This window comes from Streptomyces fumanus, assembly GCF_014655295.1.
Taxonomy (GTDB): Bacteria; Actinomycetota; Actinomycetes; order Streptomycetales; family Streptomycetaceae; genus Streptomyces; species Streptomyces fumanus.
In genome coordinates this window covers 336387-450077 of record NZ_BNBI01000006.1, presented here as the reverse complement: position 1 = coordinate 450077, position 113691 = coordinate 336387, and the positions used below count along the sequence as shown (strand labels likewise).

The 113691-nt window shown below is 72.7% G+C and carries 99 protein-coding genes, 2 tRNA genes, 2 pseudogenes and 1 riboswitch (1 of these 104 cut by a window edge); of the genes and pseudogenes, 42 read left to right on the top strand and 61 right to left on the bottom strand.

From position 1 onward, the window contains the following. On the bottom strand, positions 1 to 283 hold the 5' end (the start) of the coding sequence (locus tag IE316_RS16285) for a glycosyltransferase family 2 protein (RefSeq protein WP_190205040.1). It extends 746 nt beyond the left edge of the window; only the first 283 of its 1029 coding nucleotides appear in the window; the start codon lies at positions 281 to 283; its stop codon lies beyond the left edge, outside the window. Positions 284 to 421: 138 nt separating this feature from the next. Here IE316_RS16285 and IE316_RS16280 point away from each other — a divergent pair, with 138 nt between their 5' ends. Continuing rightward, positions 422 to 1921: an LCP family protein gene (locus IE316_RS16280; RefSeq protein ID WP_444545389.1), complete on the top strand. Its 1500-nt coding sequence runs from the start codon at positions 422 to 424 to the stop codon at positions 1919 to 1921. Positions 1922 to 1925: 4 nt separating this feature from the next. Here IE316_RS16280 and IE316_RS16275 read toward each other — a convergent pair whose 3' ends face one another. Then, the gene (locus IE316_RS16275; protein ID WP_190205039.1) at positions 1926 to 3197 is read right to left on the bottom strand and encodes an LCP family protein; all 1272 of its coding nucleotides are present in this window, start codon (positions 3195 to 3197) and stop codon (positions 1926 to 1928) included. 120 nt (positions 3198 to 3317) lie between these two features. Between IE316_RS16275 and IE316_RS16270 the strand changes: the two genes are divergently transcribed. Further along, entirely contained in the window at positions 3318 to 3875 is a 558-nt protein-coding gene (locus tag IE316_RS16270; protein ID WP_190205038.1) for an acyl-CoA thioesterase, read from the top strand. 22 nt (positions 3876 to 3897) lie between these two features. Here IE316_RS16270 and IE316_RS16265 read toward each other — a convergent pair whose 3' ends face one another. Both IE316_RS16265 and IE316_RS16260 read right to left on the bottom strand, forming a co-directional pair. Then, a complete protein-coding gene (locus IE316_RS16265) occupies positions 3898 to 4458 on the bottom strand; it encodes a mycothiol transferase (protein ID WP_190205037.1) in 561 nt (186 codons plus the stop codon). A gap of 60 nt (positions 4459 to 4518) precedes the next feature. Beyond that, positions 4519 to 5676, bottom strand: a complete 1158-nt coding sequence (locus IE316_RS16260; RefSeq protein WP_268257642.1) for an acyl-CoA dehydrogenase — start codon at positions 5674 to 5676, stop codon at positions 4519 to 4521. A gap of 176 nt (positions 5677 to 5852) precedes the next feature. On the opposite strand from IE316_RS16260, the gene IE316_RS16255 reads away from it, so the two are divergent. After that, positions 5853 to 7196 carry a UDP-glucose dehydrogenase family protein gene (locus IE316_RS16255; protein ID WP_190205036.1) on the top strand — a complete coding sequence of 448 codons (1344 nt, stop codon included), beginning with the start codon at positions 5853 to 5855 and terminating at the stop codon, positions 7194 to 7196. A gap of 295 nt (positions 7197 to 7491) precedes the next feature. Here the strand turns inward: IE316_RS16255 and IE316_RS16250 are convergent, their stop codons facing one another. Beyond that, entirely contained in the window at positions 7492 to 7998 is a 507-nt protein-coding gene (locus IE316_RS16250; protein WP_190205035.1) for a CGNR zinc finger domain-containing protein, read from the bottom strand. Positions 7999 to 8091: 93 nt separating this feature from the next. Between IE316_RS16250 and IE316_RS16245 the strand changes: the two genes are divergently transcribed. Next, on the top strand, positions 8092 to 8451 hold the full coding sequence (locus IE316_RS16245; RefSeq protein ID WP_190205034.1) for a VOC family protein: 360 nt from the start codon (positions 8092 to 8094) through the stop codon (positions 8449 to 8451). A gap of 17 nt (positions 8452 to 8468) precedes the next feature. Then, complete coding sequence (locus IE316_RS16240) at positions 8469 to 8861, top strand: VOC family protein (protein WP_190205033.1); 393 nt, start codon at positions 8469 to 8471, stop codon at positions 8859 to 8861. 9 nt (positions 8862 to 8870) lie between these two features. Here IE316_RS16240 and IE316_RS16235 read toward each other — a convergent pair whose 3' ends face one another. Together IE316_RS16235 and IE316_RS16230 are read right to left on the bottom strand one after the other, a co-directional pair. Continuing rightward, a complete protein-coding gene (locus IE316_RS16235) occupies positions 8871 to 10001 on the bottom strand; it encodes a dipeptidase (protein WP_190205032.1) in 1131 nt (376 codons plus the stop codon). Between the two features lie 102 nt (positions 10002 to 10103). Next, complete coding sequence (locus IE316_RS16230; protein WP_190205031.1) at positions 10104 to 10463, bottom strand: MerR family transcriptional regulator; 360 nt, start codon at positions 10461 to 10463, stop codon at positions 10104 to 10106. Positions 10464 to 10530: 67 nt separating this feature from the next. Between IE316_RS16230 and IE316_RS16225 the strand changes: the two genes are divergently transcribed. Then, positions 10531 to 11673 (top strand): alkene reductase, encoded by a 1143-nt coding sequence (locus tag IE316_RS16225; protein WP_190205030.1) that lies wholly within the window; start codon positions 10531 to 10533, stop codon positions 11671 to 11673. On the opposite strand, the gene IE316_RS16220 is transcribed toward IE316_RS16225, so the two are convergent. Genes IE316_RS16220 through IE316_RS16210 form a run of 3 tightly spaced genes read right to left on the bottom strand, consistent with a single transcriptional unit; the run spans position 11622 to position 14460 of the window. Next, positions 11622 to 12800, bottom strand: coding sequence for a dipeptidase (locus IE316_RS16220; RefSeq protein ID WP_190205029.1), 1179 nt, complete (start codon positions 12798 to 12800; stop codon positions 11622 to 11624). The genes IE316_RS16225 and IE316_RS16220 overlap by 52 nt on opposite strands. Before the next feature lie 2 nt (positions 12801 to 12802). Continuing rightward, positions 12803 to 13324, bottom strand: coding sequence for a 5-(carboxyamino)imidazole ribonucleotide mutase (purE, locus tag IE316_RS16215; RefSeq protein WP_190205028.1), 522 nt, complete (start codon positions 13322 to 13324; stop codon positions 12803 to 12805). Continuing rightward, entirely contained in the window at positions 13321 to 14460 is a 1140-nt protein-coding gene (locus tag IE316_RS16210) for a 5-(carboxyamino)imidazole ribonucleotide synthase (protein WP_190205027.1), read from the bottom strand. The genes purE and IE316_RS16210 overlap by 4 nt, the downstream gene beginning before the upstream one ends. Before the next feature lie 155 nt (positions 14461 to 14615). Here IE316_RS16210 and IE316_RS16205 point away from each other — a divergent pair, with 155 nt between their 5' ends. Then, positions 14616 to 15188: a GtrA family protein gene (locus tag IE316_RS16205; RefSeq protein ID WP_190205026.1), complete on the top strand. Its 573-nt coding sequence runs from the start codon at positions 14616 to 14618 to the stop codon at positions 15186 to 15188. A 241-nt stretch (positions 15189 to 15429) separates the two neighbouring features. On the opposite strand, the gene IE316_RS16200 is transcribed toward IE316_RS16205, so the two are convergent. Both IE316_RS16200 and IE316_RS16195 read right to left on the bottom strand, forming a co-directional pair. Next, positions 15430 to 16701 carry a sensor histidine kinase gene (locus tag IE316_RS16200; protein ID WP_190205025.1) on the bottom strand — a complete coding sequence of 424 codons (1272 nt, stop codon included), beginning with the start codon at positions 16699 to 16701 and terminating at the stop codon, positions 15430 to 15432. Between the two features lie 31 nt (positions 16702 to 16732). Beyond that, the gene (locus tag IE316_RS16195; RefSeq protein WP_190205024.1) at positions 16733 to 17410 is read right to left on the bottom strand and encodes a response regulator transcription factor; all 678 of its coding nucleotides are present in this window, start codon (positions 17408 to 17410) and stop codon (positions 16733 to 16735) included. Between the two features lie 499 nt (positions 17411 to 17909). Here IE316_RS16195 and IE316_RS16190 point away from each other — a divergent pair, with 499 nt between their 5' ends. Continuing rightward, complete coding sequence (locus IE316_RS16190; RefSeq protein ID WP_190205023.1) at positions 17910 to 19406, top strand: oligopeptide:H+ symporter; 1497 nt, start codon at positions 17910 to 17912, stop codon at positions 19404 to 19406. A 98-nt stretch (positions 19407 to 19504) separates the two neighbouring features. Here IE316_RS16190 and IE316_RS16185 read toward each other — a convergent pair whose 3' ends face one another. Then, positions 19505 to 20077, bottom strand: coding sequence for an ATP-binding protein (locus IE316_RS16185; protein WP_190205022.1), 573 nt, complete (start codon positions 20075 to 20077; stop codon positions 19505 to 19507). A gap of 250 nt (positions 20078 to 20327) precedes the next feature. Next, entirely contained in the window at positions 20328 to 20705 is a 378-nt protein-coding gene (locus IE316_RS16180; RefSeq protein ID WP_190205021.1) for an STAS domain-containing protein, read from the bottom strand. A 251-nt stretch (positions 20706 to 20956) separates the two neighbouring features. Here IE316_RS16180 and IE316_RS16175 point away from each other — a divergent pair, with 251 nt between their 5' ends. Further along, the gene (locus IE316_RS16175) at positions 20957 to 21871 is read left to right on the top strand and encodes an RNA polymerase sigma factor SigF (protein ID WP_190205020.1); all 915 of its coding nucleotides are present in this window, start codon (positions 20957 to 20959) and stop codon (positions 21869 to 21871) included. Here IE316_RS16175 and hutI read toward each other — a convergent pair whose 3' ends face one another. The 4 genes from hutI to hutU are packed head-to-tail and all read right to left on the bottom strand — an operon-like array spanning position 21872 to position 27289. Continuing rightward, positions 21872 to 23047: an imidazolonepropionase gene (gene hutI, locus IE316_RS16170; protein ID WP_190205019.1), complete on the bottom strand. Its 1176-nt coding sequence runs from the start codon at positions 23045 to 23047 to the stop codon at positions 21872 to 21874. Positions 23048 to 23064: 17 nt separating this feature from the next. Continuing rightward, positions 23065 to 24408, bottom strand: coding sequence for a formimidoylglutamate deiminase (locus IE316_RS16165; protein WP_373311211.1), 1344 nt, complete (start codon positions 24406 to 24408; stop codon positions 23065 to 23067). Continuing rightward, positions 24405 to 25628, bottom strand: coding sequence for an allantoate amidohydrolase (locus tag IE316_RS16160; protein ID WP_190205018.1), 1224 nt, complete (start codon positions 25626 to 25628; stop codon positions 24405 to 24407). Before IE316_RS16160 ends, IE316_RS16165 begins: the two co-directional genes overlap by 4 nt. Continuing rightward, positions 25625 to 27289, bottom strand: coding sequence for a urocanate hydratase (hutU, locus tag IE316_RS16155; RefSeq protein WP_190205099.1), 1665 nt, complete (start codon positions 27287 to 27289; stop codon positions 25625 to 25627). The genes IE316_RS16160 and hutU overlap by 4 nt, the downstream gene beginning before the upstream one ends. Before the next feature lie 141 nt (positions 27290 to 27430). On the opposite strand from hutU, the gene IE316_RS16150 reads away from it, so the two are divergent. After that, positions 27431 to 28837: a type III PLP-dependent enzyme domain-containing protein gene (locus IE316_RS16150; RefSeq protein ID WP_190205098.1), complete on the top strand. Its 1407-nt coding sequence runs from the start codon at positions 27431 to 27433 to the stop codon at positions 28835 to 28837. Between the two features lie 143 nt (positions 28838 to 28980). Here IE316_RS16150 and IE316_RS16145 read toward each other — a convergent pair whose 3' ends face one another. After that, positions 28981 to 29565, bottom strand: coding sequence for a hypothetical protein (locus IE316_RS16145; protein ID WP_190205017.1), 585 nt, complete (start codon positions 29563 to 29565; stop codon positions 28981 to 28983). Positions 29566 to 29680: 115 nt separating this feature from the next. Further along, complete coding sequence (locus IE316_RS16140) at positions 29681 to 30526, bottom strand: MurR/RpiR family transcriptional regulator (RefSeq protein WP_190205016.1); 846 nt, start codon at positions 30524 to 30526, stop codon at positions 29681 to 29683. 154 nt (positions 30527 to 30680) lie between these two features. On the opposite strand from IE316_RS16140, the gene IE316_RS16135 reads away from it, so the two are divergent. Continuing rightward, on the top strand, positions 30681 to 31100 hold the full coding sequence (locus tag IE316_RS16135; RefSeq protein WP_190205097.1) for a hypothetical protein: 420 nt from the start codon (positions 30681 to 30683) through the stop codon (positions 31098 to 31100). Positions 31101 to 31615: 515 nt separating this feature from the next. Here IE316_RS16135 and IE316_RS16130 read toward each other — a convergent pair. After that, positions 31616 to 33004: a cystathionine beta-synthase gene (locus tag IE316_RS16130; RefSeq protein ID WP_190205015.1), complete on the bottom strand. Its 1389-nt coding sequence runs from the start codon at positions 33002 to 33004 to the stop codon at positions 31616 to 31618. 173 nt (positions 33005 to 33177) lie between these two features. Here IE316_RS16130 and IE316_RS16125 point away from each other — a divergent pair, with 173 nt between their 5' ends. The 4 genes from IE316_RS16125 to IE316_RS16110 all read left to right on the top strand — a co-directional run bounded on the left by IE316_RS16125 (position 33178) and on the right by IE316_RS16110 (position 37955). After that, a complete protein-coding gene (locus IE316_RS16125; RefSeq protein ID WP_190205014.1) occupies positions 33178 to 34200 on the top strand; it encodes an SGNH/GDSL hydrolase family protein in 1023 nt (340 codons plus the stop codon). A gap of 278 nt (positions 34201 to 34478) precedes the next feature. After that, on the top strand, positions 34479 to 35645 hold the full coding sequence (locus IE316_RS16120) for an acyltransferase family protein (protein ID WP_190205013.1): 1167 nt from the start codon (positions 34479 to 34481) through the stop codon (positions 35643 to 35645). Positions 35646 to 35684: 39 nt separating this feature from the next. After that, entirely contained in the window at positions 35685 to 36905 is a 1221-nt protein-coding gene (locus tag IE316_RS16115) for an acetyl-CoA C-acetyltransferase (RefSeq protein ID WP_190205012.1), read from the top strand. A 279-nt stretch (positions 36906 to 37184) separates the two neighbouring features. Next, positions 37185 to 37955 carry a hypothetical protein gene (locus IE316_RS16110; RefSeq protein ID WP_190205011.1) on the top strand — a complete coding sequence of 257 codons (771 nt, stop codon included), beginning with the start codon at positions 37185 to 37187 and terminating at the stop codon, positions 37953 to 37955. A 54-nt stretch (positions 37956 to 38009) separates the two neighbouring features. Here the strand turns inward: IE316_RS16110 and IE316_RS16105 are convergent, their stop codons facing one another. Then, on the bottom strand, positions 38010 to 38321 hold the full coding sequence (locus IE316_RS16105) for a hypothetical protein (protein ID WP_190205010.1): 312 nt from the start codon (positions 38319 to 38321) through the stop codon (positions 38010 to 38012). Between the two features lie 102 nt (positions 38322 to 38423). On the opposite strand from IE316_RS16105, the gene IE316_RS16100 reads away from it, so the two are divergent. Further along, entirely contained in the window at positions 38424 to 38654 is a 231-nt protein-coding gene (locus IE316_RS16100; protein WP_190205009.1) for a DUF4287 domain-containing protein, read from the top strand. A gap of 80 nt (positions 38655 to 38734) precedes the next feature. Here IE316_RS16100 and IE316_RS16095 read toward each other — a convergent pair whose 3' ends face one another. The 3 genes from IE316_RS16095 to IE316_RS16085 all read right to left on the bottom strand — a co-directional run bounded on the left by IE316_RS16095 (position 38735) and on the right by IE316_RS16085 (position 41234). Then, positions 38735 to 39625: a Bax inhibitor-1/YccA family protein gene (locus IE316_RS16095; protein ID WP_190205008.1), complete on the bottom strand. Its 891-nt coding sequence runs from the start codon at positions 39623 to 39625 to the stop codon at positions 38735 to 38737. 133 nt (positions 39626 to 39758) lie between these two features. Next, entirely contained in the window at positions 39759 to 40934 is a 1176-nt protein-coding gene (locus IE316_RS16090; protein ID WP_190205007.1) for a 4-hydroxybenzoate 3-monooxygenase, read from the bottom strand. A gap of 216 nt (positions 40935 to 41150) precedes the next feature. After that, a tRNA-Leu gene (locus tag IE316_RS16085) sits at positions 41151 to 41234 on the bottom strand. 394 nt (positions 41235 to 41628) lie between these two features. On the opposite strand from IE316_RS16085, the gene IE316_RS16080 reads away from it, so the two are divergent. Both IE316_RS16080 and IE316_RS16075 read left to right on the top strand, forming a co-directional pair. Then, the gene (locus IE316_RS16080) at positions 41629 to 42399 is read left to right on the top strand and encodes an ABC transporter ATP-binding protein (RefSeq protein ID WP_190205006.1); all 771 of its coding nucleotides are present in this window, start codon (positions 41629 to 41631) and stop codon (positions 42397 to 42399) included. 341 nt (positions 42400 to 42740) lie between these two features. Then, positions 42741 to 45269 (top strand): ABC transporter permease, encoded by a 2529-nt coding sequence (locus IE316_RS16075; RefSeq protein ID WP_190205005.1) that lies wholly within the window; start codon positions 42741 to 42743, stop codon positions 45267 to 45269. 238 nt (positions 45270 to 45507) lie between these two features. On the opposite strand, the gene IE316_RS16070 is transcribed toward IE316_RS16075, so the two are convergent. Together IE316_RS16070 and IE316_RS16065 are read right to left on the bottom strand one after the other, a co-directional pair. Beyond that, entirely contained in the window at positions 45508 to 46809 is a 1302-nt protein-coding gene (locus IE316_RS16070; RefSeq protein WP_190205004.1) for an SAM-dependent methyltransferase, read from the bottom strand. A gap of 199 nt (positions 46810 to 47008) precedes the next feature. Continuing rightward, entirely contained in the window at positions 47009 to 48391 is a 1383-nt protein-coding gene (locus IE316_RS16065) for an NAD(P)/FAD-dependent oxidoreductase (protein ID WP_190205003.1), read from the bottom strand. A gap of 440 nt (positions 48392 to 48831) precedes the next feature. Here IE316_RS16065 and IE316_RS16060 point away from each other — a divergent pair, with 440 nt between their 5' ends. Next, complete coding sequence (locus IE316_RS16060; RefSeq protein ID WP_190205002.1) at positions 48832 to 50028, top strand: PP2C family protein-serine/threonine phosphatase; 1197 nt, start codon at positions 48832 to 48834, stop codon at positions 50026 to 50028. A 69-nt stretch (positions 50029 to 50097) separates the two neighbouring features. Here the strand turns inward: IE316_RS16060 and IE316_RS16055 are convergent, their stop codons facing one another. Beyond that, positions 50098 to 50973, bottom strand: a complete 876-nt coding sequence (locus IE316_RS16055; protein WP_190205001.1) for a helix-turn-helix transcriptional regulator — start codon at positions 50971 to 50973, stop codon at positions 50098 to 50100. Positions 50974 to 51119: 146 nt separating this feature from the next. Between IE316_RS16055 and IE316_RS16050 the strand changes: the two are divergent. After that, a pseudogene (locus IE316_RS16050) lies at positions 51120 to 51882 on the top strand (SDR family oxidoreductase). Between the two features lie 38 nt (positions 51883 to 51920). On the opposite strand, the gene IE316_RS16045 reads toward IE316_RS16050, so the two are convergent. The 10 genes from IE316_RS16045 to IE316_RS16000 all read right to left on the bottom strand — a co-directional run bounded on the left by IE316_RS16045 (position 51921) and on the right by IE316_RS16000 (position 61736). Next, entirely contained in the window at positions 51921 to 52889 is a 969-nt protein-coding gene (locus tag IE316_RS16045; protein WP_190205000.1) for a Ppx/GppA phosphatase family protein, read from the bottom strand. Next, positions 52886 to 53428 carry a DUF501 domain-containing protein gene (locus IE316_RS16040; RefSeq protein ID WP_190204999.1) on the bottom strand — a complete coding sequence of 181 codons (543 nt, stop codon included), beginning with the start codon at positions 53426 to 53428 and terminating at the stop codon, positions 52886 to 52888. Before IE316_RS16040 ends, IE316_RS16045 begins: the two co-directional genes overlap by 4 nt. Positions 53429 to 53457: 29 nt before the next feature. After that, positions 53458 to 53934: an FtsB family cell division protein gene (locus IE316_RS16035; protein ID WP_190204998.1), complete on the bottom strand. Its 477-nt coding sequence runs from the start codon at positions 53932 to 53934 to the stop codon at positions 53458 to 53460. Between the two features lie 92 nt (positions 53935 to 54026). Further along, a complete protein-coding gene (eno, locus tag IE316_RS16030) occupies positions 54027 to 55307 on the bottom strand; it encodes a phosphopyruvate hydratase (RefSeq protein WP_190204997.1) in 1281 nt (426 codons plus the stop codon). A 257-nt stretch (positions 55308 to 55564) separates the two neighbouring features. Beyond that, on the bottom strand, positions 55565 to 56311 hold the full coding sequence (locus IE316_RS16025; RefSeq protein WP_190204996.1) for a LysM peptidoglycan-binding domain-containing protein: 747 nt from the start codon (positions 56309 to 56311) through the stop codon (positions 55565 to 55567). Between the two features lie 3 nt (positions 56312 to 56314). Continuing rightward, positions 56315 to 56481, bottom strand: a riboswitch (cyclic di-AMP (ydaO/yuaA leader). Positions 56482 to 56663: 182 nt separating this feature from the next. Continuing rightward, on the bottom strand, positions 56664 to 57698 hold the full coding sequence (locus tag IE316_RS16020; protein ID WP_190204995.1) for a LysM peptidoglycan-binding domain-containing protein: 1035 nt from the start codon (positions 57696 to 57698) through the stop codon (positions 56664 to 56666). Positions 57699 to 57845: 147 nt separating this feature from the next. Beyond that, a complete protein-coding gene (locus tag IE316_RS16015) occupies positions 57846 to 59126 on the bottom strand; it encodes a cytochrome P450 family protein (RefSeq protein WP_190204994.1) in 1281 nt (426 codons plus the stop codon). Positions 59127 to 59188: 62 nt separating this feature from the next. Further along, entirely contained in the window at positions 59189 to 60166 is a 978-nt protein-coding gene (locus IE316_RS16010) for a nucleoside triphosphate pyrophosphohydrolase (RefSeq protein WP_190204993.1), read from the bottom strand. Positions 60167 to 60196: 30 nt separating this feature from the next. Then, complete coding sequence (locus IE316_RS16005) at positions 60197 to 60838, bottom strand: SurA N-terminal domain-containing protein (protein ID WP_190204992.1); 642 nt, start codon at positions 60836 to 60838, stop codon at positions 60197 to 60199. A 130-nt stretch (positions 60839 to 60968) separates the two neighbouring features. After that, a complete protein-coding gene (locus IE316_RS16000; protein ID WP_229910409.1) occupies positions 60969 to 61736 on the bottom strand; it encodes an HNH endonuclease family protein in 768 nt (255 codons plus the stop codon). A gap of 138 nt (positions 61737 to 61874) precedes the next feature. Here IE316_RS16000 and IE316_RS15995 point away from each other — a divergent pair, with 138 nt between their 5' ends. Then, positions 61875 to 62075 (top strand): antitoxin, encoded by a 201-nt coding sequence (locus IE316_RS15995; protein WP_190204990.1) that lies wholly within the window; start codon positions 61875 to 61877, stop codon positions 62073 to 62075. Between the two features lie 121 nt (positions 62076 to 62196). On the opposite strand, the gene mfd is transcribed toward IE316_RS15995, so the two are convergent. From mfd to IE316_RS15975, 4 genes are all read right to left on the bottom strand, one after another. After that, on the bottom strand, positions 62197 to 65748 hold the full coding sequence (mfd, locus tag IE316_RS15990) for a transcription-repair coupling factor (RefSeq protein WP_190204989.1): 3552 nt from the start codon (positions 65746 to 65748) through the stop codon (positions 62197 to 62199). A 145-nt stretch (positions 65749 to 65893) separates the two neighbouring features. Continuing rightward, positions 65894 to 66853, bottom strand: a complete 960-nt coding sequence (locus IE316_RS15985; RefSeq protein WP_190204988.1) for a D-2-hydroxyacid dehydrogenase family protein — start codon at positions 66851 to 66853, stop codon at positions 65894 to 65896. A 244-nt stretch (positions 66854 to 67097) separates the two neighbouring features. Next, complete coding sequence (locus tag IE316_RS15980; RefSeq protein WP_190204987.1) at positions 67098 to 69662, bottom strand: ABC transporter permease; 2565 nt, start codon at positions 69660 to 69662, stop codon at positions 67098 to 67100. Continuing rightward, positions 69659 to 70447 (bottom strand): ABC transporter ATP-binding protein, encoded by a 789-nt coding sequence (locus IE316_RS15975; protein ID WP_190204986.1) that lies wholly within the window; start codon positions 70445 to 70447, stop codon positions 69659 to 69661. The genes IE316_RS15980 and IE316_RS15975 overlap by 4 nt, the downstream gene beginning before the upstream one ends. Positions 70448 to 70886: 439 nt before the next feature. Between IE316_RS15975 and IE316_RS15970 the strand changes: the two genes are divergently transcribed. The 3 genes from IE316_RS15970 to IE316_RS15960 all read left to right on the top strand — a co-directional run bounded on the left by IE316_RS15970 (position 70887) and on the right by IE316_RS15960 (position 74626). After that, positions 70887 to 72386, top strand: coding sequence for an MFS transporter (locus IE316_RS15970; RefSeq protein WP_229910408.1), 1500 nt, complete (start codon positions 70887 to 70889; stop codon positions 72384 to 72386). Positions 72387 to 72572: 186 nt separating this feature from the next. Further along, entirely contained in the window at positions 72573 to 73022 is a 450-nt protein-coding gene (locus tag IE316_RS15965; protein WP_190204985.1) for a DUF485 domain-containing protein, read from the top strand. A 26-nt stretch (positions 73023 to 73048) separates the two neighbouring features. Beyond that, the gene (locus IE316_RS15960; protein WP_190205095.1) at positions 73049 to 74626 is read left to right on the top strand and encodes a sodium/solute symporter; all 1578 of its coding nucleotides are present in this window, start codon (positions 73049 to 73051) and stop codon (positions 74624 to 74626) included. Between the two features lie 82 nt (positions 74627 to 74708). Here the strand turns inward: IE316_RS15960 and IE316_RS15955 are convergent, their stop codons facing one another. The 3 genes from IE316_RS15955 to IE316_RS15945 form a co-directional block, all read right to left on the bottom strand. Then, positions 74709 to 75593 carry a cellulose-binding protein gene (locus IE316_RS15955; RefSeq protein ID WP_190204984.1) on the bottom strand — a complete coding sequence of 295 codons (885 nt, stop codon included), beginning with the start codon at positions 75591 to 75593 and terminating at the stop codon, positions 74709 to 74711. A gap of 200 nt (positions 75594 to 75793) precedes the next feature. Beyond that, entirely contained in the window at positions 75794 to 78214 is a 2421-nt protein-coding gene (locus IE316_RS15950) for an SUKH-4 family immunity protein (RefSeq protein ID WP_190204983.1), read from the bottom strand. Positions 78215 to 78222: 8 nt separating this feature from the next. After that, positions 78223 to 79206, bottom strand: coding sequence for an SMI1/KNR4 family protein (locus IE316_RS15945; RefSeq protein ID WP_190204982.1), 984 nt, complete (start codon positions 79204 to 79206; stop codon positions 78223 to 78225). Between the two features lie 279 nt (positions 79207 to 79485). Between IE316_RS15945 and IE316_RS15940 the strand changes: the two genes are divergently transcribed. Together IE316_RS15940 and IE316_RS15935 are read left to right on the top strand one after the other, a co-directional pair. After that, a complete protein-coding gene (locus tag IE316_RS15940) occupies positions 79486 to 80016 on the top strand; it encodes a YwqJ-related putative deaminase (protein ID WP_190204981.1) in 531 nt (176 codons plus the stop codon). A 52-nt stretch (positions 80017 to 80068) separates the two neighbouring features. Next, positions 80069 to 80566, top strand: a complete 498-nt coding sequence (locus IE316_RS15935) for an SUKH-3 domain-containing protein (RefSeq protein ID WP_190204980.1) — start codon at positions 80069 to 80071, stop codon at positions 80564 to 80566. 226 nt (positions 80567 to 80792) lie between these two features. On the opposite strand, the gene IE316_RS15930 is transcribed toward IE316_RS15935, so the two are convergent. Beyond that, on the bottom strand, positions 80793 to 82112 hold the full coding sequence (locus IE316_RS15930) for a sensor histidine kinase (RefSeq protein WP_190204979.1): 1320 nt from the start codon (positions 82110 to 82112) through the stop codon (positions 80793 to 80795). A 169-nt stretch (positions 82113 to 82281) separates the two neighbouring features. Here IE316_RS15930 and IE316_RS15925 point away from each other — a divergent pair, with 169 nt between their 5' ends. From IE316_RS15925 to IE316_RS15895, 7 genes are all read left to right on the top strand, one after another. After that, complete coding sequence (locus IE316_RS15925) at positions 82282 to 82986, top strand: hypothetical protein (RefSeq protein WP_229910407.1); 705 nt, start codon at positions 82282 to 82284, stop codon at positions 82984 to 82986. Positions 82987 to 82992: 6 nt separating this feature from the next. Further along, a tRNA-Gln gene (locus IE316_RS15920) sits at positions 82993 to 83063 on the top strand. A gap of 123 nt (positions 83064 to 83186) precedes the next feature. Continuing rightward, positions 83187 to 84632 (top strand): bifunctional UDP-N-acetylglucosamine diphosphorylase/glucosamine-1-phosphate N-acetyltransferase GlmU, encoded by a 1446-nt coding sequence (glmU, locus tag IE316_RS15915; protein WP_190204978.1) that lies wholly within the window; start codon positions 83187 to 83189, stop codon positions 84630 to 84632. 111 nt (positions 84633 to 84743) lie between these two features. Continuing rightward, positions 84744 to 85718 carry a ribose-phosphate diphosphokinase gene (locus IE316_RS15910; protein ID WP_190204977.1) on the top strand — a complete coding sequence of 325 codons (975 nt, stop codon included), beginning with the start codon at positions 84744 to 84746 and terminating at the stop codon, positions 85716 to 85718. Between the two features lie 176 nt (positions 85719 to 85894). Beyond that, entirely contained in the window at positions 85895 to 86491 is a 597-nt protein-coding gene (locus IE316_RS15905) for a 50S ribosomal protein L25/general stress protein Ctc (protein WP_190204976.1), read from the top strand. 71 nt (positions 86492 to 86562) lie between these two features. Then, the gene (gene pth, locus IE316_RS15900; protein ID WP_190204975.1) at positions 86563 to 87165 is read left to right on the top strand and encodes an aminoacyl-tRNA hydrolase; all 603 of its coding nucleotides are present in this window, start codon (positions 86563 to 86565) and stop codon (positions 87163 to 87165) included. A gap of 64 nt (positions 87166 to 87229) precedes the next feature. After that, positions 87230 to 87691 carry a hypothetical protein gene (locus IE316_RS15895; protein ID WP_190204974.1) on the top strand — a complete coding sequence of 154 codons (462 nt, stop codon included), beginning with the start codon at positions 87230 to 87232 and terminating at the stop codon, positions 87689 to 87691. A 58-nt stretch (positions 87692 to 87749) separates the two neighbouring features. Here IE316_RS15895 and ppc read toward each other — a convergent pair whose 3' ends face one another. Further along, complete coding sequence (ppc, locus tag IE316_RS15890; protein WP_190204973.1) at positions 87750 to 90482, bottom strand: phosphoenolpyruvate carboxylase; 2733 nt, start codon at positions 90480 to 90482, stop codon at positions 87750 to 87752. Between the two features lie 293 nt (positions 90483 to 90775). On the opposite strand from ppc, the gene IE316_RS15885 reads away from it, so the two are divergent. The 4 genes from IE316_RS15885 to IE316_RS15870 are packed head-to-tail and all read left to right on the top strand — an operon-like array spanning position 90776 to position 92999. Then, positions 90776 to 91786: an acyl-CoA desaturase gene (locus IE316_RS15885; protein ID WP_190204972.1), complete on the top strand. Its 1011-nt coding sequence runs from the start codon at positions 90776 to 90778 to the stop codon at positions 91784 to 91786. Next, the gene (locus IE316_RS15880) at positions 91783 to 92460 is read left to right on the top strand and encodes a TetR/AcrR family transcriptional regulator (RefSeq protein ID WP_190204971.1); all 678 of its coding nucleotides are present in this window, start codon (positions 91783 to 91785) and stop codon (positions 92458 to 92460) included. Before IE316_RS15885 ends, IE316_RS15880 begins: the two co-directional genes overlap by 4 nt. Before the next feature lie 42 nt (positions 92461 to 92502). Further along, a complete protein-coding gene (locus IE316_RS15875; RefSeq protein ID WP_190204970.1) occupies positions 92503 to 92754 on the top strand; it encodes a type II toxin-antitoxin system Phd/YefM family antitoxin in 252 nt (83 codons plus the stop codon). Next, positions 92751 to 92999: a type II toxin-antitoxin system RelE family toxin gene (locus tag IE316_RS15870; protein WP_190204969.1), complete on the top strand. Its 249-nt coding sequence runs from the start codon at positions 92751 to 92753 to the stop codon at positions 92997 to 92999. The genes IE316_RS15875 and IE316_RS15870 overlap by 4 nt, the downstream gene beginning before the upstream one ends. A 1-nt stretch (position 93000) precedes the next feature. Here the strand turns inward: IE316_RS15870 and IE316_RS15865 are convergent, their stop codons facing one another. After that, on the bottom strand, positions 93001 to 93807 hold the full coding sequence (locus IE316_RS15865) for a trans-aconitate 2-methyltransferase (RefSeq protein ID WP_190204968.1): 807 nt from the start codon (positions 93805 to 93807) through the stop codon (positions 93001 to 93003). Positions 93808 to 93909: 102 nt separating this feature from the next. On the opposite strand from IE316_RS15865, the gene tamR reads away from it, so the two are divergent. After that, complete coding sequence (tamR, locus tag IE316_RS15860; RefSeq protein ID WP_190204967.1) at positions 93910 to 94407, top strand: MarR family transcriptional regulator TamR; 498 nt, start codon at positions 93910 to 93912, stop codon at positions 94405 to 94407. 161 nt (positions 94408 to 94568) lie between these two features. Here the strand turns inward: tamR and IE316_RS15855 are convergent, their stop codons facing one another. Further along, positions 94569 to 95342, bottom strand: coding sequence for a LuxR C-terminal-related transcriptional regulator (locus IE316_RS15855; protein ID WP_190204966.1), 774 nt, complete (start codon positions 95340 to 95342; stop codon positions 94569 to 94571). A 306-nt stretch (positions 95343 to 95648) separates the two neighbouring features. On the opposite strand from IE316_RS15855, the gene IE316_RS15850 reads away from it, so the two are divergent. Beyond that, positions 95649 to 96092, top strand: a complete 444-nt coding sequence (locus tag IE316_RS15850; RefSeq protein ID WP_190204965.1) for a GNAT family N-acetyltransferase — start codon at positions 95649 to 95651, stop codon at positions 96090 to 96092. A gap of 10 nt (positions 96093 to 96102) precedes the next feature. On the opposite strand, the gene galK is transcribed toward IE316_RS15850, so the two are convergent. Genes galK through galT form a run of 3 tightly spaced genes read right to left on the bottom strand, consistent with a single transcriptional unit; the run spans position 96103 to position 99292 of the window. Continuing rightward, positions 96103 to 97254 (bottom strand): galactokinase, encoded by a 1152-nt coding sequence (galK, locus tag IE316_RS15845; RefSeq protein WP_190204964.1) that lies wholly within the window; start codon positions 97252 to 97254, stop codon positions 96103 to 96105. 11 nt (positions 97255 to 97265) lie between these two features. Further along, positions 97266 to 98234: a UDP-glucose 4-epimerase GalE gene (gene galE, locus IE316_RS15840; RefSeq protein ID WP_190204963.1), complete on the bottom strand. Its 969-nt coding sequence runs from the start codon at positions 98232 to 98234 to the stop codon at positions 97266 to 97268. Continuing rightward, complete coding sequence (gene galT / locus IE316_RS15835) at positions 98231 to 99292, bottom strand: galactose-1-phosphate uridylyltransferase (RefSeq protein ID WP_190204962.1); 1062 nt, start codon at positions 99290 to 99292, stop codon at positions 98231 to 98233. Before galT ends, galE begins: the two co-directional genes overlap by 4 nt. A 180-nt stretch (positions 99293 to 99472) precedes the next feature. On the opposite strand from galT, the gene IE316_RS15830 reads away from it, so the two are divergent. Next, positions 99473 to 101152 (top strand): sodium:solute symporter family protein, encoded by a 1680-nt coding sequence (locus tag IE316_RS15830; RefSeq protein ID WP_190204961.1) that lies wholly within the window; start codon positions 99473 to 99475, stop codon positions 101150 to 101152. Between the two features lie 21 nt (positions 101153 to 101173). Continuing rightward, positions 101174 to 101479, top strand: coding sequence for a hypothetical protein (locus IE316_RS15825; protein WP_190204960.1), 306 nt, complete (start codon positions 101174 to 101176; stop codon positions 101477 to 101479). A gap of 70 nt (positions 101480 to 101549) precedes the next feature. Here the strand turns inward: IE316_RS15825 and IE316_RS15820 are convergent, their stop codons facing one another. The 4 genes and pseudogenes from IE316_RS15820 to IE316_RS15805 all read right to left on the bottom strand — a co-directional run bounded on the left by IE316_RS15820 (position 101550) and on the right by IE316_RS15805 (position 108078). Next, positions 101550 to 102224, bottom strand: coding sequence for a helix-turn-helix transcriptional regulator (locus IE316_RS15820; protein WP_190204959.1), 675 nt, complete (start codon positions 102222 to 102224; stop codon positions 101550 to 101552). Positions 102225 to 102393: 169 nt separating this feature from the next. After that, positions 102394 to 104134, bottom strand: a pseudogene (locus IE316_RS15815) (outer membrane protein assembly factor BamB family protein). 58 nt (positions 104135 to 104192) lie between these two features. Beyond that, complete coding sequence (locus IE316_RS15810) at positions 104193 to 106040, bottom strand: outer membrane protein assembly factor BamB family protein (RefSeq protein WP_190204958.1); 1848 nt, start codon at positions 106038 to 106040, stop codon at positions 104193 to 104195. 223 nt (positions 106041 to 106263) lie between these two features. Beyond that, positions 106264 to 108078, bottom strand: a complete 1815-nt coding sequence (locus IE316_RS15805) for an ABC-F family ATP-binding cassette domain-containing protein (protein WP_190204957.1) — start codon at positions 108076 to 108078, stop codon at positions 106264 to 106266. 156 nt (positions 108079 to 108234) lie between these two features. On the opposite strand from IE316_RS15805, the gene IE316_RS15800 reads away from it, so the two are divergent. Beyond that, complete coding sequence (locus IE316_RS15800) at positions 108235 to 108828, top strand: Uma2 family endonuclease (RefSeq protein WP_229910406.1); 594 nt, start codon at positions 108235 to 108237, stop codon at positions 108826 to 108828. 3 nt (positions 108829 to 108831) lie between these two features. Here IE316_RS15800 and IE316_RS15795 read toward each other — a convergent pair whose 3' ends face one another. From IE316_RS15795 to IE316_RS15775, 5 genes are all read right to left on the bottom strand, one after another. Continuing rightward, positions 108832 to 109725, bottom strand: coding sequence for a 4-(cytidine 5'-diphospho)-2-C-methyl-D-erythritol kinase (locus IE316_RS15795; protein ID WP_190204955.1), 894 nt, complete (start codon positions 109723 to 109725; stop codon positions 108832 to 108834). Positions 109726 to 109742: 17 nt separating this feature from the next. Further along, positions 109743 to 110606: a 16S rRNA (adenine(1518)-N(6)/adenine(1519)-N(6))-dimethyltransferase RsmA gene (rsmA, locus tag IE316_RS15790; RefSeq protein ID WP_190204954.1), complete on the bottom strand. Its 864-nt coding sequence runs from the start codon at positions 110604 to 110606 to the stop codon at positions 109743 to 109745. 88 nt (positions 110607 to 110694) lie between these two features. After that, on the bottom strand, positions 110695 to 112116 hold the full coding sequence (locus IE316_RS15785; RefSeq protein ID WP_229910405.1) for a resuscitation-promoting factor: 1422 nt from the start codon (positions 112114 to 112116) through the stop codon (positions 110695 to 110697). A 102-nt stretch (positions 112117 to 112218) separates the two neighbouring features. Then, positions 112219 to 113133: a TatD family hydrolase gene (locus IE316_RS15780; RefSeq protein WP_190204953.1), complete on the bottom strand. Its 915-nt coding sequence runs from the start codon at positions 113131 to 113133 to the stop codon at positions 112219 to 112221. Positions 113134 to 113158: 25 nt separating this feature from the next. Further along, complete coding sequence (locus IE316_RS15775; RefSeq protein ID WP_190204952.1) at positions 113159 to 113566, bottom strand: hypothetical protein; 408 nt, start codon at positions 113564 to 113566, stop codon at positions 113159 to 113161. Positions 113567 to 113691: the final 125 nt, after the last annotated feature.

Here is a 113691-nt window from a genome sequence, read left to right as displayed (position 1 = left end):
CCACGACCGGATGCCGGGACGCCTTGATCGCCGCGTTCAGCGCGGCGGGCGTCCGGCCGGTGGGGTTGGGCACGGTGTGCACCCGGGGGTCCTCGCGGACCAGCTCGGCGGCGATCTCGTCCGTGCGGTCCGTGGACGGACCCAGAGCGATCACGACCTCCAGCTCACCGGGGTACTCCTGGGCGAGAATGGCGCGGACGGCGCCGCGCAGATGCCGCTCCTCGTTGAGAACGGGCATGATCACGGAAACGGCGGGGGTCCGCACGTCGGACTTGGCGTTCATCGGTGCTCACGTTACCGCGAACGGGGGACACCGATGCGCGGCGCGGGGTCCACTGGGCCGGGCCGCAGATCGTATCGGCCTACGGTGCTCACGATCCCCCGTCCGTACGCCCGGGCCAGCCCCCGCGGAGGTGTCCCCTTGCCCACGCCGCCCCGCTCCCCCTCCCTCCGGGTCCCGGCCGCGCCCGCCCGGGGCGGACCGCCCCCGCAGCGGCGGCGGCCCCGGCCGGCCCCGGGGCCGCCGCGGCGGCGGCCGCGCTGGACCCTGCGGGCGGTGACCGCGCTGTCGGTGGTGGTGCTCGCCTCCGCCGGGATCGGCCACGCGGTGCTCTCCGGCCTGGACGCGGACATCACCCGGGTCGACGCCTTCAAGGACATGAAGAACCGGCCGCGGGCGGGCCACGGCATGAACGTCCTGCTGGTCGGCACCGACGGCCGGGACCGGATCTCCGGCGCGGAGCGGCGCCGGTTCCGGCTGGGCGGGGCGCCCTGCCACTGCACCGACACGATGATGATCGTGCACATCTCGGCGGACCGGGAGCGGGCCAGCGTGGTCAGCCTGCCCCGCGACTCCTACGCCGTGACCCCGGCGCACACCGACCGGACCACCGGGAAACCGCACCACGGGCACCCGCTGAAGCTGAACGCGGCGTACGCCGAGGGCGGCCCGCAGCTCACCATCCGCACCGTGGAGAGCATGACCCAGGTGAAGATCGACCACTATCTGGAGGTCGACTTCACCAGCTTCATGCGCACGGTGGACGTCCTCGGCGGGGTGGAGATCTGCACCTCCCGACCGCTCAAGGACAGCTACACCGGCCTCGACCTGCCGCCCGGCACCCACCGGCTGATGGGCGGCCAGGCCCTCCAGTACGTCCGCTCCCGCCACCTGGACGGCGCCTCCGACCTCAGCCGGATGCGACGGCAGCAGCGGTTCATGGCGGCCACCATCGACCGGGCGACCTCCTCGGGCATCCTGCTGAACCCGATGAAGTTCCGGGACGTGACCCGGGCCGTGCTGGGCTCGGTCCGCGCCGACAAGGGCTTCGGCACCGACGAGCTGCTGGCGCTCGGCCGGGCGATGCGGAACTTCTCGCCCTCGTCCTCGGAGTTCACCACCGTCCCGATCGGCACGATGGGGTACGCCGTGAAGGGCGTCGGCTCCACCCTGAAGTGGGACCCGGCCGCCGCCCGCCGCCTGTTCACCGCCCTGCGCGAGGACAAGCCGCTGGCCGCGGCCGGACCCCGGCGGCCCGCCCCGGCCGTCCGGGTCCCGGTCGACCCCCGGGAGATCCGGGTCCAGGTCGAGAACGGCACCCGCACGCCCGGGCTGGGCAGGCGCGTGGACAAGGCGCTGGCGGCCACCGGGTTCCGGACCACCGGGACGCCGGTCAACGCGGCGGCCCCGGCCGTGGAGCGGACCGTGGTCGCCTACGACCCGCGCTGGGACCGCTCCGCGAAGTCCCTGGCCGCCGCCCTGCCCGGCAGCGAGCTGCGGGCGGTCGCCGGCCAGGGCGCCACCCTGAAGGTCATCGCGGGCGCCGACTTCCGGCAGGTCCGGCCGGTACGCCCGGAGGAGCCCGCGCAGCAGCCGGGCGCGGTGGTCCGCGGCGACGAGGTGGTGTGCGGCAAACCCTGAGGGCTCACTGCGCGGAGACGGTGACCTTCTCGTCGTTCTTCAGCTCGTCGACCAGCTTCTTGACCTTGGCGCTGTCCCACTGGAGGTTGCCGTTGCCGGTGCTGCCGGCGATCGGCATGTTCATCGAGGTGCCGTCGCCGCCGCTGACGCCCTTCATCGCCCAGAACATGCCCGCCAGGTCGAACAGGCCCATGTCCTTGTCGACGATGAGCGAGTCCAGGCCGGCGCCCATGGTCGGGTAGAGCCGGAACGGGTTCAGCACGGTGGACGGCGTGGCGACCTGGCCGGCCAGGGCGGACAGGAACTTCTGCTGGTTCTTGGTGCGGTCCAGGTCGGAGCCGGCCAGCGCGTACCGGGTGCGGACGAAGGCGAGGGCCTCCTCGCCGTTCAGGGTCTGCTTGCCCTTCTTGAAGTCGGCGCCCGACTTGGTGTCCTTGATGTCCCGCGGGATGTCCATCTCGACGCCGCCGACGGCGTCCACGATGTTGGCGAAGCCGGCGAAGCCGATCTCGACGTAGTGGTCGATGCGCAGCCCGGTGTTGTACTCGACGGTGCGGACCAGCAGTTCGGGGCCGTCCTCCGCGTACGCGGCGTTGAGCTTCACGTGCCGGCCGGTGCCCTGGTACGTCTTGCCGGACTCGGAGCCGACGAAGGTCGGGATCTCCACGTCCGAGTCACGCGGCAGGGAGACCAGGGTGGCGCCGTTGTCCCCGGTGTGCAGGATCATCATCGAGTCGGTGCGCTTGCCCTCGGCGGAGCCGGTGTGCAGGTCCTTCTTCTCCTCGTCGGACATGCCCTCGCGGCTGTCGGAGCCGACGATCAGGTAGTTGGTGCCCTCGCCCGCCTCCGGCCGGTCGATGACCTTGGAGAGGTCGACCTCGCGGTTCAGCTTGGAGTCGGCCCAGAAGTAGGTGCCGACCGCCGTGACGACCAGTACGGAGACGACCGTGATCGCGGTCCACTTGATCCGGCGGCCCCAGTTCGGCGCGGGGCGCGGTCCGCGCGGGCCCGCCGGTCCGCCGCCGCCGGGGGTGCCGTAGACCTGGCCGGTGTTGTAGCCGCTGTCGTAGCCGTCCTGGCCGCCGCCGTCCACGTACGACGGCTGCTGCGGGACCCCGCCGTACTGAGGCGCCGTCGGCCCCGGGCCGGGCGGCGGCGTCTGGCCGCGCCGGACCTGACGCATCACGCGCGCGCTCTCGGGCCGCGCGCTCGCGCTGCCGTGTCCGTAACCGCCGGCGCGGCTGTCGCCGGGCCTTGCCTCGGGCCAATCGCTCATGGGCTCCAGTGTGCAGGTCGCGGCTGTGCCCTGGACAAGGGTCGTCGGAAAATCAGGGCACCGCTGTTGCGAAGCTGACACAAATCACACCGTTGTTCGCCGCCGCATAAGGTGGAGGTCATGACAGACCAGCCCGCTACCGATGAGTCGGGAACCCCGGAGATCCCGGGCAAGCCGACCTCGGCCTCCCGTACCACCCTCAGCCACATCATGACCCACAACGACACCAACCTGCTGGGTACGGTGCACGGCGGAGTGATCATGAAGCTGGTGGACGACGCGGCCGGAGCCGTCGCCGGACGGCACTCCGGGGGGCCCGCCGTGACCGCCTCCATGGACGAGATGGCGTTCCTCGAACCCGTCCGCGTCGGTGACCTCGTCCATGTGAAGGCCCAGGTCAACTGGACCGGCCGGACCTCCATGGAGGTCGGCGTCCGGGTGCTGGCCGAGCGCTGGAACGAGTCGGCGCCGCCCACCCAGGTCGGCTCGGCCTACCTGGTGTTCGCCGCGGTCGACGCCGACGGCAAGCCGCGCCGGGTGCCGCCCGTCATCCCCGAGACCGAACGGGACAAGCGCCGCTGGCAGGAGGCCCAGATCCGCCGCACCCACCGGCTGGCCCGCCGCCGCGCGATCATGGAACTCCGCGAACAGCGGCTGGCGGACGGCATCGAGGACTGACCTCCGCCGCCCGGCCCGCCGCCTACTGGCCCACCCGGCCGTCGACGCACTCGCGCAGCAGGTCGGCGTGGCCGCAGTGCCGGGCGTACTCCTCGATCCGGTGCACCAGCAGCTCCCGCACCGCGATGCCGCCCTCGCCCAGCCGCTCCCCCAGGTCGGGGTGGCGGGCCAGCTCGGCGTCGGTCGCCGCCTGCTCGCGCTCCAGGTCGCGGTGGGCGGCGTCGACCACGGCCGGGTCGGCGACGGCTCCGTCGAAGTCGGCGTCCCGGCCGCCGTACAGCCTCGGCAGCGGGTCGCCGTCGGTGATCCAGTTCCGCCAGTCCCGCTCCACCTCGGCGAGGTGCCGGACCAGGCCCAGCAGGGACATCGTCGACGGCGGCACCGACCGCCGCGCCAGTTGCTCCGGGCTCAGGCCCGCGCACTTCATCCGCAGGGTCAGCCGGTAGTCGGCGAGCACGTCCCACAGCGTCCCGGCCTCGCCCTCCGGAGCCGGTCCGTCGTTGTTGCGGGGGTCCTCGCCGGGGTCGGCCCACATGTCGGGGTAGGTACGGGCCGCGCTCCACCGCTCCGGTCGCTCACTCATCCGCCCATGCTCACCGCGCGCCCCGGCCCCCGCCAGGGCGCGTACCGGCCGGATTCACCGCTACGGCAGGTTCCTCGCCATCACGATCCGCTGGACCTGGTTGGTGCCCTCGTAGATCTGGGTGATCTTGGCGTCGCGCATCATGCGTTCCACCGGGTAGTCGCGGGTGTAGCCGTAGCCGCCGAGGAGCTGGACGGCGTCCGTGGTGACCTCCATGGCGATGTCGGAGGCGAAGCACTTGGCGGCGGCGCCCTGGTAGGTGAGGTCGGCGTCGCCGCGTTCGGAGGCGGCGGCGGCCTGGTAGGTGAGGGCGCGGGCGGCGGAGATCTTCATCGCCATGTCGGCGAGCATGAACTGGACGCCCTGGAAGTCGGCGATCGCCTTGCCGAACTGCCGGCGCTCGCGGACGTAGCCCTTGGCGTAGTCCAGGGCGCCCTGGGCGATGCCGAGGGCCTGGGCGGCGATGGTGATGCGGGTGTGGTCCAGGGTCTTCAGCGCGGTCGCGAAGCCGGTGCCCTCCTCGCCGATCATGCGGTCGGCGGGGATGCGGACGTTGTCGAGATAGACCTCGCGGGTCGGGGAGCCCTTGATGCCGAGCTTCTTCTCCGGGGCGCCGAAGGAGACGCCCTCGTCGGACTTCTCGACGACGAAGGCGGATATGCCCTTGGAGCGCTTGTCCGGGTCGGTGACGGCCATGACCGTGTAGTACTCGGAGACGCCCGCGTTGGTGATCCAGCGCTTGACGCCGTTGAGGACGTAGTGGTCGCCGTCGCGGACCGCCCTGGTCTTCATGCCGCCCGCGTCGGAGCCCGCCTCGGGCTCGGAGAGGCAGTACGAGAACATCGCGTCGCCCTTGGCGAGCGGCGCCAGGTACTTCTTCTTCAGCTCCTCGGAGCCGGAGAGGATCACCGGCAGGGAGCCCAGCTTGTTCACCGCCGGTATCAGGGAGGAGGACGCGCAGACGCGGGCCACCTCCTCTATGACGATCACCGTGGCGAGGGCGTCCGCGCCCGCGCCGCCGTAGGACTCGGGGACGTGCACCGCGTGCAGGTCGTTGGCGGTCAGGGCGTCGAGCGCCTCCTGCGGGAAGCGGGCCTCCTCGTCCACCGCGGCGGCGTACGGCGCGATCTTCGCCTCGGCCAGCGAGCGGACGGCGTCGCGGAGCATGTCGTGCTCCTCGGACGGGCGGTACAGGTCGAAGTCAGCCGATCCGGCCAAGGTCTCTCACGCTCCAAAACGCTGGGATGCGGGTGCCCACACTGTGCTAACTACTGTTAAGTAACACGAATTTTAGGGGCGCCCGGGTCTGGTGGATAGGTGAGCTTGACGACAGGGTGATCAGGGCCCCGGTTATGCTCGGGCCCGCACGACCGCCGTACACCTCTGGAGCACGCATGGCCCTCAAGATCACCGTGATCGGCACCGGCTATCTCGGCGCGACCCACGCGGCGGCCATGGCGGAGCTGGGGTTCGAGGTACTCGGCCTGGACGTGGTGCCGGAGAAGATCGACATGCTCCGGCGCGGCGAGGTCCCGATGTACGAGCCGGGCCTGGAGGAGCTGCTGCGCCGGCATGTCGACGGGATCGAGGGGTCCAGCGGGCGGCTGCGCTTCACCACCGACTTCGCGGAGGCCGGGGCCTTCGGCGACGTGCACTTCCTCTGTGTGAACACCCCGCAGAAGCACGGCGAGTACGCCTGCGACATGTCGTACGTGGACTCCGCGCTGGCCTCGCTCGCCCCGCACCTGACCGGGCCCGCGCTGGTGGTCGGCAAGTCGACCGTGCCGGTGGGCTCCGCCGACCGGCTGGCCGGGTACCTCGCGGCGCACGCCCCGGCCGGCCCCGAGGTGGAGCTGGCGTGGAACCCGGAGTTCCTGCGGGAGGGCTTCGCCGTCGAGGACACCCTGCACCCGGACCGGATCGTGGTCGGGGTGCGCAGCGAGCGGGCGGAGAAGCTGCTGCGGGAGATCTACGCGACGCCGGTGGCGGAGGGGTCGCCGTTCGTGGTGACCGACTTCCCGACCGCCGAGCTGGTGAAGACGGCCGCGAACTCCTTCCTCGCCACGAAGATCTCCTTCATCAACGCGATGGCGGAGGTGTGCGAGGCCGCGGGCGGCGATGTGGCCAAGCTGGCGGAGGCGATCGGGTACGACGAGCGGATCGGGCGGAAGTTCCTGCGCGCGGGGATCGGCTTCGGCGGCGGCTGTCTGCCCAAGGACATCCGGGCGTTCATGGCGCGCGCCGGTGAGCTGGGCGCGGACCAGGCGCTGACCTTCCTGCGGGAGATCGACTCGATCAACATGCGCCAGCGCGGCCAGATGGTGGAGCTGGCCCGCCAGGCGCTGGGCGGCGGGCCGTTCCTCGGCAAGCGGGTCGCGGTGCTCGGCGCGACCTTCAAGCCCGACTCCGACGACGTACGGGACTCCCCCGCGCTGAACGTCGCCGGGCAGATCCACCTCCAGGGCGGCCAGGTCACGGTGTACGACCCCAAGGGCATGGCGAACGCGCGGCGGCTGTTCCCGACGCTCGGGTACGCCGACTCGGCGCTGGAGGCGGTGCGGGGCGCGGACGTGGTGCTGCATCTGACGGAGTGGCGGGAGTTCCGCGAGGTGGACCCGGAAGAGCTGGGCCGGGTGGCCGCCGCCCGCACCATCCTGGACGGCCGCAACGCCCTGGACCCGGAGCTGTGGCGCCGGGCCGGGTGGACGTACCGGGCGATGGGCCGGCCGACGGCCTGAGCGGCGGTACGAGTACGCCGCGGGCGGGTACGGCGGGCTTCGGCGCGGGCAGCGGTACGGCGTGGGGCCGGCGCGTGCAGCGCTACGGCGGCGGGTCCTCACGCGGACAGCGGTACGGCGGCGGACCCCGGTGCGGGCAGCGCGGTACGGCGGCCGGCCCAGGCGCGGGCAGCGGTACGGCGGCCGGGTGCGGTCCTGGGTGACGCCGGTTCGGCCGAGGCTCAGTCGGCCGAACCGGCGTCGGCCTGCATTCTGCCGCAACCGGGCCGCCCGCGCCGGGTGAACGGCGTACCCGTCACGTCTCCTTGGCGCGATAACGGCGCATCTTGGCGCGCGCCCCGCAGACCTGCATCGAACACCAGCGCCGGCGTCCGGCCGGGCTGCGGTCGTAGTACGCCCAGAGGCAGTCGCCGGCCTCGCACGCCTTCAGCCGGGTCCAGGTGTCCGCGACCAGCGCCTCGGCGACGGCGGTGGCGATCCGGGCGGTGAGGGAACCGGCGCGGGCCGCGGCGAGCCCGGCGGAGCCGTCGGCCGGGTCGACCGTGACCACCAGGGGGGCGTCGGCGAGCAGCTCGCCGAGCGGGGTCACCGGGCGGTGCGGCGGATGCCCGGCGTGGGCGAGCAGGACGGCGCGCAGCGACTCGCGCAGCTCCCGGGCGGCCGGCAGGTCCTCCTCGGTGAGCTGGAACCGCGCCCGGCCCTCCGGGGTGTCCAGCGCGTCGGCGCCGGACTCGACGTCGAGCGTGTTCACCAGGGCCTCCACCAGGGCCAGGCTCCCCGGTGCGGACGGTCGCTCACTCATGCTTGCGACGTTACCTCCCGTACGGGAGCATGGAGTAACCGTTACCGGTTACCCGCCAGATACAGGTAACCGCAAGGCTTCGAGGAGGAAGTCATGGCTGTCGCCGAACTAGGCGTCGTCGTCCTGGACTGCCCCGACCCCCGCGCGCTCGCCGGTTTCTACGCCGAGGTGCTCGGCGGCTCGGTGGAGGGCGAGGGCGACTGGGTCGACCTGAAACTGCCGGACGGCAGGGCGCTGGCCTTCCAGGCCGCCCCCGGCTTCGTCCCGCCGCGGTGGCCCTCGCCCGAGCACTCGCAGCAGTTCCACCTGGACCTCGACGTGCCCGACCTGGACGAGGCCGAGAAGGCCGTGCTGGCGCTGGGCGCGCGGCCGCTGGACACGGAGGACCGCACGCGCGGCTTCCGGGTTTACGCGGACCCGGCCGGGCACCCGTTCTGTCTCTGCGCCGCCTGATCCGGAGGTTCCGCTCCATGGCACCCGTGGCACACGTCCGTTCCGTCGTCGTCGACTGCCCCGAACCCCGCGAACTGGCCCGCTTCTACGCGGCCGTCGCGGGCGGCACACCCGAGGAGGAGAGCCCCGACTGGGTGGTCCTCCAGGTGCCCGGCGGCCCCCGGCTGGCCTTCCAGCGGGCGCCCGGCCTGACCCCGCCGGAGTGGCCCCGCTCCGACCGCAACGCCCAGCAGTTCCACCTGGACTTCGACGCCGGGTCGACCTGGGAGGAGATCGACGCGGCCCAGGAGAAGGTGCTGGCGCTCGGGGCCCGGGTGCTGGACGCGGAGGACCGGGAGAAGAAGGACTTCGTGGTGTACGCGGACCCGGCCGGGCACCCGTTCTGCCTGTGCCGGATCGAACAGGGGTAGCGCCCCGCCTCAGCCGTCCAGGTCGGCGATGGTCGCCGTGGACGGCGGCCGGCGCAGTCGCGCGGCGCGTGCGGTGAACGCCGCGCCGCGCAGCACCCGCTGGACGTTGCCCCAGGTCAGCAGGGCGACATCGGCCTCTTCCCAGCCCCGCCGGAGCAGCTCGGCGACGAGCCGGGGGTAGCCGGAGGCGTCGCCCAGCTCCAGCGGGTGGGCGGCGCCGGAGTCGTACGTGCCGGACAGGCCGACGGACCCCGGGCCGGCCACCTCGCGCACATGGTCGAGGTGGTCGGCGACGTCCCGGACGGTCGGGCCGGTCTGCTCGGCGGTCAGCGGCACCATGCACACCCCGCCGGCCGCGCCCAGCTCGGCCAGCAGGTCGTCGGGGAGGTTGGCGGGGTGCGGACGCAGCGCGCGGGCGGCCGAGCGGGTGCACAGCGCGGGCGCCTTGGAGACGGCGAAGGTCCGCCGGACGGTGGCCGGCGACGCCCCGGACAGGTCGGCGATCATCCCGAGCCGGTTCATCTCCCGGACGACCTCCTCGCCGAACCGGGTCAGCCCCGCCTCGCCCGCCCAGCTCACGCCGGTCAGGGTGAGCACCCGCAGGCCCAGGGCGTACAGGGAGCGCAGGATGCCGAGCCGGTCGCCGACGGCGGCGGCCCCGGCGGGACCGGGCAGCACGGCGGTCCGGCCGCAGTTGCGGGCGTCGATGACCTCACCGGCGTCGTACGCCAGGCGCAGGCCGTCGGGGTGGGCGCGGACCACCTGGCGGACCAGGTCGAGCTGGTCCAGGGTGGCGCCGACCGCGCGGTCGCCGTCGAAGCCCTCGGGCAGGTGCAGCGCGGAGAACAGCGCGCCGACCCGCCCCTCGCGCAGCCGGGGGATGTCGGTGTCCACGGCGGTCTCGCCCAGCTCCAGGTCGTACCAGGGCAGGTGCTTCAGCGCCCAGGGCAGCCCGCTGTAGCCGTCGGCGACCGGGTGCGCGGCCAGCACGGCCCGGGCCCGCTTCAGCGGCGCGTCGTCCGGGTCGGAGACGGGCGTGTAGGGCTCCGGCGGGAGCACGTCGGCGGGGAACGGCACCGGCAGGTCGTCCAGCTCGCCGGCCTCGGTGCGTGCGTGCAGGTCGTCCTGGAGGTCTGCCATGGCGGGCTCCGTACGGTCGTCGTGCAGTACCGTCACCGTCGCACGGAGCGGGAACCGCTTCCTGGTGGGCGGTGCGTTCGGGGGTACGCCGACCGGGCCCGGTCAGCGGCCGCGGGCCGCGTCGATCACCTCGTCCAGGGTCTCCCGGGAGCGCAGCAGGTCGGCGATGGTGCGGTCGATCCGCTCGCGCTCGGCGGCGAGGTCCTCGACCAGCTTGGGGGTGGCGACGGCCGAGGGGCCGCCGTCGGCGTCCCGCATGCAGGGCAGCAGCCGGGCGATCTTGCTGCTGCACAGCCCGGCGGCGAACAGCTCCTGGATCCGCACCACCCGGTCGACGGCGGCCTCCGGGTACTCCCGGTGCCCGCCGGGCGTCCGCTCGGCCGCGAGCAGCCCCTGCTCCTCGTAGTAGCGCAGCGACCGCTCGCTCACGCCGGTGCGCCGGGCCAGTTCACCGATCCGCACGATGCCCCCTCAGCTCGGTCCGGACGGACTTGAAACTGACATCAGTGTCAAGTTCTAGCGTACCGGCATGACGTACACGACAGCACTGTTCGAGTCCGCCTCCCTGGGTCCCCTCACCCTTGCCAACCGTCTGCTGATGGCGCCGCTGACCCGCAACCGGGCCGAGGCCGACGGCACTCCGACCGCGCTGATGGCCGAGTACTACGCGCAGCGCGCCTCGGCCGGGCTGATCATCGCGGAGGCGTCCACGCCCAACGCGACCGGGCAGACGTACCCGAACATCACCGCGATCCACCGCGAGCGGCACGTGGCGGGCTGGCGTCGGGTGACCGAGGCGGTGCGGGCGGCCGGGGGCGGCGGGATGTTCCTCCAGCTCCAGCACGGCGGCCGGGTCGGGCATCCGGCGACCAGCGGGCTGACGCCGGTCGCGCCGTCGCCGGTGCCGCTGCCCGAGACGATCTTCACGCCGGACGGGCACCGGCCGTCCGTGGTGCCGCGCGAGATGACGGCCGAGGACATCGCCGCCACCGTCGCCGACTTCGCGCGGGCTGCCCGCAACGCGCTGGACGCCGGGTTCGCGGGCGTGGAGGTGCACTCCGCCAACGGCCATCTGCTCCACCAGTTCCTGGCCCGCAACACCAACCGCCGCACCGACGGCTACGGCGGCTCCCCCGACCGGCGGATCCGCTTCACCGCCGAGGTCACCGAGGCGGTGGCCGCCGCGGTCGGGCCGGAGCGGGTGGGTCTGCGGATCTCCCCCGGCAACACCGTCAACGGCATCGCGGAGGGCGAGACGGAGGAGCTCTACCCGGCGCTCGTCGAGCGGCTCGGCGACCTGGGCCTGGCCTATCTGCACCTCGGGTACGCCGACCCCGCCGCGCCGGTCTACCGGCGTATCCGCGCGGGCTGGCCGGGGGTGCTGGTCGCCAACCCGGTGCTCACCGAGCTGACCACCGAGGAGGTGCACCGCGCCTCCGGCAGGCTGCTGGACGCCGGGGCCGACCTGATCGCGCTCGGCCGGCCGTTCCTGGCCAACCCCGACCTGGTGGCCCGGCTGCGCGCGGGCGCCCCGCTGAACCCGGTGCGGGACCGGTACTTCATGTACGTGGGCGGGGCGGCCGGCTACACCGACTACCCCACCCTCGCCGAGGCGGCGGCTCAACCGTCCAGCGACTCGATCGTCGCCTGCGACGGCGCCCGGGTCGCCTGAAGGTCCCGGGCCACGTCCTCGGCCGCGCTCAGCACCCGTACCGCGTTCCGCCAGGTCAGCTTGGCCAGGTCGGTGCGGGACCAGCCCCGGTCGAGCAGCTCGGCGATCAGGTTCGGGTAGCCGGAGACGTCGCCCAGGCCGTCCGGGGTGAAGGGGGTGCCGTCGTAGTCGCCGCCGATGCCGAGGTGGTCGACGCCCGCGACCTCCCGCATGTGGTCGAGGTGGTCGGCGACCGTGGCCACCGTGGCCACCGGACGCGGCACCCGCTCCTCGAAGGCGCGGTGCACCTCCATCGCCTCGGGGCCGCTGTCCAGGGGGTGGAAGCCGTGCGCCCGCATGTTCTCGTCGGCGGCGGCCGTCCAGTCGACGGCCGCCTGGAGCACGAACTTGGGGACGAACGTCACCATCGCCACGCCCCCGTTGGCGGGCAGCTTCTCCAGCACGTCGTCGGGGATGTTGCGCGGGTGGTCGCAGAGCGCGCGGGCGGAGGAGTGGGAGAAGATCACCGGCGCGGCGGAGGTGTCCAGCGCGTCCCGCATGGTCGTCGCCGCCACATGGCTGAGGTCGACCAGCATGCCCTCGCGGTTCATCTCCCGCACGACCTCCCGGCCGAACGCGGTCAGACCGCCGGCGGCGGGCTCGTCGGTCGCCGAGTCCGCCCAGGCCACGTTGTCGTTGTGGGTGAGCGTCAGGTAGCGCACGCCCAGCGCGTACAGGGCGCGCAGCACGGCGAGGGAGTTGTCGATGGAGTGGCCGCCCTCGGCGCCCATCAGCGACGCGATCCGGCCCTCGGCGCGCGCGGCCTCCATGTCGGCGGCGGTCAGCGCGGCCCGCAGCTCCCCGGGGTGGCGGTCGATGAGCCGCCGTACGCAGTCGATCTGCTCCAGCGTGGCGGTGACCGCGCCGGGCAGGTCGGAGCGGACGTACACCGACCAGTACTGCGCGCCGACCCCGCCGGCCCGCAGCCGGGGCAGGTCGGTGTGCAGGTGGGCGCGCTGGTCGGCGGCGATGTCCCGGGCGTCGAGGTCGTAGCGGACCTGTTCGCGCAGGGCCCAGGGCAGGTCGTTGTGCCCGTCGACGACGGGGAAGTCGGCCAGCAGTTCGCGGGCCAGGTCCAGTGAGGTCATGGCTACTTCCCGAAGCCGAAGGAGGCCGAGCCCTCGACCTTGGCGCGCAGCCGCTTGCCCTTCTCGGTGGCCTGGTCGTTGAGGTCCTGCTGGAACTCGCGCATCCGGGTGAGGAGTTCCTCGTCGTGGGCGGCGAGGATGCGGGCGGCGAGCAGCCCGGCGTTGCGGGCGCCGCCGACGGAGACGGTGGCGACGGGGACCCCGGCCGGCATCTGCACGATCGACAGCAGGGAGTCCATGCCGTCGAGGTACTTCAGCGGCACCGGCACGCCGATGACCGGCAGCGGGGTGACGGAGGCCAGCATGCCGGGCAGGTGGGCGGCGCCGCCGGCCCCGGCGATGATCGCCTTCAGCCCGCGGTCGGCGGCCTGCTCGCCGTACGTGATCATCTCGCGCGGCATCCGGTGCGCGGAGACGACGTCGACCTCGTAGGCGATCTCGAACTCGTCGAGCGCCTTGGCGGCGGCCTCCATCACGGGCCAGTCGGAGTCCGACCCCATGACGATGCCAACAACGGGGCTCATTCGGTGATGGTCCCTCTCAGGTAGCCGGCAGCGTGACGGGCGCGCTCCAGCACGTCGTCGAGGTCGTCGCCGTAGGTGTTGACGTGGCCCACCTTGCGGCCGGGCTTGACGTCCTTGCCATACATGTGGATCTTGAGCTGGGGGTCGCGGGCCATGCAGTGCAGGTACGCGGAGTACATGTCGGGGTAGTCGCCGCCGAGGACGTTGACCATCACCGTCCACGTCGCGCGCGGGCGGGGGTCGCCGAGGGGCAGGTCGAGGACCGCGCGGACGTGGTTGGCGAACTGCGAGGTGATCGCGCCGTCCATCGACCAGTGGCCGGAGTTGTGCGGGCGCATCGCCAGCTCATTGACGAGGATCCGGCCGTCGCGGGTCTGGAACAGCTCGACGGCGAGGTGGCCGACGACGCCCAGTTCCTTGGCGATGTTCAGCGCCAGCTCCTCGGCCCGCAGGGCGAGGTCCTCCGCCAGGTCGGGGGCGGGCGCGATCACGGTGTCGCAGACCCCGTCGACCTGCCGCGACTCCACCACCGGGTAGGCGACGGCCTGGCCGTGCGGGGAGCGGACGACGTTGGCGGCCAGCTCGCGGACGAAGTCGACTTTCTCCTCGGCCAGCACCGGCACTCCGGCGCGGAACGGCTCGGCGGCCTCCTCGGCCGAGCCGACCACCCACACGCCCTTGCCGTCGTACCCGCCGCGCACGGTCTTGAGGACGACCGGGAACCCGTCGCCCTCGGCGGCGAACGCGGCCACGTCGGCCGGGTCGCGCACGATGCGGTGGCGCGGGCAGGGCACGCCGATCGCGGTGAGCTTCGCCCGCATCACGCCCTTGTCCTGGGCGTGCACCAGCGCGTCGGGGCCCGGCCGGACGGGGATGCCGTCCGCCTCCAGGGCCCTGAGGTGCTCGGTGGGCACGTGTTCGTGATCGAAGGTGATCACGTCACAGCCACGGGCGAACTCGCGCAGCGTGTCGAGGTCGCGGTAGTCGCCGACGACGACATCGCCGACGACCTGGGCCGCGGAATCCTGCGGAGTGTCACTGAGGAGCTTGAACCTGATGCCCAGCGGGATGCCCGCCTCGTGCGTCATACGCGCGAGCTGGCCCCCGCCGACCATGCCGACTACCGGAAACGTCACACCCCTAGCGTATCGGCCGTGCCGGGGCACCTCTGTTCCCGGCCGTTCCCCCGCCGTTTCCGGCGCCGGGATCGCCCGTCCACAGGAAGATCGCGGGCCCGGGTGGTTAGCATGACTGGGTCGACGCCAACCTACGGACGGGGGCCAGGACGACCATGGGACGTGGTTCCCCGGCGCATCGGAACGCGCCCCTCACCCCGCGCCGGGCACTGCGGCGGCGGTTCCAGGGGGTCGCCCGCGAGATCGTGAAGTTCGGCGCCGTGGGCGGAGCGGGGGTCCTGGTCAACCTGCTCGTCTTCAACCTGGTGCGGCACACCACCGACCTCCAGGTGGTCCGGGCCGGCATCGTCGCCACCGTCGTGGCGATCGTCTTCAACTACATCGGCTTCCGGTACTTCACCTACCGGGACCGCGACAAGAGCCGCCGTACCAAGGAGATGACCCTCTTCCTGCTGTTCAGCGCGGTGGGGCTGGTCATCGAGAACGGGCTGCTGTACCTGGCGACGTACGGCTTCGGCTGGGACAGCCCGCTGCAGAGCAACATCTTCAAGTTCGTCGGCATCGGCGTGGCGACGCTGTTCCGCTTCTGGTCGTACCGGACCTGGGTGTTCCGCGCGCTGCCGGACCGGGACGGGGCCGCCCGCGCGGAGTCCTTCCTGGAGCACGAGCTGCCGACCGCGGCCCCGGCGCCGGGCGCCCCCCGGGTCGGCGCGGGCCGCCGGCCCTGAGCCCCGCGGGCCGGTACGGCTAGGGCCTGTCGTTTGGATCAGGTCGCAGGGAATCGGCTGCGCGTTGTCGCGCCGGTGAGCGGGGCCTGGTGCGTGCAGATGCAAGGCGGAGGAGGGAGTCGACGCGATGGGGGTGCCCCCGCGCGAGCGCAGCCGAGCGTGGGGGAGTCGAGGACCGACGACAACGCCGCAGGTGCGCGTGCCAGGCCCCGCGTCTGCGGCATGATCCAAACGACAGGCTCTAACGGACCGTCCGGGACGGTTCCTCGGGCACCTTCGGCGGCTGGGTGCGGGACAGGAACAGGCCGAACACCGGCGGCTTGGCCTGGAGCAGCTCCAGCCGCCCGCCGTCCGCCTCCGCCAGGTCCCGGGCGACGGCCAGCCCGATGCCCGTGGAGTTGCGTCCGCTGATCGTCCGCTCGAAGATCCGCGCGCCGAGGTCGGCGGGGACGCCGGGCCCCTCGTCGGTCACCTCGACCACCGCCTGGTTGCCGGTGACCCGGGTGCGCAGCGCGACCGTGCCGCCGCCGTGCATCAACGAGTTCTCGATCAGCGCCGCCAGCACCTGGGCGACCGCGCCGGGCGTGCCGACGGCCGTCAGGTGCCGCTTGCCCGAGGAGACGATCGCCCGGCCGGCGCTGCGGTAGGCGGGGCGCCACTCGGCGATCTGCTGCTGGATGACGTCGTCCAGCTCGAAGGTGACGGCGGAGCCGCTGCGCGGGTCGCGGGAGTTGGTCAGCAGCCGCTCCACGACGTCCGTGAGCCGCTCCACCTGGGCCAGGGCGATGGTCGCCTCCTCCTTCACCGTCTCCGGGTCGTCGGTGAGGGTGATCTCCTCCAGCCGCATCGACAGCGCGGTCAGCGGCGTACGCAACTGGTGGGAGGCGTCGGCGGCCAGCCGGCGCTCGGCGGTGAGCATCCGGGCGATGCGCTCGGCGGAGGCGTCCAGCACATCGGCGACCCGGTCCAGCTCGGGGACGCCGTACCGCTTGTGGCGGGGGCGCGGGTCGCCGGAGCCGAGCCGCTCGGCGGTCTCGGCGAGGTCGGTGAGCGGGGAGGCGAGGCGGCTGGCCTGGCGGATCGCGAGCAGCACGGCGGCGATCACCGCGAGCAGCGCCACCAGCCCGATGATCAGCAGGGTCCGGCCGACCTCGCGGGTCACCGAGGACCGGGGCTCCTCGACCAGGACCGTCTCGCCCTCCTCGCCGGTGGCCTCGCCCCGGGTGACCTCCCCGGACGGCTCGGAGCCGACCCGGATGACCGGCTTGCCGGGGACCCGGATCTCGGCGTAGCGGTCGCCCTCGACCTGGCCGCGCAGCACCTCGGCGTCGACGCTGCCGGTGCCCAGCAGCCGACTGTCCACGATGCTGGCCAGCCGGGCCGCCTCCAGGTCCACCCGCTCCTGGGCGGTGCTGCTGATGGTCCGGGTCTCGACGATGACGAGGGAGACGCCGAAGACGGCGATCACGACGAGCACCACGGCGAGCGTGGACTGGATCAGTCGGCGGCGCATGTCCTCTTACCCGGGGCCCTGGTGCGCGGGCTCAGTTCTTCTCGAAGCGGAAGCCCACGCCCCGCACGGTGGCGATGTAGCGCGGATTGGCCGCGTCGTCCCCCAGCTTCTTGCGCAGCCAGGAGATGTGCATGTCCAGGGTCTTCGTGGAGGACCACCAGGTGGTGTCCCAGACCTCGCGCATGAGCTGGTCGCGGGTGACCACCCGGCCGGCGTCGCGGACCAGCACCCGCAGCAGGTCGAACTCCTTCGCGGTGAGCTGGAGCTCCTCGTCGCCCATCCAGGCGCGGTGCGACTCGACGTCGATGCGCACGCCGTGCGTGGCGGGGGGCTGCTGGGGCTCGGCGGAGCCGCGCCGCAGCAGGGCCCGGACCCGGGCGAGCAGCTCGGCCAGCCGGAACGGCTTGGTGACGTAGTCGTCGGCGCCCGCGTCGAGGCCGACGACGGTGTCCACCTCGTCGGCGCGCGCGGTCAGGATGAGGATCGGCACGGCGTGGCCCTCGGAGCGGAGCCGCCGCGCGACCTCCAGGCCGTCCATGCCGGGCAGGCCCAGGTCCAGCACGACCAGGTCCACGCCGCCCTGCATCCCGGCGTCGAGCGCCGTGGGTCCGTCCTCACGCACCTCGACCTCGTACCCTTCCCGGCGCAGTGCGCGGGCCAGCGGCTCCGAGATGGACGCGTCGTCCTCGGCGAGCAGTACACGGGTCATGGACCGATGGTAGTCCGCCCGGAGCAACCCCCGGGGGCGTGATCGGCGCCGGGGCCTCTTACCTGCGGACATGCCGGACACCTCGCCCCCGCGCGGGGCGGGGGACGATCTCGCGGAAGACTTCGGAAGGTACGATTCCGGTTCCGTCACTCCCTGTGATCCGCGTCTCAAGTCCTTCCATACCGGGCGGTGTCCTGCCGTATGGTGAATCAACGCCTGTAGCACCACGGGGACCTTTGGCGGCTGTTGACGCTGAAGGTCTCTTTTGTGTGCGGGCTGGCCTCCTCGCCAGCCTCCAAAGGAATGACCTGTGGCCGGGCCTCGCAGCGCAGTGACGCGCGCAGAGGTGTGGATCCCGGTGGTCACCGTCCGCCGTCCCGCGATCCGGGGCGGACTCCCCGCAGGCGTGGGGTGGACGGAGCGGACCGCCGGTGCCGGCCTGCCCCCACCGGGCGCGCATCGCCTCTCGTGAGCGCGTCCCGACCAGCAAGGAACGACCATGGCGTCCAGCCTGACGAAGGACTCGGTCACCCCGGGCATCCCCGGTTCCGAGAAGACCTTCTTCGGCCACCCCCGGGGTCTGGCCACCCTCTTCATGACCGAGATGTGGGAGCGCTTCTCCTACTACGGCATGAGGGCTCTGCTCCCGCTGTACCTCGTGGCCCCCGGCGGGCTCGGCCTGAGCGCCGGCACCGCCACCGCGATCTACTCGGTGTATCTGTCGCTGGTGTACCTGCTCACGATGCCGGGCGGCTGGTTCGGCGACCGCGTGTGGGGTCCCCGCAAGACCGTGGGCATCGCGGGCGGCGTCATCATGCTCGGCCACCTGACCCTGGCGCTGCCCACCTCGGGCACCTTCTACGCCGGTCTCGGACTGGTCGCGATCGGCTCCGGTCTGCTGAAGGCCAACATCTCCACGATGGTCGGCCAGCTCTACGACGGCCCGGACGACCCGCGCCGCGACGGCGGCTTCACCGTCTTCTACATGGGCATCAACCTCGGTGCCTTCGTGGCGCCGCTGACCATCGGCACCATCGGCGAGAACGTCAACTGGCACCTGGGCTTCGCGCTGGCCGCGGTCGGCATGGCGGTGGGCGTGGCGCAGTTCCTGATCGGCAGCCGCCACCTGGCCGCGCACTCCAGCGTCGTGCCCAAGCCGCTGTCGGCGGCCGAGAAGTCCACCACGCTGCGCAAGGCCGCCTTCTGGGCCGTCGTCGCGGTGGTCTTCTACGCGATCGTCGGCTTCTCCGGCCACTACACGCTGAACTGGATCCTGGTCCCGCTGACCCTGCTCGGCGTGATCATCCCGATCATGGTGCTGACCCGGATCAAGCGGGACCGGTCGCTGGACCGCGCCGAGCAGTCGAAGATGTCGGCGTACATCTGGTTCTTCGTCGCCGCGGCCGTCTTCTGGATGATCTACGACCAGGGCGGCTCGACCCTGTCGATCTTCGCCGACTCCTCGGCCGAGAACACCGTCGCGGGCTGGGAGTTCCCGGTCTCCTGGTACCAGTCGGTCAACCCGGTCATCATCATGGCGCTGGCCCCGGTCTTCGCCTCGCTGTGGCTGGCGCTGGCCCGCCGTGGCAAGGAGCCGAGCACGATCGTGAAGTTCTCGTTCGGCCTGGTGCTGGTCGGCGCGTCCTTCTTCCTCTTCCTCGCCCCGCTGGCCATCGCGGACGGCGGGCACAAGGCGGCGGCGCTCTGGCTGGTGGCGATCTACTTCGTCCAGACCTGCGGTGAGCTGCTGCTCTCCCCGGTCGGCCTGTCGGTCACCACGAAGATGGCGCCGGTGAAGTACGCCTCTCAGATGATGGGCGTCTGGTTCCTGGCCGTCACCGCCGGTGACGCCACGACCGGCCTGCTGTCCATCGCCGGGGTCGACCTCAACAAGACGGGCATCGTCGCCCTGGAGGCCACCCTCGCCGTGGTCGCGGGCGTCGCGGTCTGGATGTACCGCAAGCGCGTCAAGGCCCTCATGGGCGACGTCCGCTGACCCGCCTCGCTCGTACGAAGGGCCACCGCACCTGCTGGGTGTGGTGGCCCTTCGGGGTTTTCGGTGTCTTGGGGCGCCTTGCGTGAGGCGCGTGCGGGTTACGCGGGGGCGCCCAGCTCCGCCCAGACCGTCTTGCCGGTGACGCCCGGGGTGCGTACGACGCCCCAGTCCAGGCAGAGGCGCTGGACGATGAACATGCCGTGGCCGCCGGGGCGCCCGGCGCGGTGCGGGGTGCGGGGCGCGGGCTGACCGCTGCCCCGGTCGGTGACCTCCAGGCGGATCACCTTCCGGTCGCAACTGATGTGCAGCTCTTCCGGGCCGTCCGCGTGCAGGCAGGCGTTGGTGACCAGCTCGGAGACGACGAGGAGGACGTCCTCCGCGGCGGCCCGCTGGTCGGCCGACGCGGCGGGCAGCCAGCCCCACGCGTACAGCGCCTGGCGGGTGAAGTCGCGGGCCAGCGGCACGACGCCGCTGACTCCGTCGAAGCTCAGCGTGCGGACCTGGCGGCCGGTGGACGCCGCCGGCGCGGCCACGCCCGTGCCGGGCTCCCCGGTCCCGTGTTCGCCCCCCGTGGGCTCCCCGGTCATCGGCGTTCCCCCCTGAGACGCCCCGGAAGCGCCGCTGGGCTCCGGACCGCGGTCGCCCGGCGGGTAGGGCCGGGTGGTGCTCATCAGCGCTTCACCTCACCGATTCACCAGTTCACGTTTCAATGTCGTACAGGTCGGTCGAAAAACTTGGTCACGCGGTACAGCGGTGCGTCCGCCCCCCGATGTCCCCGTCCGGGAGCGCGACATGTTCAGGATGACTCCTGCCCGACCCGACCGACGGAACACCCCTGTATTCGGCAAGAAACACGGGGCGGAGGAAAACCACCGGTCACAGCGGGCGCGGAGGCAGGGCGCCGGGCCCCGCGCGGCCGGCTCAGCCCGACTCGTCCGCCAGCGCGGCCGAGAGGGTGTCGTGCACGGTGAAGACGGCGTCCGCCCCCGTGATCTCGAACACCCGCGCGACCACCGGCTGCATCCCCACCAGGTGCACGCCACCGCCCGCGGCCTCGGCCTTCAGCCGTGCCCCGAGCAGGACGTTCAACCCCGTGGAGTCGCAGAACTCCAGGCGGGAGCAGTCGACGACCAGCCGGTTGTATCCCTTTGCGAGACAGCCCTCGAGTGGCTCGCGCAACAATTCGGCGGTGTGGTGATCCAACTCACCCGCCGGAGTCACGACGGCACTGAGGCCCTCTTCCCGCACCTCCACCAGAAGCCGGCCAGACTGTGCGCTGCCGACCGTCCCGCGGTCCATGCCGTCTCTCTCTCCCGACGTCGAGGCTGTTGCTGACGCCCTCGAACACTACGCCTTCCCCACGGCCTTCGACACCCGAACATCCACACACAAACGGACATAACTGAACATAAAGCACTTGCGGCGGGCTCGGTGAAGCCGGTAGGGCTAGTAGGAACACGCAATCGACACGGCCGGCTTTGGAGGCGCCGCACACCGCAGTGCACGCAATTGGCTTCGGCAGCCGTATGCCGAGAACGATGGAGGACATCATGTCACCCCGGCTCGACGGATCGCCTACCCACCGAGCGACGTCGACACCCCCTCCGGAACATCTGGATCCCATCGAGCTTCCCGAGGCGGGTGCCCGCCCCGGCACCGCGCTCGCCGGGCTTCCGGACATCCCCGCCCCCGACGAGGTCGCTCCGGCGGACGCCCGGGCCCTGTCCAAGACCCTCTTCGAGCGCCTGGAGTCGCTGGAGGAAGGCACCCACGACCACGCGTACGTCCGCAACACGCTGGTCGAGCTCAACCTGGCGCTCGTCAAGTTCGCCGCCTCCCGCTTCCGCTCCCGCAGCGAGCCGATGGAGGACATCGTCCAGGTCGGCACGATCGGCCTGATCAAGGCGATCGACCGCTTCGAGCTCTCGCGCGGTGTGGAGTTCCCCACCTTCGCGATGCCGACCATCATCGGCGAGATCAAGCGGTTCTTCCGCGACACCTCCTGGTCCGTCCGGGTCCCGCGGCGCCTGCAGGAACTCCGCCTGGACCTGGCCAAGGCCGGTGACGAACTGGCCCAGCAGCTCGACCGCGCCCCGACGGTGGCCGAACTCGCCCAGCGCCTGGGCATCACCAACGAGGAGGTCGTCGAGGGCATGTCGGCGGCCAACGCGTACACCGCCGCCTCGCTGGACGCCCAGCCCGAGGAGGACGACCCGGAGGGCACCCTCGCGGACCGCATCGGCTACGAGGACCACGGGCTGGAGGGCATCGAGTACGTCGAGTCGCTCAAGCCGCTGATCGCCGGTCTGGCGCCGCGCGACCGCAGGATCCTCTCCCTGCGCTTCGTCGCCGGGCTGACCCAGTCCGAGATCGGCGAGGAGCTGGGCATCTCCCAGATGCACGTCTCCCGGCTGCTCTCGCGCACCCTGGTCAAGCTGCGCAAGGGGCTCACCGTCGAGGAGTGATCACACGGCGCGTACGCCCCGCCGCCACACCCCCGCGACCAGCGGTACGCCCGGCCGGTAGGCCAGGTGGACATGGCTCGGGGCGTCGAGGAGGGTCAGGTCGGCGTACGCGCCCGGGGTGAGGCGGCCGATGTCGGCGCGGCTCAGGGCCGCCGCGCCGCCCGCCGTGGCCGCCCACACCGCCTCGTCCGGCGTCATCCCCATGTCCCGCACCGCCAGCGCGATGCAGAACGGGACGGACGAGGTGTACGACGAGCCGGGGTTGCAGTCCGTGGAGAGCGCGACCGTGACCCCGGCGTCGAGCAGCCGGCGCGCGTCGGGCCACGCGGCGCGCGTGGAGAACTCCGCGCCCGGCAGCAGGGTGGCGACCGTGCGACTGCCGGCGAGCGCGTCCACGTCGGCGTCGGTGAGGTGGGTGCAGTGGTCGGCGCTGGCCGCGTCGACCTCGACGGCGAGCTGGACGCCGGGTCCGTGGGAAAGCTGGTTGGCGTGGATCCGCGGGTGCAGGCCCTTCTTCCGGCCCGCGGTGAGGACGGCGCGGGCCTGGTCGCCGTCGAAGGCGCCCTCCTCGCAGAACACGTCGATCCACCGGGCGTACGGGGCGCAGGCGTCCAGCATCTCGCCGGTGACCAGGTCGACGTACCCGGCCGGGTCGTCGGCGTGCTCGGGGGCGACGATGTGCGCGCCGAGGTAGGTGACCTCGTCGGTGTGGCGGGCGGCGAGGCGCACGGCACGGGCCTCGTCGGCGGTGGTCAGGCCGTAGCCGGACTTGGTCTCCAGGGTCGTGGTGCCCTGCCGGAGGGCCTCGGCGAGGTGGCGGGCGAGGTTGGCCTCCAGCTCCGCGTCGGAGGCGGCGCGGGTGGCGGCGACCGTGGTGCGGATGCCGCCCGCGTGGTACGGGCGGCCGGACATCCGGGCGTTGAACTCCTCGGTGCGGTCGCCGGCGAAGACCAGGTGGGAGTGGGAGTCCACGAAGCCCGGCAGCACCGCCCGGCCCCCGGCGTCGACCCGGTTGTCAGTGGCGGGTGCTTTGCTTGATTCACCGGTCCACGCGACGCGGTCGCCGTCGATGACGACGGCCGCGTCCCGGATCGCTCCGAGAGGGGAGCCGTCGCCGAGGGAGGGGTCGTTGGTGATCAGCGTGGCGATGTTGGTGATGACGGTGCTGCTGCTCATGGCGTCCTCGTGGGTCGTCAGGCGCGAAGGGCTTCGACGGCCTTCGCGAGGGCTCCGGGCACATCGGGTACGAGCGTGTGGGCGCCGTCGCGGACCACGTGCCGCCCCGCGACGACCGTGTGCCGCACGTCCGCGGCGGTCGCCGCGAATACCGCCGTCTCGGCGCCCAGTCTGGGCAGCGGCCCGGCCGTCCTGACCGAGTCCAGGACGACCGTCGTGAGGTCGGCGCGGGCCCCGGTCTCCAGGGTGCCGGCGTCGTCCCAGCCGAGGGCGGCGTGGCCGTCGGCGGTGGCGGCGCGCAGCAGGGCGCCGGCCGTCCAGTGACCGCGGGTGCGGGTGCGCAGCCGCTCGTCCAGCTCCATCGCGCGGGCCTCTTCGAACAGGTCGATCACGGCGTGGCTGTCGCTGCCCAGGCTGAGCGGTGAGCCGGCCCGCTGGAGGGCGGCGGCGGGGCCGATGCCGTCGGCGAGGTCCCGTTCGGTCGTCGGGCACATGCAGGTGCCGGTTCCGCTGCCGCCGATCAGGGCGATGTCGGCGTCGGTGAGGTGGGTGTTGTGCACGCCGGTGGTGCGCGGTCCGAGGACGCCGTGGTCGGCGAGGAGCCGGGCCGGGGTGCGGCCGTGGGCCTGCCGGCAGGCGTCGTTCTCGGCGGTCTGCTCGGACAGGTGCACGTGCAGCGGCGCCCGCCGCTGCTCCGCCCACCGCGCCACGGTCGCCAACTGGCCGGCGGGCACGGCCCGTACCGAGTGCACGGCGGCCCCGATCCGCACGTGGTCCCGTTCCTTGAGAAGTGAACAGCGTTCGGCCCAGTGCTCCGCCGTCCCGTCGGAGAAGCGGAGCTGGTGGCCGTCGGGGCGCCGCCCGAAGCCGGCGGAGAGGTAGCAGGTGTCGAGGAGGGTGATGCGGATGCCGGCGTCGGCGGCGGCCTCGATCAGGGCCTCGCCCATGGCGTTGGGGTCGGCGTAGGGGGTGCCGCCGGGGGCGTGGTGGACGTAGTGGAACTCGCCGACGGCGGTGATGCCGGCGAGGGCCATCTCGGCGTACACCGCGCGGGCCAGCCGGTGGTAGGTCTCCGGGGTGAGCCGGTCGGCGACGGAGTACATCACCTCGCGCCAGGTCCAGAAGGTGCCGGAGCCGACCTGGACGGTGGCGCGCAGGGCGCGGTGGAAGGCGTGGCTGTGGGCGTTGGCCAGGCCGGGCAGGGTCAGGCCGCGCAGGATCTCGGCGCCGGGCGGCGGGGCGGGGGTCTCCCGGTGCACGGCGGTGATCCGGCCGCCGGCCACGTCGACGGTGACGCCCGGTTCGACATGGGTGCCGAGCCAGGCGTGCTCCAGCCAGTACGTCCGCGAGGTGGCAGTCACGTGCAGGCGAGTCCTTCCAGTACGTCGGCGAGGGCGAGCACCCCGGCCACGCAGTCGTCCTCGGTGGCGGACTCGGCCGGGGAGTGCGAGACGCCGGTGGGGTTGCGCACGAACAGCATGGCGGTCGGGACGCGTGCGGAGAGGATTCCGGCGTCGTGTCCGGCGCCGGTGCCCAGGACGGGCACCCGCAGCGGGGTGTCCCGGTCCTTGCCGAGGATGCGGGCGAGTTCGTCGCGCAGGGCGTGGTCGAACTCGACGACGGGGGTGAAGGACTCGCGGGCCACGTCGAGGGCGACGCCGTGCGCCTCGGCGCGGGCGCGGGCGGCCCGCTCGACGCCGGTGACCACGGCGTCCAGGCGCCGCTGGTCGACGGCCCGGGAGTCGAGCCAGCCCCGGACCAGGGACGGCACCGCGTTGACGCCGTTCGGTTCGACGGCGACCTTGCCGAAGGTGGCCACGGCACCGGCGCGTTCGGCCTCCCGGCGGGCGGCGAGGACGGTCTCGGCGTACGGCAGCATCGGGTCGTGCCGGTCGGCGAGGCGGGTGGTGCCGGCGTGGTTGGCCTCGCCGCGGAAGTCGAACCGCCAGCGGCCGTGCGGCCAGATGGCGGAGGCGATGCCGACCGGGTCGCCGGTCAGGTCCAGGGCGCGGCCCTGCTCGACGTGGAGCTCCACGAAGGCGCCGATGCGGTCCAGCCGCTCCGGGTCGGCTCCGATGGCCTCGGGGTCGTACCCGGCGGCCGCCATGGCGCGCGGCAGGGTGACGCCGTCGCCGTCGGTGAGGCGGTGGGCCTGCTCGGCGGTGAGCTGTCCGGCGGTCAGCCGGGAGCCGACGCAGGCGAGGCCGAAGCGGGCGCCCTCCTCGTCACCGAAGTTGACGATGCCGACCGGCCGGGTGAACCGCGCTCCCCGGTGGCGCAGTTCGTCCAGGGCGGCGAAGGCGGAGACCACGCCGAGCGGGCCGTCGAAGGCGCCACCGTCGGGTACGGAGTCCAGGTGGGAGCCGGTGACCACGGCGTTCCCGGCGGCCGGGTCGCCGAGCCAGGCCCACTGGTTGCCGTTGCGGTCCACCTCGTGGGCGAGGCCCCGGGAGCGGGCCTGCTGCTCGAACCAGGCCCGGCAGTCGGCGTCGGCGCCGGTCCAGGCGAACCGCCGGTAGCCGCCGGCGGCGGAGCGGCGGCCGATCGGCAGCAGCTCCGCCCACATGCTGTGGAAACTCACCGCTCGTCACCTTCGCGCATCGGCACCCGCACGTTCCGTTCGGCCGCCACCGACTCCGCGATGTCGTATCCGGCGTCCACGTGACGGATGACACCCATGCCGGGGTCGTTGGTGAGCACCCGGCGGATCTTCTCCCCGGCGAGCGGGGTGCCGTCGGCGACGGTGACCTGCCCGGCGTGGATCGAGCGGCCCATGCCGACGCCGCCGCCGTGGTGGACCGACACCCAGGAGGCGCCGGAGGCCACGTTGACCATGGCGTTGAGCAGCGGCCAGTCGGCGATGGCGTCGGAGCCGTCGCGCATCGCCTCGGTCTCGCGGTACGGGGAGGCGACCGAGCCGCAGTCGAGGTGGTCGCGGCCGATGACGACCGGCGCGGCCAGCTCCCCGGCGGCGACCATGTCGTTGAACCGCTCGCCGGCCCGGTCCCGTTCGCCGTAGCCGAGCCAGCAGATGCGGGCGGGCAGGCCCTGGAAGTGCACGCGTTCGCCGGCCATCCTGATCCAGCGGGCCAGGGACTCGTTCTCGGGGAAGAGGTCGAGGACGGCCTGGTCGGTCCTGGCGATGTCGGCGGGGTCGCCGGACAGGGCGGCCCAGCGGAAGGGGCCCTTGCCCTCGCAGAACAGGGGGCGGATGTAGGCGGGGACGAAGCCGGGGAAGGCGAACGCCCGGTCGTACCCGGCGAGCTGGGCCTCGCCCCGGATGGAGTTGCCGTAGTCGAAGACCTCGGCGCCGGCGTCCTGGAAGCCGACCATGGCCTCGACGTGCCGGGCCATGGACTCGCGGGCGCGGGCGGTGAAGCCGGCCGGGTCCTTGGCGGCGGCCTCGGCCATGTCCTCGAAGGCGAGGCCGGCGGGCAGATAGGCCAGGGGGTCGTGGGCCGAGGTCTGGTCGGTGACGATGTCGACGGGGGCGCCCAGGGCGAGCAGCTCGGGGACGACGTCGGCGGCGTTGCCGAGGACGCCGATGGAGAGCGGGCGGCGGGCGTCCCGGGCCTCGGTGGCCAGTCGCAGGGCGTGGTCGAGGGAGTCGGCGCGCACGTCCAGGTAGCGGTGCTCGATGCGGCGGTCGATGGCGCGGGGGTCGCAGTCGACGCAGATCGCGACGCCGTCGTTCATGGTGACGGCGAGGGGCTGAGCGCCGCCCATGCCACCGAGGCCGGCGGTGAGGGTGATGGTCCCGGCGAGGGTGCCGCCGAACTTCTTCGCGGCGACGGCGGCGAAGGTCTCGTAGGTGCCCTGGAGGATGCCCTGGGTGCCGATGTAGATCCAGGAGCCGGCGGTCATCTGCCCGTACATGGTCAGGCCGAGCGCCTCCAGGCGGCGGAACTCCTCCCAGTTCGCCCAGTCGCCGACGAGGTGGGAGTTGGCGATGAGCACGCGCGGGGCCCACTCGTGGGTCCGCATCACCCCGACCGGGCGGCCGGACTGGACCAGCATCGTCTCGTCCTGCTTCAGGGTGCGCAGGGTGCGGACCATGGCGTCGAAGGAGCGCCAGTCGCGGGCGGCCTTGCCCGTGCCGCCGTAGACGACGAGCTTGTCGGGGTGTTCGGCGACCTCCGGGTCGAGGTTGTTCTGGAGCATCCGCAGGGCGGCCTCCTGCTGCCAGCCGAGGGCGCTGCGTTCCGTGCCGCGCGGTGCTCGGACGGGACGGGGTCCGGACACGGACATGGGATGCCTCCTGTGGCTCGCTCCAGCGCGTTGTTGTTGCCGTTATTCACATCCTGGCCTTGTGAATAGAGCTAGTCAATACGGTCCGGGGCCGACCGGGGGCGCGGTGCGGGTGTTTGGCTGGGGGGCATGGGCATGGGTGCGGACATCGACGGAACGGAGGCGGGGATGAGCGGCGCGGACATGACCGGCGGCGACGCGGAGCGGGTGGCGCGGCGGGACCGGGCGGTGCGGGCCGCCGTGGAGCAGGGGCTGCTCGGCCCCGGCACGCCCTTGGCGGGACTGCTGGACGTGCGGGGCATCCGGGAGTCGGCGGCGGCGCTGCGGGCGGCGTTCGAGGAGGCGGTGGCGCCGGGGACGCCGGTGCTGCACGCGTTCGCGGTGAAGGCGACGCCGCTGGTGCCGGTGGTGCGGCTGCTGGCCGAGGAGGGGCTCGGCGCGGAGGTGGCGAGCCCCGGGGAACTGGCGCTGGCCCGGGCGGCGGGCGTGCCGCCGGAGCGGACGATCCTGGACTCCCCCGCCAAGACGGTGGCCGAACTGCGCGAGGCGCTGGCCCTGGGCATCGCCGTCAACGCGGACAATCCGCAGGAGCTGGCCCGCCTGGACGCGCTGCTGGCCGAGGCGCCCTCCGGCGCGCCGCTCGGCCTCCGGGTGAACCCGCAGATCGGCGGCGGCTCCATCGAGGCGATGTCGACGGCGACGGCGACCTCGAAGTTCGGGGTGGCGCTGCGGGACGAGGGGGCGCGGGAGTGGGTGGTGCGGGCCTTCCTGGACCGGCCCTGGCTGACCCGGCTGCACGCCCACACCGGGTCGCAGGGCATCCCGCTGCCGCTGCTGGCCCGGGGCGTGGCGGAGACGTACGCGCTGGCCGAGGAGATCAACGCGCGGGCCGGGCGGCGGCAGATCGACACCCTCGACATCGGCGGCGGCCTCCCGGTGAACTTCGCCTCGGACGTGACGACGCCGACGTACGGGGAGTACGTGCGGGTGCTGCGGGAGGCGGTGCCGGGGCTGTTCGGCGGGGCGTACGGCCTGGTGACCGAGTTCGGGCGGTCCCTGCTGGCCCGGCACGGGACGCTGGTGGCGCGCGTGGAGTACGCCAAGAGCGCGGGCGGGCGGCGGGTGGCGGTGACGCACGCGGGCGTCCAGGTCGCGACGCGGACGGTGTACGCGCCCGAGGCGTGGCCGCTGCGGGTGCTCGCGTACGACGCGAAGGGCCGGCCGAAGGAGGGGCCGGCGGTGGCGCAGGACGTGGCCGGGCCGGCGTGCTTCGCGGGCGACCTGCTGGCGGCGGGCCGGGAACTGCCGCCGCTGGAGCAGGGGGACGTGGTGGCGGTGCCGGACACGGGCGCGTACTACTTCGCGCAGCACTACGGCTACAACTCGCTGACGCGCCCTGGGGTGTTCGGGTTCGTGACGGAGGGGGACGGGGTGCGGTTCGTGACGGTGCGGGAGGCGCAGCCGGTGGAGGAGATCGTGCGGGAGGCGGGCGGGGCGTACGCGGACGCGCTGACGGCGGCCGGGGCGCGGGGAGACCGGTAATCGACCCCGCGCGGGCACGTCGTGGCCGGTCGCGCAGTTCCCCGCGCCCCTAGTGGGCCTGCCCGTCGTCGTGTCGGTGCGGGTGCGTCGTGGTTCGTTGCGCGGTTCCCCGTGCCCCTCGTGGGCGGGTCTCTGGCCCGGTGTTACACCAGGGCCGGGGTCCTGCGCCGCGTGCCGCCGGGGGCCGCGTCGCCCGCTGCTACGCCGGTCGTGCGGTAGCCCTTGACCTTCTTGCCGGTGGGGCGGCCGGCGGAGGGGGTGAGCCAGTCGACGCGTACCCACAGCAGGGCGTCCAGGGCGCGTTCGCGGCGGCCGATCCAGGCGGCCTTGACCCACAGGCCGACCCCGCAGCCCGCCAGCAGCAGGCCCCCGGCCGCGGGGACCGCGACGGCGCTGCCGACGGCGGCGAGGAAGGCGAGGAGCAGCCACCAGCGGTGCCCGCGGCGCCAGTTGCGGGCGGTGACCGCGCGGTCCTGGAGCACGTCGTGCCGGCCGGCCCGGGCCGCCGCGCGGGACAGCGCGTCGTACCGGCGGCGGCGCGCGCACGCCACGACGGCCCCCGCGATCAGGAACAGCGCCGCACCGGCCAGTACGCCGATCCGCCGCCCGGTCAGTCCCGGCACCAGTACGCCGATGCCCGCCGCGATCACGCCCAGCCACCACAGAGGGGCCGCACCCGCCCGTACGACGACGGCCACCCGAGCCAGCCCCAGTCCTCCGCGTGCCACGTCCAGCCTCCCGTCCAGTCCTGCGAAGCGTCCGAAGGGTGTGTCAGAGGCGGCAGATTAGCGGCAGAAGGTGAGACGAGGATGAGAACGGCCGAGGGCCGCCGCGCAGGCGCGTTCACTCCACGAAGAGGCCCCGCGCGGCGGCCCGCGTGTCGAACTCCTCCAGCCGAGCCTGGGCGTCCGGCAGGTCGTCGCACATCGCCTCCAGCAGCACCCGGCCGAGCAGCATCGGCGCGCACGCCGTGTCGAAGGCGAGCCCGGTGCCGACGGCGGCGGGCAGCAGCAGGTCGGACACCTTGGCGACCGGCGCGAAGGCGGAGTCGGCGACGGTGACCACGGTCAGCCCGGACTCCTTGGCGTGCACGAGGGCGTCGACGGCCTCCCGGGGGTGCCGGGGCAGCGCGAAGCAGAGCAGGGCGTTCGCGCCGGCCCGCGCGGCGGCGTCGATGCGGTCGTGGAGCATGCTGCCGCCCTCGTTCAGCAGCCGTACGTCCGGGTGGACCTTGGCGGCGAAGTAGGCGAACCCGTGGGCCTGGGCGGCGGCGGCCCGCAGTCCGAGGACGGGCAGCGGCCGGCTCCCGGCGAGCACCCGGCCCGCCGCCAGGACCGGCTCGGGGTCGGCGAGCGCCTCGGCGAGGTGGCGCAGGTTCTCGATCTCGGCCTCGACCGCCTGCTGGTACTCGTTGGGCGCCCCGGCGTCCACGGCCGGCCCGGCGGCGGGCGCGACCTCGCGCAGATGGCGGCGGAGCGCCGGGTAGCCGTCGAAGCCGAGGGCGACGGCGAAGCGGGTCACGGACGGCTGGCTGACCCCGGCCAGTTCGGCCAGTTCCACGCTGGACAGGAACGGCACGTCGGCGGCGCGCCGGACCATGCTGTGCGCGATCCGCCGCTGGGTGGGCGTCAGCCGGTGCCCCTCGAACAGCGCCTGCAGCTTCGCGGCCGGGCTCTCGGTCCCGTTCATGACGTGCTCCCCCTCGACCCGCTCCGCGACCTATTCACGGTCCCTGAATTCTGCATACCGTTATACAGCGCCGGGTTCTCCTCCGCCCGGATCCGGGGGCTGTCCCCAGTGCCGGAAACCGGCCCGGGTCCGTACCGTGGCTGACATGACGGGAATGGACGCACGGGACGCCGATCTGAGGAAAGAACTCGACGCCACCCTGCAGGCCCGCAAGGAACTGGGCGAGGAGTACGAGTCCGCGCTGGTCGACTCGTTCCTGGAGAAGGTCGATCAACGCCTCGACGGCGCGGTGGAGCGCCGGGTGCGCCGGCAGTTCGCGGAGCAGCAGATGACGGTGGCCCGGGACTCGCGGTCGCCGCAGCCCACGGACACCTGGGGCGAGCGGTTCGGCTTCGGGATCGTGACGCTGGTGCTCGCGGTGCCGCTGTCCGCGATCGGGGGCGGGGTCGCCGACCTGTCGGGGCTGCTGGTGGCCTGGGCGGGCATCGTCGGGGTCAACGTCGTGCAGGCGGCCCGCGCCTGGGGGCCCTCGGCCCGGCGCCGCGGCGGCCGGGACGACGACTGGAAGGACTGAGCCGGCGAGGCCCCCGCCTCCGGCGCGGAACGCAATAATGCGCGGGGACCGCCGCACCCCCGTTGCCGGGGGGCGGGACGACGGCGGTCCCCGCGAGGGACACGGGGCCGGGTCAGGGACCGGGCCGCGCGTCCGTGGCGTCCATGGAGGTCCGGGAGCCGCTCCGGAAGGTCCTTGGCGCCGTTCGGTGCCGGCCGGGGCGGGGAGCCGCTCCCGCCCTGCCGACAACCCCTAAGGTGCCGTACCCGTGTTAAGCGTGTGCTGCGTACACGTGACACGCTCGTACCAGTTCGCGAATCCTCGACAACCCGCGGTCCACCGCACGTTCGCCGAGGTCACCGGCGGTTCACCCGGCGTTCGCCGCGGCGTGTCCGGCCCGCCCCGGCTGCCAGCCCCGTCACGGCTCCCGGCCCCCCCCGTCGCGGCGTCGCGGCCCCCGCCCCCGTCGGCTCCCCGTCAGGGCTCCCGCCCCCCGTCGCGGGCCCCGCTCCCCGTCAACCCCCGTCCCGCCGCCGCTACTTCGCCGGGCCCGCGAGGAAGGCCAGCAGGTCCTGGCGGCTGACCACGCCGGTGGGCTTGCCCTCGACCAGGACGATCGCCGCGTCCGCCGCGCCGAGCACGCTCATCAGGTCCGCGACCGGCTCGCCGGAGCCGACCTGCGGCAGCGGCGCCGACATGTGCTTCTCCAGCGGGTCGTCCAGCGAGGCGCGCTGGGTGAACAGGGCGTCCAGCAGCTCGCGTTCGACGACCGAGCCGACGACCTCGGCGGCCATCACGTCGGGGTGGCCCGCCCCGGGCTTGACGATCGGCATCTGGGAGACGCCGTACTCGCGCAGCACCTCGATGGCCTGGCCGACCGTCTCGTCGGGGTGCATGTGGACCAGGGAGGGGATGGAGCCGTGCTCCTTGTGGTCCAGGACGTCGGCGACGCGGGCGCTGGGGCCGGTGTCCTCCAGGAAGCCGTAGTCGGCCATCCACTCGTCGTTGAAGATCTTGCTGAGGTAGCCGCGTCCGCTGTCCGGGAGCAGGACGACCACCACGTCGTCCTCGCCGAGCCGCTCGGCGACCCGCAGCGCGCCGACGACGGCCATCCCGCAGGAGCCGCCCACCAGCAGGCCCTCCTCCTTGGCCAGGCGCCGGGTCATCTGGAAGGAGTCCTTGTCGGAGACGGCGACGATCTCGTCGGCGACGGTCCGGTCGTAGGCGGTGGGCCAGAAGTCCTCGCCGACGCCCTCGACGAGGTACGGGCGTCCGGAGCCGCCGGAGTAGACCGAGCCCTCGGGGTCGGCGCCGATCACCTTGACCCGGCCGTCGCTGACCTCCTTGAGGTAGCGGCCGGTGCCGGAGATGGTGCCGCCGGTGCCGACGCCCGCGACGAAGTGGGTGATCTTCCCCTCCGTCTGCTCCCACAGCTCGGGGCCGGTCGAGTGGTAGTGGGAGAGCGGGTTGTGCGGGTTGGAGTACTGGTCGGGCTTCCAGGCGCCCGGCGTCTCACGGACCAGCCGGTCGGAGACGTTGTAGTACGAGTCGGGGTGCTCGGGGGCGACCGCGGTGGGGCAGACGACGACCTCGGCGCCGTACGCGCGCAGCACGTTGATCTTGTCGGTGGACACCTTGTCGGGGCAGACGAAGATGCACTTGTAGCCCTTCTGCTGGGCCACGATGGCGAGTCCCACCCCGGTGTTGCCGCTGGTCGGCTCGACGATGGTGCCGCCGGGCCGCAGCTCGCCGCTCTGTTCGGCGGCCTCGATCATCCTCAGGGCGATGCGGTCCTTCACCGAGCCGCCCGGGTTGAAGTACTCGACCTTGGCCAGGACGGTGGCCCTGATGCCCTTGGTCACGTTGTTGAGCCGCACCAGCGGGGTGTTGCCGACGAGGCTGATCATCGAGTCGTGGAATTGCACCGTTGTCTCCGGATGCCGCAAAAGATGTGGTCGTGATGGTTGTGCCGGCCAGCCTATGGCCTGCCGCGGCCGGTGTGGGCCCGTGACGGTCGTTCACTGTCCGTGGAGATTGGGCGACGGTCCGTACGGGGCAAGCAGTGGGTGTACGGCTCGCAAGGAGGTGGCGGCGACGCATGACGAGCATGTCGAGGGCGAGGGTGGCCCGGCGGATCGCGGCCGGCGCGGCTTACGGCGGCGGCGGCATCGGGCTGGCCGGGGCGGCGGCGGTCGGTCTGCTGCTGGCGGAGGTGCAGTTGGCCCGGCGCCGGGTGGGCGTCGGCACACCCGGCCGGGTGCCGAACGCGGAGGGACTGTACGGCGGCACCCTGCCCACGGCCGGTGAGCCGCCGCTGAAGCTGGTGATGCTGGGCGACTCCACGGCGGCCGGCCAGGGGGTGCACCGGGCCGGGCAGACGCCGGGCGCGCTGCTGGCGTCCGGGCTGGCGGCGGTCGCCGAGCGGCCGGTGCGCCTGCGGTCGGTCGCGCTGCCGGGGGCCCGGTCGGACGACCTGGACCGGCAGGTGGCGCTGGTGCTGGCGGACCCGGCGCGGGTGCCGGACATCTGCGTGATCATGATCGGCGCCAATGACGTCACCCACCGGATGCCGCCCGCCCGTTCGGTGAGCCATCTGGCGAGCGCGGTACGGGAGCTGCGCGCGGCCGGTGCGGAGGTGGTGGTCGGCACCTGTCCCGACCTGGGCACGATCGAGCCGGTGCGGCAGCCGCTGCGGTGGCTGGCCCGGCACGTCTCCCGGCAGTTGGCGGCGGCGCAGACGATCGGGGTGGTGGAGCAGGGCGGGCGCACGGTGTCGCTGGGCGACCTGCTGGGCCCCGAGTTCGCGCGGAATCCGCGGGAGCTGTTCGGCCCGGACAACTACCACCCGTCCGTAGAGGGGTACGCCACCGCGGCGATGGCCCTGCTGCCGACGGTGTGCGCGGCGCTCGGCCTGTGGCCGGCGGACGAGGAGCGTCCGGACGCCTCCCGCCGCGAGGGCTTCCTGCCGGTGGCCCGGGCGGCGGCCGAGGCCGCCTCGGAGGCCGGTACGGAGGTCGCGGCGGCGGCGCCGACGGGCCCGCGCGGCCCCTGGGCCCTCCTCAAGCGCCGCAGGCGCCGCCGGGTCCCGGAGGCGGTACTGAACACCGCGGTACCCGACTGAGGGCACCCGGCACGACACCCCACCACCGCGCGCCCCGCACGGCACGGCACCCCCACCACCGCGCGCACCGCAGGACACAGGCGCCCCACCACTCCCCACCCATCAGCCCCCCACGCCCCCGGGACCTCCCGCACCCCCAGCCCCCCTCACACCCCCAGGACCTTCCGTACACCCAGCGTTCACCGACCGAGCCGCCCCCCGTAACCCGTGGCTTCCCCGGCCTGGGGATGGTGGGCGGCTCTGTCCTGTGACCTCGCTGTCAGGAGCCTGTGCCCGCGATGAAGAAGCCGCCGCCGAGATCCGCCGACCACCCCCGGCCCGTCCGCCCCGACCGGGACCCCTGGTGGGACAACACCCGGTTCGTCTCGGCCGCGCTGATCGTGGTCCTGCACACCGTCGGCAGCATCATGAGCCGCCATGAGTCGCTGGCCGTCTTCCACGTGGCGACCTGGGCGTTCCGGGTGCCGGTCTTCGTCGTCCTGGCCGGCGTCTTCAGCAGCGGGGGCCCGCTGGGCCCGCGGCAGACCCGTACCCTGCTGCGCAGCATCGTGCTGCCCGCGCTCGTCTTCAGCCTGCTGTTCTCGCTGGAGCAGTACGCGCTCGGCGGCCCCTTCAAGGTGTACGTGGTCCAGTTGCCGTGGACGCTGTGGTTCCTGATGTCGCTGTTCTTCTGGCGGTTGCTGCTGCCGCTGGTCGTCCAGTTGCGGCACCCGCTGCTGGTCACCACGGCGGTCGCGCTCGCGGTCGGGTACGTCGACGAGTTCGGGCTGACCCTCTCGGCCAGCCGCACCCTGGTGTACCTGCCGCTGTTCTACTTCGGCTGGCAACTGGGCCAGGGCCTGCTGCGGGACTGGTTCGCGGCCCGGTGGAGCCTGCCGGTGGCGGTGGCGGGGCTGCTCGGCTCGGGCGTGGTGGGCCTGCTGTGGCACGCGGAGGTGAAGGGCACCTGGCTGTCGATGCGGCACGCGTACACCGCCGACACCCCGCTGGGCATGGAGGGCGCCTGGGTGGTGCGGCTGCTGGTGCTGGCCTCGGCGGCGGGGCTGGTGATGTGCCTGCTGCGGGTGATGCCGAAGCGGCGGCTGCCGCTGATCTCCGTGCTGGGGTCGGGCGGCTTCACCGTCTATCTGCTGCATCCGCTGGTGATCCTCCCGCTGCGGGAGAAGGGCCTGATCGAGCGGACCGACACCCGACTGGAGCTGCTCGGACTGCTGCTGTTCGGGGTGACGCTGGCGGCGGTGCTGGCCTCGCCGCCGGTGCGGCGGCTGGTCCAGCCGCTGACCCGGCCGCCGGTGGACCGGGTGCTGTTCGCCCCGCTGCCCGCCCCCGCCGGGGTCCCCGCCGGCCCGTCGGCGCAACCACCCTCCGACGCGCTAAGCAAGCGCTTGGAAAAGAGGCCCGCATCACACGACAATGGCAGTGACCGGGAGCTTACCTACGGGTAATTTCCCCCGTACGCCCTACCGTCGTCGTCTGGAGCCGTGATGCCCGAAGCCGTGATCGTCTCAGCCGCCCGCTCCCCCATCGGCCGCGCCTTCAAGGGCTCGCTCAAGGAACTGCGCCCGGACGACCTGGCCGCCACCATCATCCAGGCCGCTCTCGCCAAGGTCCCGGAGCTGGACCCGGAGGACATCGACGACCTGATGCTCGGCTGCGGCCTGCCCGGCGGCGAGCAGGGCAACAACCTCGGCCGGATCGTCGCCGTGCAGATGGGCATGGACCACCTGCCCGGCTGCACGGTCACCCGGTACTGCTCCTCCTCCCTGCAGACCAGCCGCATGGCGCTGCACGCCATCAAGGCCGGCGAGGGCGACGTCTTCGTCTCGGCCGGCGTCGAGATGGTCTCCCGCTTCACCAAGGGCAACTCCGACAGCCTCCCGGACACGCACAACCCGCTGTTCGCCGAGGCCGAGGCCCGCACCGCCGAGGTCGCCCAGCAGGAGGGCACCACCTGGCACGACCCGCGCGAGGACGGCCTGCTGCCCGACCCGTACATCGCGATGGGCCAGACCGCCGAGAACCTGGCCCGCCTCAAGGGCGTCACCCGCCAGGAGATGGACGAGTTCGGCGTCCGCTCGCAGAACCTCGCGGAGGAGGCCATCAAGAACGGCTTCTGGGAGCGGGAGATCACCCCCGTGACGCTCCCGGACGGCACGGTGATCGGCAAGGACGACGGCCCCCGTCCCGGCGTCACCCTGGAGGGCGTGCAGGGCCTCAAGCCCGTCTTCCGCCCCGACGGCCTGGTCACCGCCGGCAACTGCTGCCCGCTCAACGACGGCGCCGCCGCCCTGGTGATCATGAGCGACACCAAGGCCCGCGAGCTGGGCCTGACCCCGCTGGCCCGGATCGTCTCCACCGGCGTCTCCGGCCTCTCCCCCGAGATCATGGGCCTCGGCCCGGTCGAGGCGAGCAAGCAGGCCCTGGCCCGCGCCGGACTGACCATCGACGACATCGACCTGGTCGAGATCAACGAGGCGTTCGCCGCCCAGGTGATCCCCTCCTACCGCGAGCTGGGCATCCCGCTGGAGAAGCTCAACGTCAACGGCGGCGCCATCGCGGTCGGCCACCCCTTCGGCATGACCGGCGCCCGCATCACCGGCACGCTGATCAACTCCCTGCAGTGGCACGACAAGCAGTTCGGCCTGGAGACGATGTGCGTCGGCGGCGGCCAGGGCATGGCCATGGTCATCGAGCGTCTGAGCTGACCGGCGCGAACCTTCGGTAGCACCCCCGCGACCGAGCGTCACATACCGGCCCGGAACCCCGGAACACCAGGGTTCTGGGCCGTTTTGTGACCCAATCTCCCCCAGGATGTGACCTATCTCCCTCGCCACCGGGATTTACGCAGGTCAGATGGGCCCCAGCAGTGACGTACGGGCCCAAAGACCTGTCCGGTTCGTGACGTTACGCACTGACAGCGGGTTAGTCCGGCCTTCAAGCTGATGTAGGAAGTCGGGGGTCGACCTTGAACCGGGAGTACGTCAGTGAGCGCCACATCGATCGCCCTGCTGCTCACCACGGCAGCCACCGGTGCCGTGGGCGTCGCCGTCCTGCGCGGCGTGCGGGTGCTGCGCCGCCAGGTCGCGGCCCTGCGCACGGAGCTGGCCGAGAGCCGCGCCGCGGCCCTGCGCGGCCGGGTGCCCGCCGCCCGGACCACGGCCGACGCCGACGAGATACGGGCCGCCGTCGCCCAGGCGCTGGCCGAGGAGCGGGAGCGGGAACTCGCCGAGGCCCGCGCCTTCTGGGCCGCGCAGGAGGCCCGCGACGCCTCCGACACCCCGCTGCTGCTGGGGCTGTCCGACAGCGAGCCGTATCTGCCCCGGCAGGCCGACTTCATGGGCCTGGAGCCGGTGGCGGAGGCCGAGGAGCCCGCGGGCGAGTCCGCCGAGCTGGCCGCCGCCCGCCGCCGCCACCCCTCGCACCCGGACTTCGTGCCCAACCCCTCGCCGGTGATCAGCGACCACGAGCGCACCCTCGCCGTGCTGGAGGAGCTGGCCGCCGGGCAGGTGGAGCTGACGGACGTCCGGCCGGGGCCGCTGGGCACGCTGGACGTGTACGTCTTCGTGGACGGGACGACGCTGTGCATGACACCGGGCCACCGGGAGACCGCGGAGCGCCTGGCCGCGGCGCTGCGCGCGGGTGACGTCCCGGTGCTGCTGGGCGGCTCGGGCGTCTCGGGCGCCTACGCGCTGACCTTCGCCTGCGGCGGGGAGAGCGTGTACGTCCTGGCGGACCGGGTCATCGCCTCGCTCTGACCGTACGAACACTGCTGTACGGACGCAGCCGTACGGACCGGCGGCGCGCCGGGGTCACACCCCGGCGCGTTCCTGTGCCCGCGCGACCAGCCGTACGGCTTCCTCCACTTCCGCCCCGTCGCGCAGGACGAGCGCGAGGTCGTTCCCGGCGACGGTGATCTGGTCGGCGGCGGCGAACATCCCGGCGTCCGGCATCTCGCGGGGCTCGGCCCCGGGGTCCTCGGCGAGCTGGGCGCGGCGGGACATCTCCCGGGCCAGGTCCAGTGCCGCCGCGGCGGCGCCGCGCTGCAGACGGCTCTGCGGGGCGGCCCGGAGCCGGTCGGCGAAGTGCTCGACCGCGCGGGTCAGGGGCGTCGTATCAACCACGGCGTGAGCGTACGCGGCGGTGCGGGACTGTTGCCAACGGGCGGCGGCTCAGGCACGGTGACCTGAAGGACCGGCATACATCCCATACGTCCGGAGGCGCCGATGTCCCATGTCCTCTCCGAGGAGACCCATCGCAATCTGCTCGCCCGCATCCCCCATTGCACCGGTCGTGAGATCGCCGACTGGCTGCGCACCGTCGAGGAAGGTCCCGCTCTCTTCCGCTTCGAGGAGAAGGTGAGCTGGCTCCGGCACGAGCACAACCTCGCCTACGGCCACGCCAAGGCCATCGTCCACGAGTACGACCTGAGGAGGGCCGCGCGCCGGCTGGCCTAGCAGCGCGGCAGGCGGCGTCCCGCACACGCCGAAGGGCCCCCGGCGGCAGCGCCGGGGGCCCTTGTGCCGGGCGGGCGGGGTCAGTCGTTGCTGTTCAGGATGGCGATCAGACGCAGGAACTCCAGGTAGAGCCAGACCAGCGTCAGGGTGAGGCCGAAGGCGGCGAGCCACGCCTCCTTGCGCGGGGCGCCGTAGGCGATGCCGTCCTCGACCTGCTTGAAGTCCAGGGCGAGGAAGAGCGCGCCGAGGATGACGCCGACGACACCGAAGAGGACGCCGAGGGCGCCGCTGCGGAAGCCGAGGCCGTCACCGCCGCCGAAGACGGCGAACAGCAGGTTCACCATCATCAGCAGGACGAAGCCGAGCGAGGCGGCCAGCACGAAGCCGACGAAGCGCCGGTTGACCCGGATCCAGCCCGCCTTGTAGGCGACCAGCACGGCGGCGAAGACCGCCATGGTGCCGATCACGGCCTGCATGGCGGCGCCGTCCGCGATGCGGTTGTCGACGACGCTGGAGACCACGCCGAGGAAGACGCCCTCGAACGCGGCGTAGGCGAGGATCAGCGCGGGCACGGCCGTGCGCTTGAAGGACTGGACGAGCGCCAGCACCATGCCGACCAGGGCGGCGCCGACGGCGATGCCGTAGGACCGCGAGATGTTGGCGTCGTCGACGGGCAGCAGGGCCCAGGACAGCGCCGCGGTGACGATGAGCACGCCGAGCGTGGTGCCGGTGCGCAGCACGACGTCGTCGATGGTCATCCGGTCGGTGGCGGCCGGCGCCTGCGGGGCGCCGTACTGCAGGTCCTGCTGGGCGTACGGGTTCTGCGCGTACGGGTTGCCGGTCGGCTGGGCGTACGGGTTGCCCTGCGTGGCGACAGCGGGTCCCCCGGCCTGCGGCGCGGTGTTGAAGCCCGCGTAGCCGTTGTCGCGGCTGAACCCCCGTCGCGAGAAGACCGGGTTTCTGCTCCTCATTTCACTCCTCCATGGCCACACTGCGCAGCCTTGGCTCAAGAGTAATGGAACGGCAAAGGGATGACCCTACTGCTTGGGGAGGATCTTTCCCTCTCACCGCTGCGGAACACGCTACGCGGGCCGGTGATTCCCCTCACCCGAGGGGGAAGCCGGTGTACGCCTCGGCGAGGTCGGTCTCGGCGGCCCGGGAGGAGGCGATCCGCTCCAGGCGGGCGGTCGCCAGGCGGTCCTCGAAGGGGGTGGCGTCGGGGGCGCGGTGCAGCAGCGTGGTCATGTCGTAGGAGAACCGCTCGGCCTGCCAGACCCGGCGCAGGCAGGTGGCGGAGTAGGCGTCGAGCAGGTCCTCGGAGCCGGTCTCGCGCCGGTGGACCAGGGCCCGCGCGAAGGTGACGACGTCGCCGACGGCGAGGTTGAGGCCCTTGGCGCCGGTGGGCGGCACGATGTGGGCCGCGTCGCCGGCCAGGTAGAGCCGGCCGTGCCGCATGGGTTCGTGGACGTAGGACCGCATGGGGGTGACCGACTTCTGGGTGATCGGGCCGCGCTCCAGGCGCCAGTCGTCGGCGGTCTCGAAGCGGCGTTCCAGCTCGGCCCAGATCTCCTCGTCGCCCCACTGCTCGGCATCGGTGCCGGCCGGGACCTGGAGGTAGAGGCGGGAGACGGACGGGGAGCGCATGGAGAGCAGGGCGAAGCCGCGGTCGTGCCGGGCGTAGACCAGTTCGTCGTGCGAGGGGGCGACGTCGGCCAGGATGCCGAGCCAGCCGAAGGGGTACGTCCGTTCGAAGGTGCGGGCGAGTCCGGCGGGGACCGCCTTGCGGGCCACGCCCCAGAAGCCGTCGCAGCCGACGACGTACTCGCACTCCAGTACGTCCTCGACGCCCTCGCGGCGGAAGCGGACCCGGGGGCGGTCGGTGTCGGCGCCCTCGACGGCCAGCGCCTCGGTCTCGAACAGCAGCGGGCCGCCCTCCTTGAGCTGGAGGGCGATCAGGTCCTTGCAGACCTCGGTCTGCGCGTACACCATCACCGACCGGCCGCCGGTGAGCGCGGGGAAGTCGACGCGGTGCCGTTTCTTGTCGAACCTCAGCTCGATGCCGTCGTGGCGCAGGCCCTCGCGGTCCATGCGCTCCCCGGCGCCGGCCTCGCGCAGTACGTCCACCGTGCCCTGCTCCAGGATCCCGGCGCGCTGCCGGCGCTCCACGTAGTCCCGGTCGCGGCTCTCCAGGACGACCGAGTCGATCCCGGCGTTGCGGAGCAGCCGGGCGAGGAGGAGTCCGGCGGGGCCTGCCCCGATGATGCCGACGGTGGTGCGCATCGGTCGTTCCCTTCGCTTGGCGTCGTTGCCCTTGGGTGATGTCCGCTGGTGCGGTAGCGTGGCCGTTGTTCGCGTGGTGAAAATTCCTTCACCGATCGCTGACGTGAGTTTCCGACCGCACGCGCCCGGTGTCAACGGGTGTGGGACGAGCTCTTCGGGCAAGAAGGAGGACGAGGCCCCCGGCGCGCACACCGCACGGGAGCCGTTTCGCGAAGGTGCCCGGAGCCGGACTCGAACCGGCACGCCCGCGAAGGGGCAGCGAGGTTTAAGCTCGCCGTGTCTGCATTCCACCATCCGGGCAGGCCGTGGGCTCCGCGTCGAGGTTCGAGCCTATCGGGACGCCTCGCCCGAACAGCGGACGGGTGGACCGATGTTGTCTTATTTTATTGGCGTCTGAGGGAGCATCAGACCATCGAACTGGTCGTCCGCACCTGCCAATAGCCTTGTGCGCGGTCCTCCGCCACGCGTGCGGAATGACGGAATTTCACCGTCCGAACGAGGGCGCTCCACCGGTTCTCGACCTGACGCGCACGTCGGAGCCGTCCGTCATCCCCAGGTATGACACGCGGCCCGGCCGTCCGACCGAGGTCGCCCCCGGGAACCGGAACTGCGGCTGACTCCCCGGCGCCGCCCGGCCGGGACGATGGTTCACGTCCCCCCGACACACCGCCGTACCGACAGGAGTGCCTCTTCCGTGACGACTGCACCCATCGCCGACCGCTCGACCGACGTGGCCGCCCGCGCCACGGAACTGTCGAAGATCTACGGGCAGGGCGAGACCAAGGTGGTCGCCCTGGACCGGGTGACCGTCGACTTCCCCCGGGGCCGCTTCACCGCGATCATGGGGCCGTCCGGCTCCGGCAAGTCCACGCTGATGCACTGCGTGGCCGGGCTCGACACCTTCACGTCCGGCTCGGTGCGGGTCGGGGAGACCGAGCTGGGGTCCCTGAAGGACCGCCAGTTGACCAGGCTCCGCCGGGACAAGATCGGCTTCATCTTCCAGGCGTTCAACCTGCTGCCGACGCTGACGGCGCTGGAGAACATCACCCTCCCCATGGACATCGCGGGCCGCAAGCCGGACCGGCAGTGGCTGGACTCGGTGATCGGGATGGTCGGGCTGTCCGGGCGGCTGGAGCACCGGCCCTCGCAGCTCTCCGGCGGCCAGCAGCAGCGCGTCGCCGTGGCCCGGGCGCTGGCCTCCCAGCCGGAGATCATCTTCGGGGACGAGCCGACCGGCAACCTCGACTCCCGCTCCGGCGCCGAGGTGCTGGGCTTCCTGCGCAATTCGGTGCGGGAGCTGGGGCAGACGGTGGTGATGGTGACCCACGACCCGGTGGCGGCGGCCTACGCCGACCGGGTGGTCTTCCTCGCGGACGGCCGGATCGTCGACGAGCTGCACGGGCCCACGGCCGACTCGGTGCTGGACCGGATGAAGCGGTTCGACGCCAAGGGCCGGACGAGCTGACGCCCGTCCGGCCCCACGCCGGCTCGCTTACCCGACCCGGGTGGCCCGCCCGGCTCGCTGCCCCGATCCGGGCGGCCCCGTGCCGGCTCACCCCTGACCCGGGCGGCCCGCGTCGGTTCGCTTACCCGATCCGGGCTCGCTTCTTCGATCCGGGCGGGCCCCGCGCCGGCTCGCCCCCGACCCGGGCGGCCCGCGTCGGTTCGCTTACCCGATCCGGGCTCGCTTCTTCGATCCGGCTCGCTCCCCGATCCGGGCGGCCCGTGCCGGCTCGCTGCCCCGATCCGGGCTCGTCGCCGGCCCGGTCGTCCCGCCCCGCCCTCCCGACAGCAGAGAAGACCCCCATGTTCCGTACCGCCTTGCGCAATGTGCTCGCGCACAAGACCAGGCTGCTGATGACCGTGCTCGCCGTGCTGCTCGGCGTGGCGTTCGTCTCCGGCACCCTGGTCTTCACCAACTCCCTCACCGACGCCTACCAGAACAGTTCCGCCAAGGGCTTCGACCACGTCGACGTCGCCGTCTCCGCCGAGTACAAGGAGGCCGAGGGCGACCGGGTCGGTGAGGTGCCAGAGCTGACCGGCGCGCTGATCGACGAGGCCGCGAAGGTGCCGGGCGCCGCCTCCGCCGTGGGGGTGGTGCGCGGTTTCACCGCCGTCGCCGGCAAGGACGGCAAGCTGATCGGCGGCGGCTTCAGCACCCAGGGCGGCAACTACTGGGGCACCGACGACCCCCGCTACCCGCTGACCGACGGACGCGCGCCCAAGGGTGCGGACGAGGTCCTCATCGACGCCAAGACCGCCGAACGCACCGGCTACCGGGTCGGCGACACCGTCCGCCTGTCGGTGGACGGCCCGGTCCTCACCCCGCGGATCACCGGCGTCTTCGACACCGACGACGGCGCGGTCGCGGCGGGCGGCAGCCTGGCCCTGTTCGACACGGCGACCGCGCAGAAGCTGTTCGGCAAGCCGGGCACGTACGACGAGATCGACGTGACGGCGAAGCCGGGGGTCTCCCAGGCCGCGCTCAAGGCGGGGCTGGACAAGGCGCTGCCCGCGGACCTCGTGGAGACCACGACCGGTGCGAAGCTGGCCGAGGACCAGGCTGAGTCGATCTCCTCCCAGATGAGCGGCATGAAGCAGGGGCTGCTGGTCTTCGCCGGGATCGCGCTGTTCGTCGGCACCTTCATCATCGCCAACACCTTCACCATGCTGGTCGCCCAGCGCACCAAGGAGCTGGCGCTGCTGCGCGCGGTCGGCGCCTCCCGCCGGCAGGTCACCCGGTCGGTGCTGACTGAGGCGCTCGTGGTCGGCGTGGTCGCCGCCGTCGCCGGGCTCGCCGCCGGCATCGGCATCGGCGCCGGGCTGCGCGCCCTGATGGGCACCCTGGACGCGCAGGTACCGGACGGGCCGCTGGTGGTCACCCCCGGCACGGTGGCCACGGCCCTCGCGGTCGGCGTCCTGGTCACCATGCTCGCGGCCTGGCTGCCCAGCCGGCGCGCGGCGAAGATCCCGCCGGTCGCTGCGATGAGCAGTCTGCACGCGAAGGCGACCACCAAGTCGCTGGTGCTGCGGAACACGATCGGCGCGCTGTTCTCCGCCGCCGGTGTCGCGGTGGTCCTCGTGGCCACCACGATGGACGGCACGGACGGGCAGGCCCCGATGGGGCTGGGCGCGGTGCTGCTGATCATCGGCGTGTTCGTGCTGACGCCGCTGCTGTCCCGTCCGCTGATCGCCGCGGCCGCCCCGGTGCTGCGCCTGTTCGGCGTGGCCGGCCGGCTCGCCCGGCAGAACTCGGTGCGCAATCCGCGCCGCACCGCCGCCACCGCCTCGGCGCTGATGATCGGCCTGACCCTGATCACCGGCATGACGGTGATGGCGGGCAGCCTGCAGAAGTCCATCGACAAGATGGCGGCGGCGGCCATCGAGGCGGACTACGTGGTCTCCATGGCCAACGGGCACTCCCTCTCCCCCGACGTGGCCCGCGAACTGGCCCGCGCCGACGGCGTCACCGCCACCAGCCCGATGCGCAACGCGGCCTCCCGGATCGACGGCGACACCGAGTACCTCACCGGCGTCACCGGCTCCGCCATCGGTGAGCTCACCGACCTGAAGGTGACGGACGGCGCCTTCCGGGTGGCCGGCGCCAGCGTGGTCGTGGACGACGGCACCGCCGAGTCGCACGGCTGGCGGGCGGGTTCGACGTTCACCGTCGCCTACGAGGACGGCGAGAAGCAGCGGCTGACCGTCGCCGGGGTCTACGAGGGCAACGAGCTGTTCCGCGGCATCCTGCTCGACACCGGGGCCCTCGCCCCGCACCAGAGCGACCCGGACGACATGCAGGTGCTGGTCAAGACGTCCGGCGGCGCCTCGGACACGGCCAAGGACAAGCTGGAGAAGGCCCTCGGCAGCAACCCGGCGATCAAGGTCCAGGACAAGAAGGACCTGTCCAACGAGATCGCGCAGATGTTCACGCTGATGCTGAACATGCTCTACGGCCTGCTGGCCATGGCCGTGATCGTGGCGGTCCTCGGTGTCGTCAACACCCTCGCCATGTCGGTGTTCGAACGCTCCCAGGAGATCGGCATGCTGCGGGCGATCGGCCTGGACCGGCGGGGCGTCAAGCGGATGGTCCGTCTGGAGTCCCTGGTGATCTCGCTGTTCGGCGGGGTGCTGGGCATCGGTCTGGGCGTCTTCTTCGGCTGGGCGGCCGGTGAGCTGCTGGGCTCCCGGATGCCGACGTACGAACTGGTCCTGCCGTGGGCCCGGATGGCGGTGTTCCTGCTGCTGGCGGCGGCCGTGGGCGTCCTGGCGGCGCTGTGGCCGGCCCGCCGGGCGGGCAGGCTGAACATGCTCCGGGCGATCAACGCGGAGTGACCCGTCCGCCGCGCCCGCGATGGGGCTCGCGCCGGTCCGGAGCGAGGCCCGCGGGGTGACCCGTACGCGTCCGAAGGGCCCCCTCCCGCCCGGGAGTGGGGCCCTTCGCCCGGTCCGGGCCGAGCCGGGTCGGTCCAAGCCGGGCCGATCCGAGCCGGGACGATCCGATCCGAGCCGGGACGATCCGATCCGAGCCGGGCCGATCCGGGCCGATCCGAGCCGGACCGGTCCCGTCCCGTCAGTTCCAGGTGCGGGTGCGCAGCGGCAGGCCCGAGGTGCCGGACTCGGGGGTCCGTACCGCCAGGACCTGGTTGACGCCGATGCGGTTGTGCTCGAAGGCGAGCGCGGAGGCGGCCATGTACAGGCGCCAGACCCGGGCCCGGCCGGGGCTGACCAGCCCGGTCGCCCGGTCCCAGCCGGCCTCCAGGTTGGCGACCCAGCGGCGCAGCGTGAGCGCGTAGTGCTCGCGGATCGACTCCAGGTCGCGGACCTCGAATCCGGCCCGCTCCAGTTGGGTGACGGTGGTGCCGACGGGCGCGAGTTCGCCGTCGGGGAAGACGTAGGCGTCGATGAACGCGTCCACGTCGTAGGCCGACTCGTCGCGCTGGGGGCGGCGGGCGATCTGGTGGTTGAGCAGCCGTCCGCCGGGCTTGAGCAGGGCGTACAGGTGCCGCGCGTACTGGAGGTACTTCTCCGCGCCGACGTGTTCGGCCATGCCGATGGAGGAGATCGCGTCGAAGGGGCCGTCGGTGACGTCCCGGTAGTCCTGGACGCGGATCTCGATCCGGTCGGTGAGGCCCTCCTCGGCGACGCGCTTGCGGGCGTACGCCGCCTGCTCCTGGGAGAGGGTGACGCCGACGACGTCGACGCCGTGCTCGCGGGCGGCGTGGATGGCCATGGAGCCCCAGCCGCAGCCGACGTCGAGCAGGCGCATCCCGGGCTTCAGGCCGAGCTTGACGCTGACCAGTTCGAGCTTGTCGCGCTGGGCCTCCTCCAGGGTGCCGCCCGCGGACTCGGGGGCGGGCCAGTAGGCGCAGGAGTACACCATGGAGGGGCCGAGGACGAGTTCGTAGAAGTCGTTGCCGACGTCGTAGTGGTGGCTGATGGCGCGCTTGTCGGTACGGCGGGTGTGCAGGTGGCCGCGGCGCCGGCGCATCTCCTCGGCGGGCGGGGCGGGCGGCAGCGGCGGGCCGGCCAGCCGGAGCAGGCCGCGGGCGGCGGCGCGGACCTCGGGGTCGCGCAGCGCCTGGCCGAGGGTGCGGGCGTCCTCGCCGCGCTCCCAGATCAGGTCGGCGAGGGCGTCGAGGGCGGCGTACAGGTCGCCGTCGACATCGAGGTCACCGGCCACCCAGGCGCGGGCCAGGCCCAGTTCGCCGGGCTTGAACAGCAGACGGCGCAGTGCGCGGCGGTTGCGGACGACGAGCACGGGCGCGTCCGGCGGCCCGGCCTCGGTGCCGTCCCAGGCGCGGACGCGGACGGGGAGCGGGGCCCCCAGCAACTGTTCGACGAGGCCCTTCAGCCGCAACGCGGCGTCTGCCATGACGCACACCTCCGTGAGACCGGATGAATCACTCCTTACGTAAACACCGGCCGGGCCGATCCGCAGTCCCGCATTGGAGTTATGACTCCGCAAAATGGCTGTACGGAGCATGCGGTTCCGTTCGGGCGGACGGCGAAGGGGCCGTCCGCACCACGGATGGCGGACGGCCCCTTCGGGGAACTGCGGGTGAGGCGGGAGGTCAGGACGCCTTGGCCTTCTCCTCGGTCTTCGCGGCGGCGGCGACCGGGGCGGGCTTGGCGGCCTCGTAGAACTCCTCGCGCGGCGTCTCGACGGCGCCGAGCGAGACGACCTCGCGCTTGAGGAACATGCCGAGCGTCCAGTCGGCGAAGACGCGGATCTTGCGGTTGAACGTCGGCATCGCCATGCCGTGGTAGGCGCGGTGCATGTACCAGGCGAGCCGGCCCTTGAGCTTGATCTTCATCTTGCCCAGGACGATCATCGCGACGCCCTTGTGCAGGCCGAGGCCCGCGACCGCGCCCTTGTTGGCGTGGCTGTACTCCTTCTGCGGGAAACCCCGCATGCCGGAGACCACGTTGTCGCCGAGGACCTTGGCCTGGCGCAGCGCGTGCTGGGCGTTGGGCGGGCACCAGGCGTTCGGGTTGCCGTTCTTGCGGCCGACCAGGTCCGGCACCTGGGCGTTGTCGCCCGCGGCCCAGATGTAGTCGGTGCCCTGCACCTGGAGCGTGGCGGCGCAGTCGACGTGACCGCGCGGGCCGAGCGGCAGGCCGAAGCGGGAGAGCACCGGGTTGGGCTTGACGCCCGCGGTCCACACGATGGTGCCCGCGTCGACCTCCAGGCCGTTCTTCAGCACCACGTGGCCGTCGACGCAGGAGTCCATGGAGGTGGAGAGGTAGACCTCGACCCCACGGCTCTTCAGGTGCTCCTTGCCGTACGCGCCGAGCTTGGGACCCACCTCGGGGAGGATCTTGTCGGCGGCGTCGACCAGGATGAAGCGCATGTCCTCGCGGGACACGTTCCGGTAGTACTTGGCCGCGTCCCGGGCCATGTCCTCGACCTCACCGATGGTCTCCGCGCCGGCGAAGCCGCCGCCGATGAAGACGAAGGTGAGCGCCTTGCGGCGGATCTCCTCGTCGGTGGTGGAGTCGGCCTTGTCGAGCTGTTCGAGGACGTGGTTGCGCAGGCCGATGGCCTCCTCGATGCCCTTCATGCCGATGCCCTGTTCGGCGAGGCCGGGGATCGGGAAGGTGCGGGAGACCGCGCCCATGGCGATGACCAGGTAGTCGAAGGGCAGCTCGTACGCCTCGCCGGTCAGCGGGGCGATCGTGGCGACCTTGCGGTCCTGGTCGATGGTGGTGACCCGGCCGGTGAGGACCTCCGCCTTCGGCAGCACGCGTCGCAGGGGTACGACGACATGGCGGGGGGAGATGTTGCCGGCGGCGGTTTCGGGGAGGAAGGGCTGGTAGGTCATGTACGACCGGGGGTCGACGACGGTGACGGTCGCCTCTCCGTAACGCATCTTCTTCAGAATGCGTCGAGCCGCGTACAGGCCTACGTACCCACCGCCTACTACGAGGATCCTGGGACGCTCCGTGGTGCTCATGCCATCGAGTATCCACCCGCCTCAGGGGGGTCATTCGTGCGCCCCTTCACAAGGACTTACGGGGTATGTGTTACACTCCCCGGCCCACGTGACCGGGGTCACGGCGCGCGGAGGTTCCGACCGGGTGCGGAGACCCCCCGTCAAGACCGCGTGAGCTGCCGCTCCGACTCTCCGGAGCGGTCGCGCGACCCCCTGCCGGGCCCTTTCCCCGGCCCCCTTCACAACCCCCTCCTGAACACGTTCAAACGGCAGTTGAGCCCCCAAAAGGGTCAACGGAACGGCTTTCGCCGCCCGGGAGGGGCCAATCTCTTGTGAAGAACTTCACGAACTTTCCCGGCGGACCCCGCCGACCGGCCCCCGGGGCACCCCCCGAACGCGCTCACACGTTCGCCGACCTGCTCATACGTCCTTAAGGTGCTGGGCAGAGAGGAAGGGGCCGTATGAGTCCGCACCGCCGCGCGACAGGGCTGCTCTCCCATGCGCCCCCGGAGTTCCAGGAACCGGTGGTGCCCCCCTGGGCACGGTGGCTGCCGCTGGTGCTGATCGCCCTGGCGCTCGCGGTGGACCTGCCCACGCCGGGGGCGTTCAGCGGCGACCTGCTGCTGGCGCTCAGCGCGATGATGGCGGCCTGCGTGTACTCGCTGCGCATGGTCGTCCTGGTGGCGGTGCTGACCAGCGCGGCCGGGCTGCTGGTGCTCGTCTTCGGACGGCACCTGACGGTCGACGGGAGCCACGCCGTCGTCGACTACATCTCACTGGTGGTGCTGGCCTGGGCCAGCGTGCCGCTGTGCCGGCTGCGGCTGTTCCTGTACGACCAGCTCCAGGGCGCCCGCCGGGCCGCCGAGTACGCCCAGCGGGCGGTCCTGCCGCCGGTGCGGGCCTGGCTGGGGCGGACCTGGATCGCGGTGCGCTACGAGGCGGCCTCGCACGCGGCGGCCGTGGGCGGCGACCTGTACGCCGCCGAGCGCACCCGGTACGGGGTACGGCTGCTCATCGGCGATGTGCGCGGCAAGGGCCTGGACGCGATCCCCAGCGTGGCCGCGCTGGTGGGCTGCTTCCGGGAGGCCGCCCACCACACCGAGACGCTGCCGCTGCTCGCCCGCCACCTGGACGAGGCGGTCACCCGCTTCACCCGCGAACTGGCCACCGTACGCGCGGCCGACGGCGAGGTCACGGAGGTCGCGGACGTGGTCGGCGTCGCCGACGAGCAGTTCATCACCGCGGCGATCGCCGAGATCCCGGCCGGCGGCGGCGAGGTGCGACTGCTGACCCGCGGCCACTGCCAGGCGTTCCTCGCCGGCCCCGGGGGCGTACGGACCTGGGAGGCGGCCGACCCCGGCCTCCCGCTCGGCATGGGCGAACTCGACCCGGGCCCCTGGGAGTACGAGACCCGCCCCTTCGCCTTCGGCGATGTCCTGCTGATGTGCACCGACGGACTGCTGGAGGCACGCGACCGGGACGGCGTCTTCTTCTCCCCCGAGGAGGGCCTGCGCGCCTCCTGGCGGCAGGGCCCGCCGACCGTCGCCGACACCCTCACCCGCCTGGTCCACCAGCACGCGGGCGGCGTCCTCACCGACGACCTCGCGCTGATCGCGGTCACGGTGACGGCCACGGGGCCGCCGCCCGCGGTCGCCTGACGGGGGCGGCGGGCAGGCTGCGCCGACCGCGGGGCCGACGCGAGCGCCGGGACGGGCGGCGCGTGCCCGTCAGGGGGTCTTCGGGCGAGGGGCGTCCGCCGCCGGTGCGCCGGGTGCCGTACCGGAGGACCCGGTGGCCGAGAGGGCGGCCAGGAGACGCAGCTTCTCGTCGCTGTCGCTGTCCTTGTCGGGGTAGTAGACGACGAGGATCACATCGTCGACGGGGAGTTTGTCGCGGTGGAGGCGCAGTTCACCGACGACGGGGTGGCGGACGGTGGCCGTGCCCCCGTCGAGACCGCGGACGTCGTGGCGGGCCCACAGGGTGCGGAACCGCTGACTGGACAGTGCGAGTTCGCCGACCAGTTCGACGAACCGGGGGTTGTCGGTGTCGTCCCCGATGGTGGTGCGCAGGGCGGCGACGGCATCGGCGGTGGCTCTCGTCCAGTCCTGCTGGAAGGCTTGTTCCTCGGGGTCGAGGAGGAGGGAGCGGAGCCGGTTCTGGCCGGGCCGCAGGCGGGGGGAGAGCGCGACCGCCATGGGGTTGGAGGCCAGCACGTCGAACGCCCGCCCCTCGACGAACGCCGGAATCTGAAGGTGGGCGAGCAGCTCGTGCACCCGTGCCGGTACCTGCTCGGGCCGCTTGCGCCGCGGCGCCCTGGGGCGTGCCGCCGCGAGGCCGAGCAGATACGTCCGCTCGACGTCGTCCAGTCGCAGCACCCGCGCGAGGGACTCGAGCACCTGTGGTGAGGGGTTCTTGTCCCGGCCCCGCTCCAGGCGCAGGTAGTAGTCGGGACTGATGCCGGCCAGCAGGGCGACTTCCTCGCGGCGCAGGCCGGGCACGCGGCGGTTGCCGCCGGGCGGGAGTCCCACCTGGGCCGGGGAGACCAGGTCACGCCGGGCACGGAGGTAGGCGCCGAGCTGGCTGCCGGATTCCTCGTCCTTCATGCCGCCACCGTAATGCGGTGCGCGGGTGCCGGCGGGGGCCCTGGCAGGACCAGGGAAGACGGGGGCCCTCGTCCACCCGGCGCGGGCCGCCGAGACTGCGGGAGCACTGGTCCGAGAAGGACCTCGCCACCTGAAGGGAAGACTCCATGGATCTCTCCGACCGCACCGTCCTCGTCGTCGGCGGCATCTCGGGCATCGGGCGGGAGCTGGCCCGGCGGTTCGCCGCGGCGGGCAGCACCGTGGCCGTCGGCGGCCGCAACCGGGAGGCACTCGCGGAACTCGCCGACGAAGGCTTCGGCACCTTCCGCGTCGACGTCACCGACAGCGCCTCGGTCGCGTCCGCCCGGGACGCCGCGCTCGCCCGGTACCCCGGGCTGGACACCGTGGTGACCATGTCCGGCGTCATGCTCCTGGAGGACCTGCGCGACCCCGCGCACTTCGAGGCGGCGGCGACGACGATCGACACCAACCTGCTCGGTACCATCCGGGTCGTCGACGCCTTCACCCCGCACCTGATCCGGCGGGGTGCCGGCACCTTCGTCACCGTCACCTCCGGCATCGCCTTCCTGCCGTTCCCGCCCATGCCGAGCTACGCCGCCTCGAAGGCCGCGGTGCACGCCTACTCCGAGGCGCTGCGCGCGCAGCTCGACGGCACCGGTGTCGACGTCGTCGAACTGGTCCCCCCGGCTGTCGCCAGGGCGGGGCAGGAGAAGGCGGTCGCGCACGCGCTGCCGCTGGACGACTTCGCCACCGAGGTCATGGACCTGCTGGCGCAGGACCCCACCCCCCCGCGAGATCCTCGTCAAGGGCGTCCTCACACACCGCTGGGCCGAACGGGACGGCACCTACGACGACCTCGTCGCCCAGCGGTCCAAGGCCCTGGCCATGCTCCCCGGCCGCCGCGGCTGACGCCCTCGGGCCGGCCGTCCGGTGCCGGACCGGACCGGTCAGCCGCCGGTGCCCGCCTCGATCTCCTCCGCCGCCGTGAACGCGATGCCGTCCAGGATGTCGTGTTCGCTGACGACGACCTCGGCCGCGCCGGTGCGTTCCATGATCGCGAGGAGGACGAGGGCGCCGGCGCCGATGACGTCGACGCGGCCCGGGTGCATGGCGGGGATCGCGGCGCGTTCGGCGTGGGTGGAGCGCAGCAGGCGGTCGGTGATCTCGCGGACCCGGTCGCGGGAGACCCGGGAGTGGTGGATGACGGCGGAGTCGTACTCCGGGAGGTCCTGGGCGATCGCGGAGACCGTGGTGACCGACCCGGCCAGGCCGACCAGGGTGCGCGCCTGGCCCAGCGGCACCGCCTCGGCGGCCAGGTCGAGGGCGGCCTCGATGTCCGCCCGCATCGCCGCGACCTGCTCCCCGGTGGGCGGGTCGGTGACCGCGCCGTCGCGGACCAGGTGACGTTCCGTCATCCGGACGCAGCCGATGTCGACCGAACGGGCGGCCCGCACCCGGTCGTCGCCGACCACGAACTCGGTCGAGCCGCCGCCGATGTCCACCACCAGGAAGGGCCGCTCCAGGTCCGGGCGGCCGGCCAGTTCGGCGGTGGCACCGCGGAAGGAGAACTCGGCCTCCTGGTCGCCGGTGACGACCTCGGGCTCGACGCCCAGGATGTCCAGGACGCCGCGGACGAACTCGTCGCGGTTCTCGGCGTCCCGGGAGGCGGAGGTGGCCACGAACCGCACCTTCTCGGCGCCGTGCTCCTTGATGACCGCGGCGTACTCGCGGCAGGCGGCGAAGGTGCGCTCCAGGGCCTCGGGGGCGAGCCGGCCGGTGCGGTCCACGCCCTGGCCGAGGCGGACGATGGTCATCCGCCGGTCCAGGTCGGTGAGCGTGCCGGTGGCCGGGTCGACGTCCGCGACCAGCAGCCGGATGGAGTTCGTACCGCAGTCGACGGCGGCGACCCGGGTCACTTCTCGTCCTCCTTCTTCTCCTTCTCCGCGACCGTCACGCACGGTCCCTTGCGCCACCACTCGGGCAGCATGGCGATCGCCTCGTCGCCCAGCGGGTTGACCCCGGGGCCGGCCGCCAGCGAGTGGGCGACCAGGACGTGCAGGCACTTGACCCGGTCGGGCATCCCGCCCGCGCTGGGGAACCCGGTCAGCTCCTCGATCTCGTCGCGGCGCCGGATGTAGTCCTCGTGCGCGGCCCGGTAGGCGGCGGCCAGCTCGGGGTCGGCGGCCAGCCGCTCGGTCATCTCCTTCATCACCCCGTCGGCCTCCAGGGTGCCGATCGCGGAGGCGGCCTTGGGGCAGGTCAGGTAGTACAGCGTGGGGAACGGCGTGCCGTCGGGCAGCCTCGGGGCGGTCTCCACGACGTCCGGCTGCCCGCACGGGCAGCGGTGCGCGATGGCGCGCAGTCCGCGGGGCGGGCGCCCGAGCTGCTGCTGGAACGCGGCGACGTCCGCGTCGGTGGGCTCGGTGCGCCCGGTGGGCGGCGGAGGGGTCTGCATGGCTGTCTTCTGCTGGTCTTCCTGTGGGTTCACTGACGGGCGGCGTCGGCCTTGTCGACCGCTTCCCAGACATTGCGGTACCAGGGGCGGTCGGCGGCCCCGAGAGAGGTGCGGGACGGCCGGGCCGCGGCCGGGTCGATGACGATGTAGCCCGTCTCGCCCGGCATCACGTAGTGCAGCCGCAGCCGGATCTGCTGTTCGGCGTACGCGTCGTCCTGCCAGCGTGCCTTGAGGTCGCGCAGTTCCTCGACGCGCTGCCGGGCCTGCTGCTTCTCCCGCTGGAGGTCGGCGATCTGGGCGCGCTGGGCGACGTACTGCCGGATCGGGTAGGCGAGCGCCACCACCAGGGAGCAGACCACCATCGCCAGCAGCGCCGCCCGGCCGGTCAGCCGGGAGCGGCGGGCCTGGCGGCGGGTCTGCGAGCGGTAGACCCGGGCCGCGGTCTGCTCGCCGAGCAGCCTGATCCTGGTCGTGGTGGAGAAACGGTCCCGGTCCCTCACGGCCATCCGCCTTCCGCCTCCCGTCCACGCGCGTACGTCCCCGCACACGGTACGGGACCGGGTGCGGGGACGTACGGACGACTCTGCCTACGGGGCGGTCAGCCCTTGAAGCGGGGGAAGGCGCTACGGCCGGCGTACACCGCGGCGTCGTCCAGGATCTCCTCGATGCGCAGGAGCTGGTTGTACTTGGCGACGCGCTCGGAGCGGGCCGGGGCGCCGGTCTTGATCTGGCCGCAGTTGGTGGCGACGGCCAGGTCGGCGATGGTGACGTCCTCGGTCTCGCCGGAGCGGTGGGACATCATGCACTTGAAGCCGTTGCGCTGGGCCAGCTCCACGGCGTCCAGGGTCTCGGTCAGCGAGCCGATCTGGTTGACCTTGACCAGCAGGGCGTTGGCCGCGCCCTCCTCGATGCCGCGGGCCAGCCGCTCGGGGTTGGTGACGAACAGGTCGTCGCCGACGAGCTGGACCTTGTCGCCGAGCTGGTCGGTGATGGTCTTCCAGCCCTCCCAGTCGTCCTCGAACAGCGGGTCCTCGATGGAGACCAGCGGGTAGGCGTCGACCAGCTCCGCGTAGTACTCGGTCATCTCGGCCGCCGAGCGCTCCTTGCCCTCGAAGGTATAGACGCCGTCCTTGTAGAACTCGGAGGCGGCCACGTCCAGGGCCAGGGCGATCTGCTCGCCGGGGGTGTAGCCGGCTTCCTTGATCGCTTCGAGGATGAGGTCGAGGGCCTCGCGGTTGGAGCCGAGGTTGGGGGCGAAGCCGCCCTCGTCGCCGAGGCCGGTGGCCAGGCCCTTGTTCTTCAGGACCTTCTTGAGGGTGTGGTAGACCTCGGCGCCCCAGCGCAGCGCCTCGGAGAAGGACTCCGCGCCGATCGGGGCGATCATGAACTCCTGGATGTCCACGTTGGAGTCGGCGTGCGAGCCGCCGTTCAGGATGTTCATCATCGGCACCGGCAGCAGGTGCGCGTTGGGACCGCCCAGGTAGCGGAAGAGGGGGAGGTCGCTGGCCTCGGAGGCGGCGTGGGCGACGGCGAGCGAGACGCCGAGGATGGCGTTGGCGCCGAGGGAGCCCTTGTTGTCGGTGGCGTCCAGGTCGAACATGGCCTGGTCGATCAGCCGCTGCTCGGTGGCGTCGTAGCCGACCAGCTCCGGGCCGATCTGCTCGATGACGGCGAGGACGGCCTTCTCGACACCCTTGCCGAGGTAGCGGCTCGCGTCGCCGTCGCGCAGCTCGATGGCCTCGAAGGCGCCGGTGGAGGCGCCGGACGGGACGGCGGCACGACCCGTGCTGCCGTCGTCGAGGCCGACCTCGACCTCGACCGTGGGGTTGCCTCGGGAGTCCAGGATTTCCCGGGCTACGACGACGTCGATGGACGGCACGAGCATCTCCTTCTTGGGATGTGACGCGGGACGGCCGGTCCGCGGTTGGCTGTCGCGGGCGCGGCCGTGTGGCTCTGCGGGATGAGCCTAACCGGCTCCGGCCGATCGGCCAGCCGGTCACCCACCCCTGGGGCAGAACCGAGCGTAAATTGTTTCTGAACGGAACAAAAGAGGGACGGGTTCCGGACATGCCCCCGCCCCGGCGCGTACGGGGGAACACGCACCGGGGCGGGGGAGTCTGGCCGGACCCGCGGGTCCTACTTCAGGTGGAGCTGCTGACCCGGGTAGATCAGGTCGGCGTCGTCGACGATGTCGTCGTTGAGCTCGAAGAGCTTGGCCCAGCCGCCCGCCACGTCGTGCTCCTTGGCGATGGTGCTGAGGGTGTCGCCCTTGACGACCTTGTACTCGCCGTCACCCTTCTTGACCTTCTTGCCGGTCGGGGTGGTGACCGTCTTCTGGGTCTGCTTCTGCTGGGTCTGGGCGGGGCGCTCCTGGGAGCGGGAGGCCGGCTGCTCCTGGGTCTCCCGGGTCGCGGTGGAGCCGCTGCTCTGGCTGCCACTGTTCTGGCTGCCGGTGCTCTGGCTGCCGCTGCTCTGGTTCTGGCTCTCGGTGGCGCCGCCGCCGGTGTACCCGGCGCCCGACAGGCCCGTGCCGCAGTTCGGCCAGGCGCCCTTGCCCTGGGCCGCCAGGACCTTCTCGGCGACCTGGATCTGCTGGGCCTTGCTGGCCTGGTCGGCGGTGGAGGCGTACTGGGTGCCGCCGTACGCGGCCCAGGTGGAGGCGGAGAACTGCAGACCGCCGTAGTAGCCGTTGCCGGTGTTGATGGACCAGTTGCCGCCCGACTCGCACTGGGCGACGGCGTCCCACTCGGACTCGGTGGCGGCGGAGGCGTTGCCGGCCGCCATCAGCGGAGCGGCGACGGCGGCACCGGTGACACCGGCGATGGCGATGGCCCGGGTGGCCTTGGACGGACGACGGTGCTTGCCCTTGCTGGAGAACAGCATGGTGGATCCCCTCACCGACGCCTGCGAGGTGAGCTGTCGGGTTCGGGCCGGTTGAGTTGCCCGGCCGGGTCCCTCACGGGAGCCGGCTTCACCCCTAGCCGCTCCGGCTCGACTGCCCGGTGCGGCGCTTACCTTGGGTCCCCCGCTCCTGCCTACGGCGCTTGACGCGACGACTGTTCCCGGACTGCCGCTGGCAGGATTCGGCGTTGCGGCGGCCGGGGCCCGCGGTGGCGAGCGATCACGACCGTAGCCACGCCCGCGGCGGATTTTCAAAGACGATCACGACTTCTGAGACCTATCTCTCACCGCGTTTATACCGGACATTCAGTGCCAACCATGACGTGAACTCCGGTTACTTTTCGCCCGATTCGACACCCACTGCAAGCTTCTGACCGGGCAGGATGTGGTCCGGGTCGGCGCCGACGGTCTCCTTGTTCTCGGCGTACAGGGAGTGCCATCCCCCGCTCAGCTCAAGGGAGTCGGCGATGCCCCAGAGGCTGTCGCCGGTCCGCACGGTGTACGACCCGTCCTGGACCTCTCGCGCCACACCGTCCCCGCGCGTGGCGTGCCGTCCGGCGGTACGTCCGTCGGCGGCGTCCTCGTCGGCGGTGCCGCCGCGGTGGCGGCCGGTGCCGGTGCCCGTGGTTCCGGTGTCCGTGGTGCCGGTGGTGCCGGTGCCGGTGAGGCGTGAAGCGGCGTCGGTCCGGCCCGAGTTGTCCGAGTCGTCGCGCTTTGTGGTGGCGGTGTCGCCCGTACCGGAGGTGGTCTTTTCGGACTCCGGGGACGTGTCGGACTTGGCCGTTTTCTTACCGGTGCCGCTCTTGCGGCTCTTGTCGCTCTCGGTGGACGGGGTGGCCGAGGGCGAGGAGGCGTCAGGAGTCGCCGTCGTCCTGGGGCTGGGGCTCGCGCCGGTCGTCCGGCCGGAGCCGGAGCTGCCCGCCGAGTCCGTCGCGGGTGTCTCGTCCGACGCGTCGTCATCCGCCGTACCGCTCGCGGTGTCCGCGGCGGACGAGCCGCCGCCCAGCCCGGCGAGCGGACCGCAGGTCGGCCACGCGGCGATGCCCCGGTCGGCGAGCAGGCTCTCGGCGACGCGTATCTGCTGGGAGCGGCTGGCCTCGTCCGGGCTCGGCGCGTAGGCGAGCCCGCCGTACGCCTCCCAGTCGTTCTGGGACAACTGGAGGCCGCCGTAGTAGCCGTTGCCGCTGTTCTGGCTCCAGGCGCCGCCGGTCTCGCACTCGGCGACGCGGTCCCAGGCCGTGCCGTCGGCCGCGTGCGCGCCGGTGGCCCCCAGCAGGGGGATCGCGATGGCGGAGCCGGTGACTCCGGCGGCGACGACCAGGGCCGGGGCCTGGCGGGGGCGACGGTGACGGCCGTTCCCGGAGAGCATGCGGGGACCTTTCACGAGACAACAGGGGCCCGCGCGGCGGCGGATGGGGCTCGGCGCCGCGCTGATCCGTGAACGTATCGGCACACGATCACTTGTCACAAGTTCATGCCGTGCAGATCACATGGAGATCACAGAAGTGAACGTCTGTCACTTCCGCTCCACCGAAACAGGTGTATAGGACACCGGTAGGGTGCGCAGCCCGCGCATGATGAGGCCGCCGCGCCGGCGCAGTTCCGCCGGGTCGGTGGCCAGTTGCAGGTCGGGCAGCCGGGTGAGCAGCGTGGCCAGCGCGACCTGGCCCTCCAGCCGGGCCAGCGGGGCGCCGAGGCAGTAGTGGATGCCGTGGCCGTAGCCGAGGTGCTGGTTGTCGCGGCGGGCCAGGTCCAGGGTGTCCGGGTCGGCGAACCGCGCCGGGTCCCGGTCGGCGGCGGCCAGCACGACCAGGACCGGGTCGCCGGCGGAGATCTGCTGGCCGGCGAGGGTGACCGGCCGGGTGGCGTACCGCCAGGTGGCCAGCTCCACCGGGCCGTCGAAGCGCAGGAGTTCCTCCACGCCGGTCGCCAGCAGGCCGCGGTCGCCGGCCGCCAGGGCCGTCTGGAGGCGGGCCCGCTCCTCCGGGTGGGTGAGCAGGGCGAAGGTGCCGTTGCCGATGAGGTTGACGGTCGTCTCGAACCCGGCGAACAGCAGGATGAACGCCATCGCGGCGGCCTCGTTCTCGGTGAGGTGCTCACCGTGGTCGGAGGCGCGGATCAGGCCCGAGATGAGGTCCTCGCCGGGGTCCGGCTCGGCGGGCAGCGCGGCGCGTTTGCGATGGATCAGATCGGCGAGGTAGCCCCGCATCTTCTTCACCGACCGCGCGACACCGCCCCGCGGGCCCCCGCCGTGCCGGATCATCATGCCCGCCCAGTCCCGGAAGTCGTCCTGGTCCTCGCGCGGGACGCCGAGCAGGTCGCAGATGGCGTAGATGGGCAGCGGGAAGGCGTACTCGTGGATCAGGTCGGCCTCGCCGCGGCCGGCGAACCCGTCGATGAGGTGGTCGGCCAGCTCCTGCACGCGGGGGGCGAACTCGGCGACGCGGCGGGGCGTGAACGCCTTGCTGACCAGGCGGCGCAGCCGGGTGTGGTCCGGGGGGTCGATGTTCAGCAGGTGGGTCATCAGGTCGGCGCCGCGCTCGCCGGGGATGCCGGTCTTGCCCTTGGCGTGGGCGGGTTCGTCGTGGTGGGCGGGGTTCTTGGACAGCCGGGGGTCGGCGAGGGCCTGGCGGGCGTCGGCGTACCGGGTGACCAGCCAGGCTTCCACGCCGCTGGGGAGGGTGGTGCGGTGGACCGGGGAGTTCTCCCGCAGCCAGGCGTACGTGGGATAGGGGTCGGCGGCGAACTCCCAGGTGAAGAGGGAGGGGACGGGCTGGGCGTGGGGTCGGTCGGTCACGTGCCGACCGTATCTCCAGCGGACCGGGGCGGTGTCCGGGCCACCGGAGCCGACGGGGGCTGTCAGTCCCTTTCCGCTGCCAGGATCGCGTCCCGGTAGGCGCGGGCGGCCGCCCTCAGCGCCGCCTCCGGGTCGACGCCCTGCGCTTCGGCCTCGGCGGCGAGTGCGAGGAGGGCGTAGCCGATGCCCTCGCCGTCCGGGAGGGGGACGTCCAGGGCGGCGGTGCGGGCGCGGGAGGCGAGCTTCGCGGCCAGGGCGAGGGCGGGCTGGCCGAGCGGGACGCCCTCGGTGACCGAGGCGCGCTGCTTCTCGACCGCCTTGGTGCGCAGCCAGTGCTCCTTGACCTCCTCGGGGGTGGTCGCGGTGGCGTCGCCGAAGACGTGCGGGTGGCGGTGGATCAGCTTGGTGACGATCGTGCCGGCCACGTCGTCCACGGAGAACGGCGCCTCCGGGTCCTCCTCGGCGATCCGCGCGTGGAAGACGACCTGGAGCAGGACGTCGCCCAGTTCCTCGCGGAGTCCGTCGCGGTCGCCCTCCTCGATCGCCTCGACGAGTTCGTACGCCTCCTCGATGCCGTACTTGGCCAGGCCCTTGTGGGTCTGCTGGGAGGACCAGGGGCACTCGGCGCGGATGCGGTCCATGACCTGCACGAGGTCCAGGAGGCGGGCGCCGGGGAGGTCATAGGAGGCGGGCAGGAGTTCCAGTTCGGGCATGCGCACGCGGCCGGAGCCGGCCAGCCTGGCGAGGCCGTCGGTGAGGGCGGGCTCGCCCTCTCCGGTGGCCACGACGACGACCGTGCGGCCGCCGGCGCAGGCGTCGAGGAGTTCCTCAGCGGTCGGGGCGGCCCGGTCGACCGTGACGCCCGCCTCGCGGAGGTAGGGCACCTGCGGGTGGGCGCCGTCCGCGCACAGCACGCGGTCGGCGGAGCGCAGGGCCTGCCAGGCGGGCCAGGACAGCAGGCCGGGGGCGACCCGGTGGCTGGTGGTGAGCAGGACCACGCGGCCGGGGTCCTGGGCGGCTTCGGGGCTCGTCGCGTTCACGTCTCGAACGTAACGCACACCGCTGAACGGTTACGCCGTCCCCTGGGTCGCCGCCGTGACGTCCCGCACCCAGGGGGTGTCGGCGTCCACCCGGCTGCTCTTCTCCACGTCCCAGGTGCCGTAGCGCGGGTTGAGGTCGATGTCGAGTTCCGCGGAGGACTTCGCCAGGGCCTTCCAGAAGGCCGGCTGGCCGGTGTCGGTGCCGAGCCGCTGGGCGAGTTTCTGGGCCTCCAGTTGGAGGCGGAGGTTGTCCTCCAGGCGCCCGGGGGCGATGCCGTACTGCTGGAGCCAGACCGCCTCCAGCTCCCTGGCGCCGCCGGCCTGCTGCTCCAGGCCGGCCCGCATGTGCTGGATCTCCTTGCGGGTGACGGTGATGCCCGCCCGGCGGGCGGCGTGGTGCAGCACCTCGTCCAGGACCATGCTGTGCAGGGTGTCGCGGGTGAGGCTGCCGGTGCGGTTGATGGCCTGCGCGTACTGCGCCTCGTCCCGCACGGTCGCGCGCTGGGCGGCGCGGATCTCGTCGACCCGGTCCTCCAGTTGGGCGACGGTGATCCGCCGGCCGTCGACCACGGCCGCCGCGCCGGGATGCGCGTCGTCGCCGCAGGCGGTCAGCAGGGGGGCCGCGGCGATCGCGGCGGTGAGCAGGAGCGCGGTGCGACGGCGGCGGTGCAAGGAGACCTCCCGGTGGAGTTTGTGCGGCGGTGCACAAGGTCTTGCGGTGATCGATGGTAGGCAGTGGCCAGGCTCCGGCCAACCCATTCGACCAACGATTCACCGGGACATCGGGCACCGGCTCGCGGGCTCACCCCCCGCACTGCTCCAGCATCGTCTCCCGGTCCGCCGGGGTGACCGGGAGTTCGTACTTCTCGGCGACCTGGGCGAAGCGGACGGCGTAGGCGCAGCGGATGCGTTTGCTGGGCGGGAGCCAGGAGGCGGGGCCGGAGTCGCTCTTGGCGGAGTTGGCGCGGCCCTGGACCGGCATGAGGTTGAGGACGTCGTTGGCGAGTCGCTCGCGTTTGCTCTCGCTCCAGCGGGAGGAGCCCATCTGCCAACTGTAGGAGAGGGGGACGACGTGGTCGATCTGCACCTCGGCGGCGTGCTGCTTGCGGAAGTCGATGGTGGTGCCGGTGTACGGGTCGTGCAGGGTCATGGCGACGACGACGCAGTTCGAGCCGGAGCGGAAGCGCAGGTCCTCGCCGTCGCGCTGGAGGACGTCGTTGCGGGTGTCGCAGCCGTTGCGGGCGAGGGGGACGCCGTCGGCGGTGTCCATCCAGGCGTAGCCGAACTCGTCGCGGTCGTAACCGGTCTTGGGGCCCCGGCCCTTGGTGCGCAGGCCGCCGATGAGGTCGCGGGCGGCGGCCCGGTCCGCGTCGCCGGTGACCGGGGCGAGGCCGGGCTCGGTGCCGTCGGGGTTGCGCAGCGGGCTGGTGGCCTTGCCGCCGGCCGGTGCCCCGGCGCCGTCCGACGCGGCGGTGCCGCCGTCGTCCAGTCCCTCGCACCCGGTGACCAGAGCCAGGGCCAGGACCGCGCAGACGGTCCCGGCGGTACGGATCCTGTGGTGCCGCCTCACGGGCGCCCCTCCCCTTCGCTGTACGTCACCTCCCACCGTAGCGATCGACAGGTCCAGACCACATGGGGCCATAACAGGCAGGTGCCTCATATCGGGCGTAGCGTCGGGAGTGAGACCCGTCTCGGAAGGGAGCTCTGCATGGGCATCCTCGACAAGATGAAGAGCATGGCCGGCAAGGACAAGGAAAAGTCCAGGAAGCTGTCCGACACCGCCGAACGCCAGGTCAACCAGCGGACCGGCGGGAAGTACGAGAAGCAGGTCGACACCGCGCAGCAGCAGGCCGAGGACCGGCTCGGCATGGGCCGCGGACGGGGCGGTGACCGACCGGACCGACCCTAGGACACGCTCCCTCGAAGGCCGAGGCCGTCCACGGGACCCGCGGGTTCCGTGGACGGCTCGTCGCGCGGGCGGTACGGGCCGCCGCCGGGCCGCCACCGGTTCGCCGGTGGCGGCCCGGTGGCTAGGAGCCCAGGATCGTGGTCAGGAACTCCCCGACCCAGGCCAGCAGTTCCCGGCCCACCAGCGGCCGGCCGCCGACCTTGGCGGTCTTCGGGCGGGGGACGAGCACCTGGTGGGCGGTGGTCTTGATCACACTGCCCGGGTAGAGCCGCTTCAGGCGCAGCTCCTGCGACTCGCGCAGCTCCACCGGCGCGAAGCGGATGTTGTTGCCCTGGAGCACGACCTCGCCGACGGCGCACGCCCGCGCCAGCATCCGCAGGCCCGCGACCAGCAGCAGGTTCTCCACCGGCTCGGGCAGTTTGCCGTACCGGTCGGCGAGTTCCTCGCGGACCGCGACGATGTCCTCCTCGGTGTTGGCCGAGGCGATCGCCCGGTACGCCTGCAGGCGCAGCCGCTCGCCGGGGGCGTAGTCGTGCGGGACGTGCGCGTCGACCGGCAGCTCGATCTTGACCTCCAGCGGCGGCTCCTCCTCCACGCCGCCTTCCAGGGCGGCCCGGTAGTCCGCGACCGCCTCGCCGACCATCCGCACGTACAGGTCGAAGCCGACGCCCGCGATGTGCCCGGACTGCTCGCCGCCGAGCAGGTTGCCGGCGCCGCGGATCTCCAGGTCCTTCATCGCCACGTACATGCCGGCGCCCATCTCGGTGTGCTGGGCGATGGTGGCGAGCCGCTCGTGGGCGGTCTCGGTCAGCGGCTTCTCGGGCGGGTAGAGGAAGTACGCGTAGCCGCGCTCGCGGCCGCGGCCGACCCGGCCGCGCAACTGGTGGAGCTGGCTGAGGCCGAAGTTGTCGCCGCGCTCGACGATGAGGGTGTTGGCGTTGGAGATGTCGATGCCGGACTCCACGATCGTGGTGGAGACCAGCACGTCGAACTTCTTCTCCCAGAAGTCCACCACGACCTGCTCCAGGGCCTGTTCGGACATCTGGCCGTGGGCGGTGGCGATCCGCGCCTCGGGGACGATGTCGCGGAGCCGGGCGGCGGCGCGGTCGATGGACTCGACCCGGTTGTGGATGTAGAAGACCTGGCCCTCGCGGAGCAGCTCGCGGCGGATGGCGGCGCCGATCTGCTTCTCCTCGTAGGGGCCGACGAAGGTCAGCACCGGGTGGCGTTCCTCGGGCGGGGTGGTGATCGTGGACATCTCGCGGATGCCGGTGACCGCCATCTCCAGGGTGCGCGGGATGGGCGTGGCGGACATGGTGAGCACGTCGACGTTGGCGCGCAGCTTCTTGAGCTGCTCCTTGTGCTCGACGCCGAAGCGCTGCTCCTCGTCGACGATGACCAGGCCGAGGTCCTTGAACTTGGTCTCGGAGGAGAACAGCCGGTGGGTGCCGATGACGACGTCGACCGAGCCCTCGCGCAGACCCTCCAGGGTGGCCTTGGCCTCGGCGTCGGTCTGGAACCGGGACAGCGCCCGCACGTTCACCGGGAACTGGGCGTAGCGCTCGCTGAACGTGCCGTAGTGCTGCTGCACCAGCAGGGTGGTCGGCACCAGCACGGCGACCTGCTTGCCGTCCTGGACGGCCTTGAAGGCGGCCCGCACGGCGATCTCCGTCTTGCCGTAGCCGACGTCGCCGCAGATCAGGCGGTCCATCGGGACCGACTTCTCCATGTCCTCCTTGACCTCGGCGATGGTGGTGAGCTGGTCGGGGGTCTCCGCGTACGGGAAGGCGTCCTCCAGCTCGCGCTGCCAGGGCGTGTCCGGGCCGAAGGCGTGGCCGGGGGCGGCCATCCGGGCGCTGTAGAGCTTGATCAGGTCGGCGGCGATCTCCTTGACGGCCTTCTTGGCGCGGGCCTTGGTCTTGGTCCAGTCGGCGCCGCCCAGGCGGTGCAGGGTGGGGGCCTCGCCGCCGACGTACTTGGTGATCTGTTCGAGCTGGTCGGTGGGGATGTAGAGGCGGTCGCCGGGCTGGCCGCGCTTGGCGGGGGCGTACTCCACGACGAGGTACTCGCGGGTGGCGCCCTGCACGGTGCGCTGGACCATCTCGATGTACCGGCCGACGCCGTGCTGCTCGTGGACGATGTAGTCGCCCGCCTCCAGGGTGAGCGGGTCGATGGTCTTGCGGCGCCGGGCGGGCATCCTGGCGCCCTCGCGGCCGGCCGCCTTCTGCCCGGACAGGTCGGTCTCGGTGAGCACGGCCAGTTGCAGCGCCGGGTCGACGAAGCCGTGGTCGAGGGAGCCGCAGGCGACGTGCACCACGGAGGGGCTCAGCTCGCCGAGGCCGGCCGAGCCGGCGCCGGGCACGGCCAGCCGGGCGGCGATGCCCTCGCCGCCGAGCACCTCGGCCGTGCGGGCGGCGGTGCCGTGGCCCTCGGTGACGTAGGCGACGCGCCAGCCTTCGGCGAGCCAGCCCTTGGTGTCGGCGAGCGCCTTGGCGGTGTCGCCGCGGTAGGTCTCGGGGGCGTGCATGCCCAGCTTGAGGGTGTCGGCGTCCTCGACCGCGTCGTCGGCGGCGAACGGCGACACCGACCACCACATCATGCCCAGCTCACGGGCCCGGTCGCGGACGTCGGCGAGGGACCACAGGGAGGCCGCGCCGACGTCGATGGGCGCCTGGCCGCCGCCGGCGGTCGCCGCCCAGGACGCCTGGAGGAACTCCTGCGAGGTGGCCACCAGGTCCGCGGCCCGGGTGCGCACCCGCTCGGGGTCGCAGACGACGGCCATGGCGCCCGCGGGCAGCACGTCCAGCAGCAGTTCCATCTCGTCGACCAGGACGGGCGCGAGGGACTCCATGCCCTCCACCGCGATGCCCTCGGCGATCTTGCCGAGGAGTTCGCCCAGCTCGGGGTGGTCCTCGGCGAGCGCGGCGGCGCGGCGGCGGACCTCGTCGGTGAGCAGCAGCTCCCGGCAGGGCGGCGCCCACAGCCCGTGCTCGGCGACCTCCAGGGACCGCTGGTCGGCGACCTTGAAGTAGCGGATCTCCTCTACGTCGTCGCCCCAGAACTCGATGCGCAGGGGGTGTTCCTCGGTGGGCGGGAACACGTCGAGGATGCCGCCGCGCACGGCGAACTCCCCGCGCTTCTCCACCAGCTCCACCCGCGCGTACGCGGCGGCCGCCAGGGCCTCGGTGACCTGGCCGAGATCGGCCTGCTGACCGCTCCTGAGCGCCACCGGCTCCAGGTCGCCCAGCCCCTTGACCTGCGGCTGGAGCACGGACCGTACGGGGGCGACGACGACGGAGACGGGGCCGGTCTCGGGGTCGTCGGGGCGGGGGTGGGCCAGGCGCCGCAGCACGGCGAGGCGGCGGCCGACGGTGTCGCTGCGCGGGCTGAGCCGCTCGTGCGGGAGCGTCTCCCAGGAGGGGTACTCCACCACGCCCTCGGCCGGCAGCAGCGACCGCAGGGCCGCGGCCAGGTCCTCCGCCTCCCGTCCGGTGGCGGTGACGGCGAGCACCGGGCGGCCCGAGCCGCGGGCGAGCGCGGCGACCGAGAACGGCCGGGCCGCGGGCGGGCCGACCAGGTCGACGTGCATGCGGTTGCCGTCGCCGGCCGCGGCGATCGCTTCCGCGAGGGCGGCGTCCTTGACGACGGCGTCGAGCAGACCGTGCAGGCTCATGGGGGGAGCGCTTTCCGTCCGGTGGTGTGCAACACGAAAGGCCCGGCGCGGGCACGAGCCGGGGGTGTCCAGCGTACGACGGACCGGGCCCACCCGCCCGGGCCTGTGGACGGCGCCGGGGCCGCGGGCCGGGCGCGTGCGCGGATCAGCCCAGTCGGCGGATGGGTTCGCCGGCGAGGTAGGCCCGGATGTCCTCGACGGCCTGGCCGTAGTACGTCGTGTAGTTGGCGCGGGTGACGTAGCCGAGGTGGGGGGTGGCCAGGAGGCGGGGCGCGGTGCGCAGGGGGTGGTCGGCGGGGAGGGGCTCGGTGTCGAAGACGTCGAGGGCGGCGCCGGCGATCCGGCCCGCGCGCAGGGCGTCCAGCAGGGCGTCCTGGTCGACGATGGCCGCCCGGGAGGTGTTGATCAGGTAGGCGGTCGGTTTCAGCAGGGCCAGTTCCCGGGCGCCGATCAGGCCCCGGGTGCGGTCGCCGAGTTTGAGGTGGACGGAGACGAAGTCGCTGTCGCGCAGCAGTTCGTCCTTGGAGGGGGCCAGTGCCACGCTCACCTCGTCGGCCCGTTCCCCGGTCAGGTTCTGGCTCCAGGCGCTGACGGTCATGCCGAAGGCCAGGCCCACCCGGGCCACCCGGGCGCCGATCCGGCCCAGGCCCAGCAGGCCGAGCCGGCGGCCGTGCAGGTCGGCGCCGACGGTGGACTGCCAGGGCCCGCCCGCGCGCAGCGCGCCGTTCTCGGTGACCAGGCCCCGGGCCAGGCCCAGCAGCAGCGCCCAGGTCAGCTCGACCGGCGGGGTGGAGGAGCTGGCGGTGCCGCACACCGTCACGCCGTTGCGGGCGGCGGCGGCGAGGTCGATGGCCGAGTTGCGCATGCCGGAGGCGACGAGCAGCCTGAGCCGGTCCAGCCGGTCGAGCAGGGTGGCCGGGAACGGGACCCGTTCGCGCAGGGTGACCACGATGTCGAAGCCGGCCAGGCGGGCGGCGAGCGCGTCCTCGTCGGCGAGGTGGTCACGGAAGACGACGACCTCGACGCGGTCCCGGATCGGGCTCCAGTCGGCCGAGTCCAGGGCGGCGCCCTGGAAGTCGTCGAGGACGGCGCAGCGCAGTCGCATGTCGGGTCTCTCCGTACTCCGTGCTGGTGGCGGCGGGCCGGCACCGGAAGCCGCCGGCGCCACCGATCACATCACGCCCGGCGGCCGGGCGTCCGGGCGGGTACGCACGTGACGGGGCCCGGTGCCGGCGTCCGGTCCGGGTACGCACGTGAAGGGGCCCGGTGCCGGTGTCCCTTGAGGACGGCCGGCGCCGGGCCCTTCCCCCGCGTCCCCCGCGCGCGGTGGTCGTTCCCCCGTGTCCGGGCTACTCCGTCGCGATCGCGTTCAGGACGTTCATGCGGCCCGCCCGGAACGCCGGGACCAGCGCGGCGAACAGGCCGACGAAGGCGGAGCCGGCGAACACGGCGAGGATGGTGGGCCAGGGGATGTCGAGGACGTTCAGGCCCTCCAGGGCGAGCAGCTTGTGGGCGGTGGTGCCCCAGCCCATGCCCAGGCCGAGGCCGAGCAGGGCGCCGAAGAGGGCGATGACCACGGACTCCAGCCGGATCATGCGGCGCAACTGGCGGCGGGAGAGGCCGATGGCCCGCATCAGGCCGATCTCCCGGGTCCGTTCGACCACCGAGAGGGCCAGGGTGTTCACCACGCCCAGCACCGCGACGATGATCGCCAGGGCCAGCAGGCCGTAGACCATGTTGAGCATCTGGCCGATCTGGTCCTTCAGTTCCTGCTTGTAGTCGGTCTGGTCCCGCACCTGGTACTGGGGGTAGGCGTCCAGGGACTTCTTCAGGGCCGCGTACGCCTGGTCCTGCTGTCCCTCCTCCGCCTTGGCGAACATGATCGAGTTCGGCGGGATCTGGTCGGCCGGGAGGTACTTGCGCAGGGTGGTGAGGCTGAGGTAGCGGGCGCCCTGGTCGATGGCGGTGTCGTCGTCGGTGATGGCGGCGACCTTCAGCTTCGCGGTCCGGCCGCCCTTGAAGGCGACGGTGAGGGTGTCGCCGACCCGGACGCCGTGCGCGGTGGCGTAGTCCGAGCCGACCGCCATGGCGTCGGTGCCGTACGCGTCGGCCAGGTCGCCGGCGGTGGTCGGGCGGCGCAGGTCCTCGGCGTAGGTGGGGTCGGCGGCGGTGACGCCGTCGGTGTCCTTCTCGCCGTCGGGCGAGGTGAGGGTGGCGTCGACCTCCTTGTAGCCGGTGACGTGCGCCAGGCCCGGGGTGTCGCGCATCGCCTTCTCGGCTCCCGGGACGATCCGCTGGTTGCCCTGGACGATGAAGTCGGCGCCGACCGACTTGTCCAGTTCGCTGGTGGCGGAGGCGACCATGGAGGAGCCGACCACCGACAGGCAGGCCACCAGGGCCAGGCCGATCATCAGGGCCGCGCCGGTGGCGCCGGTGCGGCGGGGGTTGCGCAGGGCGTTGCGCTCGGCCATCCGGCCCACCGGACCGAAGGCCCGCAGCAGCACCGCGCTGATCACCCGGACCACCGCCCCGGCCAGCAGCGGGCCGATGACGACGAAGCCGATCAGGGTCAGCACCACACCGGCGCCGAGCATCAGCGACCCGTCGCTCGCCTTGTCCGCCGTGCCCGCCGCGTACAGGGCGGCGCCGCCCGCCGCGGTCAGGACCAGGCCGATCAGGGCGCGGACCCGGCCGGCCTTGCCGTCGGCCGGGGTGCCGGCGTCGCGCAGGGCGGCCATCGGGGAGACCTTGCCGGCCCGGCGGGCCGGGAGGTAGGCGGCGAGGACGGTGACGACCACGCCCAGGACCAGGCCGGCCACCGGGGTGGCCGCCTTCACGGTCAGGTCGTCGGTGGACAGGTTCATGCCCGCCGCCGACATCAGCTTCATCAGGCCGATCGCGATCCCGACCCCGGCGGCGACGCCGAGGACCGAGCCGACCACGCCCAGCAGCAGCGCCTCCAGCAGCACCGACCGGTTGACCTGCTTGCGGGAGGAGCCGATGGCCCGCATCAGGCCGATCTCCCGGGTGCGCTGGGCGACCAGCATGGAGAAGGTGTTGATGATCAGGAAGATGCCGACCAGGAAGGCGATCCCGGCGAAGCCGAGCATGGCGTACTTGATGACGTCCATGAACTCGCCGACGTCCGCGCGGCCCTCGTCCGACGCCTCCTTGGCCGTCTGCACCTTGTAGGCGCCGCCCAGCGTCGCGGTGACGTTCCGCTTGAGCCGGGCGTCGGAGACACCGGCTTCGGCGGTGATGTTGACCTGGGAGAACCGGTCGGTGGCGCCGAGCAGTTCACGCTGGGCGGTGGCGGTGTCGAAGTAGACGACGGACGCGCCGGGGTTGGTGACGGTGAAGGTGGCGATGCCGACGATCCGGCTCCGGAAGTCCCCGGTCTGGGAGATCGTGCGCAGCTCGTCGCCGATCTTCAGGTCGTGCTTGTCGGCGGTGTCGGCGTCGACCATCGCCTCGGTGGGCCCGCGCGGGGCGTGCCCGGAGGTGATCTCCATGGACCGCAGGTCGTTCCTGGTCCAGTTGCCGGCCAGGGTCGGGGCGCCGTTGGTGGCGCCCACGTTGTCGTTGTCGGCGTCGACGACGGTGACGTTCATCGAGACGACGGCGCCCTCGGCCGCCGCGACGCCCTCGGCCGAGCGGACCTTCTCCAGGGTGGCCGCCGGCAGCGACTCGGGCACCCCGTTCTGCGCGTCCTCCTCCGCGTCGGCGCCCTTCGGGGCGACGGTGACATCGGCGGAGGAGACGGCGAACAGCTTGTCGAACGTCGTGTTCATGGTGTCGGTGAACACCAGCGTGCCGCAGACGAACGCCACCGACAGCAGCACCGCCACCGCCGACAGCGCCATCCGGCCCTTGTGCGCGAGGAAGTTGCGCATCGAGGTCTTCCACACGGTCATGACGTACGCCCCCGGGCGTCGAAGTCCTTCATGCGGTCCAGCACGGCGTCCGCGGTGGGCTTGAGCATCTCGTCGACGATCCGGCCGTCGGCGAGGAAGAGCACCCGGTCCGCGTAGCCGGCGGCGACCGGGTCGTGGGTGACCATCACGATGGTCTGGCCGAGTTCGTCCACGGACCGGCGCAGGAAGCCCAGCACCTCCGCGCCCGCCCGGGAGTCGAGATTGCCGGTCGGCTCGTCCCCGAAGATGATCTCGGGCCGGGCGGCCAGCGCCCGCGCCACCGCCACCCGCTGCTGCTGGCCGCCGGACAACTGGGTCGGCCGGTGCTTGAGCCGCCCCGCGAGCCCGACGGTGTCCACCACCCGGTCCAGCCACGCCTGGTCGGGTTTGCGGCCGGCGATGTCCATGGGCAGCGTGATGTTCTCCAGCGCGTTCAGCGTCGGCAGCAGGTTGAACGCCTGGAAGATGAAGCCGATCCGGTCCCGGCGCAACTGGGTGAGCCGCTTGTCCTTCAGGGCGGTGATCTCGGTCTCGTCCAGATAGATCTGACCGGAGGTCACGGTGTCCAGGCCGGCCAGGCAGTGCATCAGCGTGGACTTCCCGGACCCCGAGGGCCCCATGATCGCGGTGAACTGGCCGCGCGCTATGTCCACGTCCACGTGGTCCAGGGCGACCACCCGGGTCTCCCCCGCCCCGTACGCCTTCACGACCTGCCGCGCCCGCGCGGCGACGGCCGTACGCCCTCCGGCGCTTCCTTGCCTGGGAATGGATACGGCCGATGTCATGGCATGACTCCTATGTCGGTCATCGAGTGAGCGGACGAGACCGCCGGTGCGGCGGTGGGACGCCCGGCGGTACCGGGCGGTGCGATGCGTCGAGTCTGGTGGAACCGGACCCTCGGGCGCGCTGGTGCTCAGCGCACTCTTCGGCGGGGGAAAACCCCACCTCCGACGCTCCGGTACGCCGCCCCCCGACGGCGCCCAGCCAGACTATGGAGCCCGCCGGGCCCCGCTCGTCCTCCGCCGGTACGAACCCTCCCCGAGCCGTAGTACGGAGGTACCCCTAGGGGCGGTCCACCCCTCGGTGGAGATTTCTCAGGGGCCGGCCTCCGCCTTCGGACGCACCCGGGCTCCGCCCTCCCGCGCCGACCGGCTCAGGTGGGAAGCTGATCCCCGGCACTCGCGCAGGGGGCATCGACCGCAGGACTCAGGGGAGGAACCCGGGGTGGGCAGCACCAGACCCGCGACACCCGACACCGTACGGCCGGCCGGCCCGGCACGGCGCGGCCCCGTCGTCGCCGCGCTGATGCTGGCGATGGCGCTGGCCGCGCTGGACTCCACCATCGTCTCCACCGCCGTCCCGCAGATCGTCGGCGACCTCGGCGGCTTCTCCGTCTTCTCCTGGCTGTTCTCCGGCTATCTGCTCGCCGTCACCGTCACCCTCCCGGTGTACGGCAAGCTCTCCGACACCTTCGGCCGCAAACCCGTCCTGGTCGCGGGCGCCGTCCTGTTCCTGCTCGGCTCCCTGCTGTGCGCGCTCGCCTGGAACATGGGCGCCCTGATCGCCTTCCGGATCGTGCAGGGCCTGGGCGGCGGCGCCCTCCAGGGCACCGTGCAGACCCTCGCCGCCGACCTGTACCCGCTGAAGGAACGGCCGAAGATCCAGGCCCGGCTGTCCACCGTGTGGGCCCTGTCCGCGGTCGCCGGCCCCGGCCTGGGCGGGGTGCTGGCCGCGTACGCCGACTGGCGGTGGATCTTCCTGGTCAACCTGCCGGTCGGCGCGGTCGCCCTCTGGCTGATCGTCCGTCATCTGCACGAACCCGGACGGGAGGCGGCCGGCCCGCGCGCACCGGTGGACTGGGCGGGCGCGCTGGCCGTGTTCGGCTGCGGCGGCGCGCTGCTGACCGCGCTGGTGCAGGGCGGGGTCGCCTGGCCGTGGTGGTCGGCGCCCTCGCTGACGCTGTTCGGCACCGGCCTGGTCCTGCTGGTGGCCGTGGTGGTGATCGAACGCCGGGCGGCCGACCCGATCATGCCGGGCTGGGTGTGGCGGCGCCGGACCATCGCCGCGGTCAATCTCGCGCTGGGCGCGCTGGGGCTGCTGATGGTGGCGCCGACGGTGTTCCTGCCGACGTACGCGCAGTCCGTGCTGGGGCTGGCGCCGGTGGCGGCCGGGTTCGTGCTGTCGGTGTGGACGCTGAGCTGGCCGGTGTCGGCCGCGCTCAGCCAGCACGTCTACCGCAGGATCGGCTTCCGCGACACCGCCCTGCTGGGCATCGGCACGGCCACCCTGATCCTGCTGGCCTTCCCCTTCCTGCCGTACCCGGGCCACGCCTGGCAGCCGGCCGCGCTGATGCTGCTGCTCGGCGCGGCCCTCGGACTGTTCCAACTGCCGCTCATCGTGGGCGTGCAGTCGACGGTCGGCTGGTCGGAGCGGGGTACGGCCACGGCGTCGGTGCTGTTCTGCCGGCAGACCGGGCAGACGGCGGGCGCGGCCGTCTTCGGCGCCGTCGCCAACGGGGTGCTGGCCGCGCGGCTCGGCGGCGCGGGCGACCTGGACGCGGTGACCCGCGCGCTGGACTCCGGCACGGCCGGTGAGCCCTTCCGCCGCGCGATCGCCGACGCGGTGCACGCCGTCTACCTGGGCGCGGCGAGCGCGGCGGCCCTCGCCTTCCTGGTGCTGCTGGTGCTGGCGCCGCGCCGGTTCCCGGTGCTCACGAAGGACTGACTCCGGGTAGGGCGGGCCGGGCCCGCACAGGGCCCCTGCCCAAGGAAACGCCCCGGTGGCTGGCGTTCCGACCACTCCGCCCCGGGAAGACCTCCGCGTCCCCGGCCCCGCGAGTACCGTCCGTGGCTCCCCCCACCCTCCCCGCGGTCCGCCCCACCGGACCCGAGCCGCGCAAGGAGCCCCGGGATGTCCCACGACCCCCGCACATCGCACCGGCACCACCACCCGCCCCACGACTCCTCCCCGCCGTACCTCACCTACCCCTGGCAGCCCGGCCCGCCCCCGCCCCCACCGGCCGCGCCCCCGGCCCCCGCCCCGTACCGCAGGCCGCTCGGCCACCACCGGGACCTGCGGAATCTGCGCACCGCCTACCGCCGGCAGCGGCGGACGGCCACCTTCGCCGCGCTCGGCTACTTCCTGGTCTTCCTCGGCCTCGCCGCCTTCGCCCCGTCCTCACTGACCGGCACGGTCACCCCCGGCCTCTCCACCGGCCTGCTGCTCGCCCTGCTCCAGCTCCCCGTCACCTGGCTGGCCATCGCCCTGTACGAGCGCACCGCGCGCCGCCGGGTCGACCCCCTCGCGGACCGCATCCGCGCGGAGAGCGCCGGGGACGCGCACCGGGAGGCGGGACGGTGACCGGGTTCAGCGACGGCGCCCAGGCGATGGCGCTCGTGGGCTTCTCGGCCGTCGCCGCCGTCACCCTGCTGCTGTGCGTGATGACCGGACCGGACCGCGACGACCTGGCCGAGTTCTACACCGGCTACAGCTCCCTGTCGCCGATGCGCAACGGCCTGGCCATCGCCGGCGACTACATCTCCGCGGCGACCGTGCTGGGCACCGGCGGCGTGATCGCCCTGTTCGGCTTCGACGGGGTCGTGCTGGCCCTCAGTACCGCGCTCTCCCTGCTGCTGCTGATGTTCCTGATGGCCGAACCGCTGCGCAACGCGGGCCGGTTCACCATGGGCGACGTGCTGGCCCGGCAGACCCCCGGCCGCGGGGTGCGGATCACGGCGTGCGCGGTGACCATCGCCGCGCTGCTGCCGATGATGCTGGTGCAGCTCGCCGGCACCGGCCAGCTCATGTCGTTCCTGCTGGGCTTCAGCGGCGAGACCCTGCGGACCGGCTGCGTCATCGGCGTCGGCGCGCTGATGATCAGCTACGCGGCGATCGGCGGGATGAAGGGCACCGCCCTGATCCAGATCCTGAAGATCGTGATGCTGCTCGGGTCGGGCGCCGTCGTCACCGTCCTGCTGCTGTACCGCTTCCACTGGAACCCGGGCGCCCTCTTCGCCGCCGCCCGCAACAGCGGCGCGGGCCAGGCGTTCCTGCACCCCGGCCTGGAGTACGCCGCCGGACCCCGGCCCGGACTGGACATGCTCTCCTCCCAGTTGGCGGTGGTGCTGGGCGGCGCCTGCCTCCCGCACGTCACCATGCGCATGTACACCGCCGCCGGCGCCCGCCAGGCCCGCCGGTCGATGTCCTGGGCGGTCTCCCTGGTCGCCCTGTTCGTGCTGGTCGTCACCGTCGTCGGGTTCGGCGCGACCGCCCTGGTCGGCCGGGAGACGGTCGCCGCGACCGACGCGGCCGGCAACTCGGCGTACCTGCTGGGCTCCCGGGCCGCCTTCGGCACCGACGTGACCATGGTGGAGACCGTCCTGTTCACCACCGTCGGCACGGCGATGTTCCTCACCCTGCTCGCCTCGGTCGCCGGCATGATCCTGGCCTGCGCCAACTCCCTCGCCCACGACGTGTTCGCGCAGCGGGCCCGCGCGCTGTCACCCCGCCGGGAGATGACGCTGGCCCGGCTGTCCGCGGTGGCGGTCGGCATCCCCGCGATCGCCCTGGCCACGCTGGTGCAGCACCGCAGCCTCCAGCCGCTGGCCACGCTCTCCTTCTGCCTGGGCGCCTCCGCGCTCTGCCCCGCGCTGGTCTACAGCCTCTTCTGGCGCCGCTACACCCGTACCGGCCTGCTGTGCACGCTGATCGGCGGCAGCCTCGCGGTGTTCGCCCTGCTCCCGGGCACCAGCCTGGTCTCCGGCACCCCCGTCGCCGCCTTCCCCGACGCCGACTTCGCCTGGTTCCCGTTCACCACCACGGCCCTGGTCTCCGTCCCGGCCGGCTTCCTCGCGGGCTGGCTCGGCACCCTCGCCTCCGGCCGCCGCCGTACGGAGGAACAGCGCCGGAGGTACGAGGCGGGCGAGGCGGAGCTGCTGGCGGGGGCGGTACGGAGCGCGGGGTGAGGGGGCGGGCCCTTACGGTGCGGCCGGCCGGCGGCCGGGGCGAGGGGGCGGGGCCCCACGGTGCGGCCGGCCGGCGGCCGCGTCACTCCACGGCGCGGCCGGTCAGCGCGGTGATGCGGCTGCGGACCTGGTCCATCTGGGCCTGGACGACGTCCCACCGCTCACCGTGCTCGCGCAGCACCCGTTCCGTCTCCCGGGCGATCCGCTCGCCCCGGGCCCGGGCCTCGGCGACCAGCTCCGCCGACCGGGCGCGGGCCTCCTCCGGCAGCCGGCGGGCCCACTCCACGGTCTCGGCCAGCTCCTGCTCGGCCACGGCCACCGCCCCCTCGGCCCGCGCCACCGCCTCCGCCTCCCACGCCTCCAGCGCGGCCACCCGCTCCGCCTCCTCGGCCTCCGCCGCCGCCCACCGCGCCGCGTGCTCGCGGGCCTGCTCGGCGAGGAGCGCGGAGGTACGCCGCCGCACCTCGCGCAGCGCGGCCAGCGCCTCGCCGCGCCCGGCCCGGACCTCGCGCCGGGCCCCGACCCGCTCCTCGTCGGCCTCGGCGCGCGCCGCGAGCAGCCGCTGCCGGGCGTGTTCGTCGGCGTCGGCACGTACCGCGTCGGCATGCGCCCGCGCGGCCTCATCGACGCCGGCGGCGAAGGCGCGCGCCTGCTGTTCCACCCCGGCGGCGTACGCCCGCGCCTCCTCCCGCAGGGCCGCGGCCTCCTCCCGCGCCAACCGGAAGAACCGCTGGGCCCGTTCGCCCAGCTCCGCGTAGTCCTGCGGGGCGAGCCCGGCCACCACCTCCCGCAGAGCGGCCAGTTCCTCGGCCATCTCCCGGGCCAGCACGGTGAGCCGGGCGGCCCGCTCCCAGGCGGCGTCCCGCTCCTGGGAGAGGGCCGCGGCACACGCCTCGACCTGCTCGGGACGGTAACCGCGCCCCCGTACGGTCCCGAAACCGCGGGGCGGCACCGGCGCGCTGCTCATACGGAAACCCCTGTTCGCCCGATCCGTCCGTCTTACGTAGTTATTTTTCGGACTTAACGGACTTTAAGGATCAGGGGGGATGTTCGCGGCGCGACACTCCGCACGCCTACACGCACACGTACACGTACACCTACACGTACAGGAGGAGGGGCCGGCCCCGGCCCCTCCTCCTGTACGTCAGTTACGCCCGGGTCACCGGGTCACAGCAACCCGTCCCACATCTGCTCCAGCAGCACCGACCACCAGCTCTCCGGCGACCCCAGCGCCGCCGCGTCCAGCGCGGCCAACTGCGCCTGGAAGTCGACGGTCCAGCGGCCCGCCTGCTCCTGGTTCAGGCCGTACCGCAGCCGCCACATCCGGCCCAGCAGCGCCAGGCAGCGCGCGAACTCCGGCAGCCCGGTGTTCACGAACTGCGGCGGCACCGGCGCCCCGCCCGGCCCGGCCTCCACCGGCACGGCCACGATGTTCGCCGTGCCGTACTGCACACAGATCGCCTTGCCGAAGTCACTGCCGACGACCAGGTACGAACCCGCGTCCGGGGCCGGCTGCACCCCGCGCTCGGCGGCCAGTTCCGCCAGCGTCGGCACCGGACGGCCCGGCTGGGCCTGCGCCCAGAAGAACGGGCCCATGTCCAGCGGCAGTCCCGCCGCCACCAGGGTGTGCGCCACGATCGGCGGCACGCCCTGCCGGTCCACCGCCGCCTGCTCGAACCGGAACACCCCCGGCCCGAACGCCCCGGCCAGCTCCTGCCCGACGACCTCCGGCGGCACCGGCGGCGCGGGCGGCACCGGCGGCAGCGGCGCGCGCACCGGCGCCGGACGCGCGGGACCGTCGGCGACCTGATGCAACTCGCCCTGGTGCGCGAGAAGTTCCCGCATCCCCTGCTGACGGCTCGCGTGATCCGTGCCGTACGGGGCGATCGAGGTGATCCGCGCCTGCGGCCACTGCTCACGGATCATCCGTGCGCAGTACGCGCCCGGCAGCTCGCAGGACTCCAGCTCCGTGTGCAGCTCCAGGACCTGGTCCGGGGGCACGTTCATGGCCCGCAGCTCGTGGAAGATCTGCCACTCCGGATGCGGGGTGCCCGGCGCGGAACGCCGGATCACCTGCTGCTCGGACCCGTCGTGCGCCCGGTACCGCAACACGGCCTGATAACCGGGCCCGACGGTCGGCTGCCCCGGCACCTGCGGCGGATATCCGTACGCCGGGGGCATTCCCGGGGGCGGTACGGCCCCCGGCTGCGGGGCGGCACCCGGCGGCACGGCACCGAAGGGGGGTGCGGCCGGCGGGGGTACGGACCCGGGGGGCGGCGGTACGGCGCCGTGGGGCGGCGGTACGGCGCCGGGGGCGCCCGCGGGGGGCGTGGCCAGCACGGTCGCCGCGTGGTGCACGCCGTCCTGCCCGGGGGGCACGGCACCGGGAGCGCCCGGGGGCTTGGGGGCGCCGGGTACGCCAGGGGTTCCCGGCGCGGGGGGAGTTGCGGGGGCGCCGGGCGGACCCGGCGGGGGCGGCGTGGTGCCCGGACGGCCGGGATCGGCCAGCACCGTCGCGGCATGGTGGACGCCACCCGGGGGTGTCCCGGGCGGACCGGAGGGGCCGGGACCGTCCGCGCCGCCGAGGGGCGATGCGAGCTGCGTCGGCACGTAACCGCCCGGCGCGGAGGCCGGCGGCGGAGGCGTACTCCCGGGCCGCACCCCCGGCGGCACGCTCGGCGGCGCGCTCGGCGGAGGCGGCGTCGACACGCCCCCGCCCCGCTGCGGCGAGGGCGACGCCTTGCTGGTCGCGGCGTCGGCGATGTCCCCGGCGTGCGGCGCGAGCGGCCGCTCGGACGCACCCGGCACGGGCGCCCCGGGCGACGCACCCGGCACGGACGGCGCACTCGGCACGGACGGCGTACCCGGCACGGGCGACCCGGGCGGCGTACCCGGCACGGGCGGCGCACCCGGCACAGGCGGCGCACCCGGCGCCTCCGTCGACCCCACCGCCGGCGCCTCCGTCGTCGGCGGAAGCCCGCTCCCGCCCGACATCAGTGCCGTCTCGGCGTCCGGCGCCGCCGTCGCCTCCTCGGTCAGCGGCGGCGCGAACACCGTCTCGGGCAGGGGTACGGAACGGTCGTCACCGTCGTCCGCGGTGGTGTCGGTCCCGGCCCACGGCGTGGCCCCGGCCGGCGCCCCCGGCACCGCCCCGTCACCCCCACCGGCCCCCGGCATCGGCGCCTTCGCGCCCTCACCCCGGCGGCTGTCCGGGATACCCAGCTTGTCCGCCGCCTCCTGCAACCACTCCGGAGGACTCAGCAGGAACGACGTCTGGTTGAGGTCGACCCGCGCGGGAGCGGCGGGCACCGCGTCCGGTTCCGCGTCGGTACGGCCGTACTCCTCCTCGTACCGGCGGATCACCTCGCCCACCGGCAGCGACGGCCACAGCGTCGCCTCCCCGCTGTCCCGGGCGATGACCAGCTTCTGACCGCCCCCGTCCGAGCGCGGCCCCTCCGCCCGGTCCTCGGCCCAGACCACGAACCCCAGCCCGAACTCCCGTACCCGCACCTCACGGTGCTGGTACGCCGGCACCTCGCCGTTGATCCATTCCTCCGCGCGCTCCTGCGCCTGCGCGAACGTCACCATCAGTCAGCTCACTCCCCGGACACCGGAACGGACCGCGCGAACCCGCCGTCCACCATCAGGTTCGCCACCGTCTCCAGCTCCGGCGGCGAACCCGCCAGCCGGGACAGGAACGCGTCGAAGTCCTCACCGCACGGCATCAGCAACCGCTCCACCCGCTCCGCCGGCGACCACGCCGGATCGACGTCCCGCGCGTCGTCGTACGCGCAGAACCACACCGAACCGGTCCGCTCGCCCTTCACCTTCACCGCCAGCAGCCCGCCCTGCACGAAGGCCACCCCCAGGTAGTCCTTGGTCAGGTGGTCGCGCAGGCACTTGTTGACGTACACCAGGTCGTTGACCGCCGCCTCCTCACGCACCGTGAAGAACGGCTGGTCGATCAGCAGCCCCAGCTCCGCGTCCAGCGCCGTCCCCACCGGCGCGCACCCGCCCGCCGCCTTCAGGAACGACCGGTACGCCCCCGGCAGCCGGTACCCGAGGTCCTCCTCGACCCCCAGCACCTGCTGCTCCGACACCGCCACCCCCGACTTCGGCAGCCGGAAGTGCGCCGGCCGGGTCTCCCGCAACGGCCGCGTCCCCCGCTTGCCCTGGTCCACCCGGGCCGTCGCGATCCCGCCGTGGTGCCGCAGCAGCGCCTTCACCTCGACCGGCACCAGCTCCAGCCGCCGCGTGCCCGCCACGTGGTGCCACGTCCAGTTGTGCGGCGTCGCCACCGCGGGCACCGTGTCCCACAGCGGATGCCCCGCCGCCGACAGCGCCGCGTTCGCCGACACGTAGTCCGTCAGCCGCAGTTCGTCGACACCGAACCCCTCCGGCGGGTCCGCGATCTCGGCCGCCGCCCGCGCGTACGGAGAGAAGTCCGGGAACCCGGCCCCGTCGACCCGCACCCCTCGCGGATGACGGGCCGCCCGCACCGGATCCGGGAAGTGCACGACCTGTCCGGCATAGGCCGCGTTCGGCGGCGCGGCCTGCTGCCCGAGCCGACCTGTCGTCATGGCGGTTGCCCCCTGCGGCGTGAAGTCCGTACGGACTGTCCTGTCGGTCCAACTGACCCTGTCTGGATCACCGCCCGATCGCGGTGCCGACAGCCTATGCGGTACGACGACACCGGTCACCGGCACCGGGACCGGCCCCGCCACCACCGTGACCAGCCGTCACCCCGCCGTGACGGATCGCCCATGAGCGGGCGTGTCGCCCCGCCCCAGCTTCCCCAGCGCCCGCGCCGTTTGGCACTCTGTGACCACCGGGGGGATGCTCAGGAGGGGATGATGATCATGAGTGCGACGCAGACGGGACCCAAGCCGAGCCGGTCCGACGACCCCCGCACCGGCGACCCCCGCGTCAACTGGAGCAGCGCCGACATCCTGACCACCCCCGCCCTGCGCCACCGCCGCGACGGCATACTCCCCACCGTCGCCGCCGCCCTCTCCGTCCGCGGCACCACCCTCACCGGCACCGCCGCCCGCGGCGACACCCCGCCGCCGCTGCACCCCCTGGTCCGCGACTTCCTCGACGCCCTCACCAGCGGACAACGCGACCGCTTCACCGGCCGCTGCGCCGAGACCATCCTCATCTCCCGGCACATCACCGCCGCCGACGCCGCCCGCAGCAAACGCGCCGCCCGCCGCCCCATGACCAACGGCGAGGCCCGCAAAGCCCTCAAACACGCCAAGCTCACCGCCCGCCGCATCCGCGAGGACGGCGACCCCCTCCACGGCACCTTCGCCGCCCCCTGCCGCGCCTGCACCGCCCTCGCCGCCCACTTCGGCGTCCGCGTCGTCGACCCCACGGCCACGGACGGCTGACCACCCCGCCCACCGGCACGCACCACACCCCCCGGACGACGAACGAAGGCCGATGCACGCCCCCGACCGCACCTCCACCACCCGGTTCCCCGTCCCCGTCGACGCCGCCCTGCGCGACGCCGGCTGGCAGCCCGGACGCTGGGACATCAAACAGGCCGAGATCTGGGCCGACGCCCTGCGCGCGCACACCTCACCGGCCGGCCACCGGCACACCGTCTTCCCCGCCGCCGTCGAAGCCTGGGCCGAGTTCGGCGGCCTGCACATCACCCCCACCGGGCCCGGCCGCCAAGTCGCCCCCGCCACCCTCCACCTCGACCCGCTGCACGGCCTCCACCTGGCCCGCACCCTCGGCGACCTCGGCCGCGCCCTGGGCACCGAGGTCTGCCCCCTCGGCGCCGAGACCGACACCCAGGCCCTCATCGCCATCGACACCGGCAGCCGCGTCTACGCCCTCGACCACACCGGCGACTGGTACCTCGGCCCCGACCTCGACCACGCCCTGACCACCCTCATCACCGGCACGGAACCACCTCGCCTCACCGCCAACTGAGCGTCCAGGCGGGCCGGGCGGTCACGGCTGCCAGACCGTCAGGCCGGTCGGGGCGTCACGCCGGTCGGGCGGTCACGTAGGTCGGGCGTCACACAGGTCGGGCGGTCACGCAGGTCGGGCCGTCACGCAGGTCACACGGTCACGCAGGTCACGCAGGTCACGCAGGTCACGCAGGTCACGCAGGTCAGACGGTCACGCGGCCACGCAGGTCAGAGGGCCACGCAGGTCACGCCGCCCGCGGCGCCGACGGAATCACCGCCGACACCCGGAAACCCCCCGCGTCCGTCGGCCCCGACACGAACACCCCGCCCAGCGCCGACACCCGCTCCTTCATCCCCACCAGCCCATTGCCCCCCGACGGCAACCGCGCCGACGACGCCGACCCCGGCTCCGGCGGCGGCTCGTTCTCCACCTGCATCGCGATCTCCGACGCCCGATGCGCCAACCGCACATACGTCTTCGCCCCCGACGCATGCTTGTGCACGTTCGTCAGCGCCTCCTGCACCACCCGGAACGCCGTCTGCTCCACCTCCGGCGGATACGGCCGCGCCCGGCCCTCCACCGACAGATCCACCACCATCCCCGCCGCCGCCGACTGCCCGATCAACTCGTCCAGCCCCGACAACGACGGCCCCTCACCCTCGTCCAGCACCGCCCGCGAAGCCGCCGCCGCGGCCGCCGCCCCCACCGCCGCCAACGGCACCGACGCCCGCTCCCGACGCTCCTCGCTGCCGCTGCGCAGCACCCCCAGCATCTCCCGCAACTCCGTCAGCGCCTGCCGCCCCATGTCCCCCACCAGCGCCGCGTTCTTCACCGCCTTCTCCGGATCCTTCCGCGCCACCGCCTGCAACGCCGCCGCGTGCACCACCATCAGACTCACCCGGTGCGCGACCACGTCGTGCATCTCCCGCGCGATCCGGGTCCGCTCCTCGTTCCGCGCCCACTCGGCCCGCTCCTCCGCCCGCTCCGCCAGCAACTGCAACTCCCGCTCCAGCGAATCCGCCCGCTCCCGCAGACTCTCCATCAGCCGCCGCCGCGCCCCGACGTACATCCCCAGCAGCACCGGCGGAGCGGTCAGCCCCAGCGAGATCGTGATCGCGGCGAACGGGATGAACCAGTCCCCGATCCCCAGATCCCCCCGCGCCATGTCCTGCCGCACCCGCACGAACGTCACGATCATCGAACCCAGCAGCGACATCCCCGCCAGCGCCCCGATGATCCGCCGCGGCAGCTCACACGCGGCCAGCGTGTAGAGCCCCACCACGGCCATCAGGAAACCCATCTGCGCCGGCGTGACGGCGATCGCCACCAGCACCACCGCGATCGGCCACTTCCGCCGCACCACCAGCACGGCACCCGCCAGCGCCCCGAAGACGACCCCCGCCGCCCACGGCACCCCGGCATCCGCGGCGAACGAGATCCCCTCCACCGCGCACTCCAGCGCCGACACCGCGGCCAGGCTCACATCGAGCACCGCACCGCGCCGCCGCTCCCACCACCAAGGCCCACCCCGGGCCGGTACGTGGTCTTCCCCCGTCGTGGTCATGCCTCCAGCCTACGGGCGCGAGCCGCCCCGGTTCCGGGGACTTTCCGCCGCCTGACACCGCACCACGGACGGTGACGGAACGGTAGCGATACGACGCGATATCCCTCGAACGAAGGAACCGAACATCATCCATCCCCGGAACCTGCCATTCCGCCCGGACGGTATACCCATGGCACTCAAGGACGACCTGCGCGCCAGGGCCCGGGAACTACGGCTCCAGGGCTGGACCTACGACCGCATCCAGATGGAACTGGGCTGCAGCAAGAGTTCCGTCTCCCTGTGGGTGCGAGACCTTCCCGCACCGGAGCGCCGGTCGCGGACGCGCGAAGAGTCCTCGGCGATCGCCAAGAAGGGCTGGCAGGCGAGACTCCGCGTACGCGAGGAAGAGCGGCAACGGACGAGACAGCGGGCGGAAGAGGAGACGCGCGGCATGTCCGATCGCGAACTCTTCTTCGCCGGCGTCGCCCTGTACTGGGCGGAAGGCTCCAAGAGCAAGCCGTACAGCCGCCGTGAACGGGTGACCTTCGTGAACAGCGACCCCAACGTCATCTCGGTGTTCCTGGCATGGCTGGCGCTGCTGGAAGTCGACCCGGCGAGCCTCCGGTTCGCCGTACAGATCCATGAGACCGCCGACGTGGCGGCCGCCGAGGCGTTCTGGGCGGACCATGTGGGCATCAAGAGCGACGACCTGCTGAAAACGAGCCTCAAGCGCCACAACCCGACCACCAATCGGAAGAACACCGACCAGGAGTACCGAGGCTGCCTACGCGTCGACGTGCGCGACGGAGCAGAGTTGTACCGTCGCATCGAGGGCTGGTGGTACGGCATAGTAGGAGCTGCTGTCATCGCGTCCGATCTTCGAAATCGGACATAGCGGTAATCCCGGGTCGTCTAAGGGCAAGACGTCAGATTTTGGTTCTGATCATGGGGGTTCGAGTCCTCCCCCGGGAGCACATGCCGGGTTCGGGTCCTGACTGGGTGACAGCCCCGTCAGGGCCCGCACTCATGTCCCCCTCACTACCCCCCGGTATCCTGCGGATGTCCACCCCTCCCCATGAAGCCGAAGGGCATCCCGTGAGCGTCAACCGCCCGGCAGCCGTCGTCGTCCTCGCCGCGGGTGAGGGCACCCGTATGAAGTCGGCCACCCCGAAGGTCCTGCACGACATCTGCGGCCGTTCCCTGGTGGGTCATGTGCTCGCCGCCGCCGGAGAACTGGAGCCCGAGCACCTGGTCGTCGTCGTGGGTCACGCCCGCGAGCAGGTCACCGCGCATCTGGCCGAGGTCGCCCCCGCGGTCCGTACCGCCGTGCAGGAGCGGCAGAACGGCACCGGGCACGCCGTGCGGATGGGGCTGGAGGCGCTGGGCGGGGCGGTCGACGGGACCGTGGTCGTGGTCTGCGGGGACACTCCGCTGCTGACCGGCGGGACGCTGACGGCCCTGGCCGCCACCCACGCCGCGGACGGCAACGCGGTGACCGTGCTGACCGCCGAGGTGCCGGACGCGACCGGTTACGGCCGGATCGTGCGGGACGGCACCGGTGCGGTGACGGCGATCGTGGAGCACAAGGACGCGACCGAGGAGCAGCGGGCGGTCCGGGAGATCAATTCGGGGGTGTTCGCCTTCGACGGGCAGTTGCTCGCGGACGCGCTGGGGAAGGTGCGGACGGACAACAGCCAGGGTGAGGAGTACCTCACGGACGTGCTCGGGATCCTGCGGGAGGCGGGGCACCGGGTGGGGGCGTGCGTGGCGGTGGATCACCGGGAGATCGTGGGGATCAACAACCGGGTGCAGCTCGCCGAGGCGCGGCGGATCCTGAACGACCGGTTGCTGACGCGGGCGATGCTGGCCGGGGTGACGGTGGTGGATCCCGCGACGACGTGGGTCGATGTGACGGTGACGTTCGAGCAGGACGTGGTGGTGCATCCGGGGACGCAGTTGCACGGGGCGACGCATCTGGCGGCGGGCGCGGAGGTCGGGCCGAACGCGCGGCTGACGGACACCCGGGTGGGGGCGGGCGCGCGGGTGGACAACACCGTGGCGCTGGGTGCGGAGGTCGGCGCGGAGGCGAGTGTGGGTCCGTACGCGTATCTGCGGCCGGGGACGAGGCTGGGTGTCCGGGGCAAGATCGGTACGTATGTGGAGACGAAGAACGCGTCGATCGGTGAGGGGACGAAGGTGCCGCACCTGTCGTACGTGGGGGACGCGACGATCGGTGACTTCACGAACATCGGGGCCGCGAGTGTGTTCGTGAACTATGACGGGGAGCACAAGCATCACACGACCGTCGGCTCGCACTGCAAGACGGGTTCGGACAACATGTTTGTGGCTCCTGTCACGGTCGGGGACGGTGCGTACACCGCCGCCGGCTCGGTGATCACCAAGGATGTGCCGCCCGGTTCGCTGGCCGTGGCCCGTGGCCAGCAGCGGAATATCGAGGGTTGGGTGGCTCGTAAGCGTCCTGGGAGCGCGGCGGCGAAGGCCGCCGAGGAGGCGGTCAGGGAGTCGGGCGGCGAAGGCTGACCGGAAACCGGTGCGCCGAAGTCGTCGTACCGTGATAAGTGCACACCCGCACCCTTACCAGCCGGGACGTCCGCTCCGTACCGGCTGAAAGACCTCTGAGGAGACAGTGCTGTGACCGGGATCAAGACGACCGGCGAGAAGAAGATGATGTTCTTCTCCGGCCGCGCCCACCCCGAGCTTGCCGAGGAGGTCGCCCACGAGCTGGGTGTCGGGGTCGTCCCGACGAGGGCCTTCGACTTCGCCAATGGCGAGATCTATGTGCGTTACCAGGAGTCCGCGCGGGGCGCGGACTGCTTCCTGATCCAGAGCCACACGGCTCCGATCAACAAGTGGATCATGGAGCAGTTGATCATGATCGACGCGCTGAAGCGCGCGTCGGCCCGCTCCATCACGGTCATCGTGCCGTTCTACGGTTACGCGCGGCAGGACAAGAAGCACCGGGGGCGTGAACCGATCTCGGCGCGTCTGGTGGCGGATCTGATGAAGACGGCGGGTGCGGACCGCATCCTGGCGGTGGATCTGCACACGGACCAGATCCAGGGCTTCTTCGACGGGCCGGTGGATCACCTGTTCGCGCTGCCGCTGCTGGCGGACTACGTGGGCGCGAAGGTGGACCGGTCGAAGCTGACGGTGGTGTCTCCGGACGCGGGCCGGGTGCGGGTCGCGGACCGGTGGTGCGACCGGCTGGGCGCGCCGCTGGCGATCGTGCACAAGCGGCGGGACAAGGACGTGGCGAATCAGGTCACCGTGCACGAGGTCGTGGGTGATGTGAAGGGCCGGATCTGTGTCCTGGTGGACGACATGATCGACACGGGTGGCACGATCTGCGCCGCGGCGGACGCGTTGTTCGCGCACGGTGCGGAGGACGTCATCGTGACGGCGACGCACGGTGTGCTGTCGGGTCCGGCGGCGGACCGGTTGAAGAACTCGAAGGTGAGCGAGTTCGTGTTCACCAATACGCTGCCGACGCCGAGCGAGCTGGAGCTGGACAAGATCACGGTGCTGTCGATCGCGCCGACGATCGCGCGTGCGGTGCGTGAGGTGTTCGAGGACGGTTCGGTGACGAGCCTGTTCGACGAGCAGTAATCGTTGATCGTTTTGGGTGCGGCCTTCCGTGCCGAGTAGACTGCTGGAGTTGCTCGGCGAGGGAGGCCGCACTCGTGTGTTCGCGGGTGGGCTGTCCGTTATCGACGCGCTCTTCGTAGCAGGCCGTTCGTGGCCGGGTGACCACGTCCGTTCCTAGTTTCCTACGAGGAGTGATCATGTCCGAGGTGAAGATCTCCGCCGAGACGCGTACCGAGTTCGGCAAGGGTGCCGCTCGTCGCATCCGTCGTGCCGACAAGGTTCCCGGTGTGCTGTACGGCCACGGTTCCGACCCGATCCACCTGACCTTCCCGGGTCACGAGCTGCTGCTGGCGCTGCGTACGCCGAACGTGCTGATCGCGCTGGACATCGACGGCAAGAGCACCGAGCTGGCGATTCCGAAGTCGGTGCAGCGTGACCCGCTGAAGGGTTTCCTGGAGCACGTGGACCTGCAGTTGGTGCAGCGCGGCGAGACGGTGGCCGTCGAGGTGCCGGTGCAGGCCGAGGGTGAGCTGGCGCCGGGTGGCTACCTGCTGGAGCACGTGCTGAACGCGCTGCCGATCGAGGCCGAGGCGACGCACCTGCCCGAGTCGGTCACGGTGTCCGTGGAGGGCCTGGCGGCCGGTGCCTCGGTGCTGGCGAAGGACATCACGCTGCCGTCCGGTGCCAAGCTGGCCGTGGACGGGGAGACCGTGGTGCTGCAGGTCGTGGCCGCGCAGGCGGAGGAGTCCGCGGGTGAGGGCGAGGCCGAGGGCGACGAGGCCGCGGAGGGCTGAGTCCCGTAGGCACCCTGTGGTCAGCCGCTGTTCCCTTCGGGGGGCAGCGGCTGGCGCGTATGTGAGGAGAGGTGGACGTGACGACCGATTCTGGTGCCCCCTGGCTGATCGCGGGGCTGGGCAATCCGGGGCCGGAGTACGCCGGGAACCGGCACAACGTCGGTTTCATGGTGGTGGATCTGCTGGCCGGGCGGATGGGGGCGCGGTTCAAGCGGCACGGCAAGGCGCAGGCGCAGGTGGTGGAGGGCCGGGTGGGTCCGCCGGGGCCGGCGGGGCGGCGGGTGGTGCTGGTGAAGCCGATGTCGTACATGAATCTGTCGGGTGGGCCGGTGACGGCGCTGCGGGACTTCTACAAGGTGCCGACGGCTCGGGTGGTGGCGGTGCACGACGAGTTGGACATCGACTTCGGGGTGCTGCGGCTGAAGCTGGGCGGTGGGGACAACGGGCACAACGGGCTGAAGTCGATGACGAAGGCGATGGGGGCGGAGTACCACCGGGTGCGGTGCGGGATCGGCCGGCCGCCGGGGCGGATGCCGGTGGCGGATTTCGTGCTGAAGGACTTCTCGTCGGCGGAGCGCAAGGAGCTGGACTGGTTCGTGGACCGGGCGGCGGACGCGGTGGAGTGTCTGGTGACGGAGGGGCTGGAGCGGGCGCAGGGGTCGTACAACTCCTGACGTTTCCGGTCTCTGTGCGCAGTGAAGTTGACCGGTGGTGGAGGCATGGCCAAGGATCGCGGCCATGCCTTCTGCGGTGGTGTCGTTCGGGCGGGTCCTGGTGATGGGGACGGTCGCCGTGCTGGTCCTGATCGCCGGTGTGTGGGCGTCGTGGGGGTCGGCGCAGCACGTGATGCTGACCAAGGGGCGGGAGCGGGGCACGGTCGAGGTGACGCGGTGCGGCGGGGGGACGTGTGCGGGGCCGTTCACGCCGGGGTCGGTGGGGGCGCGGGCGCGGGCCCGGGTGGTGCTGGAGGATTCGGTCGCGGTGGCGCAGGGGCGGTCGTATCCGGTGGTGCTGAAGCCGGGCGGTGACGAGGCGGTGCGGTCGGGTGCGGCGGGGGTGCTGTACGCGTGGGTGCCGCTGGGCGGTGCGCTGCTGCTGGCGTCGGTGGTGGTGGCGGGCGGGCTGCGGCGGACGCGGGCGGCGTGGGTGCTGGCGGGGGCGGGGGCGGTGCTGGTGACGGCGGCTTTCGTGGCGGTATGACGGGCGATGCCCCCGGCCGGTGTGCGGCGCGGGGGCATCGTGCTGGTCGCGGGTGTGGTCAGCCGGTGTTGCGCAGGCCGGCGGCGACGCCGTTGACGGTGAGGAGCAGGGCGCGGGCGAGCAGCGGGTCGGGGTCGGTGCCGGCCGCGGCGGCGTCGCGCTGGCGCTTGAGCAGGGCGACCTGGAGGTAGGAGATCGGGTCGAGGTAGGCGTCGCGGATGCTGAAGGTCTGCTTCAGCACCGGCTGGGCGTCGAGGAGTTCGTTCTCTCCGGTGACGCGGAGGACCTCGGCGACGGTGAGTTCGTGTTCGGCCTTGATGGTGTCGAAGACGTGCTTGAGTTCGTCGGGGACGAGGGTGTCGACGTAGTGCTGGGCGATCCTGAGGTCGGTCTTGGCGAGGGTCATCTCGACGTTGGAGATGAAGTTCCGGAAGAAGTGCCACTGCTGGTGCATCTCGTCCAGGACGGTGTCGAGGCCGGCCTCGCGCAGGGCCTTGAGGCCGGAGCCGACGCCGAACCAGCCGGGGACGATCTGCCGGGACTGGGTCCAGCCGAACACCCAGGGGATGGCGCGCAGTCCGTCGAGGGAGACGCCGGAGCCGGGGCGGCGGGAGGGCCGGGAGCCCAGGTGCAGGTCGGCGAGCTGGTCGACGGGGGTGGAGGCGAGGAAGTACGCCGGGAGGTCGGGGTCCTCGACGAGCCCCCGGTAGGCGGTGTGGGCGGCGTCGGAGACGACGTCCATGGCGGCGTCCCAGCGGGCGAGGGCCTCGTCGGACTGGCGGGGGGCGGTGTGCAGGGCGGATGCCTGGAGGGTGGCGGCGACGGTGAGTTCGAGGTTCTCGCGGGCCAGGGACGGGATGAGGTACTTGTCGGAGATGACCTCGCCCTGTTCGGTGACCTTGATCTCGCCTTCCAGGGTGCCCCAGGGCTGGGCGAGGATGGCGTCGTGGGAGGGGCCGCCGCCGCGGCCGACGGTGCCGCCGCGGCCGTGGAAGAGGCGCAGCCGGACGCCGTAGCGGTGGGCGACGTCGCGCAGCCGGCGCTGGGCGCGGTGGATCTCCCACTGGCTGGTGGTGATGCCGCCGAACTTGGAGGAGTCGGAGTAGCCGAGCATGACCTCCTGGACGTCGCCGCGCAGGGCGACCAGGCGCCGGTAGGAGGGGTCGGAGAGCAGGTCCTCCAGGATGGTGTCGGCGGCCTTGAGTTCGTCGGTGGTCTCCAGCAGCGGCACGATGCCGATCTTGGCCCAGCCGGCGTGCAGGTCGATCAGGCCGGCCTCGCGGGCGAGGACGGCGGCGGCGAAGACGTCGTCGGCGCCCTGGCACATGGAGATGATGTAGGACTCGATGACCTCGGGTCCGAAGACCTCCAGGGCGCGCTTGACGGTCTGGAAGACGCCGAGGGTCTTGGTGCCGGCCGCGTCGACGGGTGCGGGGGTGGGGGCGAGGGGGCGGCGGGAGCGGAGCTCCTTGGCGAGGAGCTTGGCGCGGTACTCGCGGGGCATGTCGGCGTAGCGCCAGGATTCCTCGCCGAGCCGGTCGAACAACTGGCCGAGGGCGTGGTGGTGGGCGTCGGCGTGTTCGCGGACGTCCATGGTGGCGAGCTGGAGGCCGAAGGCGGCCAGGGTGCGGATGGTGCGGGCGAGGCGGCCGTCGGCGAACAGGCCGCCGCGGTGGGCGCGCAGTGAGGTCTGCAGCAGGCGCAGGTCGTCGAGGAGTTCGGCGGTGCCGAGGTAGTCGCGGCCCTCTTCGTGCGGGGTGTTCTTCGCCAGCCGGGTCTTGGTGTTCTCCAGCTTCTGGCGGATGGCGGTGGCCTTGAGCCGGTAGGGCTCCTCGGCGTTGAGCCGCTTGTAGCGGGGGCTGATCTCGGGCAGCCGGTCGAGGTCGGCGGTCAGGGAGTCCAGGAGTTCCTGGGTGGCGCCGGTGTAGCGGATGGAGTTGGAGAGCAGGCCGCGCAGTTCGTCGATCGTCTCCAGGGCGTCGTTGATGCCGTGTTCGTGCTGGAGGATGAGGACGTCCCAGGTCACTTCGGGGGTGACGTTGGGGTTGCCGTCGCGGTCGCCGCCGATCCAGGTGCCGAAGGTGAGCGGCCGGGTGTCGTCGGGGAGCTTGACGCCGACCCGCTCCAGCTCGGCGGTGAGGTCCTCCAGGACGTCGCCGACGGCGCCGGCGTGCAGTTCGTCCAGGTAGTAGATGGCGTTGCGGGCCTCGTCGGCGGGCTCGGGGCGGACCACCCGCAGTTCGTCGGTCTGCCAGACCAGGTCGATGTTCTCGGCCAGCCGGGTGTCCAGGCGGCGCCGGTCGCTCTCGATCACCGGGGTGTCGAGGAGGGCGGCGATCCGGCGCAGCTTGTTCAGCACCGAGCGGCGGGCGGCCTCGGTGGGGTGGGCGGTGAAGACGGGCCGGACGTTGAGGTTGGCGACCGTCTGGCGCAGGTGCTCGGGGTCGGCGTCCTTGAGCCGGTCGGCGGTACGGGCGAGCAGCCCGCCCTCGGCGGCCCGGCGGGCGCGCAGTTCGCGGCCGCGGTGCACCTGCTCGGTGACGTTGGCCAGGTGGAAGTAGGTGGAGAAGGCGCGGACCAGCTTGGCCGCGGTCTTCAGTTCGGTGCCGCGCAGCAGCTCCGCGGCGGCCTCGCCGTCCTCGCGGGTGAGGCGGCGTACCTTTTCGACGAGTTCCAGCAGTTCCGGGCCTTCTTGCCGGACGAGGGTCTCTCCGAGGAGATCGCCCAGCCGGCGGATGTCGGCGCGCAGTTCACTGCTGCTCGTCGTGGTCTGGTCGTCGGCACTGCTCACAGGTGCGGCTCCTTGCAGTGTTGAAGCTCGTCTGGGAGGGAACCCGGACGAGCGTCTCGCGCGGCGGGTGCCGCTTACGGGGCCGGGCGTCCGGGAAAGAGTCAGAGCGGACCGCGCTGTCCGACCGACTCCCAGGATAGGTGTCCACCGGGACGCGCAGGCTCAGGGGCTCTTGCCGCGGGGCTACGCACTGCCATACTTACGTCGCCGTAGGTTACGGAACCGTAGGAAAACGGTTGCGGGTCCGCGGCCCGGCACCACTGTCTCTGCCCTCGACCCCCCAGGGGACGCGCATGACCATGAGTTCCGATGTGATTCCGGGTGCACCGAAGACACCGGACGACTCCTCCGTACCCTCCGCGACGCTCGGTGGTGAGCAGAAGCGGTCGATCGAGCAGATCACGCTGCTGCTGTTCATCACCGTGCCGTTCCTGGCCCTGGTGGCGGCGGTGCCGCTGGCCTGGGGCTGGGGCGTGAGCTGGCTGGATCTCGGCCTGCTGGTCTTCTTCTACTTCCTCGGCTGCCACGGCATCACGATCGGTTTCCACCGTCATTTCACCCATGGGTCGTTCAAGGCGAAACGGCCGTTGAAGATCGCGTTGGCGATCGCGGGGTCGATGGCGGTCGAGGGGCCGCTGGTGCGCTGGGTGGCCGATCACCGCAAGCACCACAAGTTCTCCGACGCGGAGGGCGACCCGCATTCGCCCTGGCGGTACGGGGAGACGGTCCCGGCGCTGCTGAAGGGCCTGTGGTGGGCGCATCTCGGCTGGATGTTCGACGAGGAGCAGACGCCGCAGGACAAGTACGCACCGGATCTGATCAAGGACCCGGCGCTGCGGGCGATCTCCCGGCAGTTCGTGCTGTGGACGGCGGTGTCGCTGGCGCTGCCGGCGCTGATCGGCGGTCTGGTGACGATGTCCTGGTGGGGCGCGTTCACCGCGTTCTTCTGGGGTTCACTCGTCCGGGTGGCGCTGCTGCATCACGTGACGTGGTCGATCAACTCGATCTGCCACGCGGTGGGCAAGCGGCCGTTCAAGTCGCGGGACCGGTCGGGCAACGTGTGGTGGCTGGCGGTGCTGTCCTGCGGGGAGTCCTGGCACAACCTGCACCACGCCGACCCGACCTCGGCGCGGCACGGGGTGGAGCGGGGCCAGCTCGACTCCTCGGCGCGGCTGATCCGCTGGTTCGAGCGGCTCGGCTGGGCGTACGACGTGCGCTGGCCGTCACGCTCGCGTATCGATTCCAGGCGTCACGAGGGTGAAGACCGCTCCCGCCGCCGGAGGGAGACGGCCGAGGCGGCATGATTGACGCCGTGGCGACCGACTCCAGCAGTACCCCGAGCAACGAGAAGCCGCGGCGTGCGCGTCGCACCCGGATGACCGGTGCCGAGCGCCGCCAGCAACTGCTGGAGATCGGTCGCACCCTCTTCGCCGCGAAGGGCTTCGAGGGCACGTCGGTGGAGGAGATCGCCGCGAAGGCGGGTGTCTCCAAGCCGGTGGTGTACGAGCACTTCGGCGGCAAGGAGGGGCTGTACGCGGTGGTGGTCGACCGTGAGATGCGGCGGCTGCTGGACATGGTGACGTCGTCGCTGACCGCGGGGCATCCGCGGGAGCTGTGCGAGCAGGCCGCGTTCGCGCTGCTGGACTACATCGAGGAGTACACGGACGGTTTCCGCATCCTGGTCCGCGACTCCCCCATCCCGCAGTCCACGGGTTCCTTCGCCTCCCTGATCTCGGACATCGCCACGCAGGTGGAGGACATCCTGGGCCGCGAGTTCAAGAACCGCGGCTTCGACTCCAAGCTGGCCCCGCTGTACGCGCAGGCCCTGGTCGGCATGGTGGCGCTGACCGGCCAGTGGTGGCTGGACGTCCGCAAGCCGAAGAAGGCGGAGGTCGCGGCGCACCTGGTGAACCTGGCGTGGCACGGCCTGGACGGCCTCAACCAGAAGCCTCGGCTGATCGGGCACCGGAAGTACTGAGCCCGGCCGTACAGAAGATTACTCTTGTGCAATGATGGTGGCATGTCTGCCATCACCATCAGCACCGCCCGCGCCCAGCTCGGTGACCTCGTCCGCCGTGCGGCTCACGGCCGCGAGACCATCGCGCTCACCGACCACGGGCACGTGGCCGCGCTTCTCGTCTCTCCCCAGGTGATAGAGGACCTGGAAGACGCCCTGGCGGTCTCGGAGTACCAGCGTCGCAAGGCCGAGGGCACCCTGGCCGAGGGCATCGCACACGAAGAGGTCGGGCGGATGCTGGGGCTGCGTCCGTGACCTACCGCATCCTCTGGGAACCGGAGGCGACGAACGCGGCCGTCCGGTTCCTTCAGTCCGACCCGTCCGGACTCGCCGCCGTGTACGAGGCCGTCGACATGCTCGCCAAGGACCCGCGCCCGCTCAACTCCACCGCGTACGGCCCGGACATCCGCCGCCTCCGCGTCGGCGCGTACCGGGTCCTGTACGTCATCGATGACGGCGCGATCCGCGTTCTCGTCACGCATCTGGGCCGCACCGGCTGAGTCAGCCTGCTTTCCGGGCCACCGCGAAGACCCGGCGGAACGGGAACGGGGTGCCGTGCGGGCCCGGCGGGTAGGCGGTGCGCAGGGCGGCGCGGTAGGCGGTGAGGAAGGCGGCGCGGTCCTCGGGGGCGTCGGCGAGGGCGTCCAGGACGGGGCGCAGGCCGGTGCCGCGGACCCAGTCCAGGACCGGGTCCTCGCCGGGCAGCAGGTGGACGTAGGTCGTCTCCCAGGCGTCGACCTCGCAGCCGAGGTCGGTGAGGGCGGTGAGGTACTCCTCGGGGGTGCGCACGGCGTCCTCGTGGCGCAGGACGCCGTCGAGGCGGGGGTGGCCGGACGCCAGGTCGCGCATCAGGCGGTGGCTGGGGGCGTCGAAGTTGCCGGGGACCTGGAGGGCGAGGGTGCCGCCGGGGGCGAGGGCGTCGATCCAGGCGGGGAAGAGGCCGGTGTGGCCGGGCACCCACTGGAGGGTGGCGTTGGAGACGATCAGGTCCAGGGGCGCGTCGGGGGTCCAGGTGCGCAGGTCGGCGCGGAGGAAGTCGAGGCGGCCGCCGCCGGGGGTGGGGCCGGCGTGCGCGCGGGCGCGGTCGAGCATCTCGGGCGAGGTGTCGTAGCCGGTGATGCGGGCGGTGGGCCAGCGGTCGGCGAGCAGCGCGGTGACGTTGCCGGGGCCGCAGCCGAGGTCGGCGATGCGGGGCGGGTCGCCGGGCAGGGCGGGGACGCGGGCCAGGAGGTCGGCGAAGGGGCGGGCGCGCGGGCCTGCGTGCCGCAGGTACTGGGCGGGGTCCCAGGTGGGGGCGGTGGCGGGCATGGGGGCCTCCCGGGTGGCCGGACGGGCGGGTATCCAGCGTCACCGCAAAGGTATCTCGACGTCAAGAGACTTTACGTCGACAGAACAACTACACTGATCGTCATGGAGGACGAGGTCGATCGGCTGGTCGCAGCGTGGCGCCGGGAGCGCCCTGACCTCGACGTGGAACCGCTCGAAGTGCTCAGCCGGGTGAGCAGGCTGGCCCGGCACCTGGACCGCGCGCGCCGGCTGGCCTTCGCCGAGCACCATCTGGAGCCGTGGGAGTTCGACGTGCTCACCGCGCTGCGCCGCGCGGGCACCCCGTACCAGCTCTCGCCCGGGCAGTTGCTGACCCAGACCCTGGTCACCTCCGGCACGATGACCAACCGGATCGACCGGCTGGCCAAGAAGGGCCTGGTGGAGCGGCTCCCCGACCCCAGCGACCGGCGCGGGGTGCTGGTCCGGCTGACCGACGAGGGCCGGGACCGCGCCGACCAGGCGCTGGCCGGGCTGCTGGAGCAGGAGCGGGCCATCCTCGGGGAGCTGTCCCGCGGGCAGCGCGGCGAACTGGCGGGGCTGCTGCGCCGGCTGACCGCGCCGTTCGACAACATCCCCGGCTGAGCGTCGGGCGCGGGCGCCGGCATCCCCGGCCGAGCGTCGGGCGCGGGCGCCGGCAATCCCGGCCGAGCGTCAGCAGGCGCGCGGTTGCCGACAACCCCGGCCGAGCGTCGGGCGCGGGCGCGGGCATATCAGGGCCCGTCGCCGGCACCCCCCGCCCAGCCTCAGGCGCTGTTGCTCTCCTCGGAGCCGATCCGTCCGCCGGTCTGGAGGTCGACCGGGCCGACGCCGGCCCGCCGGGCGAGGGCGACCGCGGCCAGGGTGGAGTGCACGCCGAGCTTGCCCAGGACGTTCTGCATATGGGTGCGCACGGTGTGCGGGGAGAGGAACAGCCGCTCGGCGACGGCCTTGCGGCCGAGCCCGGCGACCATGCAGCGCAGCACCTCCCGCTCGCGCGGCGTCAGCGACTCCACCAGCCGCTCGCTCTCCGTGCGATGCCTGCGGGCGGCGGTCAGCTCGCGCAGCACGCCGGTGAGCAGGGCGGGCGGCAGATGCGTCTCGTCGCGCAGCACGCCCCGGATGACGGTGAGCAGCCGGGAGAGCGAGCAGTCCTTGGCGACCCAGCCGGAGGCGCCCGCCTGCAGGGCGAGGGCCGCGCGCTGCGGGTCGTCCCGTTCGGCGAGGACCACCGTGCGTACCCCGGGGTGCGCGGTGCGCACGCCGGTGACCAGGGAGATGCCGTCGACCAGCCGGTCCTCGGTGCCGTCGTGGACCGGGACGGCGGGCCGGACCGGCGGCACCTGGCCGCCGAGGTCGGCGTCGACCAGCAGCACGTCGAACCGGCGGCCCTCGGCCGCGGCCCGCTCCAGGCAGCGCAGCGCGGCCGGGCCGCTGCCCGCCGCGGAGACGTCGACGTCGGGCTCCGCCGCCAGGGCCGCGGCGAGCGACTCGGCGAAGATGCGATGGTCGTCGACGACCAGGACTCGGATGCGAACCACGTAACCCCCTTCCCCGAGCTCCTAGGAGCAGGGGATCCCGATACCGGAGGACGACCACCGCGCGGGGACGACGCCGGATCCCGTGGGACCGTCCGTGCCGCGACCGCCGGGTCCGGGACGGGCCGCCACCGCGCACGGCCGCCGCCGTGCCGGACCGCTGCCCTCACCCGGGGCGTCGTACCCGGCTGTCCCGCCCCCTGATCGGCGCCGGTCCCCCACCGGTGCTGTTCATCAGGGTACGGACCAGGGACGGCAGCGGAAGGCTATTTGCAGAACTGGCGCCGCGGCCCGTTTAGGGTGAGCCGCATGTTTCGCCTTGAGGCAGAAGTCGACCCGGTACGACGCGACATCCTGCGCGGTCGTCTGCGCGAGACGAACACGGCGGCCTCGTCCGTGCTGCGCGCGCTGCGCGGGACCCCTCACGAACGCGAAGTCCCGCTGCACGTCTGGCTCATGGACGAGCGCGACGAGGTGGCCGGCGGCCTGGTCGGCCACACCTGGGCGTCCTGGCTGCACGTCACCTACCTGTGGGTGGACGCCCGCCACCGGGGCGCCGGCCTCGGCTCCCGGCTGCTGGCGGAGGCGGAGCGGCTCGCCGCCGGGCACCGCGGCTGCCGCTCCGTGCGCCTGGAGACCTGGGACTTCCAGGCCCCCGACTTCTACCGCCGGCACGGCTACCAGGTGGTCTGCGTGATCGAGGACTATCCGCCCGGCATCACGGAGTACACCCTGGTCAAGCACCTGCGCTGAGCCGGCCCGGTCAGTCCAGCCGCCGGGCCCCCGCGCCCGGTACCGCCTCGAAGACGCGCGGCGCCCGGAACCCCGCGGCGGCGAACGCCTCCTCCACGGCCCCGGTGAGCCCGGGCACGTCGGCGGCCTCGGCCAGCACGATGGCCGAGCCGCCGAAGCCGCCGCCGGTCATCCGGGCGCCGAGCGCACCGGCGCCGACGGCGGTGTCCACGACCAGGTCGAGTTCCGGACAGGAGATCCGGAAGTCGTCGCGCAGCGAGGCGTGGCCCTCGGTGAGGACCGGGCCGATGGCGCGGGTCTCGCCCGACTCCAGCAGGGCGACCACCCGTTCGACCCGCTCGTCCTCGGACACCACGTGCCGGACCAGGCGCAGCACCTCCTCGTCGTCGGCCAGACGCTCCAGGGCCGCGTCCAGTTCGGCGTACGGGACGTCCCGCAGGGCGTCGACGCCGAGCAGGGCGGCGCCCTTCTCGCAGCCGGCGCGGCGCTTGCCGTACTCGCCCTCGCTGTGGGAGTGCTTGACGCGGGTGTCGACGACGAGCAGCCGCAGGCCCTCGGCGGCCAGGTCGAAGGGGATCTGCCGCTGAGACAGGTCGCGGGTGTCGAGGAACAGGGCGTGCCCGGCCTCGCAGCAGGCGGCGGCGGTCTGGTCCATGATGCCGACGGGGGCGCCGACGTAGACGTTCTCCGCGCGCTGGCAGAGCCGGGCCAGTTGCCAGCGGCGCAGGCCCAGGCCGTACAGGTCGTTCAGGGCGAGGGCGACGACGACCTCCAGGGCCGCCGAGGAGGACAGGCCCGCGCCCGCCGGGACGGTGGAGGCCAGGTGGATGTCGGCGCCGGTGATCTCGTGGCCGGCCTCGCGCAGCGCCCAGACCACCCCGGACGGGTACGCCGTCCAGTCCTTGTCGGTGCCCGGCTCCAGGTCGGCCACCCGCAGCTCGGTGACGCCGCCCTCGACGTCGGCCGAGTGCAGTCGCAGCACGCCGTCGTCCCGCCGGGAGACGGCTGCCACCGCGGTGTGCGGCAGGGCGAACGGCATGACGAAGCCGTCGTTGTAGTCGGTGTGCTCGCCGATGAGGTTGACGCGGCCGGGCGCCGCCCACACTCCCTCCGGCGCCGGCCCGTACAGCTCGCCGAACCGCTTCGCGACGGCCTCGCTCATGTGCTGCTCCCTCACCCTTCCGAAGTGTTGCGCCGCGCGAACTCCCAGGCGTCGGCGACGATTCCCGCGAGGTCCGCGCGGGTCGGTTGCCAGCCCAGCTTCTCGCGGGCGGTGGCGGCGGAGGCCACCAGGGTCGCCGGGTCGCCGGGGCGGCGGGGGGCGGTGACCTCGGGGACCGGGTGGCCGGTGACGCGGCGGACGGTGTCGATGACCTCGCGGACCGAGAAGCCGCTGCCGTTGCCGAGGTTGCAGATCAGGTGCTCGCCGGGCGCGGCGGCGTCCAGGGCGAGCAGATGGGCCTCGGCCAGGTCGGCGACGTGGATGTAGTCGCGGACGCAGGTGCCGTCGGGGGTCGGGTAGTCGTCGCCGTAGACGGAGATCGCCTCGCGCCGGCCCGCGGCGACCTGGAGGACCAGCGGGATCAGGTGCGACTCGGGGTCGTGGCGCTCGCCGTACGCTCCGTAGGCGCCGGCCACGTTGAAGTAGCGCAGCGAGACCGCGGCCAGGCCGTGGGCCGCCGCCTCGCCGGAGATCATGTGGTCGACGGCGAGCTTGGAGGCGCCGTAGGGGTTGGTCGGCCGGGTCGGCGCGGTCTCCGTGATGGGGACCTGCTCGGGCTCGCCGTAGGTGGCGGCGGTGGAGGAGAAGACCAGCCTGCCGACGCCCGCCGCGCGCATCGCGGCGAGCAGGGCCATGGTGCCGCCGACGTTGTTGTCCCAGTACTTCTCGGGCTTCGCGACGGACTCGCCGACCTGGGAGAACGCGGCGAAGTGCAGGACGCCGTCGTAGGAGGCGTCCAGCCATTTGGCGGCGTCGCGGATGTCGCCCTCGACGAAGGCGGCACCGGCGGGCACGCCCTCGCGGAAGCCGGTGGAGAGGTTGTCGAGGACGGTCACCTCGTGGCCGGCCTCCAGCAGGTGCTGGGCGACCACGCTGCCGACATAGCCCGCGCCGCCCGTCACCAGGTACTTCCCGCTCATGAACTCGCTACCTCTCGCAGTCGCTCGGCCGCGCGCTCCGGCGGCACGTCGTTGATGAAGACGTTCATGCCGGACTCGGAGCCCGCGAGGAACTTCAGCTTGCCGGACGTGCGGCGGATGGTGAAAAGCTCCAGGTGCAGCGCGAAGTCGTCGCGCGTGACGCCGTCGAACCGCTCCAACTGCCCGAACGGGGCCTGGTGCCAGGCCGCGATGTACGGCGTCGGAGGCTCACCCTCGCCGAAGATCCGGTCGAACCGCCGCAAGAGTTCCAGATAGACCTGGGGGAACTCTGTGCGGGCCGCCTCGTCCAGGCCGAGCAGGTCGGGCACCCGGCGCTTGGGGTACAGGTGCACCTCGTAGGGCCAGTGCGCGGCGTACGGCACGAAGGCCGCCCAGTGTTCACCCTCCAGGACGACCCGTTCGCCGGACAGTTCCCGTGCCAGGACGGCGTCGAACAGGTTCTCCCCGCCGGTGGCCTCCTTGTGGGCGGCCACCTGGCGGAGCATCAGGGCGGTGCGGGGGGTGGTGAAGGGGTAGGCGTAGATCTGCCCGTGCGGGTGACCGAGGGTCACGCCGATCTCGGCGCCCCGGTTCTCGAAACAGAAGACCTGCTCGACGGAGGGCAGATGCGACAGCTCCGAGGTGCGGTCCGTCCACGCGTCCAGGACGAGCCGGGCCTGCTCCTCGCTCAGCGAGGCGAAGGACGCCTCGTGGTCGGAGGTGAAGCAGACCACCTCGCAGCGGCCGGAGTCGCCGGCCAGCGAGGGGAAGCGGTTCTCGAAGACCACCACGTCGTACGAGGAGTCGGGGATCTCGCTGAGCCGTCCGTCCCTGGAGGGGCACAGGGGGCACTCGTCGGCGGGCGGGTGGTAGGTGCGGCCCTGGCGGTGCGAGGCGATGGCGACCGCGTCGCCCAGCAGCACGTCCTCGCGGATCTCGGAGGAGGTGACCGTCGGCTCCAGCGGGCGGCGGTCCGGCGCGTCGCGCACGGTGTCGTCGCGCAGGTCGTAGTAGATCAGCTCACGACCGTCGGCCAGCCGGGTCGAGGTCTTCTTCACTGCCGGACTCCTCTGCGCCTCTACAGCCCGCACCCAACACAATCAAACATAACACATCACAACTCACCAGCCTGGGTGTTCATCACAATCAAACAAAGAACACCTTGTGAAGTGTTCAATAACTGAACACGGAGGCGTAGGTTCCGCTCCGGATCAGTTCGCGCAACGAAGCGAGTGCTTATGCATACCCCCACATACCTGGCAGCGGAGCTACGGCTCCCCACCAACTGGCTCGACTACACGATCCTGGCGATCTACTTCGTCGTCGTCCTGGGCATCGGCTTCGCCGCCCGCCGCTCGGTCAAGACCAGCCTGGACTTCTTCCTGTCCGGCCGGTCGCTGCCCGCCTGGGTCACCGGCCTCGCCTTCGTCGCGGCCAACCTCGGCGCCACCGAGATCCTCGGCATGGCCGCCAACAGCGCCCAGTACGGCGTCTACACCACGCACTGGTACTGGATCGGCGCCATCCCGGCCATGGTCTTCCTGGGCCTGGTGATGATGCCGTTCTACTACGGCAGCAAGGTGCGGTCGGTCCCGGAGTTCCTGCTGCTCCGGTTCGACAAGGCCGCGCACATGCTGAGTTCGATCCTGTTCGCCTTCGCGGCCATCCTGATCGCCGGGGTCAACCTGTACGCCCTCGCGATCGTCGTGGAGGCGCTGCTCGGCTGGCCGGAGTGGGTGGCCATCGTGGTCGCGGGCTTCTTCGTGCTCGCCTACATCACCCTCGGCGGCCTCTCCTCGGCCATCTACAACGAGGTCCTGCAGTTCTTCGTGATCCTGGCGGCCCTGATCCCGATCACCATCCTGGGCCTGCGCAAGGCCGGCGGCTGGGACGGCCTGTCCGACACCCTGACCGCCCGGCACGGCGGCGACTTCATGACCTCCTGGGGCGGCACCGGCATCGGCAGCGCCAACCCGCTCGGCGCCAACTGGCTGACCATCGTCCTCGGCCTCGGCTTCGTCCTCTCCTTCGGCTACTGGACGACCAACTTCGCCGAGGTGCAGCGCGCGCTGTCCGCGAAGAACCTCTCGGCGGCCCAGCGCACCCCGCTGATCGCCGCGTTCCCGAAGATCTTCATCGTCTTCCTGGTGATGATCCCGGGCCTGGTCGCCGCGGCGCTGGTGCCGAAGATCGGCACCTCCGGCTCCGACCTGCAGTACAACGACGCCATCCCGTACCTGATGGAGCAGTTGCTGCCCAACGGAGTGCTCGGCATCGCGGTGACGGGTCTGCTGGCCGCGTTCATGGCCGGCATGGCGGCCAACGTGTCCTCGTTCAACACGGTGTTCACCACCGACATCTGGCAGAAGTACGTGGTCAAGGACCGCGAGGACGCGTACTACGTGCGGTTCGGGCGGCTGATCACCGCGATCGGTGTGCTCGCGTCGATCGGCACCGCGTTCCTGGCGTCGTCGTTCTCCAACATCATGAGCTACCTCCAGACGCTGTTCTCCTTCTTCAACGTGCCGATGTTCGTGGTCTTCATCATCGGCATGTTCTGGAAGCGGGCGTCCATGAAGTCCGGGTTCTGGGGCCTGGTCGCGGGCACGGTCGCCGCGATGGTCAACTACTTCTGGATCTACAAGCAGGGGATCATCGACATCCCCTCCGACCAGGGGGCCAACTTCGTCTCCGCGATCGCGGGCTTCGTCGCGGGCGCGGTGGTCATGGTCGTGGTGACGCTGTTCACCGCGCCCAAGCCGGCCCAGGAGCTGCGCGGGCTGGTCTACGGCACCCGGTCGCCCGGCATGGCCGAGCCGCCGGCCGTGGGCGACGACGCCTGGTACCGCAAGCCGGCGCTGCTGGGGTGGGGTGCGGTCGTGCTGGCCGCCGTCTGCTACATCCCGTTCTCGTTCTGATCGCGGGAGGATTGAGGAAGCATGTCCGAGAGCTACTCCGAGAAGGACGTCCAGCGGCAGGTCTCCGAGCTGGAGACCAAGTCGGCGACGGCCGCCCGCCTGTTCGACATCCGGCGGATCATCGGCGGGTTGTTCGTGGTGTACGGGGTGATCGTGACGATCGCGGGGATCGTGGCGTCCGACGCGGACATCGACAAGGCGGAGGGGGTGAACATCAATCTGTGGACCGGGCTGGGGATGCTGGTCCTCGGGGTGTTCTTCCTGGCCTGGCTGAAGATCCGGCCCACGGTCCCGCCGGCGGTCGAACCGGAGGGCGCGGGGGACTGACCCCGCCCTGGTGAGGTGGGCGCGGCGGGCCGCCGCCCGCGCCCGCCCGGGCGGCCCGGCGCCGGGCGGATCAGCTCCGCGGCGGGGCCGCCCGGTCCAGTAACCCGGTCCTGGCCGCCAGCGCCGCCGCCTCCAGCCGGGAACCCACCCCCAGTTTCATCAGAACGCGCTGGACATGGGTGCGGGCCGTGGACGGGGCGATGCCCATCCCGGCGGCGATCAGCCGGGTGTCCTCCCCGTCGGCCACCCGGACCAGGACCTCGACCTCGCGCGGGGTCAGCATCTGGAGCAGCCGCTGGCCCTCGTCGTCGGGCTGGGCCGCGGGGTTGAGGAGTTCGGCGAACGCCCCCTGGAGCAGGGCCGGCGCCACCGCCGCCTCGCCCGCCCGCGCCTTCATGATCGCCCGCTCGACGCCCTCTATCCGCTCGTCGTGCCGGACGTACCCCGACGCCCCCGACGCGAAGGCCGCCGCGATCCCGCGCGGACTGGGCACCGGCCCGAGGACCAGCACCGCCACCTGCGGACGCTCCCGTTTGATGCGGACCACCGGATCGAAGACGCCCGGCTCGGCCGGGGCCGCCGTGCCCAGCAGACACACCTCGGGCGCCCGGCTGATCACCAGGTCCGCCGCCCCCGCGGCGGGTGCCGCCGCGGCCAGCACCCGGTGCCCCCGCAGCTTCAGCGCCGAGGCCAGCGCCTCGGCGAGCAGTCGGTGGTCGTCGACCACCATCAGCCGCACTCCCACTGAGCAACCCCCCAGTCCCCCTCAACCTGACCCCGGAAGCTACACGCTTGTTCGACATCGCGCTGCCCCTACCGGTGAGAACTGCCCCGGATCGCCGAATTTCCATGCAATACGGCCCCGCCCCTGACCAGGGACGGGGCCGCACCCCCGGGCCGCCGCGGAGCGCCGGTCAGCCGCCGGTGCCGAACGCCACCGCGAGGTACTCCTTCTCGTCCGGGCCGGACGGCTCGCTGGCGTACACCTGCGACATGTACAGCCGGCCCTGGCGGAAGAGGAGCTCGGAGTACTCCGGGAGCATGCTCGCCTCCACGTCGCGCACCGCCTCGGTGCCCGGGTTCTCCAGCAGCTTGCTCTCCTTGAACGAGCCGCCGTCGATGCTGACGACCTGCCCGCCCTTGTCGTACGGCGGCCGCTTGTACGCCAGGATGTCGTCGCCGTCCATGCGCAGCGGCGTGATGGTGTAGCCCTCGCCGGCGTCGGCGCGCTGGCCGGTCTGTTTGCCGGTGGACAGGTCGAAGGCGACGACCTCGTTGGTGCGGCGGTAGGACTCGCCGCCGCCCTCGTGCTCCTCGGTCGGGATGTAGAGCCGGTCGTTGCCGACGACCAGTCCGGTGCACTGCTCGGTCTTGGAGATGATGTCGCAGCGCGCGGCGTACTTCTCGCCCGGCGCGGAGATCCGGGTGCGCAGCGCGCCGGTCTTGTTGTCGATGGAGAAGAAGTCCGAGATGCCGCTGCCGTCCCCGGCGGAGTCGCCCACGTCGGCGGCGACCACCAGCGGATCGGTGGAGACGACCCCGGCGTACTCGATCGATGCCCTTGGCCATCTTGTACTCCGAGATCACCTTGCCGGTGCCCGGGTCGATGGTCTGGATGCTGAGCTGGCGGGCCTGGTACGTGCCGCACTTGCGGACCGCGACCAGCTTCGGGCCGCCGCCGTAGCCCGCGTCGTAGCAGGAGTCGGTGGGCTTGGGCGACCAGAGCTGCTTGCCGGAGTCGATGTCCCAGGCGACCCCGCCGCTGGTGCTGCCGGCGGCGACCGTGCCGCCGCTGAGGGTGATGTTGTCGAAGGAGATGAGCTGGTCGCCGGTCTTGCCGGTCTTGGTCCACAGCTTCTTGCCGGTGCTCAGGTCGATCACGGCGACCTGGCTGCAGCCGTGCGAGGGGTCGGCCTTGGTCGGCATGTCGGGCTGGTAGACGACGGCCGTCAGGTTCTTGTCGGTGACGTGCCGGGTGGCGGTGCAGACCGGGCCGTCCAGCGGGATGGTCCACAGCTCGGTGCCCTTGTCGGGGTCGTAGCCGGTGATCTCGGCGATGCCGCTCTTGGCGTACACCGTGTCGGTGGCCCAGGAGCCGGAGACGACGACGCTGCTGTCGTCCTTGCTCACCTCGGGCGCCGGGACCTGGAACAGCACCTTGGCCGCGGGGTCGGCGGGCACCTTCTCCTCGCCCTCGGCGGACGTGCCGCCCTTGGCGTCGCCGCCGGGGGTGGTGCCGGTGCCGGTGCCGCCGGTCGAACCGGCGGTGTCCTCCTTGCCGCCCTCGTCGCCGGAGGACCGGGCGTACCAGACGCCGCCGCCGATGATCAGGGCGATCGCGACGACCGCGGAGACGATGATCGCGACCTGGGCGTTGATCTTCCGGCCGCCACCACCGCCACCGCCGGGCTGCGGGCCCGACGGGGCGTGCATGGGGACGGTCGGCTGCTGGTAGTAGCCGTAGCCGGGGGTCTGGCCGGGGTAGCCGTAGCCCGGCTGCGGGGCCGGCGGGACCGGCGGGGTCTGCGGATAGCCGTAACCCGGCTGCGGAGTCGGCGGGGTCTGCGGGTAGCCGTAGCCCGGCTGGGGGGCCGGCGGGCCGAAGCCGCCCCCCTGCGGAGGCTGCTGGGGCGGCGGGGGCGGCGGCTGGGTCATGGCGGGGTCACCTCGGGGGACGGGCGGAACGGGCGGCGGGAACGCGGCGGGGGGACGCTCACTTGCCGTAGGCGAGCATCAGCTTCTCCTTGGAGTCGTCATTGCCGGTCAGCCGGGTGGTGGAGAGGTAGAAGCGGCCGTCGACCCAGTCGATGTCCTTGGAGAAGAAGCCGGCCTCGACATCGGCCGCGCCCTGCGGGTTCTGCAGCAGCTTGACCGGCTTGTGGGCGCCGCCGCCGGTGGGCACGGCGACGACCTGGCCGCCGGCGCCGTAGGACGGCTCGACGTACGCGATCAGGTTCGCCCCGTCCACGCGGACCGGCATCATCGACTTCTCCGTGGGGGACTTCACCCGCCACTTCTCCTTGCCGTCGGCGAGACCGATCGCGACGATCTCGTTGGCGCCGGTGGTGGCCTCGGTCGGCAGGTAGAGCGTGCCGTCGGCGACGACGACGCCCTGGCAGCCCTGGAGGTCGCGTTCGAGGACGGCCCAGCCGCACTCGGGGGCGAAGTCCTCCTGGACGTCGACCTGGGAGGTGATCCGGCCGCCGGAGAAGGCGGAGATGTTCCAGCTCTTGTCGTCCTCGTTGGTGGCGTAGAAGACGACCGGGTCGACGGAGTACGCGCGGGCGACCCGCCAGCCCTTCTCGTACTTGTACGTCCACTTGACCTTGCCGGTCCGCGGGTCCAGCTCCTGGATCTCGTCGTGCTCCTTGAGGCCGCCGGCACCGCAGGAGGCGACCTGGACGAGCCGCTCGCCGCCCGCGAACCCGGCGGGGAAGCAGGACTCGCCGTACCGCCTCTTGTCGTAGAGCTTGGTGCCGCTGCGCACGTCGTAGGCGGTGCCGGACTGGGAGCGGCCGACCATCAGGGTGTTGCCGGAGACGGTGAGTTCGACGGAGAGGGTGGAGTCGAACAGCTCGCCGTCGGCGACCTTCTCGCTCCAGCCCTTCTCGCCGGTGACGAGGTCGATCTCCTGGAGCCGGTTGCACTTGGCGCGGTCGCTGGAGCCGCTCATGTAGGCGACCACGATGGTGTCGTCGGCGGTCTTCTCGGGGGTGACCGCGCAGATCTTCTGCGGGAAGGTGACCGGGGCCCAGGCGGGCCGGCCGTCGTCGGTGCCGTAGGCGAAGACCTGCTTGTACGCGGCCTTCACCGCGGTCTTGCCGGTGATCCACATGCCGGGGGCGTCGGCGCCGGAACCGGGGGCGTCGGGGGCCTCCTTGTACCAGAGCACCCTGGCCTCGCCGGCCTTGCGGCCCTCGTTGAGGTCGTCCGGGTCCTCGCCGCCGGCGCCGGTGCCGTCGCCGGGGTTGAGCGGGTCGTCGGAGGCGGACGGCTGCGGGCTCCCGCTGCGGCCGGCCACCGGCTTGTCGCCCTTGCCGTCGTCGCCGCCGGTGCCGGTGACCGCCCAGACCGTGCCGCCGATGACGAGCAGCGCGGCGACGGCGGCGCCGATCGCCAGGGCGGGCTTGCGCTTGAAGACGTTCCCGGGGCCGGGCGCGGGGGCGCCGGGCGCGCCGGGGTACGGGGGCTGGGCCGGGGGGCCGTAGCCGGGTCCCGGTCCGTAGGGGCCGGGCTGCGGCGGCCCGTACGGGCCCGGCTGCGGCGGTCCGTACGGACCGGGGCCCGGCTGCTGCGGCGGCTGGGCGTAAGGGCCGGAAGCGTAAGGGCCGGGCTGTTGCGGTGGGGTCTGAGGGCTCTGCGGAGCCTGCGGGGCCTGGGGAGTCTGCGGGGCCTGAGGGGCGTACGGGCCCGGGGGCTGGCTCGGCTGCTGCGGGGGGCCGTAACCCGGCTGCGGCGGGGTCGGGAGCTGCTGGGGCACCTGCGGGGCGGGGCCGAAGCCGCCGCCTCCCGGTGGCGGGTCCTGCGGCGGGCCGGACGGCGGGCCGGGCGGCTGGGTCATCGGTGGTTCCCCCTTGTGCCGGATGTGGCGCCGCGCCGGACAGCGCCGCGTTTCCGCCACACCCCTGTTTCTCAGACGGTTCTCAGACAGACACGTGCGGCCCTTTTTATCACCCGGCGCTGACAGCACACCGGGCCGCGCCCGCCCCTGTTCCCAAGGGCGGACCGGCCCGTGATACCGCCGTTACGGTCCTTCACGCCCCCTTCACGCCGGGGCGCGCGGCCTACGCGTCTTCGGCGAGTTCCAGCCAGCGCAGCTCCAGTTCCTCGCGCTGGCCCGCCAACTCGCGCAGCTCGGCGTCGAGTTCGGCGACCTTGGCGAAGTCGGTGGCGTGCTCGGCGATCCGCGCGTGCAGCGTGGTCTCCTTCTCGGAGATCTTGTCCAACTGCCGTTCGATCTTCTGGAGTTCCTTCTTGGCGGCCCGCTGGTCGGCGGCGCTCCTCTCGGAAGCCTCGGCGGCGGCCTTCGCGGGGGCGGGGCCGGCCGCCGCGGCCGCGGCCTCCTCCATCCGCTGCCGGCGCTCCAGGTACTCGTCGATGCCGCGCGGCAGCATCCGCAGGGTGCCGTCACCGAGCAGGGCGAAGACGCGGTCGGTGGTGCGCTCGATGAAGAACCGGTCGTGGGAGATGACGATCATCGAGCCGGGCCAGCCGTCGAGGAGGTCCTCCAACTGGGTCAGGGTCTCGATGTCGAGGTCGTTGGTGGGCTCGTCGAGGAAGAGGACGTTGGGCTCGTCCATCAGCAGCCGCAGGATCTGCAGCCGGCGGCGCTCGCCGCCGGAGAGGTCGCCGACCGGCGTCCACTGCTTCTCCTTGCCGAAGCCGAAGGTCTCGCAGAGCTGTCCGGCGGTCATCTCCCGGCCCTTGCCGAGGTCGACGCGCTCACGGACGCGCTGCACGGCCTCCAGGACCCGCCAGGTGGGGTCGAGTTCGGCGACCTCCTGGGAGAGGTAGGCGAGCTTCACGGTCCGGCCGACCTTGACCCGGCCGCCGGCGGGCTGGCGCTCACCCTCGCTGTAGGCGGCCTCGGCGAGCGCGCGCAGCAGGGAGGTCTTGCCGGCGCCGTTGACGCCGACCAGGCCGATGCGGTCGCCGGGGCCGAGCTGCCAGGTCAGGTGCTTGAGCAGCACCTTCGGGCCGGCCTGGACGGTGACGTCCTCCAGGTCGAACACGGTGCGGCCCAGCCGGGAGGAGGCGAACTTCATCAGCTCGCTGCTGTCCCGGGGCGGGGGGACGTCGGCGATCAGCTCGTTGGCGGCCTCGACGCGGAAGCGGGGCTTGGAGGTGCGGGCGGGGGCGCCGCGGCGCAGCCAGGCCAGCTCCTTGCGGACCAGGTTCTGCCGCTTGGCCTCCTCGGTGGCGGCGATGCGCTCGCGTTCGGCGCGGGCGAAGACGTAATCGGAGTAGCCGCCCTCGTACTCGTAGACGTCGCCCTTCTGCACGTCCCACATCCGGGTGCAGACCTGGTCGAGGAACCAGCGGTCGTGGGTGACGCAGACCAGGGCGGAGCGGCGCTCGCGCAGGTGGCGGGCGAGCCAGGCGATGCCCTCGACGTCGAGGTGGTTGGTCGGCTCGTCCAGGACGATCAGGTCCTGTTCGTCGATGAGCAGCTTGGCCAGCGCGATCCGGCGCCGCTCGCCGCCGGACAGCGGTCCGATGACGGTGTCCAGGCCCTGCGGGAAGCCGGGCAGGTCCAGGCCGCCGAAGAGTCCGGTCAGCACGTCGCGGATCTTGGCGTTGCCGGCCCACTCGTGGTCGGCGAGGTCGCCGATGACCTCGTGCCGGACGGTGGCGGCGGGGTCGAGGGAGTCGTGCTGGGTGAGGACGCCCAGGCGCAGCCCGCCGGAGTGGGTGACGCGGCCGGTGTCGGCCTCCTCCAGTTTGGCGAGCATCCGGATCAGCGTGGTCTTGCCGTCGCCGTTGCGGCCGACGACGCCGATGCGGTCGCCCTCGGAGACGCCGAGGGAGACGCCGTCGAGCAGGGCACGGGTGCCGTACACCTTGCTGACGTTCTCGACATTGACCAGGTTGACGGCCATTTCTCTCCTGCCTGGGGGAACGATCAGCTATCCAGCGTAGGCCCTGCGGGGGGTGGGATGGCGCGGACGGGTGCGGTCACTCTTTGTAGTGACGCCTATCGGAATGTCCGGTTACCGTGGAGGGCGGGCAGCAGGATCCCGTCCATGGGAGGAACCATGACCGCCGAGTCCGTGCAGCACCGCGTCCAGTGGCCGGTGCCACCGCAGGACGGATACACCGTGGACGACCTGTTCACGCTGCCGGATCTCCCGCCGCACACCGAGCTGATCGACGGGAGCCTTGTTTTCGTGACTCCGCAGCGCGCTTTTCATGCCGACGCGATCGACCTGCTGGTCCATGGTCTGCGGCAGTCCGTGCCGTCGGGTTTCCGGATCAAACGAGAGATGACCATCATCCTTGATCGGCGCAACGGCCCCGAACCCGATGTGAGCGTCATCCGGGCCGATGGCATCACCGGACCGGACCAGACGAGCTACGAGGCCAAGGACGTCCTCCTCGCCGTCGAGGTCGTCTCCCCGGATTCGGAATCGCGTGACCGCACGACGAAGCCGCAGAAGTACGCGGCGGCGGGAATCGCGAACTACTGGCGCGTCGAGCGGGAAGGACCAGGCGGCAGGCCCACCGTGCACGTGTACGAACTTGATCCGCTGACCAAGGTCTATGTGCACGTGGGCATGTACCGAGACCGCCTCAAGGTCGACAGGCCCTATTCGATCGACATCGACCTGACCGCCATCGACCAGCTCTGAACCTCACACCACCGTAGCCCCCGGTACCGGGCCCTCCGCCGTGCGGACCGACGCGGAGGTGCCGGAGGCGCGCAGGACCGAGGCGATGACGGTGGCGGAGTCGGCGTCGCCGGCCAGGAAGGCCGTGGTGGGGCCCGAGCCGGAGACCAGGGCGGTCAGGGCGCCGGCCGCGCGTCCGGCCGCGAGGGTGTCGGCGAGTTCCGGGAAGAGGGAGAGCGCGGCGGGCTGGAGGTCGTTGGAGACGGCCACCGCGAGGGCGCCGGGGTCGCCCGAGGCGAGGGCGTCGAGGACGGCCTGGGAGGCGACCGGGTCGGGGATGTCGGCGTCGGCGCCGAGCCGGTCGAACTCGCGGAAGACGGCCGGCGTGGACAGGCCGCGCGGGGCCATCGCGAACACCCAGTGGAAGGTGCCGGTCACCGCCAGCTCGGTCAGCTTCTCGCCCCGCCCGGTGCCCAGCGCCGCCCCGCCGATCAGGCTGAACGGCACGTCGCTGCCCAGGTCGGCGCAGAGGGCGAGGAGTTCGTCGCGGGAGGCGCCGGTGCCCCACAGGGCGTCGCAGGCCAGCAGCGCGCCCGCGCCGTCCGCGCTGCCGCCCGCCATGCCGCCGGCGACCGGGATGTCCTTGTCGATGTGGATGTGGACGGCGGGCTCGCGGCCGTGGCGCTCGGCCAGGGCGATCGCCGCGCGGGCGGCGAGGTTGCCGCGGTCCAGGGGCACCTGGGCGGCGTCCGGGCCCGCGCAGGTGACGCGGAGGGTGTCGGCCGGGGTCACCGTGATCTCGTCGTACAGACCGACGGCGAGGAAGACATTGGCCAGGTCGTGGTAGCCGTCGGGGCGGGCGGGGCCCACCGACAACTGGACGTTGACCTTGGCGGGGACGCGGACCGTCACACTCACGTACGTCTCACTCTCCGTCACTGCTTGTGCTCGGCGATGCGAGCGAACTCTTCCACGGTCAGGGACTCGCCCCGGGCCTGCGGGGAGACACCGGCGGCGACCAGGGCGGCCTCGGCGGCGGCGGCCGAGCCGGCCCAGCCCGCCAGTGCCGCCCGCAGCGTCTTGCGGCGCTGCGCGAAGGCGGCGTCGACCACGGCGAAGACCTCCTCCTTGGCGGCGGAGGTCTTCGGCGGCTCGGCGCGGCGGACCAGGGAGACCAGTCCGCTGTCGACGTTCGGCGCGGGCCAGAAGACATTGCGGCCGATCGCGCCGGCCCGCTTGACCTCGGCGTACCAGTTGGCCTTCACGGACGGCACGCCGTACACCTTGGAGCCGGGCCCGGCGGCGAGGCGGTCGGCGACCTCGGCCTGGACCATGACGAGGGTGCGCTCGATGCTCGGGAAGGTGTCGAGCATGTGCAGCAGCACGGGCACGGCCACGTTGTACGGCAGGTTGGCGACCAGGGCGGTCGGGGCGGGGCCGGGCAGGGCGGTGACCCGCATCGCGTCGGAGTGGACCAGCGCGAACCGGTCGGCGCGCTCGGGCATCCGGGCGGCGACGGTCGCGGGGAGCGCGGCGGCGAGCACGTCGTCGATCTCGACGGCGGTGACCCGCTCGGCGCTCTCCAGCAGGGCCAGGGTGAGCGAGCCGAGGCCCGGTCCCACCTCGACCACCACGTCGTCGGGGCGGACCCCGGCGGTGCGGACGATACGGCGGACCGTGTTCGCGTCGATCACGAAGTTCTGGCCGCGCTGCTTGGTGGGGCGGACGCCGAGCGCCGCCGCCAGCTCGCGGACGTCGGCGGGGCCCAGCAGGGCGTCGTGCGGGGTGGGGCTGCTCACCCGGTAAGGGTAGCCGGGGCGGCGGCCCGGGTGGCGCGGGCGGACCGGGCCGGGCTCCCCGTGGTGGGCGCGGGGCGCGTCACGGGGGTCATCGGTGCAGGCGGGCGCCGCAGTGGGGCCAGGCGGCGGTGCCGCTGCGGGCGTACAGCCTCTGGGCGCGGTAGGTCTGTTCGGCGGCCGGGGCGTCCTGGGGGCGGCCCCGGCCGCCGAGCCGCTGCCAGGTGCGGGTGTCGAACTGGTAGAGGCCCCCGTACGTGCCCGAGGGGTCGACCGCGTCCGCGCGGCCGCCGGACTCGCAGGCGGCCAGGCCCTGCCAGTTGAGGTGGCCGGCGCCGCGCACGGAGGCCGGCCGGGGCCGGGTGCCGACCCGCACCACCTGGTCGCGGGGCTCGCGCACGAGCACGCTGCCGGTGCGCACCGGTCTGCCGGCGACGCCGTTGACGGTGCGCAGCCGGTACGTGGTGCGGCGCAGGCCGGGCCGGCCGGGCCGGTCGACGACCTCGTTGCCCCGGAAGAGCGTCGCGTCCTCGGTGCGCCGCACCGCGAAGGGGACCGGTTCCTCGCGGACCTCCACGGCGTCCTCGATCCGCAGCACGGTGACGGTCTGCCCGTCGCGCGGGAAGCTGCCCGGCGGCACGGAGGTGGTGTCCTCGCCGCGCAGGACCACCCCGGCCTGCGCGACGGCCTCCCGGACGGTGGCCGCGTTGGTGCGGACGGTGCGGGCGCGGCCGTCGGCCAGGACGGTGACGATCCGCTCGGTGCGCACCTCCAGGGCGAGGCCCTCGCGGCCGATGCGCCGGGAGGGCGGTGCGGACAGGTGGGCGCCCTCGGCCCGGACGCCGAGGCGGCGCAGCGCGCCCGCGACGGTGTGCGCGGTCGTCCAGATCTGGTGGCGGTGGCCGTCGAGGGTGAGCAGCAGGGGGCGGCCGTAGCGGACGGTGATGTCGTCGCCGCTGGTCAGCGGGGTGCCGGGGGCGGGGGTGACCACGTCGTGGGCGCCGACCTCGACGTCCTGGTCGGCGAGGAGTGCGGTGACGTCGTCGGCGAAGGTGTGCAGGGTGCGCGGGTCGCCGTCGACGGTCAGCTCGACGGCCTTGTCCTCGGCGACGAAGGCGGTGGTGCCGCCGGCGAGGAACGCCACGACCAGCGCGCGCGGCAGCAGGCGGCGCATCGGGCCGTCCGCGCGCCGCACCCGCCGGGCCCGCCGGCGCCGGGCGGCGCGTCCGCCGTGGGCGGGGGCGGACAGGGGCGCGGGAGCGGGCGCGGGCGCCGGCGCGGGAGCGGCCGGGCGGGGCACGGTCTGCCGGGGCAGCGCCGGCCTGCCGGGCGCGCCGTACGCCTGGCCCTGCGCCCGGCCGTACGCCGGGCCGTACGCCTGCTCGTACGCCCGGCCGCCGTACCCCGGCCCGTACGGCTGCCCGTACGCCGGCCCGTACGCGTGCCCGTACGGCTGCTCGGACATCGGGCCGTACGCCAGGGGGTCGTAAGCCTGGGGCTGCGACTTGCTCACGCCGATACGCTCCAGCGGTGCGGAAAGGGGCCCGGATCGGGCCTCCAGAACCTAACCGAGCGGCCGTCACTCTCCAAAGCGACGCGGCTACCGTGCGTATGTTCAGTAGCCGAAGGCCCGCGCCGTGTTGGCGGCGAGGGCGGTGGCGAGCGCGTCCTCGTCCAGGCCCCGGACGGCGGCCATCGCGCGCACCGTGACCGGCACCAGGTAGGGCGCGTTGGGCCGCCCTCGGTAGGGCACCGGCGTCAGGAACGGCGCGTCGGTCTCCACCAGGACCAGCTCCAGCGGCGCCACGGCCAGCGCCTCGCGCAGGTTCTGGGCGTTCTTGAAGGTGACGTTGCCGGCGAAGGACATGAAGTACCCGGCGCGGGCGCACACGGCGGCCATCTCGGCGTCGCCGGAGTAGCAGTGGAAGACGGTGCGCTCGGGGGCGCCCTCCTCCTTCAGCACGCGCAGCACGTCGGCGTGGGCGTCGCGGTCGTGGATGACGAGGGTCTTGCCGTGCCGCTTGGCGATCTCGATGTGGGCGCGGAAGGACCGCTCCTGCGCCTCCTTGCCCTCGGGTCCGGTGCGGAAGTAGTCCAGTCCCGTCTCGCCGACGCCCTTGACCTGCGGCAGGGCGGCGAGCCGGTCGATCTCGGCGAGGGCCTCGTCCAGCGCGGCGTCCCCGCCGGGCTCCCGCGCGCCCTGCCGGGACCAGCCTCCCCCAGCCCTGGGGGGCTGGGAGGTGCCCCCAGGATCCCCGAGCACGATGCGGGGTGCCTCGTTGGGGTGCAGGGCGACGGCGGCGTGCACGCTCTCGTGCGCCGCCGCCGTCTCGGCCGCCCACCGGGACCCGGCGAGGTCGCAGCCGACCTGGACGACGGTGGTGACGCCCACCGACGCGGCCTTCGCCAGGCCCTCCTCGACCGTGCCGGACTGCATGTCGAGGTGGGTGTGCGAGTCGGCGACGGGGACGCGCAGGGGCTCGGGGAGCGGCGGCGCCGCGTGCGGGTCGGCCGGGGCGTTCGAAGGCATGCCCCGATCCTACGGAAGGCGCCGGTCAGGTCGTCCCGCGGTGCAGGTGGAGGGCGTGCAGCAGGTCGGCGAGGTGCCAGTGGTGCCGCTCGGCGGCGGGCACCGGGGCGCGGACCGGGCCGGCGGGGGCGGGCTTCCGGGCGGCGGGGGCGGGGCGGGCGGCGTCGCGGGCGGAGGCGACCCGGCCGGGCCGCATGATCCGTACGACGTGGCTGTCGCAGTTCTGGCAGGTGGGGCGGCTGAGCGGGGAGGGCACGACCAGCCCGTCCGCCAGGTACACCACGAACCGCCGGCCCTGGGCGTCGGTGTGGTGCTCTATCTCGTAGGACTGCTCCCAGCCGTCACCGCAGCGCATGCAGGCGAAGGAGTACGACTCGTGGACGACCGCGGTGGCTCCCGCACGCAGTCCGGGCTGCCCTGGGTTCTCGCTCATACCGGCTCCCGTGATCCTCTGAAGGGGGGTGGACGTCCCGTTCCTCCAGTGGATGCCCGTACCGGCACGAATGCACCACAACTGCCAAGTGTTGGCGTCGATTTGGGGCTTCCTTGCCGTAGCCG

Bases quoted from the DNA above. Each gene is read 5' to 3' on its own strand.
- IE316_RS16275 (WP_190205039.1), bottom strand. From the start codon at position 3,197: ATGAGCGATTGGCCCGAGGCAAGGCCCGGCGACAGCCGCGCCGGCGGT.
- IE316_RS16270 (WP_190205038.1), top strand. From the start codon at position 3,318: ATGACAGACCAGCCCGCTACCGATGAGTCGGGAACCCCGGAGATCCCG.
- IE316_RS16265 (WP_190205037.1), bottom strand. From the start codon at position 4,458: ATGAGTGAGCGACCGGAGCGGTGGAGCGCGGCCCGTACCTACCCCGAC.
- IE316_RS16255 (WP_190205036.1), top strand. From the start codon at position 5,853: ATGGCCCTCAAGATCACCGTGATCGGCACCGGCTATCTCGGCGCGACC.
- IE316_RS16250 (WP_190205035.1), bottom strand. From the start codon at position 7,998: ATGAGTGAGCGACCGTCCGCACCGGGGAGCCTGGCCCTGGTGGAGGCC.
- IE316_RS16245 (WP_190205034.1), top strand. From the start codon at position 8,092: ATGGCTGTCGCCGAACTAGGCGTCGTCGTCCTGGACTGCCCCGACCCC.
- IE316_RS16240 (WP_190205033.1), top strand. From the start codon at position 8,469: ATGGCACCCGTGGCACACGTCCGTTCCGTCGTCGTCGACTGCCCCGAA.
- IE316_RS16235 (WP_190205032.1), bottom strand. From the start codon at position 10,001: ATGGCAGACCTCCAGGACGACCTGCACGCACGCACCGAGGCCGGCGAG.
- IE316_RS16225 (WP_190205030.1), top strand. From the start codon at position 10,531: ATGACGTACACGACAGCACTGTTCGAGTCCGCCTCCCTGGGTCCCCTC.
- IE316_RS16220 (WP_190205029.1), bottom strand. From the start codon at position 12,800: ATGACCTCACTGGACCTGGCCCGCGAACTGCTGGCCGACTTCCCCGTC.
- purE (WP_190205028.1), bottom strand. From the start codon at position 13,324: ATGAGCCCCGTTGTTGGCATCGTCATGGGGTCGGACTCCGACTGGCCC.
- IE316_RS16205 (WP_190205026.1), top strand. From the start codon at position 14,616: ATGGGACGTGGTTCCCCGGCGCATCGGAACGCGCCCCTCACCCCGCGC.
- IE316_RS16200 (WP_190205025.1), bottom strand. From the start codon at position 16,701: ATGCGCCGCCGACTGATCCAGTCCACGCTCGCCGTGGTGCTCGTCGTG.
- IE316_RS16195 (WP_190205024.1), bottom strand. From the start codon at position 17,410: ATGACCCGTGTACTGCTCGCCGAGGACGACGCGTCCATCTCGGAGCCG.
- IE316_RS16190 (WP_190205023.1), top strand. From the start codon at position 17,910: ATGGCGTCCAGCCTGACGAAGGACTCGGTCACCCCGGGCATCCCCGGT.
- IE316_RS16185 (WP_190205022.1), bottom strand. From the start codon at position 20,077: ATGAGCACCACCCGGCCCTACCCGCCGGGCGACCGCGGTCCGGAGCCC.
- IE316_RS16180 (WP_190205021.1), bottom strand. From the start codon at position 20,705: ATGGACCGCGGGACGGTCGGCAGCGCACAGTCTGGCCGGCTTCTGGTG.
- IE316_RS16175 (WP_190205020.1), top strand. From the start codon at position 20,957: ATGTCACCCCGGCTCGACGGATCGCCTACCCACCGAGCGACGTCGACA.
- hutI (WP_190205019.1), bottom strand. From the start codon at position 23,047: ATGAGCAGCAGCACCGTCATCACCAACATCGCCACGCTGATCACCAAC.
- IE316_RS16150 (WP_190205098.1), top strand. From the start codon at position 27,431: ATGGGTGCGGACATCGACGGAACGGAGGCGGGGATGAGCGGCGCGGAC.
- IE316_RS16140 (WP_190205016.1), bottom strand. From the start codon at position 30,526: ATGAACGGGACCGAGAGCCCGGCCGCGAAGCTGCAGGCGCTGTTCGAG.
- IE316_RS16135 (WP_190205097.1), top strand. From the start codon at position 30,681: ATGGACGCACGGGACGCCGATCTGAGGAAAGAACTCGACGCCACCCTG.
- IE316_RS16125 (WP_190205014.1), top strand. From the start codon at position 33,178: ATGACGAGCATGTCGAGGGCGAGGGTGGCCCGGCGGATCGCGGCCGGC.
- IE316_RS16120 (WP_190205013.1), top strand. From the start codon at position 34,479: ATGAAGAAGCCGCCGCCGAGATCCGCCGACCACCCCCGGCCCGTCCGC.
- IE316_RS16115 (WP_190205012.1), top strand. From the start codon at position 35,685: ATGCCCGAAGCCGTGATCGTCTCAGCCGCCCGCTCCCCCATCGGCCGC.
- IE316_RS16100 (WP_190205009.1), top strand. From the start codon at position 38,424: ATGTCCCATGTCCTCTCCGAGGAGACCCATCGCAATCTGCTCGCCCGC.
- IE316_RS16095 (WP_190205008.1), bottom strand. From the start codon at position 39,625: ATGAGGAGCAGAAACCCGGTCTTCTCGCGACGGGGGTTCAGCCGCGAC.
- IE316_RS16090 (WP_190205007.1), bottom strand. From the start codon at position 40,934: ATGCGCACCACCGTCGGCATCATCGGGGCAGGCCCCGCCGGACTCCTC.
- IE316_RS16075 (WP_190205005.1), top strand. From the start codon at position 42,741: ATGTTCCGTACCGCCTTGCGCAATGTGCTCGCGCACAAGACCAGGCTG.
- IE316_RS16070 (WP_190205004.1), bottom strand. From the start codon at position 46,809: ATGGCAGACGCCGCGTTGCGGCTGAAGGGCCTCGTCGAACAGTTGCTG.
- IE316_RS16065 (WP_190205003.1), bottom strand. From the start codon at position 48,391: ATGAGCACCACGGAGCGTCCCAGGATCCTCGTAGTAGGCGGTGGGTAC.
- IE316_RS16060 (WP_190205002.1), top strand. From the start codon at position 48,832: ATGAGTCCGCACCGCCGCGCGACAGGGCTGCTCTCCCATGCGCCCCCG.
- IE316_RS16055 (WP_190205001.1), bottom strand. From the start codon at position 50,973: ATGAAGGACGAGGAATCCGGCAGCCAGCTCGGCGCCTACCTCCGTGCC.
- IE316_RS16040 (WP_190204999.1), bottom strand. From the start codon at position 53,428: ATGCAGACCCCTCCGCCGCCCACCGGGCGCACCGAGCCCACCGACGCG.
- IE316_RS16035 (WP_190204998.1), bottom strand. From the start codon at position 53,934: ATGGCCGTGAGGGACCGGGACCGTTTCTCCACCACGACCAGGATCAGG.
- IE316_RS16025 (WP_190204996.1), bottom strand. From the start codon at position 56,311: ATGCTGTTCTCCAGCAAGGGCAAGCACCGTCGTCCGTCCAAGGCCACC.
- IE316_RS16020 (WP_190204995.1), bottom strand. From the start codon at position 57,698: ATGCTCTCCGGGAACGGCCGTCACCGTCGCCCCCGCCAGGCCCCGGCC.
- IE316_RS15995 (WP_190204990.1), top strand. From the start codon at position 61,875: ATGGGCATCCTCGACAAGATGAAGAGCATGGCCGGCAAGGACAAGGAA.
- mfd (WP_190204989.1), bottom strand. From the start codon at position 65,748: ATGAGCCTGCACGGTCTGCTCGACGCCGTCGTCAAGGACGCCGCCCTC.
- IE316_RS15985 (WP_190204988.1), bottom strand. From the start codon at position 66,853: ATGCGACTGCGCTGCGCCGTCCTCGACGACTTCCAGGGCGCCGCCCTG.
- IE316_RS15980 (WP_190204987.1), bottom strand. From the start codon at position 69,662: ATGACCGTGTGGAAGACCTCGATGCGCAACTTCCTCGCGCACAAGGGC.
- IE316_RS15975 (WP_190204986.1), bottom strand. From the start codon at position 70,447: ATGACATCGGCCGTATCCATTCCCAGGCAAGGAAGCGCCGGAGGGCGT.
- IE316_RS15965 (WP_190204985.1), top strand. From the start codon at position 72,573: ATGTCCCACGACCCCCGCACATCGCACCGGCACCACCACCCGCCCCAC.
- IE316_RS15960 (WP_190205095.1), top strand. From the start codon at position 73,049: ATGGCGCTCGTGGGCTTCTCGGCCGTCGCCGCCGTCACCCTGCTGCTG.
- IE316_RS15955 (WP_190204984.1), bottom strand. From the start codon at position 75,593: ATGAGCAGCGCGCCGGTGCCGCCCCGCGGTTTCGGGACCGTACGGGGG.
- IE316_RS15950 (WP_190204983.1), bottom strand. From the start codon at position 78,214: ATGGTGACGTTCGCGCAGGCGCAGGAGCGCGCGGAGGAATGGATCAAC.
- IE316_RS15945 (WP_190204982.1), bottom strand. From the start codon at position 79,206: ATGACGACAGGTCGGCTCGGGCAGCAGGCCGCGCCGCCGAACGCGGCC.
- IE316_RS15940 (WP_190204981.1), top strand. From the start codon at position 79,486: ATGAGTGCGACGCAGACGGGACCCAAGCCGAGCCGGTCCGACGACCCC.
- IE316_RS15935 (WP_190204980.1), top strand. From the start codon at position 80,069: ATGCACGCCCCCGACCGCACCTCCACCACCCGGTTCCCCGTCCCCGTC.
- IE316_RS15930 (WP_190204979.1), bottom strand. From the start codon at position 82,112: ATGACCACGACGGGGGAAGACCACGTACCGGCCCGGGGTGGGCCTTGG.
- IE316_RS15925 (WP_229910407.1), top strand. From the start codon at position 82,282: ATGGCACTCAAGGACGACCTGCGCGCCAGGGCCCGGGAACTACGGCTC.
- IE316_RS15905 (WP_190204976.1), top strand. From the start codon at position 85,895: ATGTCCGAGGTGAAGATCTCCGCCGAGACGCGTACCGAGTTCGGCAAG.
- IE316_RS15895 (WP_190204974.1), top strand. From the start codon at position 87,230: ATGCCTTCTGCGGTGGTGTCGTTCGGGCGGGTCCTGGTGATGGGGACG.
- IE316_RS15885 (WP_190204972.1), top strand. From the start codon at position 90,776: ATGACCATGAGTTCCGATGTGATTCCGGGTGCACCGAAGACACCGGAC.
- IE316_RS15880 (WP_190204971.1), top strand. From the start codon at position 91,783: ATGATTGACGCCGTGGCGACCGACTCCAGCAGTACCCCGAGCAACGAG.
- IE316_RS15875 (WP_190204970.1), top strand. From the start codon at position 92,503: ATGTCTGCCATCACCATCAGCACCGCCCGCGCCCAGCTCGGTGACCTC.
- IE316_RS15865 (WP_190204968.1), bottom strand. From the start codon at position 93,807: ATGCCCGCCACCGCCCCCACCTGGGACCCCGCCCAGTACCTGCGGCAC.
- tamR (WP_190204967.1), top strand. From the start codon at position 93,910: ATGGAGGACGAGGTCGATCGGCTGGTCGCAGCGTGGCGCCGGGAGCGC.
- IE316_RS15850 (WP_190204965.1), top strand. From the start codon at position 95,649: ATGTTTCGCCTTGAGGCAGAAGTCGACCCGGTACGACGCGACATCCTG.
- galK (WP_190204964.1), bottom strand. From the start codon at position 97,254: ATGAGCGAGGCCGTCGCGAAGCGGTTCGGCGAGCTGTACGGGCCGGCG.
- galE (WP_190204963.1), bottom strand. From the start codon at position 98,234: ATGAGCGGGAAGTACCTGGTGACGGGCGGCGCGGGCTATGTCGGCAGC.
- IE316_RS15830 (WP_190204961.1), top strand. From the start codon at position 99,473: ATGCATACCCCCACATACCTGGCAGCGGAGCTACGGCTCCCCACCAAC.
- IE316_RS15825 (WP_190204960.1), top strand. From the start codon at position 101,174: ATGTCCGAGAGCTACTCCGAGAAGGACGTCCAGCGGCAGGTCTCCGAG.
- IE316_RS15810 (WP_190204958.1), bottom strand. From the start codon at position 106,040: ATGACCCAGCCGCCCGGCCCGCCGTCCGGCCCGCCGCAGGACCCGCCA.
- IE316_RS15805 (WP_190204957.1), bottom strand. From the start codon at position 108,078: ATGGCCGTCAACCTGGTCAATGTCGAGAACGTCAGCAAGGTGTACGGC.
- IE316_RS15800 (WP_229910406.1), top strand. From the start codon at position 108,235: ATGACCGCCGAGTCCGTGCAGCACCGCGTCCAGTGGCCGGTGCCACCG.
- IE316_RS15780 (WP_190204953.1), bottom strand. From the start codon at position 113,133: ATGCCTTCGAACGCCCCGGCCGACCCGCACGCGGCGCCGCCGCTCCCC.
- IE316_RS15775 (WP_190204952.1), bottom strand. From the start codon at position 113,566: ATGAGCGAGAACCCAGGGCAGCCCGGACTGCGTGCGGGAGCCACCGCG.